This is a genomic window from Pseudomonas sp. IT-P171 (assembly GCF_949767765.1).
Taxonomy (GTDB): Bacteria; Pseudomonadota; Gammaproteobacteria; order Pseudomonadales; family Pseudomonadaceae; genus Aquipseudomonas; species Aquipseudomonas fluorescens_B.
Window position 1 is genome coordinate 1 of record NZ_CATKQN010000005.1, and the last position, 113,768, is coordinate 113,768.

Sequence of the window (113,768 nt, forward strand, 5' to 3'; positions counted from 1 at the left end):
TCTGGCAATAACCGGTCTTCAAAGTGCAGGTAACCTGTGGCGAGGGAGCTTGCTCCCGCTGAGTCGCGCAGCGGCTCCAGGCTCCCTTGTCACAGGGGGGGTTAGAACACAAACCGTCCATCAAACAGCGGCTTATCATCCAGCGCCAACACGCCATTGGAGAAGATCAGATCCAGATGATGGCTACCCTTCGCTCCCCCCCCCAACCCCAGATGCAGCCCGCAATGGCGTTCCTCAAATCCGGCATTGCGCGCATACAACGCCTTGATCCCTTCATTGGTGCCGATCCCCAGCTCCTCGATCCGCCGATTCGACGGATTGGCGTCCAGGTACTTGTTGAAATCGTGTTCCAGTCCCGGCACTTCAGTCGCAATTCTGCCGATGGTCGAGTTCTCGATCCATAACTCCAGCGGTGACGCCAATACTCCATATTTGCGCGCAAACGGAATAGTACTGAGAAATGTCCCCATGAACTTAACCCGGCCATTAATGGCTTCGCTGTGGGTGGCAATTTCACCGGGTGCCAGATCAAAGTTGCCGACACCATTGATGTCAGTCCACTTCTTGATACTGCTCAATGGTGTTTCAAACCAGGAGCCGTGGTCATCCTTGAAACTTAACGTTGTTGCGTGGGACATGCGCTGGATCAAATGGCTGTTCAGTCCGGCAATGCGCTGCGGGGTGACACTGAACGTGTCGTAGAAGTATTCACCGTAATCCTTGAACAGCAGAGACTTCCTCCAGTTCTCGGCCATCACGCCTTGCAGGGCGCGGACAAAGTCCGGGCCGTCGGGGCGTGGATTCGGCAGGGTGGAGGAGTCGTAGAAAAAAATGTACAGATCGCTGTCGATAATGGCCTGGGCCAGCAAATCCGCGGGTTCGAGATCCAGTCGCAGCGAGCTGAAGCGAAATGGCTGGCTGTCGGATGCCTGTTCGGCAATGGCGCCGGTCAGTGCTGCGTAATCAGCGGTGTGGCCCAGCAAGACCTTCGCCGGATTGAGGCTGGCAAGGGCCGGGTGATGTTCGAGGTAGTAAAGGAAATGCGAAATGGCGCGTGGCTTATCCATGTAGTCCTCCCTGACAAACCGAAAGTGGCAGGCACAACCGGCCGGACCGTGCCTGCCGGGATGACTTACAGAGGCCACATCGCCGTGCCGAACGGAACTACCGCGTCGGCTTGCATCATTTCAACGGCGGCTTCATGGGTCGGTGCTTCAAACCAATCGTCCAGTTGCAGTTCAGTTTCCAGGTCTTTTTCCATTGCTTGCATGGTGAATCTCCTAGATGACTTTTGAGTAAGAACAACTTGCCAGTCGAGGCGGCTCGGCAAGTCGCTGAAAACCTAGTTCACCGGTTTTTGAAACGCAAAAAAATAATTAAATAAGATTTAATTGAACTTTTTGTTCTGTTTTTTAAATAGAAATTTATTAATAGAAAACAAAAAACTAAGCAGGCTTTTTCCTTAGGAAGCTTCCTATCGTCAATTTGCAGTCGTCCTACAGTTATGTCTGATTTGGCAAAGTTTCGTTACGGCATGTAAAGGAATGCTGACGAAATTGCGCGCTGAATCCCATGGATTCGCGTCTTCGGGATAGGTGTAAGGAAAACCTGCCGCCAGCACGCCGATTGATCCCCGCAAAAGGCTCTGGCGCGCTTGTTTCAGCGGCGCTGGAAGGGTGAGATGCGCGCCATGCCTGTCGTGCAGGTGCATAACAAGAAGGAGGCGCAATGTACGCCGTGACTGATCTCCATCTCTTCCCGTGGGACGGTTTTTCCATCGTTCACGCCCATGACCCGCAAAGGTCTGACTCATTTTTTGCAGCCGCCCGAGACCCTCGAGGCGGACACAGGCAATCCCGGCAACCGACACGCTGATCCAGCGGGTCTGGCAGCAGGGGGTTGGCGGTGTACAATGCGCCGCGTTTTACCTGTGACCTCCTGCGCAGCTGCGCAAACCTCAAGGCTATCCGCCTTGTTCACTCCGCCACGTCACGAGCGTGTCGGGTTCGATTTCGTCACAGATAAAAACAAACAGGTGACGCATGACCGTTGTAAATACGCTGAACTCCTGGTGCCTGCGCTGGGGTTTGATCGGCGCTGCTTAAAGTTGCAACCGAGCAGCAACGTCTACTGAACATCATCAAACCTTGCGTGAGACCCTTTTCATGAGTGGACAAAACTCGCATTCAGGCGAGCTGAAACGCGGCCTGAAGAATCGTCATATTCAACTGATCGCCCTCGGTGGCGCGATTGGTACCGGCCTGTTCCTCGGCTCGGCCGGTGTACTCAAATCCGCTGGCCCGTCGATGATCCTCGGCTACGCCATCTGCGGCTTCATTGCCTTCATGATCATGCGCCAGCTCGGCGAAATGATCGTCGAAGAGCCGGTGGCCGGTTCCTTCAGCCATTTTGCGCACAAATACTGGGGTGGTTTCGCCGGTTTCCTGTCGGGCTGGAACTGCTGGATTCTGTACATTCTGGTGGGCATGTCAGAGCTGACTGCGGTCGGCAAGTACATTCACTACTGGGCACCGGAGATCCCGACCTGGGTTTCGGCTGCCGGATTCTTCGTCCTGATCAACCTGATCAACCTGGCCAACGTCAAAGTCTTTGGTGAGGCGGAGTTCTGGTTCGCGATCATCAAGGTGGTGGCGATCGTCGGCATGATTGCCCTGGGCAGCTACTTGCTGGTCAGCGGTCACGGCGGTCCGGAAGCCTCGGTGACCAACCTGTGGTCCCACGGCGGTTTCTTCCCGAACGGCGTCAGCGGTCTGGTGATGGCCATGGCGATCATCATGTTCAGCTTCGGCGGCCTGGAAATGCTCGGTTTCACCGCAGCGGAAGCCGACAAGCCGAAAACCGTGATTCCGAAAGCGATTAACCAGGTGATCTACCGGATCCTGATTTTCTACATCGGTGCGCTGGTCATTCTGCTGTCGCTGACGCCTTGGGACAGTCTGCTGGCGACCCTGAACGCGTCCGGTGATTCCTATAGCGGCAGCCCGTTCGTGCAAGTGTTCTCGATGCTCGGCAGCAACACCGCGGCGCACATCCTCAACTTTGTGGTCCTGACTGCGGCGCTGTCGGTGTACAACAGCGGCACCTATTGCAACAGCCGCATGTTGCTGGGCATGGCCGAGCAAGGCGATGCGCCGAAAGCCCTGGCGAAAATCGACAAGCGCGGCGTGCCGGTGCGTTCGATCCTTGCCTCGGCTGCCGTGACGCTGATTGCAGTGCTGCTGAACTACCTGATCCCGCAAAATGCGCTGGAGCTGTTGATGTCGCTGGTGGTGGCCACGTTGGTCATCAACTGGGCGATGATCAGCTATTCGCACTTCAAGTTCCGCCAGCACATGAACAGGACCAGGCAAACGCCGCTGTTCAAGGCCCTGTGGTACCCGTACGGGAACTACATCTGCCTGGCGTTCGTGGTGTTCATCCTCGGCGTGATGCTGTTGATCCCGGGCATTCAGATCTCGGTGTATGCGATTCCGGTGTGGGTTGCGTTCATGTGGGTTTGCTACGGCATCAAGAACAAGCGCAGTGCCCAGCATGCGTTGCAGGCTGCAGTGAAATAGCGCAGCGCGCAGAAACGACAAACCCGGCCATGTGCCGGGTTTGTCTTTTTCGGCCTACACAAAGCCCTGTGGGAGCGCGTTCTTGCCATTCATTCGCGGTATCCTGAAAGACCTCAACCCGGACGCTTTTCCATGCTGGTGATTTCCAACAACGTGCATCTGCCGGATGCCGAGATCGAATTGACAGCCATTCGCGCCCAGGGCGCCGGTGGGCAGAACGTCAACAAGGTCTCCAGCGCTGTGCACTTGCGCTTCGACATCCCGGCCTCGTCCTTGCCCGAGTTCTACAAGGAACGGCTGCTGGCGCTGCGGGACAGTCGCATCACCAGCGAAGGGGTGTTGATCATCAAGGCTCAGCAATACCGGACGCAGGAAGCCAATCGCGCCGATGCGCTGGAGCGGCTGATCGAGTTGATCCTCAGCGCCACCAAGGTCGAAAAGAAACGTCGTCCGACCAAACCGACCCTGGGCTCGAAAAAGCGTCGGCTCGAATCCAAGACCAAGCGCGGCAGTATCAAGGCCGGGCGCGGCAAGGTCGATTTCTAGCGCGCTGCTCTTTCTTCGCGGTGCTTTTCATTAAGGTGCTTGGGGGCTTGCCGGTACAAGTAAACACTCAGGGCCAAACCGCTCAGGGCGGCGAGTGCGGCGAAAAGGAAGATCGAGGCAAAGCCGAAATCTGCCGCAATCGCACCCGCCAACGGCCCGGTAATCCCCAGTGACAAATCAATGAACAGCGAATACGCCCCGACCGCCGCACCACGGCTCGACGCTGGCACCAGATTGACCGCTTCCACCCCGAGTGCGGGGAACACCAGCGAAAAACCAAAGCCACTCAGCGCCGCACCCGCCAGTGCCCAATGCGCATCCGGCGCCAGCCACAGGAGCAACAGCCCCAGGGTTTCCACCGACAGGCAGGCAATCGCCACGCGAAACCCGCCGAGACGGTTGATCAGGTTGCCGAACAGCAGTCGCGCGCCGATGAAACTGGCGCCGAACAGGCTCAGGCACAGCACCGCGTTGTCCCAGTGTTGCGTGGCGTAATACAGGGTGATGAACGTTGCGATGGTGCCGAAACCGATGGAACCCAGCGCCAGACCGCAACCATGCGGCAGCACGCGCCCCAGCACATGCATGAACGGCAGGCGCTCACCAACCACAATGGGGGCTGCGGTCTTCGGCCAGGCCAGCGCCAGGCCCAGGACGGCCAGCAACATGATGCTGACGCCCATGCTCCACAAACCCAACTGGCTCACCAACAACACCCCCAGCGGTGCACCGACGGCCAACGCGCCATAACTGGCGATGCCGTTCCAGGAGATGACTTTAGCCGTGTTCGCTGCACCGACCCGGCCGATGCCCCAGCCAATCGAACCGGAACCCACCAGGCTTTCCGCGCTGCCAAGCACCAGACGACCGATCAGCAGGCTGATCAGACTCAACACCGGCAGGCTTTGGGTCCAGGCTGAAACCAGCATGAACACACCACTCAAACCGCAACCGGCCAGGCCATACATCACCGCCAGTTTGCTGCCCTTGTTATCGATGATTTTCCCGGCGTAAGGACGGCTGAGCAGAGTGGCCAGGTATTGCACGCTGATCACCAGCCCCGCGACCACCGCGCCGAAGCCGAGTTCGCTGTGGACGTAGCCCGGCAACACAGCCAGGGGAATGCCGATATTGAGGTAGCCGATAAAGGTAAAGAGGACGATGGAAACAACTTGCAGCGTGACCGCCAGGGGGCGCTGTTTTTCAGACATGGGTAAAGGTCCACGGGGAAAGCAGGATAGATAGGCTGCTTATGATAGCGGCGCGAGCGGCCGCGAGGCGTGGAAAAGTAAAACTATTTGCCGGATGGGGTGTTTCAGGGCTTGGCGGGAGCGACCAGTTGCGTGGTGACCAAGGCGGCCAGGGCATTTTCTTCGCTGCCGAATCGGGCGAGCAACGCCGCTTGTTTCTCGGGGGAAAGGCGATTCCAGATCTCGATCATCTTCTCGGCGGTGCCGATCAGGACGCTGGCCTGGGTCTCACTGAAGTCATCGGTCATGGTTGTGCAACTCAAGGGTTCAGGCGGTGTGGAAAGCGCATGTTAGCGCTTTCCACACGGTCTGGCATTGCGGGTGTTTCAGTCTTCGCTGTCGGCCTGGCGGCGTTCAGTGGCTTCTTTCGGCTCGGGCTGTTGGGCACCGGCTTGCTGCGGGGTTGTCTGCTCAGTTTCGTGCAGGCTTGGGAAGGGGAGATTAGGGATCTCGTGCATGTTTCGCGCTCCTCGCAAAGTCTGTTGATAGATCTGGTAGATCCGCGCTTTTAAAAAGCCTGGGCAGGATACAGCAGCAGAAATGACAAATAGACTTTTATATCCATTTGTTGCGACGGGTGGGATTGTCTAGACAGGTGTGGACCAGATTCGCGAAACCAATGTGGCGAGGGAGCTTGCCCCCGCTCGAACGCTCAGCGGTCGCAAGGAATGCAAACGCGGTTCATCGGTAAAAACTCATTGCCTGCATGGGGCCGCTTCGCAGCCCAGCGGGAGCAAGCTCCCTCGCCACAGGGGAGCCGGCCATTGTTTCACATTACTTGCAGACGTCGGCGATAGCCTCAGCCAGCAGATCCAGACGCGTCGCATCAATCCCCGCCACGTTCGCCCGGCCGTTACCGACCATGTAAACGCTGTGATGATCGCGCAGCTGTTTAACCTGATCCGGCGACAGGCCGGTGTAGGAAAACATCCCGCGTTGCACACCAATATGCGCAAAACGCTCACGCAAACCATGCGGCTCCAGCGCTTCAACCAGACCGCTGCGCAGTTGCGCGATACGCAAGCGCATGGCTTCCACTTCATCGGCCCACAGGCTTTTCAGCTCCGGATCGCCAAGAATCGTCGCCACTACGGCAGCGCCATGATCCGGCGGCGTCGACCACAGGTTGCGGGCGATGTTGGCCAGTTGGCTGCGAATATCCACCAGTTTTTCAGCGGTTTTCGCGCAAACTATCAGCGCCCCCGTGCGATCCCGGTACAGCCCGAAGTTCTTCGAGCAGGAACTGGTGATCAGTACTTCCGGCAACTCGGCAGCAAACAAACGGGTCGACCACGCATCCTGTTCCAATCCATCGCCGAAGCCCTGGTAGGCGAAGTCGATCAGCGGCACCAGATCACGATCGCGCACCACGTCCAGCACCCGGCGCCAGTCGTCATGGGACAGATCGAACCCGGTCGGGTTGTGGCAGCAGGCGTGCAACAAAACCACATCGCCTTTCGGCGCGTCATTGAGCACCGCCAGCATCGCTTCAACATCGAGGCGGTTATCGCTGCCGACATAAGGGTAATGATTAACCTTGACCCCGGCCGTGGCGAAAATGGTTTCGTGAATTGGCCAGGTCGGGTTGCTCAGCCACACGCCGCGCCCCGGCAGGCACTGGGCGATGAAATCCGCGCTCAAGCGCAACGCGCCGGTGCCCCCCGGCGTCTGGGTAACGCCGGCCCGTTGTTCGGCGATCAGTGCAGAGTCAGCGCCGAGCACCAACTCATTGATGACCTTGCCGAATGCCGGTTCGCCGTGACCGCCGATGTAAGTCTTGGTGGTCTGGCGATCCACCAGGCGCTGCTCGGCGAGCTTCACGGCCTGGGGAATCGGCGTCAGGCCGAAGGCGTCCTTGTAGACGCCCACGCCAAGGTCGAATTTGCGCGGGTTCGGGTCCTGCGCATAGGCCTCCATCAGGCCGAGAATCGGGTCGCCGGGTACTCGACCTATGGCGTCGAAATGCATTATTTGCGGCCCTCGGCGTCCTTGGCCACTTCGTCAGTGCGCGCGGCCATGATGAAATCGTTGCGGTGCAGGCCCTTGATGGAGTGGCTCCACCAGGTCACGGTGACTTTGCCCCACTCGGTCAGCAGGCCCGGGTGGTGACCTTCGGCCTCGGAGATTTCCCCGACCGCGTTGGTGAACGCCAGGGCGTGCTTGAAGTTCTTGAACAGGAAAACCTTTTCCAGCTGCATGATGCTGTCGCGAACTTCGATGTTCCAGTCAGGGATCTGCTTGATCAATACCGGCAGTTCTTCGTCGCTGACCTGGGGGGCGTCGGCGCGGCAGGCTTCGCAATGGGCTTGGTTCAATGTGGACATGGTGTGTTCCTGAAATCGAATGATTGGAAATCGGCCGTCAGTGTCACCACGCTAAACCAAAGCGTGGGTTCCTGACAGGCTCACTTGATTCTAAAAGCTACGGATCACGCGGCTTTTGGTTTGGGCGGAAATTTCGGGGCGTGCAAGCCCAGCTGCATGCCTTGCTTGACCATGCCCATGATGTCTTCGTGGGCAAGATCGAATAGGCGCTTGAGGTTCGGCAGGACAAAGTACAGCGGTTGCAGGATGTCGATGCGATACGGCGTACGCATGCATTCCAGTGGATCGAACGGCTGATGCTCAGGTTCGTCCGACAGGCAGTAAACGGTTTCTTTCGGCGAGGAGAGAATGCCGCCGCCATAGATGCGTTGGCCTTGCGGGGTATCGACCAGGCCGAACTCGATGGTCATCCAGTACAGACGCGCCAGGTAAACGCGTTCTTCCTTGGACGCCTGCAGGCCGAGTTTGCCGTAGGTGTGGGTGAATTCGGCGAACCAGGGGTTGGTCAGCAGCGGACAATGACCAAAAATCTCGTGGAAAATGTCCGGCTCTTGCAGGTAATCCAGCTCCTCACGGGTACGAATAAACGTCGCCACCGGGAACTGCTTGTTCGCCAGCAATTCGAAAAAGGTCTGGAACGGAATCAGTGCGGGAACCCGGGCAACTTGCCAGCCGGTGGTTTCGCCAAGGACCTTGTTGATCTCACCGAGTTGCGGAATGCGGTCGTGGGGCAGACCGAGTTTTTCGATACCGTCCAGGTATTCCTGGCACGCACGCCCTTCGATCACTTTCAGTTGGCGAGTGATCAGCGTGTTCCACACCGCGTGTTCTTCGGCGGGGTAGTCGATAAAACCTTGCGCATCGGGCTCGCGAGCCACGTATTGCGTCTGCTTCATGCTGCTCTCCTGCTAGGGGATTTCGTTCTTGTTATGTCCTGCCATGGACCTAGAAATACCCCAGGAATTTCGATGTGGCAGCCCATGAACGCCATAGCGCGTAGGAAAATTCGTCGAATTTCGTAAAGTTTTCGTTACGGAAAGGCCGGTATGGCGCAGCGCTTGAGATTTTCGGGTTTGAAAAGGCTCACAGGTGTCACATAATCTTGACGACTAAGTTGGCCCCTGCGCAGAAAAATTCCCGCAATGGGCCTCGATCACTCACGTTTCGGGCCTTTATATGCGTATCAAAGTCCACTGCCAGAACCGCATCGGCATCCTGCGCGACATTCTCAACCTGCTGGTCGAGTACGGGATCAACGTCGCTCGCGGCGAGGTCGGTGGCGAACATGGCAACGCGATCTACTTGCATTGCCCGAACCTGATCAACATTCAGTTCCAGGCGCTTCGTCCGAAATTCGAGTCGATTGCCGGTGTCTTTGGCGTCAAGCGCGTAGGACTGATGCCCAGCGAGCGTCGGCATATGGAACTCAATGCGTTGCTCGGCGCCCTGGAGTTTCCGGTGCTATCGATCGACATGGGCGGTTCGATCGTCGCAGCCAACCGTGCAGCGGCGCAGTTGCTCGGGGTGAGGGTGGATGAGGTGCCGGGGATTCCGTTATCGCGGTACGCCGAGGATTTCGATTTGCCGGAGCTGGTGCGCGCCAACAAATCGCGGATCAATGGGCTGCGGGTCAAGGTCAAGGGCGATGTATTTCTGGCCGACATCGCGCCGCTGCAATCGGAACATGACGACAGCGAAGCCATGGCCGGCGCGGTGTTGACGCTGCATCGTGCCGACCGGGTAGGGGAGCGCATCTACAACGTGCGCAAACAGGAACTGCGCGGGTTCGACAGTATTTTCCAGAGTTCAAAAGTGATGGCCGCCGTGGTTCGCGAAGCACGACGCATGGCGCCACTGGACGCGCCGCTATTGATAGAAGGCGAAACCGGCACCGGTAAAGAATTGCTGGCGCGGGCCTGTCACCTGGCCAGTCCACGGGGGCAGTCGCCGTTGATGGCGCTCAACTGCGCCGGTCTGCCGGAGTCGATGGCCGAGACCGAGTTGTTCGGCTACGGTCCCGGTGCATTCGAAGGGGCGCGGGCCGAAGGCAAGCTGGGGTTGCTGGAGCTGACGGCGGGGGGAACGCTGTTTCTCGATGGCGTGGGGGAAATGAGCCCGCGCTTGCAGGTGAAATTGCTGCGCTTCCTGCAGGACGGTTGCTTCCGCCGCGTAGGCAGTGATGAAGAGGTTTACCTGGATGTGCGAGTGATCTGCGCGACTCAGGTCGATCTGTCGGAGTTGTGCGCGCGAGGCGAGTTTCGCCAGGATTTGTATCACCGCTTGAACGTACTGTCGCTGCACATCCCGCCGCTGCGCGAATGCCTGGATGGTTTGACGCCGCTGGTGGAGCATTTCCTTGATCAAGCCAGTCGGCAAATCGGTTGCCCGCTGCCGAAACTGGCGCCGGCGGCCATGGACCGGCTCAGTCATTATCATTGGCCGGGCAATGTCCGGCAGTTGGAAAACGTGTTGTTCCAGGCGGTTTCGTTGTGCGAAGGCGGGACGGTCAAGGCTGAACATATTCGACTGCCAGACTATGGCGTGCGTCAGCCGCTTGGCGATTTTTCACTCGAAGGCGGACTGGATGCAATTGTCGGGCGCTTTGAAAAAGCGGTGCTGGAGCGTTTGTATTCCGAGCATCCGAGCAGTCGGCAGCTGGGCAAGCGGTTGGGGGTTTCGCATACCACCATTGCCAACAAGTTGCGTGAGTATGAGGTGGGTAAAGAGCCTGGCGCCTGAGCAGAGACCGTCAGCTCTTTGTGACGAGGGAGCTTGCTCCCGCTGGGCTGCGCAGCAGCCCCAAAAGAACGGCCGAGGTCTGACAGGCAGATAGTGCCGAGGGTTTTGCGGCCGCCGCGCGTCCGAGCCGGAGCAAGCTCCCTCGCCACAGGGTGAGTGCATCAGAAAGGCCGACCCTTGCCACTTACCGGCATAACACCGCCGGTTTTTCGTCTTCGACACAATCCCCCCATTCCCCTCTGAACCCCTCAAGTCCTTTGTTTGCCGGGCCCCGCGCCGCCAGAAAAAAGTTGGTCTGCAAATTGCTTATGGCTCAGCAGTACAGCGGTGGGCGGCAAACGTCCGGCATGCAGAGGAAAGAGTGTGGACAAGTACCTTTATGTGGCAATGACCGGCGCCAGCCAGAATGCACTGGCGCAGAAGGCTCATGCGAACAACCTGGCGAACATCTCCACCAACGGTTTCCAGAAAGACCTGGAGCAGGCGCGTTCGATGCCGGTGTTCGGTGACAGCTTTCCGGCGCGAGCATTTGCCATGTCCGAACGTCCGGCCACCGACTTCTCTGCGGGCGCCCTGGTGGAAACCGGTCGCGACCTCGACGTCGCGGTGCAGGGCAATGGCTGGATCGCCGTGCAGAACCCGGACGGCGGCGAAAGCTACGTGCGCACCGGCAGCCTGAACGTTGACGCCCTCGGCGTATTGCGCGCCGGCAACGGCATGCCGGTGTTGGGCAACGGCGGACCGATTTCCGTGCCGCCCGAGCAGCAGATCGAAGTCGGCGAGGACGGCACCGTCAGCATTCGCGCGATGGGTGAAGGCCCTCGCGTGATGGCCGAAGTCGACCGCATCAAGCTGGTCAATCCGGATTTCAAGAACATGACCAAGGGCCTGGACGGTTCGATCCACACCAAGGACGGTCAGCCGGCGCAAGCCGATGCCAACGTCAAACTGGTGTCCGGGTTCCTGGAGTCGAGCAACGTCAATGCCGTGGAAGAGATGACGTCTGTTCTGGCCCTGGCCAAGCAATTCGAATTGCACATCAAGATGATGAACACCGCCAAAGACGACGACCAGGCCATGGCTCGGGTCTTGCAGATCAGCTAATTATCAGAACGTCGCGCCGTAAAACAGGCGCACGAGGAGAATCGAATGCTTCCGGCTCTATGGGTTGCCAAAACAGGTCTGTCCGCCCAGGACACCAACCTGACCACCATTTCCAACAACCTGGCCAACGTGTCGACCACGGGCTTCAAACGTGACCGTGCCGAGTTCCAGGACTTGCTGTACCAGATCAAACGCCAGCCAGGCGCCCAGTCGACCCAGGACAGCGAACTGCCGTCGGGCCTGCAATTGGGTACCGGTGTGCGCATCGTCGGCACCCAGAAAAACTTCAACGCCGGTAGCCTGCAAACCACCGAGCAGCCGTTGGACATGGCCATCGACGGTCGCGGTTTCTTCCAGATCCTGCAGCCGGACGGCACCACTTCCTACACCCGTGACGGCACCTTCCACCTCGATTCCAACGGCCAGATCGTCAATGCCAGCGGTTTCGCCCTGGAGCCGGCCATTGTCATTCCGAACGACGCACAGACCTTCACGGTCGGTCGCGACGGCACCGTGTCCATCACCATTGCCGGTAACCCGGCGTCCCAGGTGATCGGCAACCTGCAGACCGCCGATTTCATCAACCCGGCCGGCCTGCAAGCGGTGGGTAACAACCTGTTCCTGGAAACCGCCGCCAGTGGCGCGCCGCAAGTCGGTACGCCAGGCCTGGCAGGTTTCGGCACCACGCTGCAGAACACCCTGGAAACGTCCAACGTCAGCACGGTTGAAGAGATGGTCAACATGATCACCACTCAGCGCGCCTACGAGATGAACTCCAAGGTGATCTCCACCGCCGACCAGATGCTCTCGTTCGTAACGCAGAATCTGTAATCAAGTCTATGAGGCGACCCTGAGGTCGCCTGCAACACCGTGAGGTAGGGTCATGAATCGCTTTGTATCTGTTCTGGCACTGAGTGGAGTCGCCGCGCTGGCGGGTTGCGTCGGTCCGACGCCCAAGCCCAATGACCCTTACTACGCCCCGGTGTTGCCGCGTACGCCGTTGCCGGCTGCCGCGAATAACGGCTCGATCTACCAGGCCGGTTTTGAACAGAACCTGTACAGCGACCGCAAGGCGTTCCGGGTCGGTGACATCATCACCATCACCCTGAACGAGAAGACCCAGGCCAGTAAGAACGCCAACTCGCAAATCGGCAAGAACAGCAAGGCCAGCATCGGTCTGTCCTCGCTGTTCGGCGCGATACCGAACACGAATAACCCGCTCAGCGACGGTGATCTGACGCTGGACGCCGGCTACAGCGGCGACCGCGCGACCAAGGGCGACAGCAAGGCCGGGCAGGGCAACAGCCTGACCGGTTCGATCACCGTGACCGTCGCCGACGTCTTGCCCAACGGCATCATTGCCGTGCGCGGCGAGAAGTGGATGACCCTCAATACGGGTGATGAGCTGGTACGGATTGCCGGCCTGGTCCGGGCCGACGACATTGCCACCGACAACACGGTTTCGTCGACCCGCATTGCCGATGCACGCATCACCTACTCGGGCACCGGTTCGTTTGCCGATGCGAGTCAGCCAGGCTGGTTCGACCGTTTCTTCCTCAGCCCGCTGTTCCCTTTCTAGGTGGCTACGTTGAATTTCAGAAGTCTCATCGTTGCGGCCCTGATGTTGTCGGCAGCCTTCAACGCTCAAGCCGAGCGGCTGAAGGACATCGCCAGTATTTCCGGCGTACGTTCCAACCAATTGATCGGCTACGGCCTGGTGGTCGGGCTTAACGGCACCGGTGACCAGACGACGCAAACCCCGTTCACCCTGCAGACCTTCAACAACATGCTCTCGCAGTTCGGCATCAAGGTGCCGCCGGGTTCGGGCAACGTGCAGCTGAAAAACGTCGCGGCGGTATCGATCAGTGCCGACTTGCCGGCCTTCGCCAAACCCGGTCAGCAGGTGGACATCACTGTTGCTTCCATTGGTAACTCCAAGAGCCTGCGGGGCGGCACCTTGCTGTTGACGCCGCTCAAGGGTATCGATGGCAACGTGTACGCGATCGCCCAGGGCAACCTGGTGGTCGGCGGTTTTGATGCTGAAGGTCGCGACGGGTCGAAGATCACCGTCAACGTTCCGTCGGCCGGTCGCATCCCCGGTGGTGCATCGGTGGAGCGTTCAGTGCCGAGCGGTTTCAACCAGGGCAACAGCCTGACCCTGAACCTCAACCGTTCCGACTTCACCACCGCCAAGCGCATCGTCGACAAGATCAACGACATGCTCGGCCCTGGCGTCGCACAGGCCATCGATGGCGGTTCGATTCGCGTCACGGCGCCACTGGATCCGAGTCAGCGGGTCGACTACCTGTCGATCCTCGAAAACCTCGAAGTCGATCCAGGCCAGGCGGTGGCGAAAGTCATCATCAACTCGCGTACTGGCACCATCGTGATCGGTCAGAACGTCAAGGTGTCCCCGGCCGCAGTCACCCACGGCAGCCTCACCGTGACCATTACCGAAGACCCGATCGTCAGCCAGCCCGGTCCTTTGTCCAATGGGCAAACGGCGGTCGTGCCGCGCTCGCGGGTCAATGCACAACAGGAAGCCAAGCCAATGTTCAAGTTCGGCCCGGGCACCACCCTCGACGAGATCGTACGTGCGGTGAACCAGGTCGGCGCGGCACCGGGTGACTTGATGGCCATCCTCGAAGCTCTGAAACAGGCCGGCGCATTGCAAGCCGACCTGATCGTGATCTGAGGACGGCGACCATGGATATGCGCAAGGGTGGTCTGGGTGTCAGCAGCAACGATTCGGGTTCCTATTCGGACCTGAACAGGCTGAACCAGCTCAAGGTCGGTGACAAGAACAGTGACGGGAACATGCGCAAGGTGGCGCAGGAATTCGAGTCGCTGTTCCTCGGTGAAATGCTCAAGTCCATGCGCAAGGCTACCGACAGCCTGGGTGAGGACAATCCGCTCAACACCCCGGCCGCCAAGCAATACCAGGAAATGTATGACCAGCAGTTGGCCGTTTCCATGTCTCGCGAGGGTGGTGGTATCGGCCTGGCGGACGTGCTGATGCGCCAGATGTCGAAGAACAAACCGATGGCGCCGGGCGAAGCAGCTGCCGCATCGGCGGCCAAGCAGGCGGCCGCGAAAGCCGCCGCAGAAACGCCGATTGCCGCCGGCACGGTTGCCACCAACGGACCGTTGTCGCGCCTCAATGGCGAGCGTCCGTTGTGGGCGTCGCGCTCGGTCCATGCACCGCAGGCAGCAGGCGACGGCACGCACCGCAATGACATGGCGCTGATCAATCAGCGACGTCTGGCGTTGCCGCCGAAACTGGCTGACCGTCTGCTGGCAGGCCTGGTGCCTTCGGCCACGACTACGGCCACGACTGTCAACAAGGCGCCATTGCCGGAGCGCACCACGCTTACCGGTTCAGGGCCGTTGTACAACGGTGATTGGCTGGCGAATGCCCAGGCCGCATCGAACGGCGGGCTGCAGATTCATGGTCGTGCCATGGCGCAAATCCCCCTGGCGCCAGCGAAGAAAGCCTTCAGCTCCGCCGACGAATTCGTCAACACCATGCTGCCGATGGCCAAGGAAGCCGCCGAGCGCATCGGGGTCGATCCGCGTTACCTCGTGGCCCAGGCGGCGCTGGAAACCGGTTGGGGCAAGTCGGTCATGCGCGCACAGGATGGCAGCAGCAGCCACAACCTGTTCGGCATCAAGGCCAGCAGCAACTGGCAGGGCAATTCGGCGCGCGCGATTACCAGCGAATTCAGAAATGGCGCGATGGTCAAGGAGACGGCCGAGTTCCGTTCCTACGACTCTTACAAGGACAGCTTCCATGACCTTGTGACTTTGCTGCAGACCAACAATCGCTATCAAGATGTCGTGAAGTCGGCCGATAACCCAGAACAGTTTGTACGCGAGTTGCAAAAGGCCGGTTATGCAACCGACCCGGACTACGCGAGCAAGATTTCGCAGATAGCCAAGCAGATGACGAGTTACCAGAACTACGCTGCGGCGGGCGTTTCCACCACGCCTTTATAGGCACAAGGATTAAGGTCGAACCATGAGTTTGCTCAATATCGGGATGTCGGGTCTGGCCGCTGGCCAATCCTCGTTGATGACCACCGGCAACAACATTGCCAACGTCGACACCGCCGGGTACTCGCGCCAGCAAACAGTGCAGGGCACCAAAGCCTCTCAGCATTTCGGTAACGTCTACATCGGCACCGGCACGACGCTGGCCGATGTGCGCCGCGTATACAACAGCTACCTCGATGCGCAGTTGCAGACCACCACTTCGCTCAACAGCGATTCGGCCGCCTACCTGAATCAGGTCACGCCGCTGGACAAGTTGCTCTCCGACACCAGCACCGGCCTGAACGGCGCACTGACCAAGTTTTTCGCCTCGGTGCAGAACGTCAACGCCAAGCCGGGTGACGATGCGTCCCGCCAGTTGCTGCTCAGCGATGCCCAGGCCTTGAGCAACCGTTTCAACTCGGTCTCCACACAGCTCAACGAACAGAATGCCAACATCAACGGCAACCTGACGAGCATGGCGGATCAGGTCAACAAGCTGGCCGCCACCGTGGCCCAGTTGAACCAGAAGATCTCCGAGATTTCCAGCTCCGGCGGCATGCCGAACGACCTGCTGGATGCGCGTAACGAAACCGTGCGCCAACTGTCGACCTTCACCGGTGCGCAAGTGGTGGAGCGTGAAGGCAGCCTCGACATTTACCTGGGCAGCGGTCAGCCGCTGGTCATAGGCAACACGTCCAGCAAACTCGAGACGGTGCCAAGCAAGGAAGACCCGGGCCGTCTGGCGCTGCAGCTCAATCGCGGCTCGAGCACCATCGACATCACGTCGATCATGACCGGCGGTGAAATCGGCGGTCTGCTGCGTTATCGCAGCACGGTGCTGGACCCGGCCATGAACGAACTGGGGCGTGTAGCGCTGGTCGTCGCCGATCAGATGAACAGCCTTCAGGCTCAGGGCATCGACAAGAACGGTGCCTTCGGTTCGAACCTGTTTACCAACATCAATTCGGCCAAGCTGGTCTCTGAACGCAGCATCGCCGCCACCAGCAACGTGGGCGCCGGCAACTTCGATGTGAGCATCAAGGACACTGGCAAGCTGACCATTAACGATTACAAGGTCACGTTCACCACCGCGACCGACTACACCGTTCAACGCCTGCCGGACAACACGCCCATGGGCACCTTCAGCACGGCACCGCCGGCAACGGCACCGGTCATCGACGGGTTTGAGTTGAAGTTCAACGCGGCGTCTGCCACGGCAGGCGACACCTTCAAGATCACTCCGACCCGCGATGCGGCGGCGAACATCAAGACCGAGATGACCGACTCCAAGCGTCTGGCCATCGCGGCACCCCTGGGCGCGGCTATTGCGGCGGGCGGCAGTGGCACATTGACGATTCCGGCCAGCGGTCAACCGACCCTGACCACCAAGTTCGACCTCTACGACGCGGCCACCACTACCGCGATGCAGAACGGCCTGAAAAACTCCACACCGACCAAAATCGTATTCGGTGACGTATCCGCCGACGGCACCAGCCAGACCTATCAGTTTCTGGATGCCAACGGTGGGGTGATCAGCAGCGGCACGATCAAGCCTGGCGAGAACAACACCCTGAACCTGAGCATTCCGCTCAAGGATGCCAGTGGTGCGCCGATCCCTGCGCCGCCTGCCGCTCAATACACTGCGAACTTCGACATGACCGTCGCCGGCTCCCCGGGCAAAGGCACCGCGATCAACGTCTCGCTCAGCCAGCCGGGCACCCTGGATAACCGCAACGGTACTGCGTTGGCCAACCTGCAGACGGCGCAAACCGTCGACACCGGTTCCGCCAGCAAGGGCATTTCCCTGACCGATGCCTACGGCAAACTGGTCGAGGGTGTCGGCGCCAAGGCTGCCCAAGGCAAGCTCGACAGCGCCGCGACCGACGCCATCCTGGCGAACGCCAAGGGCGCGCGCGACTCGCTCTCGGGTGTCGATCTCGATGAGGAAACCGGCAACCTGGTCAAGTATCAGCAGTACTACACCGCGTCCTCGCAGATCATCAAGGCTGCGCAGGAAATCTTCAGCACACTGATCAACAGTCTTTAAGGAGTCGTAGCCCATGCGCATTTCTACCGCCCAGTTTTACGAATCCTCGGCTGCCAACTATCAGAAGAACTTCTCCAATGTGGTCAAGAGCAGCGAAGAGGCCAGCAGCCTGGTTCGCGTGAACACCGCCGCCGATGATCCGGTGGGGGCCTCGCGCCTGCTGCAATTGGGGCAGCAGGCTTCGATGCTTGCGCAGTACAAGGCCAACACCGATACCATCAAGGCCACCCTGGGCCAGGCTGAATCAGTGATGAACAGCATCACCAACGTGTTGCAACGTGCCAGGGAACTGTCTATTGGTGCCAACAACGCCGGTTACACCGATGCCGACCGTCAGGCCAATGCCGCGGAACTGGGCCAGATCGAAGAACAGTTGCTTAGCCTGATGAACAGCCGGGATGAAAACGGCAAGTACATTTTCGCCGGCTCCAAGGGCGATACCGTTCCGTTCACGCGTAATTCCGATGGCACCTATACCTATAATGGCGATCAGGTGACGCTGAACCTGCCAATCGGCGACAGCATGTCGATGGCCACCAACAGCACCGGTTGGGAAGTATTCCAGCAAGCGATCAACACCAGTCGTAGTCAGGTTACCGGGTCGATGAATGACGGTCTTGTGACCTTGTCCAATGGGCAAGTGAACTCGAATGTCACGTACAACAACAAATTCCGCGGTGGCGAGCCGTATCTGATTGAGTTTGTCAGTGGGACCCAGCTGAAAATTACTGATGGCCTCGGTAATGACGTGACCAATGAAGCCACTCAGGGCGGGGTGATCACCAATGGCAAGAATCAGAACATCAGCTTTCGTGGTGTCGACCTGAGCCTGAGCTTCAACGATCCTGCTGCCCCGTTGGCCGGGCGTACGTTCACGCTGGAAGGGAAGCCGGATACCTTCAACGTTTCCCGTGGTCCAGGCAACCCGAGCCCGGTGCAGGTGACCGGCACCCGAATTACCGATCAGACTGCTTACAATGCCAGTTTCCCGAATGGCTCGGCGGTGCTGAAATTCACCAGCGCAACCACGTTCGATTTGTACGCAGCCCCGATTACTGCCGACAGCAAGCCCGTCTCCGGCGGCACGCTGGTGGGCAATACCGCGACCGCATCCGGTGTGGAATTCACACTGAACGACACGGTGGCCGATCCTCTGCAAACGGGCGACCAGTTCAACGTGGCGGTCAACACCCACGAGACCCAGAACATTCTGGATACCGTAAGTCAGTTAAAAACCGCACTCAACACACCAACGAACGGTGATGTCGTCGCAACCCAGAAGCAACAAGCGGCGATGTTGTCAGGCATGGGGAACCTTGCCAGCGGTATCGATCAGTTGGCTGTCGGAATCAGTTCTATCGGTGGTCGTGGTGCCGCTCTGGACACCCAGAGTGAGTCCAACGTAGCCTTGGTGCTGGCAAACAATCAGACGCAATCAACCATCCGTGATTCGGATCCTGCGGAGGTCATGACGCGGCTGACTTTGCAGCAAAACATGCTGCAGGCCTCTCAACTGGCGTTCAGCAAAATCGCTTCGCTCGGACTGTTCAATCGGCTCTGATAGAACCTCCTCGCTGCATCAACCCAGGTGACGGCCGGTCGTCACCTGGCGTCCTTTCCAGGTTTACCCAATGAACGAACCGCTTCTTGTCAGCATCGCTATTCCTGCCTTCAATCCTGAGTTTTTCCGCGGCACCTTACTCAGCGCAATCAATCAGGATCATCCGTGCCTGGAAGTCGTCATCTGCGATGACAGCTCCGGTCCGGAGATTGAGGCGATCTGCGAAGAGCTGGGCAAGGCATCGTCGGTAACCCTGCGATATGTGCGCAATCACCAGCGCTTGGGCTTTGCCCGCAACCTGTTAGCCTGTTTGAGTCACGCGTCAGGCGAGATGATCAAGTTCCTTTGCGACGATGACATCCTAGTTCAGTCGTGCGTCAGTCGGCAGGTCAAGGTGCTGCACGAAAATGAAGAGGTCAGCATCGTGATCGGCCAGCGGTTGCTCTGCGATGCTGACGACATACTGCTTCCTTCTCGTTTTCTCAATTGCTTGATCTCGCCGACGAGTGCAGTGCTCCATGGCACCGACTTGCTGGCGTGTGTCGCCGATAATACGGTCAACCTTTTTGGCGGTATCAGTCATGCCCTGTTCCGTCGTGCTCAGGTCGAGGAATACCTTGAGGCGCTTGTGCAGGATGGGCAGGGTTTTGTCGCACGCCTGGACATGGCTCTGTACATTTGTTTGCTGCGTCGCGGACATCTCGCCAGTCTTGACCAACTCTTGAGCTTTGAGCGCATTCATGCGGGCAGGCTCAGCCATCAGGTGGCAATGACTGAAGCGGTTGCCGCTGAGAGTGAGTGGCTGCTGCAGATGCTGGCCGCACGCACCAGTGAAAAGGCACCGGCCGACGGCTATGTTCGTTATCTGCCCTTGGCTTCTTATTTCGGTGGTGCTGACCCGGCGTGGGAAGAACTGGATGTTCGAAACTTCCTGACCAAACAGATCGCGACCTTCAACCAGCAGGTGGGTACGAACAGCGTTGATTTCGCTGAGTTGTATGGCGAATGGCTGGAGTGCCGCAGTTTGTCTGAGGGGCAGCTACGGCTGCTACCCAAACGGATCCAACAGTGGCCCTGCCAGCCACGCATCATGCCGGTGGTGTTTTGTAGCGAGGGCGACGAGTTTGGCCTTCGCGTGACCTTGGATAGCCTGGCTGCACAGTCGTATGCTGCCAGCCGTATTCTGTTGCTAGGCCCCGGCAATTCGACGCCCCCGACCATTGCTGGGGTTCAATATCAGGTCCGCCAGGGCGACGGATTCAAGCAGGTTAATACGTTATTGGCGAATGACGGTCAGGTGGACTGGATACTCCTGCTGCAGGCAGGTGATCGTCTACACCCCCATGCATTGGTCATAATGGCCGAGCGCATGGCATTGCGTGCGCACGCCTTATGCCTGTACAGCGATGAAGGGACGCATGATGGGCGAGCGTCCTCCCAGCCGATCTTCAAGCCGGATTTCAACCTTGATCTGATGCGTAGCTTGCCCTATGTCGGGCGTCAGTTGGCGTTCAAATGTGAGGCGTTATCTGCGATAGGCGGGTTTGACGAACAGTATGCGGGCCTGGCCCCGCACGACGTGCTCTGGCGTTTGGTCGAAACCCACGGTTTACATGTGGTCGAGCACGTACCTGAAGTGCTCGTACAGAGTCAGTACAGTTACGCCGACTGGATACGTGAACCATCCATTCAGGCGCATGCCGCACCTGTGGTGCGCGCGCACCTCCAGCGTCTGGGGGTATCGGCTCAGGTGGACAGTTACCCTGATAGTCCGATGACCCGGGTGGGCTACCGGTATGAACAACCGGCCAGTGTGTCGATTCTGATACCGGCCTCAGCCGACCTGCTCACATTGCGGCATTGTGTAGAGTCTCTGTTCGAGCATACCCATTATGGTTCGTATGAAGTCCTTCTGATCGCCAGCGGTGATGAGTCTGCCGAGGTGCAGGGCTGGTTGACGGCGATGGAAGGGCTAGGTGGTGATCAGTTGCGGGTCGTTCGCGTTCAATCCCGATCTCGAGCAGAGAGCCTGAATCAAGCCAGTGAGCTGGCACGGGGCGATTATCTTTTGCTGCTGGATGCAGAGTGTGCACTGTTCGACGGGCAGTGGCTTAACGAACTCATGCTCCAGGCTCAGCGTCCGGAAGTCGGAGTCGTCGGGCCCAAGCTGTTCGGCCGTGATGGGAAGGTCGCTTCGTGTGCTTTGGTATTGGGTCTCAGGGGGCTGGCAGGTAATCCATTCTTGGGTTGTGCCGATAGCAGTTATCTCGACCGTCTGCGCGTGGTGCAGAATTGGAGCGCCTTGAGTCTGGATTGCCTTTTGGTACGGCGGGCATTGTTCCGTGAGTTGCAAGGGCTGGACACCGATTCGTTGCGAAAAAACTGGTTCGATGCCGACCTGTGTCTACGCGCACGCGAGCTCGGTTACCTGATCGTTTGGACGCCATTTTCGAAAGTGGCGCGATTGGGCGTGGCAAGCGATTCTTCGGACGTCGATCAGGAGGCCGACGAGCAGGCGTTCTATCAGCGGTGGCTGCCCAGCGTCGCTTGCGACCCCAACTACAATCGGAACCTGAGCCTGACCCAGGGAAGCTTCAATCTTGAACCCGGGTTGCGTAATGGCTGGGATCCTTTCATTGATCGCGCGATGCCTTCAGTGCTGGCGTTGCCATTCAATGCATCGGGTGTCGGTCATTACCGTGTCATCCAGCCATTCACTGAGTTGGAGCGCGCCGGCTGGATTCAGGGGCGGCTCAGTTTCAGTATGCCGAAACCCGTCGAAGCGGAACGTGAAAAACCGGATGTGATTATCATCCAGCTACGCTATGCGAACGAAAGCAGCAAGGAAATCGCGCGGCTCAAGCAGTTTTCCAATGCCCGGCGAATCTTTGAGATCGATGACTACATCATTGATCCCCCGAAAAAGAACGACCATGTCCGAAACTGGCCTAGTAACACAGGGCAAAAACTCAGCCAGGCCATTGGTCTGTGTGATCGGCTAGTCGTTTCCACCGAGCCATTGGCCGATGCGCTGTCGCACATGCATCAGGATATTCGTGTGGTACCCAACATGCTGGCGGCATCGCTGTGGGCTGGGCTGAACAGCGAGCGCCAGACGAGCATCAAGCCGAGGGTAGGGTGGGCTGGCGGTACCAGCCACCGTGGTGATCTGGAACTGATGCTGGAGGTCGTCCAGCGCCTGGCTGATGAAGTCGACTGGATATTCTTCGGCATGTGCCCCGAAATTTTGCGTCCCTACGTGAAAGAGTTCCACAAAGCGGTACAGCTGGCTCAGTACCCGCAGAAGTTGGCCAGCCTCAACCTTGATTTGGCCCTGGCCCCGCTCGAGCAGAACCTGTTCAACGATTGCAAGAGCAACCTGCGTCTGCTGGAGTATGGCGTGTGTGGCTATCCTGTGATTTGTACCGATACCAAGGCTTATGCGGGATACCTGCCTTGTACGCGGGTGCGCGAAAACTCGACTGAACAGTGGTTGGATGCGATTCGCATGCACTTGTCGGATCCTCAGGCCAGCTACCGTCAAGGCGATGCCCTGCGGGAAGTCGTGTTACGAGACTATTTGCTTACACCGCGACATCTGCAGCACTGGGCGAATGCCTGGCTGGCGGACTGAATCCTGGCGCTCGGCCACGCCGGGCGCTGAACCCATTATTTGAAACAGGTACGCTATGAACGCAATCGCAACCGGGTCGCGCAATGATGTCACGGTCGTTCTGCTTGGACATGAGCAGGTAGACCACCGGGCACGGGCACAGCACTTCTACCAGCAGGTCGATATTTCTTGTCTGCCGTTGGAGTCATTACACGCCAGCAGCAGTGCGTTGTGCAGCCAGCGGCTGGCTCAGGCGCTGGAACAGGTGACAACGCCATTGGTGGTGTTGGTGCTGGACTCCGACTTCATTTTGCCCGCAGCCCTGGACAACGCTGCCGTTCGTTTGCAGGCTGCCTCGCAGTCCATTGGGGCTCAGGGTTATGCACTGGCTTATGCGGTAGGCAATGGGCAAGTGGCTTATCACAAAGTCGGCTCTGTCCTGGCGCCCTTGTCCGAAGAGAGCGCCACTGCTCGTTTAGGTCAGTACGCTGAAGCGGCTCAACCCGCCTGGCGAGCGGTATTGCGAGTCGAGGCCTTGCAGAGCGCACTGGCGCTGTTGCCAGATCAACTGGATTTTTCCGGTTGGCGTGTAGCGTTGTCCTATGCACTGCTGGCGCAAGGTGGGATCGAATCCATCGAGCAGACGGATGTAGTCTCTGAGTACGAGCCTTGCACGCTGCCAATTGCGGTTCAGGAAGAACACTTCACTCAAGCCGTTCGCGCAATGCTGCAGTGGGATGCGGCCGGGTTCGGCCTGTGCAACGGTGAGGCAGGTTTTGCGCTGCTCAATCGTTTTGTCCGCAACACTTATGCCGTGCTGGAACAGCCACTTCTGTTCACTTCTTCCTGGACGAGTATTGCAGAGGGGCCAGAGCGTGTGTTCGAGCCTCATCAGTTCGTCGAGCTTCCGTACTACAACGGAGCGGTGTTCGATTACTTGACCACGCTGGAGTTCCTCTGCCATGGCTGGCCGACGGGAGAGCAACAGTTCCAGGCTCTGGAGGGCAGTTGGGTCCGCCAGCGCGAACTTTTACTGATTCACCCCAGCGATACCCACGGAAGTCTTCAGCATCGTTACTGGCAAGCGCTGGCTCTGGGCCTGTTCAATCGTGAAGTCTGTGAGCGGTTGGCCGATTCTCTGGACAGCGAGAGTGATGCAGTTAACGCCGGCGAGATGAACGAATGGATCCAGCGTCTGGCGCAGATCCCGTCGTATGATCCGCAGCAGAGCCTTGCGGCTACGACCTCTGGCCAGATTCTTGCGACGCTGGCGGCAGCGACGCCGGATGAGGCCGCGCGTGAGCGCGTGTTGGCGCATCTGACGCGCTCGCCCGGTGATCAAATTGCCTTTGTGGTGCTCGACCTGAGCAATGATGACATATCGCTGCAGGCAACCTTCGACAGCCTGCTCGCTAGTGGTGTGCGCAATTTCAAGTTGTTGGTGCTCAAGGCAGGCAAGCCGTCGGTGATTACCACGCCGCGTGATGCCTTGCACTTCATTCAGGTCACGGAAAGCAACTGGGTCGCTCACCTGAACCAGGCGGTGCACAAGTTGCCGAGTGAATGGCTGCTGTTGATGCAGGCAGGTGAACAGTTGCTCACTGGCGGATTGCTGCACTTGTCGTTGGAACTGAGTAATGCAGCGGCCTGCCATGCCATTTGCGCCAACGAAGTGCAGCTCGATGAGCAAGGGCGCTTGAATAGCGTCGTGCGCCCAGGTGCCGATCTTGATCTGCTGCGTGGTCAGCCTGCCCTGATGTCGCGTCATTGGCTGGTACGACGTCAGGCCGTGCTCGATCTGGGAGGCTACGGCGATGCCCAGCCTCAGGCCGTAGAGCTTGACCTGCTGCTGCGTCTGGTGGAAGCGCAAGGCGTGGCCTGTCTTGCTCATCTGGATGATTACCTTGTACTCGGCGAACAATCGTCGCAGGCGTTGACTACGCAAGCCGAGGTGGTGCTGGAGCGCCACCTGAGGCAACTGGGCTATCGTGGCCACGTCAGTGACGATGGCAAATCCGGGTTGCAGATCGATTTTCGTCATGCTGCTACGCCATTGGTCAGCATCCTGGTGGCGAGCGAGGAGCGTGTTGCGCCTTTGCAGGCGTGCCTGGCCAGTGTCCTGCAGCGCACGCGCTACCCGCGTTATGAAGTGATCGTGGCTTGCTCTGGCGATAATGGCGCTGATGAAATCGGCGAGCACCATGGGTTGGGCAACCGTGTACGGGTGTTAAACGCAGAGTCTGGTGCTTCGCGAAATGACTTGCTCAATCTGGCGGCTAGTCAGGCCAAGGGCGAGTATCTGGTGCTGCTCTCGGCCGGTGGAGAGGTCATCAGTCCCGCTTGGCTCGAAGGCTTGCTCAACGAAGCCCAGCGCCCGGAAGTCGGCGTAGTGGGTGGCGCGCTGTATGGCGCTGATTCAGCCTTGGCGCATGCCGGTTATGGCCTGCTGAGTGGTCCACAGGTTGATACACCTTGGCTGGACGCCGCTGATCAGTGGCATTTGTCAGTGCGTGGTTGTGCGGCCGTTTCCGGGGATTGCTTGATGGTGCACAAGGCACTGTTCGAACAGTGCGGCGGTTTGCAGGCGCTGCCCGGGGCCGATATCGAGTTGTGCCTGCAGGCGCAGGACGCTGGCCTTGCGGTGGTATGGACACCGCAAACTCAGATCAGCGTTGCGAGTCTGTCGGCACCTGATGTCAGTGTTGCCCAGGCGCTGGCCGAACGTTGGCCGCAGGCTTTCACGAGACCGGCGACTGACGAGCGACTGAGCCCCGAGGGCGAGTTGGCCTGGACGGCGATGTTGTAACTGCCCTGGCTTGATTTGATTGGTTCAGTGCGGTCGCTCTCTGTTCAGCAGGGAGGCTGCCTCACGTTGTGATTCACTGGGTACCCAGGGCGCGAGATGCGGCGAGGCCGTGGGTCGGGTGTCCTTGTCAATATTCAATAACGAAGTGCCTGCATGAAACCTATTCGAATCGTATGTGGAACGCGAGTATCTGAGCAGGAGTTTTCCACGAAGACTGCTCTTGGTCGATCCTTGTTGATCCACCAAGCGGCCAACCCTGTGGAGATCAGGCTGTTTGCAGAGAACAAGGAGGGGCTTTCGACCCTCTACAACCGCGTCATTGATGAGGCCAGGGAAAATCCCGCCATTCTGGTGTTCGTTCATGATGATGTGCACCTGTGTGACTTCTTGTGGAGCGAACGCATACGCGAAGGGGTTGCCGCTTTCGATATTGTCGGGCTTGCAGGCAATACACGGCGTGTTGAAGGTCAGCCTGCTTGGGCCTTTATTGATGATCGGTTCACGTGGGATCAGGCGTGTTTCCTGAGCGGTATGGTCGGGCACGGTAAGAGTTTCCCTTGCTCTGTCTCGAATTTCGGGCGTGTGCCTCAACCCTGCAAATTGCTCGATGGGTTGTTGCTTGCGGTGGACAGTGAGCGCCTCGAACAAGCCAGGGTGCGCTTTGACGAGCAATTTGAATTTCACTTCTATGACATGGATTTCTGTCGTTCGGCTGAACTGAACGGGTTAAGCATGGGCACGTGGCCGCTAAGCGTCGTCCATGAAAGCGGAGGGGCGTTCGGTACGCCCGCATGGCGCGAGAGCTTTCGCCGTTATCAAAACAAGTATGCCGTTGCAGACATCCGAAAGCCTCAGGAGACTACTGTGCAGAAACAAACCCCGGTCCATCAGTTCCATAACCCGGATTTACTCAAGATGATGCCTGCGAATGCCAAGCGTGTTGTGGAGATCGGTTGCAGCTCGGGTGCGCTCGCGCGCGAGTACAAAAAACTGAACCCCGATGTTCATTACACGGGGATCGAGATCGATGCAGGCTATGCGGAGCTCGCACGCGAGCACTGTGATCGTGTACTTGACATGAACATCGAAACGGCCAGCGTTGATCTGCTTGCTGGCGATCTAGCCGCTGACTGTTGGGTGTTTGGGGATGTACTTGAGCATCTGTACGATCCATGGCTGCTCTTGCAGAGAATCCGTGAAGCGAGCGCACCTGGTAGCTGTGTCGTCGCGTGTATTCCGAATGCCCAGCACTGGAGTGTTCAAGCGCGGCTCAGTGTGGGTGATTTCCGCTATGAAGATTCCGGTCTGTTCGACAGGACTCATATTCGTTGGTTCACGCTGGTCACCATGCTCGAAATGTTCAACCAAGCGGGTTTGACCGTCGAGGCAGGGGTGCCGCGTGTCTTTGAAGAGCCTCAGCGCGAGAAATTTCTCCCGGTGATCCATGCGATGGCTGCTGCGGCGGGAAGAGATCCGGAAATGGCTGTTCAGGATGCGCTACCACTCCAGTATGTGTTCAGGGCCGTGGCCGGTTGACGTTCCGCGTCAACTATTCATCTTTATTCGGATTGGAAGTTTGAAATAATGCACCCCACCGCAATGCAAAACGGAAAACTGTTTTTCGATACCTACCTGGATAAAAACTCGACTTGCGTGGTTGTCGAGATCGGTGCGCAAGACGTTAATGGGTCACTTCGAGAAGTCGCTCCGCCAGGTGTGCGATACATCGGGGTCGACTTCGTCGTTGGCAAAGGGGTCGATGTAGTACTCACCGACCCGTATAGCCTTCCGTTCGAGAGTGATTCTGTCGATGTGATTGTCAGTTCCTCATGCCTTGAGCATTCGGAGATGTTCTGGTTGTCGTTCACCGAGTGCTTGAGGATTTTAAAGCCGGATGGATTGCTGTTCATTAACGTGCCCTCCAATGGCGCTTTCCACCGCTACCCGGTTGACTGCTGGCGTTTCTACCCTGATGCAGGGAGTGCGCTGGTCACTTGGGCCAAGCATCAGGGCATGACCCCGGCGCTGCTGGAGTCCTTTATCACGCCTCAGCATATGGATGTATGGAGCGACTTCCTTGCGGTTTTCGTCAAGGACGAAGCCTGCATACGCCAGCACCCGAACCGAATGATCAAAGCGATTCAAAAGTTTGAGAACGGCAAGGTGTCCGGTAGCGAGCAGATTTTTAGCTACTTTGAATTTCCAGAGGATCTTCGGCGATTGAACGAGGCTGTTCAGCGATTGAGTGCGATGGAAGGTCGTGAAGCCGTCGTGAATGATGTCCTGAAGAAGTTACTCGACTTTACCAAGGGGCAGTCGGACCTGCAGCCCTAGTCGTTTGAGTGCATGGGGGGGGGGGGCGTTTCGGCCACAGGCAGGCTGATACCCTCCCGATCAGGGAAGCTGATCGATCATGCCGTTCGCCTTTCTTCATGTTTGCGTCCCGTCACGAAGCGCTTGCTTGAGCGCTTGATGTAATTAGGTCCCATGCGTCAGGCAAGTCTCCAGCCAAGTGCTTTCACCCGCTATCGTTCAGGCAGTCGTCAACCATGCCAGGTCATGTTGGCTTCTAGAGAACCATCCGGTCTATCGAACAGTGCGCCTGCACCTTCTCAGGCTTGGGATAAGTCGTGCGCGATTTCTGGTTATATCGACAATCGATTCGATAAAAGAGCGTGACTTGGAAGTCACGACGGGCATCTTCACTGTTATCATTCCCGAAACCGGGAACAGCTGAGCCAGCGAGCGGCATTGCCAGGGGCTTGTTACCTGGCGTGCGTTCGTGGTGCCTGGTGGGCATTTTGCTTTTTCTGAATTGGGAAGCCATATGATTGGCATTAAAAGTATCGCCAGTTACGTGCCGGCTGAAGGGCTGGACAACTACGCGCAAGGCGCGAAATTCGGTAAGGATCAGGATTTCATCTTTGGCAAGATCGGTTCTACTTTCTTGCCGCGTAAGGATGCTGGTCAGGAAACCTCCGATTTGTGTGTCGAGGCCGTCAAGGCCCTGTTCGCTGGCAACCCAGCGTTGGATCCGGCCTCGATAGACGTTGTGATCGTTGTCACTCAGAACGGCGATGCTGAAGGCTTGCCACACACTGCCGCCATCGTCCAGCACAAACTCGGTCTGCCGACCCATCTCGCCGCCTTCGACATCTCTCTGGGATGCTCCGGCTATGTTTATGGTTTGTATGCCATGAAAGGCTTCATGGAGGCTGCCGGGTTGAAGAACGGCCTGCTGATCACAGCCGATCCTTACTCTAAGATTGTAGACCCGGAGGATCGCAACACCACCATGCTGTTCGGTGATGCCGCCACGGTGACCTGGATGGGAGAAGGTGCGCACTGGCAGTTGGGCAAGTCTCTTTTCGGCACTGATGGCGCGGGCGCCGAATTCTTGCGTACTACAGATGGCAAGTTCTTCATGAATGGTCGTCAGGTCTATAATTTCGCTTTGGTCAAAGTACCGGCTCACTTGCAGCAGCTGCTTGATGCCAGCCAGTTGCAGGCAAAGGATATCGACCTCTATTGCCTTCACCAGGGAAGCGCAGCAATTGTTGATGCCGTAGCCCAGCGTTTCGAGGGTGGTCATCCCAAGCGTTTTGTCAAGGATATGGCCGAGACGGGCAACACCGTGTCGTCCAGCATTCCGCTGCTGCTTGAAAAACACGTGATGGGTTCGCAACACAAGCGTGTCGCCTTGAGCGGTTTTGGTGTAGGCCTATCGTGGGGCTCGGCGATCATTGAGCGTCTTGGCTGACTGCCGGTAGCAATAAAGAACGCCGCCTTTCCCAGGCGGCGTTTTTATTTGTGTACTTTGATCGTCCACCTGTACACACCGTTTCGAACTACGAAACTATCCATGTGTAGGATTTTGTTCGAAGAGCCTGATAGAGGTGTAAATCTACTGAAACACTATCAGTCACGCTCGAGGATGCGCTGATTTTTGGCGTCAAACTCCCGCTTTTGTTGGGCTGGCAGGATGCCACTAATTATTTTTCAAAAAACAGCTAAAGCAACGTGCCCAAACGACGATAACTATTACGAAGGTTCTCTGTGCCACACCCGGCGAATTGCCAAGGCCGGAAGCCGTAGTACCCATCCAACGAGGAATTCGTCATGGCTTTGACTGTTAACACCAACACCACCTCCCTGGGCGTTCAGAAAAACCTGAACCGTGCTTCCGACGCTCTCAGTACTTCGATGACCCGTCTGTCCTCCGGCCTGAAAATCAACAGCGCGAAAGACGACGCTGCCGGCCTGCAGATCGCCAACCGCATGACTTCGCAGATCCGCGGTCAGACCATGGCAATCAAAAACGCCAACGATGCAATCTCCATCGCGCAGACCGCTGAAGGCGCGATGCAAGAGCAGACCAACATCCTGCAGCGTATGCGTGAACTGGCTCTCCAGGCGCGTAACGACTCCAACACTGTAGATGACCGTGATGCACTGGACAAGGAATTCCAGTCGATGACGAAAGAGCTGGACCGTATTGCTGCCAGCACCCAGCTCAACAACAAGAACCTGCTGGACGGTTCCACTACTACCGCGATGGTCTTCCAGGTTGGCTCGAACACCGGTTCCGACAACCAGATCAGCATCACGCTGACTGACGCGATGAGCACCACCGGCGCTCTGAGCGCACTGGATGCCAAAGCCATCACTGGTGATGCCACTCAAATCGAAGCAAACTTCAGTGGCGCGATGACCGCCATCGACGAAGCGCTGAAGAATATCAACACCACCCGTGCTGACCTCGGTGCCGTTCAAAACCGTCTGACCAGCACCATCGCCAACCTGCAGAACATCAACGAAAACGCCGAAGCTGCACGTGGCCGCGTACAGGACACCGACTTCGCTGCTGAAACTGCCCAGCTGACCAAGCAGCAGACTCTGCAGCAAGCATCGACTTCGGTTCTGGCTCAGGCTAACCAACTGCCATCGGCCGTACTGAAACTGCTTCAGTAATCGCCTGGTGGTTGTCGGCGGGGGAGTGCACTTGCGGTGCTCCTCCGCTTTTTACATTGAGAGGTGGTTGGCATGGATATGAGCGTCAAGCTGAACCTGTCTTACCAGGCCGCGAAGCCGGTCGAACAGGCCACCGAACGACTTCCGGCCAAGCCCGCGGAGGACGTTGAGTCCATCACGCCAGCGAAGGGCGGGGCCAATACTGGTCTTGCCGAAGCTGAGAAAGTGAAAAGCGCGATCAAGGATATCGAGAATTTTCTCGCTACCTCGCGTCGTAATCTCGAATTTTCCACGGATGAAGAGTCCGGTCGAATTGTAGTCAAAGTCATCGCCAGTGAGACTGGAGAGCTGATCCGCCAACTCCCTTCGGAGGAGGCGTTGAGAATTGCCCACAGTCTGAGCGATGTAAACAGCCTGCTGTTCGACGCCAAGGTCTGATGCTGGCGAGCGAGTGGCAAGTTCGCTAGTCTTGATCGACTAGGGGCGGCATGCAACCAAGAGGGAATAGCAATGGCGAGTTCGATTTTACCAGGCACTGGTCTGGGTTCCGGCGTTGATATCAACGCTATTGTGAAAACACTGGTTGCGGCTGAGACCGATCCAAAGTCCAATCAAATCAAGCGCCAGACCGCCAACAACACAGCCATGCTTTCGGGTGTTGCGTCGCTCAAGAGTGCGCTGTCTGTGTATCAGGCGGCGATGAAAAAACTCAACGACACCGCTGCTCCGTCCTTTAGTGCATACACGGCAACCTCCAGTAGCGATACTACTATCAAGGCTACGTCTAACAACACGGCGGTGCCTGGTAGTTACTTGGTGCGCGTCGAGAATCTCGCCACATCATCGAAAGTAGCCAGCAAGAACTTCGAAACGGGAGCGAGTACCTCGATCCCGGAGGGTGATCTGCTGATTACGCAGGACGGCGTGACCCATACTGTCAAGATCGGTGCGGGTGCGACCTTGCAGACGGTGCGTGACACCATCAATTCGTCGCTGGCCGAGAAAGGTATCAGCGCCAACATCGTGAGCGGTGCGGACGGTTCGCGTCTGGTATTCAGTTCGACGATGACCGGTCTCGGTACGGACATTAAGGTTGCTGGCATCGCTGATCTCGAGATCCCTCCTGGCCAGGAAATGGTCGGTGATGGTGCTGGTTATATCGGCTCGGAGGCCGAGAATGCGCTGGTCTACGTGGACGGTATCAAGGTCACTAGCAAGACCAATACGATTAGTGGAGCAATCAGTGGAATCAGTCTTGATCTGCTCCAGGAAACCGGAACTGATCCAAGTAAGGCGATCACGGTAACGGTGGGTGAGAACACCGCTGGCTTGAAAACATCGATCCAGGCCTATGTCGATGCGTACAACACCTTGGTCAAAACGGCCAACAGCCTGTCTGCTTCTTCTAAGGACGCTGACGGCAATACGGTGCTGGGTCCGCTGACCAATGACCCGACTACGCGAGCACTGCTTTCGGATCTGCGTAAGCAATTGGCCATGGAGGGTAACGGTGACCGACTCACCAGCTTGAGCCAGTTGGGTGTCAACACTCAGAAGGACGGTACTCTCGAATTCAACAGTGTCAAATATGACACTGCCATGAAGGAAAAGAAGCTCGGCGCTGATATACAGGAGCTCTTCTCCGGAACCAATGGTGTCTTCGAGCGTATGAACAAGGCAATCGAGCCCTACCTGCAGACTGGCGGTATTCTCGACTCGCGCAAGAGCGGTCTGGACAAGCTGCAAACCGACCTCACGAACCAACAGTTGGCCCTCGGCCGTCGTATAGACGCGCTGACCGAAACGCTGACCAAGCGCTACGTGGCCATGGATACCCTGGTCGGCAAGCTCGAGGCGCAACGCAAGAACATCGTTTCCATGTTCGCCTCGATCGAGGCGCAGCAGAAGAACTCCTGATCGGTCGATACGCCAGAAGCCCGGCAGTACTCTTAGAGAGGCTCCGGGCTTTTCGCTTTGACCGCTAAAGTTTTTTGACGCGCAGGCGATACAGGCGGTATATGAACGTTTTCGTTGTTATGAGGTAGAGCATGAATCCTATGTTGGCCCTTCGGCAGTACCAGAAAGTCAACGGTGTGGCCCAAACCTCCGAGGCCAGCCCGCACCGTCTGGTACAAATGCTGATGCAGGGCGGTCTGGACCGTATTGCCCAAGCCAAAGGTGCCATTGCGCGCAATGATGTTGCCCAGAAAGGTGTTCTGATCGGCAAGGCCATCGGCATCATTGGTGGCCTGCGCGAAGGGCTCGACCTGGAGTATCAGGCCGAGGCGCTGGCTGACATCGATTCGCTGTACGCCTACATGAGCAAGCGCTTGGTTGAAGCCAACGTCAAGAACGACCCCGAGATCCTCAACGAGGTCGCGCGCCTGCTGATTACCGTGAAGGAAGGTTGGGATGCGATCGGCGATCAAGCCGCCGACTCCTAGGAGAACACCATGAGTGCTACGCTCGAACGTATCGAACAAACCCGTGATGCGCTGCTTGGGGCGCTGGCTGGTCGCGATTGGGAGACCATCACTGAACTTGACCTGCACTGCCGTGTTTGTGTTGAGGACGTACTTGCCGAAGCGTCGGTCAACGAGCAGGGGGTGCGCAACAGTCTGGAAGAGTTGCTCGACGTTTACCGCCAACTAATTGATGTTGCAAGTGGGGAGCGTCAAGCGATAGTCGACGAGATGACGCAGATCCGCCAAGCGAAAAATGCCGCAAAAGTATACCATCTGTTCAGCTAAGGCTGAGCGGTTGGAAAAAGTAGTGCGCCATAAATTTGACTGTGCACGGTTTTTTGACTTAACTAGTGGCTGGTTGCAGATTTCAGGCGTCTACAGGCATAACGTGTCTGCAAGCGTCTAGCTTGCCCCCTCATTTCGGGCATTGAGTTGACTAGGGAAGTTGCTATTGCATGTGGCGTGAAACCAAAATTCTGCTGATTGATGACGATAGCGTCCGCCGCCGCGATTTGGCGGTGATTTTAAATTTTCTTGGCGAAGAAAATTTACCCTGCGGTAGCCATGACTGGCAGCAGGCTGTCGGCTCTTTGTCATCAAGTCGTGAAGTGATCTGTGTCCTCATCGGGACGGTCAATGCTCCTGGCGCACTTCCGGGCTTGTTAAAGACACTCTCTACCTGGGATGAGTTCCTTCCGGTTTTGTTAATGGGCGATAATTCTTCCGTTGACCTGCCCGAAGACCAGCGTCGGCGAGTGCTTTCGACCCTCGAAATGCCGCCCAGCTACAGCAAACTGCTCGACTCGCTGCACCGCGCCCAGGTCTATCGCGAGATGTATGACCAGGCTCGTGAGCGCGGGCGCCACCGTGAACCCAATCTTTTCCGCAGTCTTGTCGGCACCAGTCGGGCGATTCAACACGTCCGCCAGATGATGCAGCAAGTCGCCGACACCGACGCCAGCGTGTTGATCCTCGGCGAGTCCGGGACTGGCAAGGAAGTGGTCGCGCGCAACCTGCACTACCACTCCAAGCGTCGTGATGCGCCGTTTGTGCCGGTCAATTGCGGGGCGATCCCGGCCGAGTTGCTGGAAAGCGAACTGTTCGGTCACGAGAAGGGTGCCTTCACCGGGGCAATCACCAGCCGCGCCGGTCGTTTTGAGCTGGCCAACGGTGGCACGCTGTTCCTTGATGAAATCGGCGACATGCCGCTGCCGATGCAGGTCAAGTTGCTGCGCGTATTGCAGGAGCGCACTTTCGAGCGCGTGGGTAGCAACAAGACCCAGAGCGTCGATGTGCGCATCATTGCGGCGACCCACAAGAATCTCGAAAGCATGATCGAGATCGGCACCTTCCGCGAAGATCTCTACTATCGCCTGAACGTGTTCCCGATCGAGATGGCGCCGCTGCGTGAGCGCGTCGAAGACATTCCGTTGCTGATGAACGAACTGATCTCGCGCATGGAGCACGAGAAGCGTGGCTCGATCCGTTTCAACTCCGCCGCGATTATGTCGCTGTGCCGGCACGGCTGGCCGGGCAACGTCCGCGAGCTGGCGAACCTGGTGGAGCGCATGGCGATCATGCACCCGTACGGGGTCATCGGCGTCGTCGAGTTGCCGAAAAAATTCCGCTACGTCGATGATGAAGACGAGCAACTTGTCGACAGCCTGCGCAGCGATCTGGAAGAGCGGGTGGCCATCAACGGTCATACGCCGGACTTTACCGCCAATGCCATGCTGCCGCCGGAAGGCCTGGACCTGAAAGACTATCTCGGTGGTCTGGAGCAAGGCCTGATCCAGCAGGCGCTGGATGATGCCAATGGCATCGTGGCGCGCGCCGCCGAGCGACTGCGGATTCGCCGCACCACGCTGGTGGAAAAGATGCGCAAGTACGGCATGAGTCGTCGCGACGGTGATGAACAGGCGGATGATTGACGCCTGTTTTTCAAGTCGTTCATTTGTAGGCAGTTTTTTTTAGGCACGGGTATTGCTACATCCCTCGCAACGTTCCGTTTAACTGACGGTCAGCCACGCGAGAGAGCACGATGCCCCACGCCGCCCAGATGTCTCCTGTCCCTGACGCTTCGGGGCACCCGTCGTCCGTAGAGCAGGCAAGCCGGCTTGGCCTTGAGCAGGCGTTCGCGCTGTTCAATCAGATGTCGAGCCAGTTGACCGACTCCTACAGCATGCTCGAGGCACGGGTCACCGAGCTCAAGGGCGAGTTGGCGGTGGTCAGCGCTCAGCGCATGCAGGAGCTGGCAGAAAAAGAACGCCTGGCCAACCGCCTGCAAAACCTCCTCGATCTATTGCCTGGCGGCGTCATCGTCATTGACGCCCAAGGCATCGTGCGCGAAGCCAACCCTGCTGCCTGTGAATTGCTGGGGCTGCCCCTCGAAGGCGAGCTGTGGCGTCATGTCATTGCCCGTTGCTTTGCGCCGCGTGAAGACGATGGTCATGAAATCTCGCTCAAGGACGGTCGGCGCCTGTCGATCGCCACTCGCTCGCTGGATGCCGAGCCCGGCCAATTGGTGCTGCTCAACGACCTGACCGAAACCCGTCACCTGCAAGATCAACTGGCCCGCCACGAACGCCTGTCGTCACTCGGCCGCATGGTCGCGTCGCTGGCTCATCAAATCCGCACGCCCTTGTCCGCCGCGTTGCTCTACGCCAGTCATTTGACCGAGCAAGAGCTGCCGGTGGCCACGCAGCAACGTTTCGCCGGCCGCCTGAAAGAGCGCCTGCATGAGCTGGAGCATCAAGTGCGCGACATGTTGGTGTTCGCGCGCGGCGAACTGCCGCTGACTGACCGTGTCACGCCGAAGATGCTCATGCAGTCCTTGCAATCGGCCGCATTGACCCACGTGCAGGACCTGCCGATTCGCTGGCAGTGCGATAGCCATGCGGGAGAATTGCTGTGCAATCGCGACACCCTGGTCGGAGCGATCCTGAACCTGATCGAGAACGCCATCCAGGCCAGTGCCGGCGACGTCCGTTTGAAAGTTCATCTCTACAGTCGTGACAACACCCTGCGAGTCTCGGTCAGCGACAGCGGCAGCGGTATCGATGCGAAAGTGCTGGCGCGTCTCGGCGAGCCGTTCTTTACCACCAAAACCACCGGAACGGGCCTCGGTCTGACCGTGGTCAAGGCCGTGGCGCGTGCTCACCAGGGAGAATTGCAGCTGCGCTCGCGGCTGGGACGCGGCACTTGCGCGCAGGTGATTCTGCCGCTTTTTTTTGATGAAAAGCGTAGCGCTCAGGGAGCGGAGTGAAGGACATGGCAATCAAGGTTTTACTGGTCGAGGATGACCGCGCGTTACGCGAGGCGCTGGCGGATACGCTGTTGCTCGCGGGGCACGACTACAAGGCTGTCGGTTCGGCGGAGGAGGCGCTCGAGGCAGTCGGCGCCGAGACGTTCAATCTGGTGCTCAGCGACGTCAACATGCCGGGCATGGATGGTCATCAGTTGCTCGGTTTGCTGCGGGCTCGTCAGCCGCAATTGCCCGTCTTGCTGATGACGGCTCATGGCGCCGTGGAGCGCGCGGTCGATGCAATGCGTCAGGGCGCGGTGGATTATCTGGTCAAGCCGTTCGAGCCTAAGGCGCTGCTGGATCTGGTGGCGCGTCATGCGCTGGGCAGTCTCGGCGCTCCCGACAGCGAAGGGCCTGTTGCGTATGAGCCGGCCAGTGCGCAATTACTCGAATTGGCGGCGCGAGTGGCGCGTAGCGATTCCACCGTATTGATCTCCGGTGAGTCCGGGACCGGTAAGGAAGTGCTGGCGCGCTACATCCATCAGCACTCGCATCGCGCCAGTCAGCCATTCATTGCGATCAACTGCGCGGCGATTCCCGACAACATGCTTGAAGCGACGCTGTTCGGTCACGAGAAGGGCTCGTTCACCGGCGCCATCGCGGCGCAGGCCGGCAAGTTCGAGCAGGCCGACGGCGGCACCATCCTGTTGGATGAAATTTCCGAAATGCCTCTCGGCCTTCAGGCCAAGTTGCTGCGTGTGCTGCAGGAGCGCGAAGTCGAGCGCGTGGGGGCACGCAAGCCCATTGCACTGGACATTCGTGTTGTCGCGACCACCAACCGTGACCTGGCGGGTGAAGTGGCGGCGGGGCGTTTTCGTGAAGACCTCTACTATCGCCTGTCGGTATTTCCCCTGGCCTGGCGTCCATTGCGCGAGCGCACCGCCGATATCCTGCCGCTGGCCGAGCGCCTGCTGGCCAAGCACGTCAATAAAATGAAGCATGCCGCGGCGAGACTCTCGCCCGAGGCGCAGGCGTGCCTGATCGGTTACCCGTGGCCGGGCAATGTGCGAGAGCTGGACAACGCGATTCAGCGTGCCTTGATTCTGCAGCAGGGCGGTTTGATTCAGCCTCAGGATTTTTGCCTCGCCGGACCGGTTGCCTGTGCGCCCTTGCCGACATTGGCGTCGGTGCCGGTGCGGTCGATGGAGGTCGAGGCCGAATCGGCTGGGGCGCTGGGGGACGATCTGCGTCGTCGCGAATTCCAGATGATCATCGACACCCTGCGCTCTGAGCGTGGGCGCCGCAAAGAAGCGGCCGAGCGTCTGGGAATCAGTCCGCGGACGCTGCGCTACAAGCTGGCGCAAATGCGCGATGCCGGAATGGATGTGGAAGCTTATTTGTTCGCCACCTGATTCGCAGGCAAGGCAAAGCCTGGAAGGCTTTTGTTCAGGGCGGCCACGGAGCTGGCACCCTTGTTGCTAACACCTCACTACCCGCCGAGTGAGTGTCAAAAAATTGCGGGTCGCCAATGAGAGTAGACCATGAGCCAAGGTATTGAATTTAATCGATTGATGCTGGATATGCGTTCCATGCAAATGGATGCCATGTCTGCGCCTAAATCGACTGCCGCCGTCCCTGAACTGAGTGGCAGCAGCTTTTCCGACATGCTCGGTCAGGCCGTCAATAAAGTGAACGATACACAGCAGGCGTCCAGCCAGTTGGCCAATGCCTTCGAAATCGGCAAAAGCGGCGTGGACCTTACCGATGTGATGATTTCCTCGCAGAAGGCCAGCGTGTCTTTCCAGGCGTTGACCCAAGTGCGTAACAAGCTGGTTCAGGCTTACCAAGACATCATGCAGATGCCGGTTTAAGGACGAGATTGAGTCATGGCAGAAGCAGTCGCCGATAATGTTCCGGCCAAGGCCACTCCGATAGACGGCAAACCGCCGCTGTTCGGCTTGTCCTTCCTGGAAAACCTCTCCGAGATGACCATGTTGCGTCAGGTGGGCCTGTTGGTCGGCCTGGCTGCGAGCGTGGCGATTGGCTTCGCCGTGGTGTTGTGGTCCCAGCAGCCGGACTACCGGCCTCTGTACGGCAGCCTTGCCGGTATGGACGCCAAGCAAGTCATGGATACTCTGGCGTCCGCTGACATTCCCTACACCGTAGAACCGAATTCCGGTGCCTTGCTGGTCAAGGCCGATGACTTGTCCCGTGCGCGACTCAAGCTCGCGGGCGCTGGTGTCACTCCCAGCGACGGCAACATCGGTTTCGAGATCCTCGACAAGGACCAGGGCCTCGGTACCAGCCAGTTCATGGAAGCGACCCGTTATCGTCGCGGCCTCGAGGGCGAACTGGCCCGGACCATTTCCAGCCTGAACAACGTCAAGGGTGCCCGCGTGCACCTGGCGATTCCGAAGAGTTCGGTGTTCGTTCGCGACGAGCGCAAACCAAGTGCTTCGGTTCTGGTTGAGCTGTATTCCGGCCGCTCACTGGAGCCGGGTCAGGTGCTGGCGATCATCAACCTGGTCGCGACCAGCGTGCCTGAACTCAGCAAGTCGCAGATCACCGTCGTCGATCAGAAGGGCAACCTGCTTTCGGATCAGGCGGAGAACTCCGAACTGACCATGGCCGGCAAGCAATTCGATTACAGCCGTCGCATGGAAAGCATGCTCACCCAGCGCGTGCACAACATCCTGCAACCGGTGCTGGGCAACGACCGCTATAAAGCCGAAGTCTCCGCCGACGTGGACTTCAGCGCCGTCGAGTCGACCTCCGAGCAGTTCAATCCGGACCAGCCGGCGCTGCGCAGCGAGCAGTCGGTCAACGAGCAACGTACCGCCAGCAATGGCCCGCAAGGTGTACCGGGGGCGCTGAGCAACCAGCCGCCATCACCTGCTTCGGCGCCGCAAACCACCGGTGGCGCCACCGCGCAGGCCGGCATGGTGCAGCCAGGCCAGCCACTGCTGGACGCCAATGGTCAGCAGATCATGGACCCGGCCACCGGCCAGCCGATGCTGGCGCCGTACCCGGCGGACAAGCGTCAACAATCCACCAAGAACTTTGAACTCGACCGTTCCATCAGCCACACCAAGCAACAACAAGGGCGTTTGAACCGCCTGTCGGTGTCGGTGGTGGTGGACGATCAGGTCAAGATCAACGCAGCCAACGGTGAAACCACCCGCGCACCGTGGAGCGCCGATGAGCTCGCACGCTTCACCCGTCTGGTGCAGGACGCCGTCGGCTTCGACGCCAGTCGTGGCGACAGCGTCAGTGTGATCAATATGCCGTTCTCCGCCGAGCGCGGTGAAGTGATTGCCGATATTCCGTTCTACTCCCAGCCATGGTTCTGGGACATCGTCAAACAAGTGCTGGGTGTATTGTTCATCCTGATACTGGTGTTCGGTGTGCTGCGTCCGGTGCTCAACAACATCACCAATGGCGGCAAAGGCAAGCAACTGGGCCTGGGCAGCGACGTAGAGCTCGGTGGTATGGGCGGCCTGGACGGCGAACTGGCCAACGACCGCGTCAGCCTCGGTGGCCCGACCAGCATCCTGCTGCCGAGCCCGAGCGAAGGCTATGATGCACAGTTGAACGCAATCAAGAGTCTGGTGGCAGAAGACCCGGGTCGTGTGGCCCAGGTCGTGAAAGAGTGGATTAACGCAGATGAGTGATAACCGAGCCGCTGTCGCCAAACTGTCCCGGGTTGATAAAGCCGCGATTCTGCTGCTGTCCCTGGGGTCTACCGATGCCGCGCAAGTGCTGCGCCATATGGGGCCCAAAGAGGTCCAGCGTGTGGGTGTGGCCATGGCGCAGATGGGGAACGTGCACCGCGAGCAAGTCGAACAGGTGATGAGCGAGTTCGTCGACATCGTCGGCGACCAGACCAGCCTGGGCGTCGGCTCCGACGACTACGTGCGTAAAATGCTGACCCAGGCCCTGGGCGAAGACAAGGCCAACGGCCTGATCGACCGGATCCTGCTGGGCGGCAACACCAGTGGGCTCGACAGCCTGAAGTGGATGGAGCCGCGCGCCGTCGCCGACGTGATCCGTTACGAGCACCCACAGATCCAGGCGATCGTCGTGGCGTATCTCGACCCGGACCAGGCCGGCGAAGTGCTGGGCAACTTCGACCACAAGGTACGACTGGACATCATTCTGCGGGTTTCCTCGCTGAACACCGTGCAGCCAGCGGCCCTGAAAGAACTCAACCAGATTCTCGAGAAGCAGTTCTCCGGCAACTCGAATGCCTCGCGCACCACCCTGGGTGGCATCAAGCGTGCGGCCGACATCATGAACTTCCTCGACAGCTCGATCGAAGGCCAGTTGATGGACTCGATCCGCGAAGTCGACGAAGACCTGTCCGGTCAGATCGAAGACCTCATGTTCGTGTTCAACAACCTGTCCGATGTCGATGACCGCGGAATTCAGGCGTTGCTGCGTGAAGTGTCCTCCGATGTGCTTGTTCTTGCCCTCAAGGGCTCGGACGAAGGCGTCAAGGAAAAGATCTTCAAGAACATGTCCAAACGGGCGGCCGAACTGTTGCGCGACGACCTCGAGGCCAAAGGCCCGGTGCGCGTCAGCGACGTGGAAACTGCGCAGAAAGAAATCCTCACCATTGCTCGCCGTATGGCCGAAGCCGGAGAAATCGTTCTCGGCGGGAAGGGCGGCGAAGAGATGATCTAAGGTCACTATGTCGTCCAAACATGATGAGTCCCAGACCGACCTGATCCGTGCCAAGGACGTCGGTGGTTTCGATGTCTGGTCGCTGCCCAGTTTCGACCCGCATGTCCCGGAGCCCGAGCCTGAACCTGAGCCCGAGCCGCCGGAAATGGAAGAAGTGCCGCTGGAAGAAGTCCAGCCACTGACCCTCGAAGAACTCGAAAGCATCCGTCAGGAGGCCTACAACGAAGGCTTCGCGACGGGCGAGAAAGAAGGATTTCACAGCACCACGCTCAAGGTTCGTCAGGAAGCCGAGGCCGTGCTGGCGCCGAAAGTCGCAGCACTTGAGCAACTGATGGCCAACCTGTTCGAGCCTATCGCCGAGCAGGACACGCAAATCGAAAAATCCTTGGTCGACCTCGTGCAGCACATCACCAAACAGGTGATTCAGCGCGAACTGGCCATCGATTCGACGCAGATCGAACACGTCATGCGCGACGCCCTCAAGCTGTTGCCGCTGGGCGTGGGCAATGTGCGGCTGTACATCAATCCGCAGGATTTCGAACAGGTCAAAGCCCTGCGCGAGCGCCATGAAGAAACCTGGCGCATCGTCGAGGACGAAGCGTTGTTGCCTGGCGGTTGCCGGGTCGAGACTGAGCACAGTCGCATCGACGCCACGGTCGAAACCCGGATCGCCAGGGTCATGGACAAGCTGTTCGATCAGTTGCACGAACAGGCCTTGCACCCGGCCGCGCCGGATCTGAGCCTGGAGCTGCCGATCGACGACAAGCCTGCCGTCGAAGTCGAACCGGAAGAACCCGATGCGCCTTGACCGCACCAGCTTCGCCAAGCGCCTGGGCGGTTACACCGAGGCCACGGAGCTGGCCGGCGCGCCGATCCTTGAAGGCCGTTTGCTGCGCATGGTCGGCTTGACCCTCGAAGCCGAAGGTTTGCGCGCGGCCATGGGCAGTCGCTGCATGGTGATCAACGACGACAGTTACCATCCGGTGCAGGTCGAAGCTGAAGTCATGGGGTTCTCCGGCAGCAAAGTCTTCCTGATGCCGGTCGGCAGCGTTGCCGGCATCGCGCCCGGCGCCCGTGTGGTGCCTATGGCTGACACCGGTCGCTTGCCAATGGGCATGAGCATGCTCGGGCGGGTGCTGGATGGCGCCGGTCGGGCGCTGGACGGCAAGGGCGGGATGAAGGCTGAAGACTGGGTGCCGATGGACGGCCCGACCATCAACCCGCTCAAGCGTCACCCGATCAGCGAGCCGCTGGACGTAGGCATTCGTTCAATCAATGGTTTGTTGACGGTCGGGCGTGGGCAGCGGCTCGGGCTGTTCGCCGGTACCGGCGTCGGCAAGAGTGTGCTGCTGGGCATGATGACCCGCTTCACCGAGGCCGACATTATCGTCGTCGGGCTGATCGGTGAGCGGGGTCGCGAAGTTAAAGAGTTCATCGAGCACATCCTCGGTGAAGAAGGCCTCAAGCGTTCGGTGGTCGTGGCGTCTCCGGCGGATGATGCGCCCCTGATGCGCCTGCGCGCCGCGATGTATTGCACGCGGATTGCCGAATATTTCCGTGACAAGGGCAAGAACGTCCTGTTGCTCATGGACTCCCTGACCCGTTTCGCCCAGGCCCAGCGGGAAATCGCCCTGGCCATCGGCGAACCGCCCGCAACCAAGGGTTACCCGCCATCGGTGTTCGCCAAATTGCCGAAACTGGTGGAGCGGGCCGGTAACGCGGAGAAGGGTGGCGGTTCGATCACGGCGTTCTACACCGTGCTGTCTGAAGGTGATGACCAGCAGGATCCGATCGCCGACGCGGCGCGGGGTGTACTCGACGGGCACATCGTCCTGTCCCGGCGTCTGGCCGAGGAGGGGCATTACCCGGCCATCGATATCGAAGCGTCCATCAGCCGGGTCATGCCGTCGGTGGTGTCGCCGGAACACATGGCCCGCGCCCAGTATTTCAAACAATTGTGGTCGCGCTATCAACAGAGTCGCGACCTGATCAGCGTGGGCGCCTACGTCGCCGGCGGAGACCGGGAAACCGACCTGGCGATTTCGCTGCAGCCACAGCTGGTCAAATACCTGCGTCAAGGACTTAACGACAACATCAGCCTGGGCGAAAGCGAATCCTACCTCGGTTCGATCTTCGCGCCCGCGGCTGGCGGCTAATCGATCATGGCCCAGAGTCGGGCGGGGCGGCTGGCGCCGGTGGTCGAAATGGCCGAGAAGGCCGAGAAAACCGCCGTACAGCGTTTGGGCCATTTTCAGGGGCAGGTTCGCCTGGCTGAAAGCAAGCTCGCCGACCTTGAGGCCTTTCGTCTCGACTACCAGGAACAGTGGATCATTCGCGGCAGCAGCGGCGTTTCGGGCCAATGGTTGCTGGGCTATCAGGGCTTTCTTGCGCAACTGGGCGTCGCCATCGATCAGCAGCGGCAAAGCCTGGCGTGGCATCAGAATAATTTGAACAAGGCGCGGGACACCTGGCAGCAGGCGTTTGCCCGGGTTGAAGGCTTGCGCAAGCTGGTTCAGCGCTATGCGGATGAGGCGCGGCAGCTGGAAGACAAGCGCGAGCAGAAACTGCTGGATGAGTTGTCCCAGCGGTTACCGCGGCAGGATCCGTATTGAATCAGTGAGGCCGCGTTAGCGTTCTTCGCGCGGCTTGCCCGCGAAGGGGGCCTTCAATATTCCACAACTTTCCAGCCTTGCCCCTATCCCCGCCAAGTGCTAAACCTTGTACACGTACGTTCGCCAATGACAAGGAAGCCGTTCAATGTCAGTCGTTACAGAAGTATCTCCGGATGGACAAAAGCTGACGATATCGGTCAAGGGACGATTCGATTTCGCCAAGCATCAGGAATTTCGTGAATCTTACGAAAACCTTCAGCCAAAACCCGAGTCCTTTGAAGTGAACCTGAAGGACGCCACCTACCTCGACAGTTCAGCGCTTGGCATGTTGTTGCTGCTGCGTGATCACGCCGGTGGCGAGCACGCCGAGATCAGGCTGACCCACGCCAACGCCGATGTGCGCAAGATTCTCGCCATCTCCAACTTCGAACAGATCTTCGACGTGGTGTGAAGGCCATGCAGCCGTTGTTCGAACCGCTGACGATCCTGATCGCTGAAGACAGCGCGGCTGACCGCATGCTGCTGTCGAGCATTGTCCGCCGCCAGGGCCATGAAGTGCTGACGGCCGCCAATGGCGCCGAAGCGGTCGAAGCGTTTCGCCAACAACGCCCGCAACTGGTGTTGATGGACGCCATGATGCCGGTGATGGACGGTTTTGAGGCGGCGCGGCAGATCAAGGCGCTGGCCGGGGAAACCCTGGTGCCGATCATCTTCCTGACCTCGCTGACCGAAAGCGAGGCGCTGGCCCGCTGTCTTGAGGCCGGCGGCGACGACTTTCTGGCAAAGCCCTACAACCAAGTGATCCTCGCCGCCAAAATCAAGGCGATGGACCGTTTGCGGCGGTTGCAGGCCACTGTGCTGAAGCAGCGTGATCAGATTGCCAGGCATCACGACTATCTGCTCAACGAGCAGCGTGTGGCCAAGGCCGTCTTTGATAAGGTCGCCCATTCCGGCTGCCTGAATGCCCCCAATATCCGTTACCTGCAATCGCCCTATGCGCTGTTCAACGGCGACCTGTTGCTGGCGGCATTCACCCCGGCCGGCGACATGCATGTGCTGCTCGGCGATTTCACCGGCCATGGCTTGCCAGCCGCCGTCGGGGCCATGCCGCTGGCTGAAGTCTTCTACGGCATGACCGCCAAGGGCTACGGCCTGTCGGAAACGTTGCGCGAGATGAACGCCAAGCTCAAGCGCATCCTGCCGGTGGACATGTTCTGTTGCGCAACATTGCTGTGCCTGAGTTTCCAGCGGCGTTCGGTGGAAGTCTGGAACGGTGGGATGCCGGACGGTTATCTGCACAGCATCGCCAGCGGTGAGCGCACGCCGCTGAAGGCCCGGCATTTGCCGCTTGGCGTGCTGAGTCCGCAGACCTTCGATGACCGCACCGAAGTGTTTCCGATGGCTGTCGGCGATCGGGTCTTCCTGTTGTCCGATGGCGTCATCGACACCTGCGACGCCAATGAGCAGCTGTTTGGCGTCGAGCGATTGCAACAGGTGTTTGCGGCCAACCGTCAGCCCGACCGGCTTTTCGAAGAGATCGAGCAGGCGCTGCGGGATTTTCGCGGTGAGGCCCGCGACGATGTCAGCATGGTCGAAGTCAGCCTGCTCGAAGCCGCGCAGCTGATTCCACCCGCCCTGGTCTATTCCGACAGTGGTCAGTCCTGCCCGCTGGACTGGTCGGTGAGTTTCGAGTTCCGTGCCGCGACCCTGAAGCGCTTCAATCCGCTGCCGTATCTTTTGCAATTGCTGTTGGAGGTCCATGGTTTGCGCGCGCAGAGCGGGGCGCTCTACAGTGTGCTGGCGGAGCTGTATTCCAATGCGCTGGAGCACGGCGTGCTGGGTCTGGATTCGAGCCTCAAGCGCGACGCTTCGGGTTTTACCCTCTATTATCAGCAGCGCAATGCACGTCTGGATGAGCTGCAGGACGGCTATGTGCGGGTGCATTTGCAGGTCGCACCAAAGGATGACGGCGGTTGCCTGACGATTCGGGTCGAAGACAGTGGCAAGGGTTTTGATGTCGAGCGAGTGATGGCGCGCCCCGTTGATGGCATCCGTCTGTCGGGACGTGGTATCAGTCTTATCCGCCAGTTGGGCCGCAACGCCAGCTGGTCCGACGAAGGTCGAAGTGCCCGCGTGGAATTTTTCTGGGAGGCTCTGGCATAATCCGCGCATTCTTGATCAAGGAGTGAGCAAGTGGCTGACACACATCTGGACCGCGACGTACTGAGTGCGTTGCAAGCTGTCATGGAGGAGGAGTATCCGACGTTGCTGGATACTTTTCTCGCCGATTCCGAAGATCGGTTGAGTCTGTTGCGCAAGGCTGGGGGGGATGCCAAGTCGCTGGAAGAGGCCGCACACAGTTTCAAGGGCAGTTGCAGCAACATGGGCGCCGTGCGCCTCGCCGAGCTCTGCAATGAGCTCGAGCAGCGAAGCAAGAAGAGGTCTTTGGAAGGCATCGAGAAACTGGTCGGAGAAATCGACGGCGAGTTCGCTATTATCCGTCCCCTCTACGAAGCAGAGCGCCAGCGCTCTCTCACTGACAGTGCGACCGTCCGGCGCTTTTAGCGCCGCTTGAGCAAAACTGGCTCAACCCTTGCACGTATCACCGCAACTGTACCTACGATCCCAGTGCAGCGGAGACCGTTCATGCCCGTTACCCCCAATATTCTTCTCCAGGCCGCCGCGCAGGCCAAGACTCAAGCCGCCTCCGCCAATACACCGGCGCTGTCCGCTGAGCCCGGGGACAAGGCGTCCAGCTTCGCTCAGGTTTACGCCACTCAGGCCCAGAACAAACCCTCTGCGGCCTCTGATGGATCGGCGAAGCCGGTGCGCGATAAAATCCCGGACAGCCCCGTAAAAACGGACGTCGGCAACGACAAGTCTGCCGCTCCGGAACCGACGGTTGCCGATAGCGGCAAATCCTTGCCCGCCGATAAACCGGCGCCGAGCGACGACAAGGCCGCCAACGAGGATGTCGCCGATACGCCAGTGGTCGACGCTGCACCGGCCGATCCAGCGCTTGATCCTTCATTGCTGCCAGAGTTGCAACCCGTTGTGGCAGCGCCAGTTGCGGAGTCGGCACCTGTTGTCGCCACTGAGCAACCCAAAGTGGAAATACCTGTCACGCCAACGGTGACGACGGCGCAGACACCTGTGGCAGCGGCGGATAGCGATTTCGATCCCGAGGCCGACCCTCTCGATGCTCTCCCGGCTGTGCGCATGGCCATGGAGCAGGGCGGTCATATTTCGGCTGCCAGCCAGGCACAGCCCAAGGCAGCGCCGACGCCGGCCCAGACCCAGGCCGATGGCGAGCCTACCTCGGCGCAGAACTTTGCCGCCGGTATGGCTGGCATGCTCGATGTGCAGGCTGACAAGGACAGTACCAGCCAGGGGGGCGAAAAAGCTTTCAGTGGGTTGATCGATGATGGCCTCAAGGATTTGAAGTCTGCCACCAGCGATACCCGCGTCGATGATTTCGCCAATCGTCTGGCTGCACTGACCCAGGCTGCCACGCCGAAAACCGCCAATGCCATACCGGTGAATCAGCCGATTGCCATGCATCAGAGCGGCTGGACCGAAGAAGTGGTGAACCGGGTCATGTACCTGTCCAGTGCCAACCTCAAGGCGGCCGATATCCAGTTGCAGCCTGCCGAACTGGGTCGCCTCGATATTCGGGTGAACATGGTGCCGGACCAGCAGACCCAGGTGACCTTCATGAGTGCGCACCCAAGCGTTCGCGAAGCGCTGGATGGCCAGATGCATCGCTTACGAGACATGTTCGCGCAACAGGGCATGGGTCAGGTAGACGTCAACGTCTCCGACCAGTCCCGTGGCTCTCAGCAAGGTCAGGACCAGGCGCAACAAAGCCAGAGCGGACGCACCAACGCCAGCGGCGGTCGTCTCGACGGCATGGATGAAGAGCTCGCGCCGACCGTTGCCGAAGTGGCGGCCAGTGCGACCAGCGTCATCGGCTCCAGCGCGGTCGACTACTACGCCTGATAAAGCGCGGTGCCTCTCAAAAAATCGCAGCCTTCGGCAGCTCCTGCAGGGTATATACCTTCAAAATGCAGGAGCTGCCGAAGGCTGCGATCTTTTGATTTTGGCTGCTGGCTGCCGCAGTCCACATACCCTCCGACACTTCTGGCATAACACTTGCTCTTGCCTTGCCGTGCGACTGTGAAAACCCGAATAGTGACGGATTATTGGCATGGCGAAGAGCGAAGCAGCATTAAAAGACCCCGCAACCAAAGGCAAATTCAAGCTGATCATTGTGATCGTGGTGGCCCTGCTGCTGGCGATCGGCTTGTCCGTGGGGGCGACCTGGTTCTTCATGCACAGCGCCCAGAGCAAGCCTGCCGCCGCGGCTGAAGTCGCCCCGGTCGGCAAGCAGCCAGCGGTTTTCGAGCCCATGGCGCCGGCCTTCGTTGCCAACTACAACCAGAACGGCCGTCAGCGTTACATGCAGGTGAGCATCACCATGCAGGGGCGCAACCAGGCCGATCTGGAAGCGCTGAAAGTCCACATGCCGGTGATCCGCAATAACCTGGTCATGCTGTTCTCCGGACAGGATTTCGCGACGCTGGCGTCGCCGGTCGGTCAGGAAATGTTGCGTCAGAAGGCGACCGCCAGCGTCCAGGAAGTGGCGCAGAAAGAGCTCGGCAAAGTGGTCATCGAACAGTTGCTTTTCACTAATTTCGTACTGCAGTAGGAACACGACATGGCCGTGCAGGACCTGCTGTCCCAGGATGAAATCGATGCGCTGTTGCATGGCGTCGATGACGGTCTGGTACAGACCGATACCGCTGCCGAGCCCGGCAGCGTCAAAAGCTACGACCTGACCAGTCAGGACCGCATCGTCCGTGGACGCATGCCGACCCTGGAAATGATCAACGAGCGTTTCGCCCGCTACACCCGCATCAGCATGTTCAACATGCTGCGCCGCTCGGCGGACGTTGCCGTCGGTGGTGTGCAGGTGATGAAGTTCGGTGAATACGTGCACTCGCTGTACGTGCCGACCAGCCTCAACCTGGTCAAGATCAAACCGCTGCGCGGCACCGCACTGTTCATCCTCGACGCCAAGCTGGTGTTCAAGCTGGTGGACAACTTCTTCGGCGGTGACGGACGTCACGCGAAGATCGAGGGGCGTGAGTTCACCCCCACCGAACTGCGGGTGGTGCGCATGGTGCTGGAGCAGGCCTTCGTCGATCTGAAGGAAGCCTGGCAGGCGATCATGGAAGTGAACTTCGAGTACATCAACTCGGAAGTGAACCCGGCCATGGCCAACATCGTCGGCCCAAGCGAAGCCATTGTGGTGTCGACCTTCCACATCGAACTCGATGGTGGTGGCGGTGACCTGCACGTGACCATGCCGTACTCGATGATCGAGCCGGTGCGCGAAATGCTCGACGCCGGCTTCCAGTCGGACCTCGACGATCAGGACGAGCGCTGGGTCAATGCCCTGCGCCAGGACGTGCTGGACGTTGACGTGCCGATCGGGGCCACGGTTGCCCGTCGCCAGTTGCGCCTGCGCGACATTCTGCACATGCAGCCGGGGGACATCATCCCGGTCGAGATGCCGGAAGAAATGATCATGCGCGCCAATGGCGTGCCTGCGTTCAAGGTCAAGATGGGCTCGCACAAAGGCAACCTCGCGTTGCAAGTGATCGAGCCGATCGAGCGCCGTTAAGCGGCGCTGCTCCCATTCGCTATTAACTGACGGCACCCCGTTCAAGGGGTGCCCGCCGAGGACACATGATGGCTAACGACATGAATACCCAGGACGACCAGGCGCTGGCCGATGAATGGGCTGCGGCCCTGGAAGAAACCGGCGACGCCGGGCAGGACGATATCGATGCCTTGCTGGCCGCCGACGCCGCCAGTTCGCCGTCCAACCGTCTGCCGATGGAAGAGTTCGGCAGCGTGCCGAAAAACAACGATCCGGTCACGCTGGATGGTCCGAACCTGGATGTGATCCTCGACATCCCGGTGTCGATTTCCATGGAAGTGGGCAGCACCGACATCAACATCCGCAACCTGCTGCAGCTCAACCAGGGTTCGGTGATCGAGCTTGATCGCCTGGCCGGTGAGCCGCTGGATGTGCTGGTCAACGGCACGCTCATCGCTCACGGTGAAGTGGTGGTGGTCAACGAGAAGTTCGGCATCCGCCTGACCGACGTGATCAGCCCAAGCGAACGAATCAAGAAGCTGCGCTGAGTGAAAAAGGTTCTGGGGGTAGTGCTGGCCTTGCCGTTCAGTGTCCTGGCGGCCGAGCCCGTGGCGACTGTTGCCGCGGCACCTGCTGTCAGCAGTGGTGTGGCGGGACAATTGACGCAGCTGGTGCTTGGTTTGCTGCTGGTGCTGGGGTTGATCTTCTTCCTCGCCTGGCTGTTGCGCCGGGTCCAGCAGGCCGGGCCGGCCGGCAAGGGGCAGGTGATCGAACTGATCGGCTCCCGCGCCCTGGGCCCGCGTGACCGTTTGATGCTGGTGCAGGTTGGCAACGAGCAGATTCTGCTCGGCTTGAGCCCCGGCACCATCACTGCCTTGCATGTGCTCAAGGAGCCGGTGCAGGTGCCGGTTACCGAGAAAGCGACCCCGGAGTTTGCCCAGCGCCTGATGGAGCTGTTGGGCAAGGATCAGAAGGATAAGAAGTAATGGGTGCGCTACGCATCATCTTGACGCTGGCCCTGATGCTGGCCGCGCCGCTGGCCTTCGCCGCCGATCCGTTGTCGATCCCGGCGATCACCCTGGGCACCAATGCCCAGGGCGCCCAGGAATACTCGGTCAGCCTGCAGATCCTGCTGATCATGACCGCGCTGAGTTTCATTCCGGCGTTCGTCATGCTGATGACCAGTTTCACCCGGATCATCATCGTCTTCTCGATCCTGCGTCAGGCTCTGGGTCTGCAGCAGACGCCGTCGAACCAGATTCTCACCGGCATGGCGTTGTTCCTGACGCTGTTCATCATGGCGCCGGTGTTCGACCGGGTTAACCAGGATGCCTTGCAGCCCTATCTGGCGGAAAAACTCACCGCGCAAGATGCCGTGGCCAAGGCCCAGGTGCCGATCAAGGACTTCATGCTGGCCCAGACGCGCAGTAGCGATCTTGAGCTGTTCATGCGTCTGTCCAAGCGCACCGACATCGCTACGCCGGATCAGGCGCCACTGACCATCCTGGTGCCGGCCTTCGTCACTTCCGAATTGAAAACCGCGTTCCAGATCGGGTTCATGATCTTCATTCCCTTCCTGATCATCGACCTGGTCGTGGCCAGTGTGCTGATGGCGATGGGTATGATGATGCTCTCGCCACTGATCATTTCCCTGCCGTTCAAGATCATGCTGTTCGTGCTGGTGGATGGTTGGGCATTGATCATCGGTACGTTGGCCAGCAGCTTCGGCGGTGTCTCTCCATGACGCCGGAAGTTGCGGTAGACATCTTTCGTGAAGCGCTCTGGCTGACCACCATGATGGTTGCCGTGCTGGTGATTCCGAGTTTGCTGGTGGGTCTGTTGGTGGCCATGTTCCAGGCTGCCACTCAGATCAACGAACAGACCCTGAGCTTCCTGCCGCGCCTGCTGGTGATGCTGGTCACGCTGATCGTCGCCGGCCCGTGGCTGGTGCAGACCTTCATGGAATACATTCTGCAGTTGTACGGCAATATTCCTCGGGTCATCGGCTAAGCCATGTCACTGCTGCAGCTGACCGACACCCAGATCAGTACCTGGGTTGCTTCGTTCATATTGCCGTTGTTTCGCATCGGCGCCGTCCTGATGACCATGCCTATTTTTGGCACGACCCTGGTGCCGACCCGTGTGCGATTGTATTTCGCGCTGGCAATCACAGTGGTTGTCGTGCCGGGCCTGCCACCGATGCCGCAGGTTCATGCGCTGGACCTGAGCGCACTGCTGCTGATCGCCGAACAGATCATAATCGGCGCATTGATGGGGCTCTCGCTCCAGCTGTTTTTTCAGGCGTTTGTCGTCGCCGGGCAGATCATTTCGATTCAGATGGGCATGGGGTTCGCCTCGATGGTCGACCCCACCAACGGTGTGTCGGCGGCAGTCATCGGGCAGTTCCTGACGATGCTCGTGACCCTGCTGTTTCTCGGCATGAATGGGCATCTGGTGGTGTTCGAAGTGCTGACGGAGAGTTTCACCACGATGCCCGTCGGCAGCGCCATGCTGATCAATCACTTCTGGGAACTGGCCAACAAGCTGGGTTGGGTGCTGGGGGCAGCGATGCTGCTGGTCATGCCGGCGATCACGGCGTTGTTGGTGGTTAACATTGCCTTCGGCGTGATGACTCGGGCGGCGCCGCAGTTGAACATTTTCTCCATTGGTTTTCCCCTGACCCTGGTGCTGGGTCTGGTGATTTTCTGGGTCGGTCTCGGCGACATTCTCAATCAGTATCAGCCCTTGGCCACCGAGGCCCTGCAGCTGTTACGTGACATGGCGCAGGCGCGCTAGCCATGGCCGAGAGCGAGAGCGGTCAGGACAAAACAGAAGACCCCACGGAGAAGCGCAAAAAGGACTCCCGGGACAAGGGCGAGATCGCCCGCTCCAAAGAGCTCAATACCCTGGCAACCATGATGGCCGGTGCCGGGGGGCTGTTGATCTATGGCGGCGGTCTGGCTCTGGATCTGCTGGAAATCATGCGCCTGAACTTTTCCCTGCCGCGGGAGGTGTTGCTGGATCCCGGGCAGATGGGGGAGTACCTGCTGCATTCAGGAAAGATTGCCCTTCTGGCGGTCCAGCCGATATTGCTGTTGCTGCTGCTGGCGGCTTTTCTGGGGCCGATTTCCCTGGGTGGATGGCTGTTTGCCGGCAAGAGCCTTGCACCCAAATTCAGCCGGATGAACCCGGCGGCGGGGCTCAAGCGGATGTTCTCCAGTACGGCCGTGATCGAGCTGCTCAAGGCGCTGGCTAAATTTCTGCTGATCCTGTTTGTGGCTTTGTCCGTCCTGCGCTCTGACATCGATGACTTGCTGCGTATTGCCCATGAGCCGCTGGAACAGGCAATCATTCATAGCGTTCAGCTGGTGGGTTGGAGCACGTTGTGGATGGCGTGTGGGCTGATTCTGATCGCGGCGGTGGATGTTCCGGTGCAGCTTTACCAGAGCCACAAGAAACTGCTGATGACCAAGCAGGAAGTGCGCGATGAGCACAAGGATCAGGAGGGGAAGCCGGAGGTCAAGCAGCGGATTCGCCAGTTGCAGCGCGAGATGTCCCAGCGGCGGATGATGGCCGCGATTCCCGAGGCCGACGTGGTCATTACCAACCCGACGCACTACGCCGTGGCCCTCAAGTACGATGCGGAAAAAGGTGCTGCACCGGTACTGCTGGCCAAGGGTAGTGACTTCCTGGCGTTGAAAATCCGCGAGATCGCCGTGGCCAATGAGGTGTTGCTGCTGGAATCGCCGGCCCTGGCGCGTTCGATCTACTATTCCACGGAGCTGGAGCAGGAAATTCCCGGTGGGTTGTATCTGGCGGTCGCCCAGGTATTGGCCTACGTCTATCAGATCCGCCAGCACCGCGCTGGCAAGGGCAAGCGTCCTGAACCGCTCAAGGATGATTTGCCGATTCCGCCGGATCTGCGGCGCGATTCCTGATTACCTGCACTGACAGTGATGGCCCCATCGCGGGCAAGCCACGCTCCCACAGGTTCTGTGTTCAGCCTCGGTCTCTGTGGGAGCCGGGCTTGCCCGCGATGAGGCCGGTCCAGGCATCACCCATTCCGGTCAATAAATCCCTCTGTTCCAACCCTCGGCAAAAGTTGGAAGGCTTCTTGCAGTAGCCGCTCTGCGCCTGCTTCGGGCGTCAAAAGTTTGCTTTAAAGGAACGGGGAAAACCGGTGGATCGCTCTCAGTTTATCAACAATGCCCGCACAAACGTTGCCGACCTGAGTCGGGGCAATCTGGGCGTGCCGTTGTTGCTGCTGGTCATGCTGGCCATGATGATGCTGCCCGTGCCGCCGTTCCTGCTGGACGTGTTCTTCACGTTCAACATTGCGCTGTCGATTGTCGTGTTGCTGGTCTGCGTCTACGCTCTGCGGCCGCTGGATTTCGCGGTGTTCCCGACCATTCTGCTGGTGGCAACGCTGTTGCGGCTGGCGCTGAACGTGGCCTCCACGCGGGTGGTGATGCTCCACGGTCAGGACGGTCATGCCGCCGCGGGCAAGGTGATCCAGGCGTTCGGTGAGGTGGTGATCGGCGGTAACTACGTGGTTGGTATCGTGGTCTTCGCGATTTTGATGATCATCAACTTCGTCGTGGTGACCAAGGGTGCCGGACGGATTTCCGAGGTGAGCGCGCGTTTCACCCTCGATGCGATGCCCGGCAAACAAATGGCGATCGACGCCGATTTGAACGCCGGTCTGATCGATCAAAACCAGGCCAAACTGCGTCGGATGGAAGTGGCCCAGGAAGCCGAGTTCTACGGTTCCATGGACGGTGCCAGCAAGTTCGTGCGCGGTGATGCCATTGCCGGTTTGCTGATTCTGTTCATCAACCTGATCGGCGGTATGGCCGTCGGTATTTTCCAGCACGGCATGACCTTCGGTGATGCTGGCAAGGTTTACGCGCTGTTGACCATCGGTGACGGTTTGGTGGCGCAATTGCCATCACTGTTGTTATCGACAGCCGCCGCGATCATGGTGACCCGTGCTTCCGGTTCGGAAGACATGGGCAAGCAGATCAATCGCCAGATGTTCGCCTCACCCAAGGCGCTGGCCGTGGCGGCGGGTTTGATGGCGGTCATGGGCCTGGTGCCCGGCATGCCGCACTTCTCTTTTCTGAGCATGGCGGCCCTGGCGGCCGGCGGCGCGTACCTTTTCTGGAAGAAGCAGAACACCGTCAAGGTTCAGGCCTTGCAAGAGGTCAAGCGTCAGCAGGAGCTGTTGCCATCGCCGGCCCGCGCTCAGGAAACCAAAGAGCTTGGCTGGGACGATGTGACGCCGATCGACATGATTGGCCTGGAAGTCGGCTATCGCCTGATCCCGCTGGTGGACCGCAATCAGGGGGGGCAGTTGCTGGCGCGTATCAAGGGCGTGCGCAAGAAGCTGTCACAGGACCTGGGTTTCCTGATGCCGACTGTGCATATCCGTGACAACCTCGACCTCGCACCAAGTGCCTATCGACTGACCCTGATGGGGGTGATCCTGGCCGAAGCGGAGATCTATCCGGATCGGGAACTGGCGATCAACCCGGGCCAGGTCTACGGTTCGCTCAACGGCATCACCGCCAAAGATCCGGCTTTCGGGCTGGAGGCGGTCTGGATCGAAGTCAGTCAGCGTGCGCAGGCACAATCCCTCGGTTACACCGTGGTAGATGCCAGTACGGTAGTGGCAACCCACTTGAACCAGATTTTGTACAAGCACTCCAGTGAGCTGATCGGCCACGAAGAAGTGCAACAACTCATGCAATTGCTGGCCAAAAGCTCGCCTAAACTGGCCGAGGAGCTGGTGCCGGGCGTGGTGTCGTTGTCGCAGCTGCTCAAGGTGCTCCAGGCGTTGCTGGCCGAACAGGTGCCCGTACGGGACATTCGCAGCATCGCCGAGGCGATCGCGAACAATGCGGCCAAGAGTCAAGATACTGCCGCGCTGGTGGCTGCCGTACGCGTCGGCGTATCCCGTGCAATCGTCCAAAGCATTGTGGGGACTGAGTCGGAGCTGCCAGTTATCACTCTTGAGCCAAGGTTGGAACAAATATTGCTCAATAGTCTTCAGAAGGCAGGACAAGGCTCGGAAGAGGGCGTTCTGCTGGAGCCAAGCATGGCTGAAAAACTGCAACGCTCGTTGATCGAAGCGGCGCAGCGTCAGGAAATGCAAGGTCAACCGGTGATTCTGCTGGTGGCCGGTCCGGTTCGCGCGATGCTGTCGCGATTTGGCCGGTTGGCAGTCCCGGGTTTGCATGTGTTGGCTTACCAGGAAATCCCTGACAACAAGCAAGTGACCATCGTTGCGACAGTAGGGCCCAACGGCTGAGGTAGTGGTTTATGCAAGTTAAGCGTTTTTTCGCCGCCGATATGCGTCAGGCCATGAAACTGGTTCGTGATGAGCTGGGCGCTGATGCCGCCATCATTGGCAACCGCCGGATCGCCGGTGGTGTCGAGTTGACGGCTGCCCTTGATTACAAACTGTCGGCGCTGGCTCCGCGTGTTCCGAACATGGAACTCGAGGACGAGCTGCGCAAGACCCAGTCGCGGATCGTGACCGCCCAGGCCGAACTGAGCCTGCGTAGCGAGGGCGAGAGCGACAAGTCCACCAATCGCCAGTTGTTCGCCGGCCTGCCACTCACCGCCGCCGAACCGCTGATCGAACCGACCTACACTGAACCCCGCCGTGCAGCCCCGGCCCCTGCGCCAGCCTCCGGCGGTGTCGATCCGCGGGCTTTCGATTCGATGCGTTTCGAACTCAACAGCCTGCGCGAACTGATGGAAGTACAACTTGGCTCCCTGGCCTGGAATCAGCTGCAAGGCAGCCGTCCGGCCCAGGCCAACCTGTGGCGTCGCCTGCAGCGCATCGGTTTGTCCGGTCCGTTGTCCCGCGATCTGCTGGAACTGATCACCGGCATTGACGAACCTCGTCAGGCCTGGCGCATGTTGCTGGCGCACCTGGCACGGATGATTGCCACGCCGGAAGTCGAGCCACTGGAAGAGGGCGGCGTGATTGCCATGGTTGGCCCTGCCGGCATGGGCAAGACCACCACGCTGGCCAAGCTCGCGGCCCGTTACGTGCTCAAGTACGGCGCGCAGAACATCGCGCTGGTGAGCATGGACAGCTACCGTATCGGCGCTCAGGAACAACTGAAGACTTTGGGTCGGATCCTCAACGTGTCGGTCACCCACATCGACCCGGGCCAGTCCCTGGTGCAGGCGCTGGACCCGTTGCTGCGCAAACGTGTAGTGCTGATCGATACCGCGGGTCTTCAGGCCAGCGATCCGGCACTGCGCATGCAGCTCGAAAGCCTGGCCGGTCGTGGCATCAAATCAAAAAATTATCTGGTTCTGGCAACCACCAGCCAGAAACAGGTTCTAACCGCCGCTTATCACAGTTACAAGCGCTGCGGGCTGGCTGGCTGCATCCTGACTAAACTGGATGAAACAGCAAGCCTGGGTGAGGTGTTGAGCCTGGCAATCAGTCATGAGTTGCCGGTGGCTTACCTGACCGATGGACCGCGGATTCCGGATGATTTGCATCTGCCGCGTCGTCATCAGCTGGTGAGCCGCGCCGTCAGCGTGCAAATGCAGGAAGAACCCAGCGAAGAAGCCATGGCTGACATGTTCGCTGATATTTACCACAGTCCGACCAAGCAGGTTGGCTGAGGTATTAATGAACAGTTTTTGTACCTACATCGATGGTCTGCCATGCATTGTTCCGTTTGTGAACGCGCAGCCAGTAATGTGGCCTCCGTCTATGCAAGACAAGGTAAAGAAATAACATGGGCAGCATGCATCCCGTACAGGTGATCGCGGTGACCGGCGGCAAAGGTGGCGTCGGGAAGACTAACGTGTCAGTGAACTTGTCCCTGGCTCTAGCTGAGCTCGGCCGGCGCGTCATGCTGCTGGACGCCGATCTGGGGCTGGCGAACGTTGACGTCCTGCTGGGACTGACACCCAAACGTACCCTGGCTGACGTAATCGAAGGCCGCTGTGAGCTGCGCGACGTGTTGTTGCAGGGGCCCGGCGGTATCCGCATCGTCCCGGCGGCGTCCGGCACGCAGAGCATGGTGCATCTGAGCCCGGCGCAACATGCCGGCCTGATCCAGGCGTTCAGCGATATCGGCGACAACCTCGACGTCCTGGTGATAGACACCGCTGCAGGTATTGGTGACTCGGTAGTCAGTTTCGTTCGCGCCGCGCAGGAAGTCTTGCTGGTGGTCTGCGACGAGCCGACCTCGATCACCGACGCCTACGCACTGATCAAGCTGCTGAACCGCGACTACGGCATGAACCGCTTCCGCGTCCTGGCCAACATGGCCCAGAGCCCGCAGGAAGGTCGCAACCTGTTCGCCAAGTTGACCAAGGTCACGGATCGCTTCCTTGACGTCGCCTTACAATACGTCGGTGCGGTGCCGTACGACGAAAGCGTGCGCAAGGCCGTTCAGAAGCAGCGCGCGGTTTATGAAGCTTTCCCGCGTTCCAAGTGCTCCCTGGCCTTCAAGGCCATCGCACAAAAGGTCGATACCTGGCCGCTGCCTGCCAACCCGCGCGGACACCTGGAGTTTTTCGTCGAGCGCCTCGTGCAACAAACGGCAGGACCCGTGCTATGACAGCCAGCGGTTACAACCTTTACAAGAAATCGGCACGTGACGCGCAGTACGAGCTGATCGAGCGTTACGCGCCACTGGTCAAACGCATTGCCTATCACTTGCTGGCGCGATTGCCGGCCAGTGTCCAGGTCGAAGACCTGATCCAGGCCGGCATGATTGGCCTGCTTGAAGTGTCGACCAAATACGACGCCAGCAAAGGCGCGAGTTTCGAGACGTACGCGGGCATTCGAATCCGCGGCGCGATGCTCGATGAAGTCCGCAAGGGGGACTGGGCGCCACGCTCGGTCCACCGCAATACCCGCATGGTCAGCGACGCAATTCGCTCGATTGAAGCTAAAACCGGCCGTGACGCTAAAGATCACGAAGTTGCGGCCGAACTCCAATTGAGTCTCGACGATTACTACGGGATTTTGAACGACACCCTGGGCAGCCGGTTATTCAGTTTCGACGATCTTTTGCAGGACGGCGAACACGAAGGGCTGCACGAGGATGGCGCGAGTGCTCATCTCGAGCCGTCACGCGATCTGGAAGATGAACGCTTCCAGGCGGCGCTGGCGGACGCGATTGCCAATTTGCCGGAGCGTGAGCGACTGGTGTTGGCGCTGTACTACGACGAAGAGTTGAATCTCAAGGAAATCGGTGAGGTCCTGGGGGTCAGCGAATCTCGGGTCAGCCAGTTACACAGCCAGTGCGCGGCCCGTTTGCGGGGGCGTTTGGGGGAGTGGCGAGCGCGCTGAAGGCAGTGTGGGGACACTGCGAACGTGGCTGGTGTGGTGTTGAACTGCGCCGGTCTCGATCTGTTGTGCTCCAGACAGTCATTGAGTGCTTTGCCGGATTGATTGAAATGGCGCGTCCAGGTGCTGGGCGCGTTTAAGACTGCTTGGAGGTCGAATTGGACAAGAACATGAAAATCCTCATCGTTGATGACTTCTCAACGATGCGGCGGATCATAAAAAACCTGTTGCGTGACCTTGGGTTCACCAACACGGTGGAGGCCGACGATGGCACTACTGCCATTCCGGTTCTCAACAGCGGGAGCATCGACTTTCTGGTAACGGACTGGAACATGCCTGGCATGACCGGCATCGATCTGCTGCGCCACGTGCGCGCCGATGAAAAGCTCAAGCACCTGCCAGTGCTGATGGTGACCGCTGAAGCCAAGCGCGAGCAGATCATCGAAGCGGCCCAGGCCGGTGTTAACGGCTATGTGGTCAAACCCTTCACGGCCCAGGCGTTAAAAGAAAAAATCGAGAAGATTTTCGAACGCATCGGTTGAGAAACTGCGCCACGGGGGAGCTATGGACCACAACGAATCTTCACAGGGCGATTTTGAATCGACCCTGAAAAAACACGCGGTCGAATTGGTCGAAAGCCTTGAAAAAGGCAGGTTCGGCGACGCTGTGCAACTGATCCATGAGCTCAATCAGACCCGTGACCGCGGCCTGTATCAGGAAGTGGGCAAGCTCACCCGCGAGCTGCACAGCGCGATCGTCAATTTCCAGATTGACCCGCACATGCCGCAAGCCGAGGAAGTGTCGCAGATCACGGATGCCACTGAGCGCTTGGGCTACGTGGTGAAGCTGACCGAGGCTGCAGCCAACCGCACCATGGATCTGGTCGAAAACTCCACACCGCTGGTCAACAGCCTGAGCGATGAAGCTCAGGCGCTGAGCACGGATTGGGGGCGGTTCATGCGTCGCGAAGTCGGGGCCGAGGAGTTCCGCGAACTGGCTCGGCGTGTCGACGGTTTCCTGACACGCAGCAGCGCGGACAATCGCGCAGTGTCGAGCAACCTCAACGACATTCTGCTCGCTCAGGATTATCAGGACCTCACAGGTCAAGTGATCAAGCGCGTGACCCAATTGGTCACCGAAGTTGAAAGCAACCTGCTCAAGCTCGTGCTTATGGCCAGTCAGGTGGACCGCTTTGCGGGCATCGAACATGACCGTGAAGCGATGCTTGCTGAAAAAGATCCGCAAAAACATCTCTCTCAGGGTGAAGGTCCGCAGATTCATGCCGATAAAAGAGAAGACGTTGTGTCCGGTCAGGACGATGTGGACGATTTGCTATCCAGCCTGGGATTTTAGAAATTTAGAATTTTAGGTTTTTTAGGTTTTTAGACCTGTTAGGAGCACCCCCTTAATGAGCTTCGGCGCCGATGAAGAGATCCTTCAGGATTTCCTGGTTGAGGCCGGCGAGATTCTAGAGCAACTGTCCGAACAGCTGGTCGAGCTTGAAAGCCGACCGGATGATGCGGACTTGCTCAATGCAATTTTTCGCGGTTTTCACACTGTAAAAGGGGGCGCCGGCTTCCTCCAGCTCAACGAGCTGGTGGAGTGCTGTCACATCGCCGAGAACGTGTTCGACATCCTGCGCAAGGGTGAACGTCGCGTCGACTCGGAATTGATGGACGTGGTACTCGAAGCGCTGGACGCGGTGAACAGCATGTTCAGCGAAGTCCGCGAACGCAGCCCGATCACGGCTGCCACGCCTGAATTGCTCGCGGCCCTGGCCCGTCTGGCCGAGCCGCAAACCGCCGATGAAGCCGCACCTGTGGCTCAAGTGGTGGAAGAACCGGCTGCCGAAGCCGAATCAGGCGACATCACCGATAACGAATTCGAACAACTGCTGGACTCGCTGAACGCCGTCAAGGCTCAGGCCGAGGCGCCGGTGGCGGCTGCGCAGCCTGCCGCGGATGCAGCAGCCAGCGACGAAATCACCGATGCAGAATTCGAGTCGTTGCTCGATCAATTGCACGGCAAAGGCCAGTTCGCCGTCGACGCGGTGGCGGCACCTGCAGCCCCCGCCGCACCGGCTGCCCCGAAAGCGGCAGGCGACAGTTCCGACATCACCGACGACGAGTTCGAAGCACTGCTCGATCAACTGCACGGCAAGGGCAGCTTTGCCGTCGACGCGCTGGAGTCGGCCATTGCTTCGGCCCCGGCCGCCGCGGTGCCTACCGCTAAAGCGGCCGGCAGCGATCTGATCTCGGACCACGAGTTCGAATCGCTGCTCGACGAATTGCACGGTAAAGGCAAGTTCACCGAAGTCGGTACCGGTTCTGCCGCTTCTTCGGTAGCCGCGCCTGTCGCCAAAGCCCCGGCACCTGTCGCCAAGGCGCCCGAGCCAAAAGCCGAAGCGTCGAAGCCTGCTGCCGCTGCTGCACCGGCCCCAGCCCGTGCGCCGTCCGCGCCGCCGGCGGAAAAACCGGCCAGCGAAGCCGAGACCACCGTGCGGGTCGACACCGCGCGCCTCGACGAAATCATGAACATGGTGGGCGAGTTGGTACTGGTGCGTAACCGCCTGGTTCGCCTGGGTGCCAACAGCGCCGATGAAGCCATGTCCAAAGCCGTGTCGAACCTCGACGTGGTCACGGCTGACTTGCAAACCGCGGTCATGAAGACCCGGATGCAACCGATCAAGAAAGTCTTCGGGCGCTTCCCGCGTCTGGTTCGCGACCTGGCTCGCCAGCTCAAGAAAGAGATCAACCTGGAGCTGGTCGGCGAAGAAACCGACCTCGACAAGAACCTTGTCGAGGCACTGGCCGACCCGCTGGTCCACTTGGTGCGCAACTCGGTCGACCACGGTATCGAAGAGCCGGCTGACCGCGAAGCGATGGGCAAGCCGCGTAGCGGCAAAGTGATCCTGTCCGCTGAACAGGAAGGCGACCACATCCTGCTGTCCATCTCCGATGACGGCAAGGGCATGGACGCCGACGTGTTGCGCGGCATCGCGGTGAAGAAAGGCTTGATGGACAAGGATGCGGCGGACCGTCTGAGCGAGTCCGATTGCTTCAACCTGATCTTCGCACCGGGTTTCTCGACCAAAACCGAGATCTCCGACGTGTCGGGCCGTGGCGTGGGCATGGACGTGGTGAAAACCAAGATCGCCCAGCTCAACGGCACCATCAACATCTACTCGACCAAGGGCAAAGGCTCGAAGATCGTCATCAAGGTGCCGTTGACCCTGGCGATCATGCCAACGCTGATGGTCATGCTCGGCAACCAGGCGTTTGCGTTCCCGCTGGTGAACGTCAACGAGATCTTCCACCTCGACCTGTCGCGCACCAACGTGGTGGACGGCCAGGAAGTGGTGATCGTGCGGGACAAGGCGTTGCCACTGTTCTACCTCAAGCGCTGGCTGGTCAGCTCCGCCGCTCACGAAGAGCAGCGCGAAGGCCATGTGGTGATCCTTTCGGTGGGCACCCAGCGGATCGGCTTCGTCGTCGATCAACTGGTCGGCCAGGAAGAAGTGGTCATCAAGCCATTGGGCAAAATGCTCCAGGGAACTCCGGGCATGTCCGGCGCCACCATCACCGGTGACGGCCGCATTGCGCTGATTCTCGATGTTCCGAGCATGCTCAAGCGTTACGCCGCACGGCGTATTTGATTCTGGGGGAGCGGGGCGACTGAGCCTCGCCCCCGCCTAACGGAGTGTTTATGGTAGTCAAGGTCCTGGTGGTGGACGATTCGGGGTTTTTCCGCCGCCGCGTCTCGGAAATTCTTTCAGCGGATTCGAATATCCAGGTTGTCGGCACGGCAACCAACGGAAAAGAGGCGATCGATCAGGCGCTGGCCCTCAAGCCGGACGTGATCACCATGGACTACGAGATGCCGATGATGGATGGCATCACGGCAGTGCGGCACATCATGCAGCGCTGCCCGACACCGGTGTTGATGTTCTCCTCGCTGACGCATGAAGGCGCCCGGGTGACCCTGGATGCGCTGGACGCCGGCGCGGTGGATTTCCTGCCGAAGAATTTCGAAGACATCTCGCGCAATCCCGAGAAGGTCAAGCAACTGCTGTGCGAGAAGATTCTCAGCATTTCGCGCAGTAACCGTCGTGTCAGCGCTTACAGCGCGCCGGCACCAGCCCCGGTCGCCGCGCCAGCCCCGACCCCAGCGCCCTCCAGCGTCGGCAGTTATGGCAGCAACGCGCCGGCACGCCCGGCACCGATCCCGGCCCGTGCGCCTGCGCACGCACCGTCGTCGCCCGCGCCGAAACGCAAAGCCTACAAGCTGGTTGCCATCGGCACGTCCACCGGCGGCCCGGTTGCCCTGCAGCGTGTATTGACGCAATTGCCGGCCAACTTCCCGGCCCCGATCGTGTTGATCCAGCATATGCCGGCGGCGTTCACCAAGGCCTTCGCCGAACGCCTGGACAAGCTCTGCCGCATCAGTGTCAAGGAAGCCGAGGATGGCGACATCCTGCGTCCGGGCCTGGCGCTGCTGGCACCGGGTGGCAAGCAAATGATGATCGATGGCCGTGGCGCGGTGAAAATCCTGCCGGGCGACGAACGTCTGAACTACAAGCCGTGCGTGGACATCACCTTTGGGTCTGCCGCCAAGTCCTACGGTGACAAAGTTCTGGCGGTCGTACTGACCGGCATGGGCGCCGACGGTCGTGAAGGTGCGCGTCTGCTCAAGCAGGGCGGCAGCTCGATCTGGGCTCAGGATGAAGCCAGCTGCGTGATCTACGGCATGCCGATGGCCATCGTCAAAGCCGAACTCGCCGATGCGGTGTACGGCCTCGACGACATAGGCAAGCACCTGGTCGAGGCGTGTATCTGATGGATGTACTCAGCCTTATCGGGATCATCATGGCGTTCGTCGCCATCATCGGTGGCAACTACCTTGAAGGCGGTCACCTCGGCGCGCTGGCCAACGGCCCGGCGGCGTTGATAGTGCTCGGCGGGACCGTCGGCGCTGCGCTGTTGCAATCGCCGATGAGCGCCTTCAAGCGCGCCATGCAGATTCTCGGCTGGATCCTGTTCCCACCGCGCGTGGACCTCGCCGGCGGCGTCGATCGCGTGGTGAACTGGAGCCTGACCGCCCGCAAGGAAGGTCTGCTCGGTCTGGAAGGGGTGGCCGACGCCGAACCCGACGCTTACTCGCGCAAAGGCCTGCAACTGCTGGTGGACGGCGCCGAGCCGGAAGCGATTCGCAGCATTCTGGAAGTGGATTTCTACACCCAGGAAAGCCGTGACATCGAAGCCGCCAAAGTCTTCGAAAGCATGGGCGGCTACGCGCCGACCATCGGCATCATCGGTGCGGTGATGGGCCTGATTCACGTGATGGGCAACCTGGCCGATCCGTCGCAGCTGGGCAGCGGCATTGCCGTGGCGTTCGTCGCCACGATCTACGGCGTGGCCAGTGCCAACCTGGTGCTGCTGCCGATTGCCGCCAAACTCAAATCCGTTGCATTGCGCCAATCGCGTTATCGCGAAATGTTGCTGGAAGGCATTCTGTCGATCGCCGAAGGTGAAAACCCTCGCTCTATCGAGTTGAAGCTTCAAGGCTTCATGGATTGATGGGGGTAATGGACTATGGCTCGTCGCCGGCAACCTGAAGAACATGTAAACCATGAGCGCTGGCTGGTTTCCTACGCCGACTTCATTACGTTGCTGTTCGCCTTTTTCGTGGTGATGTACTCGATCTCTTCGATCAACGAAGGCAAGTACAAGATCATTTCGGAAGCGTTGATCGGCGTGTTCACCGATTCGGATCGCGCGCTCAAGCCGATCCCCATCGGTGAAGAAAGACCGAAAACCGTGACCCCGGCCAAGCCGTTGGTCAAGGACAGCGAGCAAGTCGACGCCGGCATTGCCGGGGCCAGTGATCCGCTGAAAAGCATTGCCGATGACATCAGCGCCGCGTTCGGCGACTTGATCAGCTCCAATCAGATGACCGTGCGCGGTAACGAGCTGTGGGTCGAGATCGAACTCAATTCCAGCCTGTTGTTCGGCAGTGGCGACGCCATGCCCAGCGACATGGCGTTCAACATCATCGATAAAGTCGCCGCGATCCTGAAACCGTTCGACAACCCGATTCACGTCGAAGGGTTCACCGACGATCAACCGATCCGCACCGCGCAGTACCCGACCAACTGGGAACTTTCCTCGGCGCGTTCGGCGAGCATCGTGCGCATGCTGGCGATGCAGGGTGTGAATCCGGGTCGGCTGGCGTCGGTGGGTTATGGCGAATTCCAGCCGGTGGCCAACAACGCCACGGCGGAAGGCAGGGCGCGCAACCGTCGCGTGGTGCTGGTCGTGTCACGAAATCTCGATGTACGCCGCAGCCTCACCGGCACCGGAACCGCCCATGCGCAACCGGATGCCGCGTTGAAGCGCGCTGGCACACAAACTGCACCTGCACCGGTCAAGTCGCCGGGACGAGAGAACGCCGTCAATTCTCCGTCACCCGCATTAATACGTTGAGCTATTTCCCGGTCGAGTCGACCGGGAGGAACAATCCGAATGAGAGTCTGGGCCGTTGCCAATCAAAAGGGTGGTGTTGGTAAAACCACTTCCTCTATCGCTTTAGCCGGGTTGCTGGCCGAGGCGGGCAAGCGCGTGGTCGTGGTCGATCTCGACCCCCACGGCTCGATGACCAGCTACTTCGGTTACGACCCCGACAGCCTGGAGCACAGCAGCTACGACCTGTTCCTGCACAAGGGCAGCGTGCCGCAAGGCTTGCCCGGTCAGTTGCTGTTGCCCACCAGTCACGCGAGTATTTCCCTGTTGCCGTCGAGCACTGCGCTGGCGACGCTTGAGCGTCAGTCGCCGGGCCAGAGTGGTTTGGGCCTGGTGATTGCCAAGAGCCTGGCGCAACTGTGGCAGGACTTCGATTACGCCGTGATCGACAGTCCGCCGTTGCTCGGCGTGCTGATGGTCAATGCCTTGGCGGCCAGTCAGCAATTGGTGATTCCGGTGCAGACCGAGCACCTGGCCGTCAAAGGCCTGGAGCGCATGGTCAACACCCTGGCGATGATCAACCGCTCACGTAAACAGCCGCTGGCATTCAGCATCGTTCCGACCCTGTTTGATCGGCGCACGCAAGCCTCGCTCGGGACCTTGCGGGTATTGCGCGACAAATATCCCGAAGAAATCTGGCAAGGCTACATTCCGGTGGACACGCGTTTGCGTGACGCCAGCCGCGCCGGTGTGACGCCTTCGCAATTCGACGGCAAGAGCCGCGGCGTTTTGGCCTATCGCGCACTGCTCAAGCACATGCTGACGCAGCAATCCGTTGCGCAGGTGGCGTGAGATGAATCGCCCGGTAAAAATCACGTCCCGTCCGCAACTTGCGCTCCAGTCCTATCTGGACAGCTTGCTGATGGACGCGACCGAGGAGTTGTCGCCGGAAATCGAAGCGATTCCCGAGGTGGTCGAGGTTGAAGCGGCGCTGGACGAGTTCCAGGCTGCGGTGCTTGAAGAGCAGGCTCGTGATGCGCAAAAACCGGCTGAGAAACCGACAGCCGTTGCCGCTCCGGTCGCAGCACCTGTGGTGAAAGCCCCGGTGGCACTGATCGAGGCGCCGGCGCCGGTTCTGGCCCCCGTCTCGACCATCGCGCCGCTGCTGCAAGCCCTGGTGCCACCGATCGTCGAAGTCCATCTGCCACCGAGCAACACGCCGCCACCGGTGGAAACCGACGGTCGTCCTGCCTGGGCCGCCGAGCCGTTCGAATGTCTGTTGTTCGATGTCGCCGGGTTGACCCTGGCGGTGCCGCTGGTGTGCCTGGGCTCGATTTACTCCCTGGCTGGTCAGGAGCTGACGCCGCTGTTCGGTCAGCCTGAATGGTTCCTCGGGATCCTGCCGAGCCAGGCGGGCAACCTGAAAGTGCTCGATACCGCCCGTTGGGTCATGCCCGACCGCTATCGCGATGACTTCCGTCAGGGCCTGCAATACGTTATTTCGGTTCAGGGCTACGAGTGGGGGCTGGCGGTGCATCAGGTCAGCCGCTCGTTGCGCCTGGACCCGAACGAAATCAAGTGGCGCAGTCACCGTGGTCAACGGCCATGGCTGGCGGGCACGGTGATTGAACACATGTGTGCGTTGCTTGACGTATCCGAACTGGCCGAGCTGATCGCCAGCGGTGGGGCAAAGCACATGAGCGGCAGCAAGCCGAACCACAAACCGACATAACAACACGCGGGGCAAGTGACTTGCCATCGCACCGAACACACACCGCTAGGGCGGTTTTTCGAGGGGTCAGGGTATGAATGATAAGGCGTCGTCTGCAAAAGGTTCCGAAGATCCGATCCTGCAATGGGTAACCTTCAAGCTGGACAATGAAACCTACGGCATCAACGTGATGCGCGTTCAGGAAGTCCTGCGTTACACCGAAATCGCCCCGGTCCCGGGTGCCCCGAGCTATGTGCTGGGCATCATCAACCTGCGCGGTAACGTGGTCACCGTGATCGACACCCGTCAGCGCTTCGGCCTGATGAATGCCGAGATCAGCGACAACACCCGGATCGTCATCATCGAAGCCGACAAGCAAGTGGTCGGCATCATGGTCGACAGCGTGGCCGAAGTGGTTTACCTGCGTCAGTCGGAAATCGAAACCGCGCCGAACGTGGGTAACGAAGAGTCCGCCAAGTTCATTCAAGGCGTGTGCAACAAGAACAACGAATTGCTGATCCTGGTCGAGCTGGACAAGATGATGAGCGAAGAAGAATGGTCGGAACTGGAGAGTATCTGATTGATTCTCGAGGTTGCGGTCATTGTCCTGTTCCTTTTCTGGGCAGGCACGCTGGCGATGTTTCTGGCGTATATTCGGGGCCAGCGGCAGATCGCTGCGCAACAGGCCCAGGGCGATGCGCTGCGTGATCAGCGCATCAAGGACCTGGCCAAGCGCGTTGACGACTATCAGAGCGGCAATGTGCGCATGGGTGAAGACCTGCACGAGCTGCGCGCCGTCGTCGGGCCGTTGCCGGACAAGCTGGCTCAGCTTGAGCAGCGCGACCCGTCGAGCCTGTCGTTCGCCCAGGCAGCACGCCTGGTCGGAATGGGCGCGAGCGTCGATGAACTGACTCAGTCCTGCGGGTTGACCCAGGCTGAGGCGGAGTTGATGAGCAAGTTGCACAAGAACTGACAGATCAAAAGATCGCAGCCTCGTCGAGTGCAAAGAGGCTGCGATCTTTTGCATTCAACACATCAATAATCATCCCCGCGCTCGGTGATGTCTTTCTCGACCATCAACGCACTCGGATCATGCCCCTGCGGGAACTTGCCCTTCAGATTCCATGCAAACGCAATGATCTCGGCAATCGTCCGATACAACTCCTCCGGAATACTGTCCCCCAGCTCCATCCTGGCCAGCAATTTCACCAGCTCGGCGTTCTCGTAAATCGGCACTTCATAATCGCGTGCAATCCTCAGGATTTCTTCCGCCAGCTCTTCGTCGCCCTTGGCCGTGAGGGTCGGGGCGTGGGTGCCGTCGTATTTGAGGGCGATGGCCTGGCGTGGCGTATCGGAATTTCTCATGCGGTTTCGTCGACCCAGCGTTGTTCGAGACGGGTTTGCGGCCCTTGGGGTGGTGTGCCGTGGTGGCAATCGAGATCGCCGACGTTCAGGCCGGACCCCAGCAAGCGTTCGCGCAGGCTGGCCAGATTGCTCTCGATCAGGCTGGCGGTGTAGGGCCGCTCGGCCCACAGCTGGCTGGACAGGCTGCCGCCAATCAGCTGTGCCTGAATCTGCAGAGGGCCCAGCGGCTCCATGTCGAAGGCCAGGTCCACGCGCCACAACTGCTGCTTGGGCTCGCGTTCGTCACGGCGCTCATTGGGTTGATCTTTTTCGGGGGCTTCCTCGCGCTGGAACTTGAGCTGCAGCGGGACGATGTCCTGCATATTGCGCATCGGAATTTCCAGCTGCCAGGTGCTCATCAGCCGACCGTCGTTCGTCACGCCGGTCTGCTCCAGGCTAGACAGTTGATGGCTTTGCAGGCGTGAGACTGCCGCGGCGGCCAACCGCAGCAAGTGCTCCAGATCATCTTCGCCGTCCAGGCTTTGCAGGAAACGCTCGGGCAGGGGGAAACCGGTCGGCTGCGGTTTGGCGCTGACCTGACCGAGCATGCCGAGGGCGCTGCGCACGAAGCTCGGCATCGTCTGGGCCAGGGTATTGGCAGCAATGATCGCGTTGAGGTTGGTATTGGCCGGCAGCCCCTGGCTCAGTTGCGCGATCAGCTTGAGCAGGTCGCCTTTCATGTCTGGCGCCAGTGTCGGATTTTGCCCGGTGAGCAGTTTCGCCTCGAGAAACAGGCCGCTATTGGCCAATGCCAGGGCCAGGCCTTTGGGCGTGCTCAGTTGCTGAACGTCCGGCAGACCGGCGAGCAGCTTGTCCACCGCGGCTCGCAGATCGCTGGAGGTCTGATTCGTGGCGGGCAGGTTTTGCAAGAGTTTGAGCAATCCGTCCAGCGAGCCCTGGCGGCTTTGCTGGCTGACCAGTTGCTGGGTGACTGCCAATTGTTCCTGCCGATTGCTCAGCGGGACGAATTTCAGGGTCTGGGTGTCTTGCACCAGCGCGCTCAACAACGTGCCGATGCGCAACGGCGTCGGGCTGTCGATGCTCAGGGTATTGCCGCTCAGTGACGTGTTGAGCAGGCTCACCAGCGAACGAAACACCGTCGGCTGCCCCGGCACTTGCGGCATTACCTGGGAAGTCAGCACTTTGCCTTGCAGCAAGGTGCCCACCGGCAGTTGTGCCGTGTCGAGGCGGGTGAGGGTGGCAACGCTGGAGGCGATGGCCTGTTGCACGGTGATGGCCAGGTTGCTCGCCGATGGCTGGGTGATCGCCAGGTTCGTGCCCTGAGGCAGCGGCTGACTGCTGGTGGCCTGAACCGTGGTCTGACGGCCGCTTTCGAGGGTGACCTTGAGCAACAGTTGAAAGGTCTGATCCGCCTGCTTGAGCGACAGCACTTCGGCCTTGGCGGATTGCCCGGCGGTGATCAGGCCCTCCATCGGCGTCAGCAGCTTCAGCAAATCGCCACTCACCACCTGCGGACGTGACGTCGCGGGCGTGGTCGGTGGTAGCGGGAGGATGTTCATTTCGCCTGTCATACGCGGTCACAACCTGAGGAAATTGCCCTCTTTAGAGTAGGGCATGGCATGTATAATGCCGCCCGTCTTTCGGAGAGTGGCGAAAACATTGCAATTGTTTGACGCAGCTCTCTAGAACAGGCCGCCAATGCATCTATGCTGCATCTCTTTAGCGGCCGCTCCGCCGCCGACTTGAACCGCAAAAGGCCCGTGATCTCTTGACCAGTCCTGTCCTGCAAACCGTTGCCCTCGCCTGTGAGCGAGACCTTCGGCTGCTCTTCGAAAATCTCGAATTGACACTGGCCAGTGGCGAAATGTTGCAAATCAGCGGCCCCAACGGCAGCGGCAAAACCAGCCTTTTACGTCTGCTGTCTGGCCTGATGCAACCGACCACCGGTCAAGTACTGCTCAACGGCCAACCGTTGAACGAACAGCGCAGTGAACTGGCGCGCAACCTGCTGTGGATCGGTCACGCCGCCGGCATCAAGGATTTGCTGACCCCGGAAGAAAACCTCAGCTGGCTCTGCGCCCTGCATCGACCGGCCTCCCATGAAGCCATCTGGGCCGCGCTTGCCGCAGTCGGACTGCGTGGTTTCGAAGATGTTGCCTGTCACACCCTGTCCGCCGGCCAGCAACGCCGTGTGGCGTTGGCGCGTCTGTACCTGGACAGTCCGCTGCTGTGGATCCTCGACGAGCCGTTCACCGCGCTCGACAAGCAAGGCGTTGCGCAACTCGAAGAGCACCTGGCCGCGCACTGTGAGCGTGGCGGTATGGTCGTGCTGACCACTCACCACACGCTGACCCGGATGCCGGTCGGCTATCGCGACATTGATCTGGGGAACTGGGCCGTATGAGTGTTTTCGGCCTGTTGGTCGCCCGTGAGGCTCGCTTGTTGTTCCGCCGTCCGGCGGAGTTGGCCAATCCGCTCGTATTCTTCGCCATCGTGGTTGCTCTGTTCCCGTTGGCGGTCGGTCCCGAGTCTCAATTGTTGCAAACCTTGTCTCCGGGACTGGTCTGGGTCGCGGCCCTTTTATCGGTTTTGCTCTCGCTGGACGGGCTTTTCCGCAGTGATTTCGAAGACGGTTCCCTTGAACAGTGGGTCCTTTCGCCGCACCCCCTGCCTCTTCTGGTTTTGGCCAAGGTACTGGCACACTGGGCATTCTCTGGTCTGGCACTGGTTTTGCTCGCTCCACTGCTGGCGTTGATGCTCGGTTTGCCAACCGCCTGTCTGCCGGTGTTGCTGCTTTCCCTGTTGCTCGGTACACCGGTGCTCAGCCTGCTCGGTGCGGTGGGCGCCGCCCTGACGGTGGGGTTGAAGCGTGGCGGCCTGTTGCTGGCGCTGCTGATTCTGCCGTTGTACATCCCGGTGTTGATTCTTGGCAGTGGCGCCTTGCAGGCGGCCTTGCAGGGAATGCCGGCGACCGGTTATCTCCTGTGGCTTGGTAGCCTGACCGCCTTGGCGATAACCCTTACACCTTTTGCAATAGCTGCTGGCCTGAAGATCAGCGTCGGCGAATAATAATGAGGTCTGATCATTTTTTGATCGCTTTCTTGTAAGAAAGGCAGACCCTTCGCTACTCGTGATGGCGAGTAGCACCCGTGATGGAAACAGTAATGAACTGGACCTGGTTTCATAAGCTCGGCTCACCCAAATGGTTTTACGGCATCAGCGGCAAACTGTTGCCATGGCTGAGCGTCGCGGCGTTGCTGCTGATCGGCGTCGGCGTCGTTTGGGGGCTGGCCTTCGCGCCGCCTGACTACCAGCAAGGCAACAGCTTTCGCATCATCTATATCCACGTTCCGGCCGCCATGCTGGCGCAGTCCATCTACGTGATGCTGGCGGTCTGCGGGATCGTCGGGCTGGTGTGGAAGATGAAGCTGGCTGACGTCGCCCTGCAATGTGCGGCCCCCATCGGCGCGTGGATGACCGCCGTGGCGTTGGTCACCGGCGCGATCTGGGGCAAGCCGACCTGGGGCTCGTGGTGGGTCTGGGATGCGCGACTTACGTCCATGCTTATTCTGCTGTTCCTGTACTTCGGTCTCATTGCGCTGGGCAACGCCATCAGCAATCGTGACAGCGCAGCCAAGGCCTGCGCGGTGCTGGCGATTGTCGGCGTGATCAACATCCCGATCATCAAGTACTCGGTGGAGTGGTGGAACACCCTGCACCAGGGCGCGACCTTCACCCTCACCGAAAAACCGGCTATGCCGGCCGAGATGTGGCTGCCACTGCTGCTGACGGCGCTGGGTTTCTACTGTTTCTTCGGCGCGGTACTGCTGCTGCGCATGCGCCTTGAAGTGCTCAAGCGCGAAGCCCGCGCCAGTTGGGTCAAGGCAGAAGTACAGAACAGTCTGGAGGCCGCTCGATGAGTTTTGCTTCATTCGGCGACTTTCTCGCCATGGGCCATCATGGCCTGTATGTCTGGTCAGCCTATGGCATCTGCCTGGTGGTGCTGGCCCTCAACGTGGCGGCGCCGGTCCTGGCCCGCAAGCGTTATCTGCAACAAGAGGCGCGTCGACTGCGCCGGGAGAACGGCAAGTGAATCCGCTGCGCAAAAAGCGTCTTATCATCATTCTCGCGATCCTGGTCGGTGTCGGCGCTGCTGTCGGCCTGGCCCTGAGCGCCCTGCAGCAGAACATCAACCTGTTTTACACACCGACGCAAATCGCCAATGGCGAAGCGCCGCAAGACACGCGCATTCGTGCCGGCGGGATGGTCGAAAAAGGTTCGCTGCAACGTTCCGGCGATTCGCTGGACGTGAAGTTCATCGTGACTGACTTCAACAAGTCCGTAACCATCAGCTACCGCGGCATCCTCCCGGACCTGTTCCGCGAAGGGCAGGGCATCGTCGCCCTGGGCAAGCTCAACGCCGACGGCGTGGTGGTGGCTGACGAAGTGCTGGCCAAGCACGACGAGAAATACATGCCGCCGGAAGTGACCAAGGCCCTGAAAGACAGCGGCCAGTCGGCACCCATTCCAGCAAAAGAGGGCTAATTGATGACATCCGGAATCTTTATCCCTGAATTGGGCCACCTGGCGATGATTCTGGCGCTGTGTTTCGCGCTGGTTCAAGCCGTGGTGCCGTTGCTGGGAGCCTGGCGCGGCGACCGCTTGTGGATGAGCCTGGCTCAGCCGGCCGCCTGGGGCCAGTTTGCCTTTCTGTTGTTCGCCTTCGGTTGCCTGACCTACGCATTCATGGCTGACGACTTCTCCGTTGCCTACGTCGCCAGCAACTCCAACAGCGCATTGCCGTGGTACTACAAGTTCAGCGCCGTGTGGGGCGCGCACGAAGGTTCGTTGCTGCTGTGGGCGTTGATCCTCGGTGGCTGGACCTTCGCGGTGTCGGTATTCTCCCGGCAGTTGCCGCAAGTGATGCTGGCCCGCGTGCTGGCGGTGATGGGCATGATCAGCACCGGTTTCCTGCTGTTCCTGATCCTCACCTCCAACCCGTTCGCCCGCATCCTCCCGCAAATTCCAGCGGACGGTCGCGACCTCAATCCGTTGCTGCAAGACATCGGCCTGATCGTCCACCCGCCGATGCTCTACATGGGTTATGTCGGGTTCTCCGTAGCGTTTGCGTTCGCCATCGCCGCGCTGCTGGGCGGCCGTCTTGATGCGGCGTGGGCGCGCTGGTCGCGTCCATGGACCATCGTCGCCTGGGCCTTCCTCGGCATCGGCATCACCCTCGGTTCGTGGTGGGCTTATTACGAACTCGGCTGGGGCGGCTGGTGGTTCTGGGACCCGGTGGAAAACGCCTCGTTCATGCCATGGCTGGTGGGTACCGCGTTGATTCACTCGTTGGCGGTCACGGAAAAGCGTGGCGTGTTCAAGAGCTGGACCGTGCTGTTGGCCATCGCCGCCTTCTCGCTGAGCTTGCTGGGAACCTTCCTCGTGCGTTCCGGCGTGTTGACCTCGGTTCACGCCTTTGCCTCGGACCCGGAGCGCGGCGTGTTCATCCTGATCTTCCTGCTGTTTGTGGTCGGCGGTTCGCTGACGCTGTTTGCCCTGCGCGCGCCGGTGGTGAAAAGCCATGTCGGCTTCAACCTCTGGTCCCGGGAAACCCTGTTGCTGGGCAACAACCTGGTGCTGGTGGTGGCGGCTTCGATGATCCTGCTCGGCACCTTGTATCCGCTGATCCTCGATGCCATGACCGGCGCCAAGCTGTCGGTCGGCCCGCCGTACTTCAACGCACTGTTCATTCCGTTGATGGCGTTGCTGATGGTGGTGATGGCGGTCGGCATGTTGGTGCGCTGGAAAGACACTCCGGTCAAATGGCTGATGAGCATGCTGACCCCGGTGCTGCTCGGCAGTGCCGCACTGGCGGTGGTGGCTGGCGTCGCTTACGGCGATTTCAACTGGGCGGTGATCGCGACCTTCATGCTCGCGGCCTGGGTGTTGCTGGCCGGCGTGCGCGACATCTTCGACAAGACGCGACACAAAGGCTTGATCAAAGGCCTGCCGACCCTGACCCGCAGCTACTGGGGCATGCAAATTGCGCATTTGGGCATCGCCGTGTGCGCACTCGGTGTCGTGCTGTCGAGCCAGAACAGTGCTGAACGCGACCTGCGCCTGGCGCCGGGCGAATCCATGGACCTGGGCGGTTACCAGTTCGTGTTCGAAGGTGCCAAACACTTCGAAGGCCCGAACTTCACCTCCGACAAAGGCACCGTGCGGGTGATCCGCGACGGCAAGGAAATCAGCGTGCTGCACCCGGAAAAACGCCTGTACACCGTGCAGAACTCGGTGATGACCGAAGCCGGGATCGACGCCGGTTTCACCCGTGACCTCTACGTCGCACTCGGCGAACCGCTGGGCGATGGCGCCTGGGCCGTGCGCGTGCACGTCAAACCGTTCGTGCGCTGGATCTGGTTCGGCGGTTTGCTCACCGGGCTCGGCGGGTTGTTGGCGGCGATGGACCGGCGTTATCGGGTCAAGGTAAAAAGCCGCGTGCGCGAAGCACTGGGCATGTCGGGAGCGACTGCATGAGACGTTGGTTGATGCTGTTGCCACTGGTGATTTTTCTGGTGGTGGCTGTGTTCCTTTATCGCGGTCTGTACCTGGACCCGGCCGAGCTGCCTTCGGCAATGATCGGCAAGCCGTTCCCTGAGTTTTCCCTGCCAGCGGTGCAGGGCGACAAGACCCTGACCAAGGCTGACATCGTGGGCAAACCGGCGCTGGTCAACGTCTGGGGCACCTGGTGCATTTCCTGCCGGGTCGAGCACCCGGTGTTGAACAAACTGGCCGAGAAGGGCGTGGTGATCTACGGCATCAACTACAAGGACGTCAACGCGGACGCCTTGAAGTGGCTGAAGGAATTCCACAACCCGTATCAACTGGACATCCGCGACGACGAGGGCACGCTGGGCCTGAACCTTGGCGTGTATGGCGCTCCGGAAACCTTCTTCATTGATGCCAAGGGCATCATCCGCGACAAGTTCGTCGGTGTGATCGACGAACAGGTCTGGCGCGAAAAACTGGCGGCCAAGTATCAGGCGCTGGTCGACGAGGCCAAACCATGAAGCGCTGGATAGCTGCTGTTGTGCTGGGGCTGAGCATGGCTGGCGTGGCACACGCGGCCATCGACACCTATGAGTTTGCCAAAGAAGGCGACCGCGAGCGTTTTCGCGAGCTGACCAAAGAGCTGCGTTGCCCCAAGTGCCAGAATCAGGACATTGCCGATTCCAACGCACCGATCGCCGCCGACCTGCGCAAAGAGATTTTCCGCATGTTGGGCGAAGGCAAGGATAATCAGCAGATCATCGACTTCATGGTCGATCGCTACGGTGATTTCGTCCGCTACAAACCTGCTCTGAACGCCAAGACTGCCTTGCTCTGGTTCGGCCCGGCCGGCCTGTTGCTGGGTGGTTTTGTGATCATCGCCGTGATCGTCCGCCGTCGTCGCGTGCAACGCGCCGACAGCCCGGACGCGCTTTCTGCCGAGGAGCGCGAGCGCCTCGACCACTTGTTGGATAAAACCAAGAATGATTGATTTCTGGCTCGCTGCAGGTCTGCTGCTTCTGGTTGCCCTGAGTTTTCTGTTGATCCCCGTTCTGCGCGGCCGTCGCGCTCAGCTGGAAGAAGATCGTACGGCCCTGAACGTCGCGCTGTATCAGGAGCGCGTGGCCGAGTTGCAAACCGAGCAGGAAGAGGGTGTGCTCAACGCGTCGCAACTGGAAACCGGTCGCGCCGAAGCTGCCCGAGAGTTGCTCGCCGACACTGAAGGCGTCGAGGCACCGCGCGTGGCGCGCCTGGGCAAACCGTTGCCCTTGCTGGCGGCGATTCTGGTGCCGGTACTAGGGCTTGGGCTGTATCTGCATTTCGGGGCGAGCGACAAGGTCGAGCTGACTCGCGAATTCTCTCAGGCACCGCAGTCGATGGAAGAGATGACCCGTCGCCTGGAGCGCGCCGTCGCGGCTCAACCGGATTCGGCAGAAGGCCTGTACTTCCTCGGTCGGACCTACATGGCACAGGATCGTCCTGGCGATGCGGCGAAGATCTTCGAACGCACGGTGAACCTGGCCGGTCGTCAGCCGGAATTGCTCGGGCAATGGGCGCAGGCTCAATACTTCGCCGACGGCAAGAAGTGGTCGGACAAGGTTCAGGCCCTCACCGACGAAGCCTTGAAAGCCGATCCTAAGGAAGTCACCAGCCTGGGTCTGCTCGGCATTGCCGCGTTTGAAAGCGCGCGTTATCAGGATGCCATCGACTACTGGAATCGTCTGCTGGCGCAACTGCCGCCGGACGACAACTCCCGGGCGGCGCTGCAAGGCGGTATTGCCCGCGCCACTGAAAAACTCGAAGCCAGCGGTGGCAAGGTTGCCCAGGCGCCTGCGGTCAAGTCGGCACTGATCAAAGTCAGCGTCGATCTGGCGCCAGCGCTCAAGGCAAAGGTTCAACCGGGTGACAGCGTGTTCATCTTCGCTCGCGCCACCAATGGCCCGCCGGCGCCACTGGCCGCCAAGCGCCTGACCGTGGCTGACTTGCCGGCGACTGTCGAATTGGGCGATGCCGACGCAATGATGCCGCAGTTGAAACTGTCGAACTTCCCTGAAGTCCAACTGGTTGCGCGCATCTCTCGTGCCGGCCAACCGACTGCCGGCGAATGGATCGGTCGCAGCCAGCCGCTGGCCAGCAGCACCACCGCGCCACAAAAACTGACCATCGACAGTCCGGACAAATAACAGGAAAACGCAACCATGACCGCTATCGCTCGTATCACCCTGCTCAGTCTGGTCCTGGGGTTAAGCGCGTGCGCGGTCCAGCGGCCGGAGCCGACGTCGCTGCCGCCGATTCCGCCCTCGCAGCCCAAGCCCACGCCGTCTACCTCGCCGACCCCTAGCAAGCCGAGCGTTCCGGCCAAACCTGCCAAGCCACTGCCACGCACCTCCGCCAGCTTCGCGCCGCCGCCGGGTGGCAACAGCCATTGGGATCCCAAGCTTGGTGTTTATGTGCTGGATGACCAGACCAATACCTTCTACCGCCAGCGCACGTATTATCGCTTCGACAATGGCTGGAGCCGGTCGATCAGCCCGAACGGGCCTTGGGAAGAGACGGATATCCATGGCGTGCCGGGTGGGTTGGGACGGCAATTCGGGCAGTAACGCAAAGGCGACCCTTCGGGGGTCGCCTTTTTTGTGGGCGTTGTGGTCCAGCAGGCGACAAGCGAAGAGGATGTTTTGATGTCCGGCAGGTTGATCTATCTCATCGGGCCTTCAGGTTCGGGCAAGGACAGCCTGCTGGATGCCGCTCGAACGCGCTTGGCCGAACGCGGCTGTCGTATCGTGCGGCGGGTCATTACCCGCTCCGCGGAAGCGGCCGGGGAGGCGGCGCTGGGCGTCAGCCTGCAGCAGTTCGCCGAGATGCGGGCCCAGGGTGCATTTGCCCTCAGCTGGCAGGCTCATGGCCTGGCTTATGGCATCCCGCGGGAAATCGACGAGTGGCTGGCGGCGGGGGACGACGTGATGGTCAACGGTTCGCGTGCGCATTTGCCGCAAACCCGTGAACGTTATCCAGACGTGTGGGTGCTGTTGCTGACTGTGAACCAGGCGGTGTTGCGTCAGCGCCTGTTGGCGCGCGGACGTGAGTCGGAGGCCGAGATCGATCAGCGGCTGGCGCGTAATGCCCATTTCAGTGAGCGCCTGTTGGCGGAGGAACCGAGCGTGCACGTGCTCGACAATTCCGGATCGCTGGAGCAAACCGTCGAAAGCCTGCTGACCTGCATCGGCAAGCCCGACCTATGCATTTGATCTTGTAGGGCATTGATCAGAGCATGGCCTTTCTGATTGAAAGTGATGATGACGCTCGCGTTACAGCGAATGCCTGCCGCCAGCACATGGCGATCGTCCATATCGGGCAACGTTAATCCTTCTATCAAATCTTCGTGACCCGTCACGCACGCCTTAACGCTTGTGCCTGCTCGGCGAGAAGCTTCATTGCTTGCTCGCTGGCAATGTTGCGCCGGGTTTTATAGTCCATCAAATCGGCAAAGTGCACACGTCGGTGCTTGCCGGTTTTGGGGTAGGCATCCTCCACAAACGCTCTATCTTGGCGGCAATCACACTTCGTAAAACAACCGAACGTCGTGATCAGGATTTTTGTGCTTGAGTAAAGATAACTCTAGAGTTACTTTTGTCTGGGCCGGAGCAAGGAGGCTGGTGGTGCAAAGCAGGTTATTGATCAAGGAGCTGGAGGAGGCGGGCTGGACGCTGGATCGTATTACCGGCAGCCATCATCTCTTCACCCATCGATACAACCCGTACACGATTCCCGTCCCTCACCCGAAAAAGGATTTACCGACCGGGACGGTTAAAAGCATCAGGAGGCGAGCCGGGCTTTACTGCCCGCCAGCCAGTTACGCAGGAGATCCATAATGCAATATCCAATCTGTATCGAGTGGGGCGACGAGACCACCGCCATCGGTATTCAGATCCCCGATATTCCGGGCGCCGCAACGGCCGGGGATACGTTTGAAGATGCCTATAACGCGGCGATCGAGATTGCCCATATCCTGCTTCAGGAAATAGCCGCTGACGGGGAATCGATTCCGATGCCGACTTCGGCAGCCGTCCATCGTGGCAACCCGGACTTTGCCGACATGGGATGGGGAATGCTGGAGCTGGACATCGCGCCGTATATGGGCAAAACCGAGAAGGTCAATGTCACGTTGCCCGGCTATGTGATCCAGCGGATTGACCGGTATGTGCGCGAGCACAATGTCAAAAGCCGTTCTTCCTTTCTGGCAGATGCGGCGATGGAGAAGCTGGTTCGGCACTGAATCGTGCCAGTGCCATCGATATCGCGAGCAGGTTCGCTCCCACAGGTTCGTGCAAACCCTTTGAGAGCGAACCTGCTCGCGAAAAGCCTTACGCCGTTGCCAGGGAAGGTTCTTTGGAAACACTCAAGAACCGCAACAATGCCAACAACGGAAACGCGCTGCCCACGATCACGATCCACAACCAGCCACCGTGCTCATACACTGCACTCGCGACCGAGGAGCCGAAGGCGCCGCCGATGAAAATGCTGGTCATGTACAGCGCATTCAGGCGGCTGCGGCTTTTGGCGTCGAGGGCGTAGACCGCGCGTTGGCCCAGGACCATGTTCATTTGCACACAGAAGTCGAGCACCACGCCGGTGACGGCAAGGCCGATGACGCTGTAGGCCGGATGGATGAACGCCGGCAGGAAGCTCAGGCTGGCGAACAGCAGGGCCAGCAACGAAGCGATGCGGGTGTGGCCTGCGTCAGCCAGTCGACCGGCGATCGGCGCGGCGATCGCACCGATGGCTCCCACCAAAGCGAAGATCGCGATCTGGGTTTGCGACAGGCCGTGATTGCGTGCCAGTTCCAGCGGCACCGCTGTCCAGAACAGGCTGAACGTGGCGAACATGCAACCCTGGTAGAACGCACGCTGACGCAGTACCGGTTGCTGGCGCAACAGCGTCCACAGCGAGCCCAGCAATTGGCCATAAGAGGCGCTGTGATCGGGCTGGCGCTTGGGAATCGTCACCGCCAGCACGATGCTGATCGCCGCCATCAACACGGCGGCGATCACGAACATCGCGCGCCAGCCGAAGTGATCAGCCACAACGCTGGATACCGGCCGCGCCAACAGAATCCCCAGCAGCAAACCGCCCATGATTCCGCCGACCACCCGGCCACGGGTCTCCTCGGGCGCCAGGTGCGCGGCCAGTGGAATCAGGATCTGCACCGACACCGAGCTGAAACCCACCAGCAACGAGATCAACAGAAACACGTTGGGTTGATCGGTAAACGCAGCGCCCAACAGACTGGCAATCGCCACCACCGTGGTGATGATCATCAACCGACGGTTTTCCAGCAAATCGCCCAGCGGCACCAGGAAGAACAGGCCCAGCGCGTAACCAATCTGGGTCAGCGAAACGATCAGGCTCGCCATGGTGCTGGTCAGGCCAATGTCCGGCGCGATCAGGCCGATGATCGGCTGGGCGTAGTAAATGTTGGCAACAATGGCGCCACAGCAAAAGGCGAACAGCAGCACCATGCCTTTGGTCATTGTCGTGGCGCCGTGAGGTGCCTGGTTCGCTGGGTTCATAACGTGTCTCGCTGAGCAAAATGGAATGCGCGCAGGCTAAGCGGCTGGCCGCAACGGCGGAAGTGGGATTGGAGTGATAGCAATCATTCCATTGCGGAATGAGAGGCGCCGGTGTGTACCGTTGCCGATGAACCCTGCGCCAGAATTTTGAAGTCTGATGATACATTCACTTACATCTTGTTCGATAGCGTGCTTATGTTCTCTTCACGATTCATAACCGGAAGGCACTTTCATGAACGCGATGTTCCGTCACCTGATTTGCGGCGCTTTGATCGGGTTGTTTATGGCAAGTCTCGCGCAGGCGGCCGACGCGCCGGGCATGCGCATCGGCTTGCGCGGCGAGATCACCGGAGTGACTCCAGAGGTGCTGAAAGTCCACGTCAACAGCGGTGAAAACGTAGTCATCAATTTGACCAGGGACACCAAGGTCCGCGCTGTAACCCTGGCCAATATCGAAGACATCAAACCGGGCAGCTACATAGGGTCGGCGGCCATTGCGCAGGAAGACGGTTCGCTCAAAGCCCTGGAAGTCCATGTCTTCCCACCGGAGCTGGCCGGCAGCGGCGACGGCCATCGGCCTTTCGATCTGGTCAAGGGCAGCAGCATGACCAATGGCAGCGTCGGCGATCTGGTGGTGAGCAATGGTCGTGTGCTGACCGTCAACTACAAAGGTGATCAGCAGAAGATTCTGGTGCCGGAGGATGTGCCGATTGTGAACCTGTTGCCAGGGGACCGCAGCTTGCTGAAAGTGGGTGTGAAGATCGTGACGTTCGTGACGCAGAGTGCCGACGGGACGCTGACGGCGCAGTCGATTTCGGCCGGCAAGGATGGCGTCACACCGCCGATGTAGCTGCTTGGGGCAGAACCTGTGAGAGCGAGCCTGTGTGGCGAGGGAGCTTGCTCCCGCAGGGTCGCGATGCGGCCCCAAAAACTTTGCGACTGCTTCGCAGCCGAGCTGGAGCAAGCTCCCTCGCCACACAAGGCTCGCTTGCACACTGATTCGTGGCGAAAAACGCCCACAAAAAAGGCGACCTTATCGGGTCGCCTTTTTCATTGGCTCAGGAATTACTGGCCGTTGTAAATCTGATCAAAAATTCCGCCATCATTGAAGTGAGTCTTCTGCACGGTGCGCCAGTCGCCAAAGGTCTTCTCCACCGACAGGAAATCCACCTTCGGGAAGCGATCGTTGTACTTGGCCAGTACCGCCGGATCACGTGGACGCAGGTAGTTGGCGGCGGCAATTTCCTGACCTTCCGGCGACCACAGGTACTTCAGGTATTCCTCGGCTGCAGCGCGGGTGCCTTTCTTCTCGACCACTTTGTCGACCACAGACACCGGCGGTTCGGCCTCTGCGGAGACGGTTGGGTAGATGACTTCGAACTGGTCGCGGCCAAACTCGCGGGCAATCATTTCCGCTTCGTTTTCGAAGGTCACGAGCACGTCGCCGATCTGGTTGGTCATGAAGGTGGTGGTGGCGGCACGGCCACCGGTATCGAGCACGGGCGCTTGTTTGAACAGTTTGCCGACGAAGGCTTTGGCCTTGTTCTCGTCACCGCCGTTTTTGAGCACATAACCCCAGGCCGACAGATAGGTGTAGCGGCCGTTGCCCGAGGTTTTCGGGTTCGGCACGATCACTTGCACACCGTCCTTGAGCAGGTCAGGCCAGTCTTTCAACGCTTTCGGGTTGCCTTTGCGAACGATGAACACCGTTGCCGAAGTGAACGGCGCGCTGTTGTTCGGCAGGCGTGTGACCCAGTTGTCCGGGACCAGTTTGCCGTTGTCCGCGAGTGCGTTGATGTCGGTGGCCATGTTCATGGTGATGACGTCAGCCGGCAGGCCGTCGATCACGGAGCGCGCCTGTTTGCTGGAACCGCCGAAGGACATCTGCAGGGTGATGTTTTCGTTGTGCTCGGCTTGCCAGTGTTTCTGGAAGGCAGCGTTGTAGTCCTTGTAGAAATCGCGCATCACGTCATAGGAAACGTTGAGCAGAGTCGGTGCAGCCTGAGCCACGCTGGCCAATGCCAGGCCAGCGGCCAGAAGTGAGGCGCCAAAGAGTTTTTTCACTGCGCTTTCCTTGTTCTAATTTAAAAATGAGGCGATTTGCCAGCGACTATAACTGCGCTTGCATAGTCCTTTAAAGATTAAAAAGTACTTTGCTTATTCCTGTTTCTTAAACAGAGCATTGCCGCACCGCGAGCAAAATGCAGCGCCATGCTCATGGCTGTTTTTCTTGCACACCGGGCAGTCGTGTTGCAACTGTTCGCCGCGCATGGCGTTTGCCAGCTCCGCGGTGAAAATCCCCGTCGGCACCGCGATGATCGAGTAACCGGTGATCATCACCAGCGAGGAAATCACCTGGCCCAGCGGCGTCTTGGGCACGATGTCGCCAAAGCCTACGGTGGTCAGCGTCACGATTGCCCAGTAGATACCTTTCGGAATGCTGGTAAAGCCGTGCTCCGGACCTTCGATCACGTACATCAGCGTGCCGAACACGGTTACCAGTGTGCAGACGCTGACCAGAAACACCACGATCTTCTGCTTGCTGCCGCGCAGAGCCGACATCAGGTAATTGGCTTGTTTCAGATAAGGGCTGAGCTTGAGCACGCGGAAAATCCGCAGCATCCGAATGATCCGGATAATCAGCAAATACTGCGCATCGGCGTAATACAGCGCGAGGATGCCCGGCACGATCGCCAGCAAATCCACCAGTCCGTAAAAGCTGAACGCGTAACGCAATGGCTTCGGCGAACAGTAGAGCCGCAGGCCATATTCGATGGCGAAGATGACGGTGAAGCCCCACTCGATGTACGCCAGCACGTTGGCGTAGTTCTGGTGGATCGTGTCGATGCTGTCGAGCATCACGATGATGATGCTGGCAAGGATGATCAACAGCAGGATGCCGTCGAAGCGCCGTCCGGCCTTGGTGTCGCTCTGGAAAACCATGACGTAAAGGTCTTCACGCCAGTTTTTGCTGCTGTCCATGGAAAACGCCTGAATCGAGAATCAGCGCAGCCTAGGGTGATTCTCCCCGGTAGCGCAAGGCGCACTGTCGACGGCGGCCTGGCGCAGCACGCGAATGCCTGCGCGGATCAGCCAGCACGCGAGGATGAATGGCGCGGTCAGCGTGGCCAGACCGAGCGCGGCGAAGCCCGGTGTGAGCAATACGGCAAGGGCAATGCCCAGCAGTGGCAACCAGGGCCGGCGGCGTTGTCCGCTGAAGGCGAGGGCGGCGAGCACGGCGTTGTAACCCCCGAGCCCCTGCAACGCGGTTGACGTTTCGTGATGAAGCAAGGCGAACCCGAGTCCGACAACGGAGCCCAGCAAAGCCCACATAAACGCGCGACGGTCGGCGAGCAGCAAGCCCGCGGCAATCAGTGCCCCCGCCAGCGGATGACCGAGAAACATCACCTGACCAAGTCCCTTCAGCGCAGCGGCGAACAAGTTGAACGTGTTCATTTCGATCAGTGGCGCGGGGTGTTGTGGCGCGGCAAACGACAGCAGCAACCAGCTCATGCCGACGAAGGGCGCGGTGTAGGCCGGCAGGCAATGATGGTCGCGGGCGCGTTTCAACCATTGCTGGGTGAGCATGGCACTCAGTCCGCCAGCGGCAATGATCAGCGGCGGCAACAGGGCGGACCAGGGAAAATACAGGCTCAGCAGCAAGCCGAGGAGGACACCGTTGTAGCTGAACAGTCCGGCCTGACGATCGGCCTTGGCGTAATTGCGACGTTGCGCGGTGAGCAAACCGGCGAGGCCGCCCAGCAGGGCACCACCCAGCAGGGCCGGTGCGGTAAAAAGAATCGCCAACAGACACAGCAGGCCGCACAGCGGATGGCGCTGGAGGAAAATCTGACTGAAGCCGTTGAGCAGGGCAGTCGCCCAATCGGGGCAGTGGGTGTTGAAGTGGTGGGCAGGCATGATGAAGTCTGGGGCAGTGGGAAAAACCAAGGTCTTGCATAAACATTGTGGCGAGGGAGCTTGCTCCCGCTGGGCCGCGAAGCGACCCCGATTCGGCGAATGCGGTTTTTCTGTTGGAACCGTCATGCCAAAGCGACGACTGCTTCGCCGTCGAGCGGGAGCAAGCTCCCTCGCCACAGAGCTCGTTCTTTAAATCAACGTTTCTATACGCAACGAGTTAGTCGACCCCGGCTGCCCAAACGGCACCCCCGCCGTGATCAATAACGTATCCCCGCGCTGCGCCATACCCTGCGCCTGCGCAATCTCCAGCGCCGTCGAACACACTTCATCCACCTGCCGCAGCCGATCATTCACCACGGAGTGCACGCCCCACGCGACCGTCAAGCGGCGAGCTGTCTGCAGGTTCGGCGTCAGGTTCAGAATCGGCACGGTCGGCCGTTCCCGCGCCGCACGCAGGCTCGACGCCCCCGACTCGCTGTAATTGACCAGCACCGCCACCGGCAGCACGTTGCTGATACGGCGGATCGCGCAGCTGATCGCATCGGAAACGGTCGCCTCAGCCTTCGGCCGGCTGACGTCCAGTTGCGTTTGATAGTCCGGGCCGTTTTCCACCTGGCGGATGATCTTGCTCATCATCTGCACGGCTTCCATCGGGTACTCCCCGGACGCGGTTTCCGCCGACAGCATCACCGCATCCGCACCTTCGGCCACGGCGTTGGCCACGTCGGTGACTTCAGCGCGGGTGGGCGCCGGGGAGAAGCGCATCGACTCGAGCATCTGTGTCGCCACCACCACCGGTTTACCGAGTTCGCGGCAAATGCCGATGATGTTTTTCTGAATCTGCGGCACGCTTTCGGCCGGCACTTCGACGCCGAGGTCGCCACGGGCAACCATGATCGCGTCGCTCAGTTCAGCGATTTCCCGCAGCTGAGTGACTGCCGACGGTTTCTCGATCTTGGCCATCAAAAACGCTTTGTCACCGATCAGCTCACGCGCTTCGCGAATGTCTTCCGGGCGCTGTACGAACGACAGCGCGACCCAGTCCACACCCAGCTCCAGGCCGAAACTCAAGTCTCGACGATCCTTGGCCGTCAGCGGGCTCAGTTCCAGAACCGCCTGTGGCACGTTCACGCCTTTGCGGTCCGACAACTCACCGCCATTGAGCACCGTGGTGTCGATGGTATCGGCGTACTTGGTGACCACGCGCAGACGCAGTTTGCCGTCGTCCAGCAGCAGGTCCATGCCCGGCTCCAGTGCGGCGATGATCTCCGGGTGCGGCAGGTTGACCCGGCGTTGGTCGCCCGGCGTCGGGTCCAGATCCAGGCGCAGCGCCTGGCCACGATGCAGTTGCACCTTGCCTTCGGCGAACTTGCCGACCCGCAGTTTCGGGCCTTGCAGGTCCATCAGAATGCCCAGCGGGTAATTCAGCTGACGCTCGACTTCACGTATCCATTGATAGCGCTGGGCGTGGTCGGCGTGATCGCCGTGGCTGAAGTTCAGGCGGAAGATGTTGACTCCGGCCTGCACCAGCTCGCGGATGTCTTCGAGGCCATCGGTGGCCGGGCCGAGGGTGGCGAGGATTTTGACCTTTTTATCAGGCGTCATGTTTAGGGCTCTCGAGAATCAGAATGGCGCGGAAATCGTTGACGTTGGTGCGGGTCGGCTCGGTAACGATCAGTGCGTCCAGCGCCGCGAAATAGCCGTAGCCATTGTTGTTGTCGAGTTCATCGCTGGCGCTCAAACCGAGGGCGGCGGCGCGGGCGTAGCTGTCCGGGGTCATGATCGCGCCGGCATTGTCTTCGGAGCCGTCGATGCCATCGGTGTCACCGGCCAGCGCGTAGACGCCGGGCAGGCCTTTGAGGCTGTCGGTCAGGCTGAGCAGGAATTCGGCGTTACGTCCGCCTCGGCCATTGCCGCGCACGGTGACCGTGGTTTCGCCGCCCGAGAGGATCACGCACGGCGCCGGCAATGGCTGGCCATGCAAGACCACTTGCCGCGCAATGCCAGCGTGCACCTTGGCGACTTCGCGGGACTCGCCTTCGAGGTCGCCGAGGATCTGCGGGCTGAAACCGGCCTGACGCGCTTTCACGGCGGCCGCTTCAAGCGACTGCTGTGGACGGGCGATCAATTGGAAATGACTGCGCGCGAGGCTCGGATCGCCGGGTTTGACCGTCTCCGAGTCGGGGCTTTGCAGCCAGTTGCGCACCGAGGCCGGGACCTCGATGCCGTAGCGCTTGAGAATCGCCAGTGCTTCGGCGGAGGTGCTTGGGTCGGCCACGGTGGGGCCGGAGGCGATGACCGTGGCGAGGTCGCCCGGCACATCGGAAATCGCGTAGGTATAAACAGTGGCGGGCCAGCAGGCCTTGCCGAGACGGCCACCTTTGATCGCCGAGAGGTGTTTGCGTACGCAGTTCATCTCGCCGATGGTCGCGCCGGATTTGAGCAGGGCTTTGTTGATCGATTGCTTGTCGGCGAGGCTGATGCCGGCGGCGGGAAGTGCGAGCAGTGCAGAGCCACCGCCCGAAAGCAGAAAGATCACGCGGTCGTCTTCCGTCAGGTTGCTGACCAGTTCAAAGACGCGCCTGGCGACCGCTTGACCGGCGGCATCCGGCACCGGGTGCGCGGCTTCGACCACTTCGATTTTTTCGCATGGGGCGCCGTGGCCGTAACGCGTCACCACCAGACCGGACACTTCACCCTGCCAGCAGCGCTCGACCACCTGGGCCATGGCGGCGGCGGCTTTGCCGGCGCCGATCACGATCACTCGACCCGTGCGATCGGCGGGCAAATGGGCTTCGAGTACTTGCTGCGGATGGGCCGCGTCGATGGCTGTGGCAAACAGCTCGCGCAGGAATTGTTGCGGATCGACCGACATGGCGGGCTCCCGGAATTCTTGTTATTGGAAGAGCAACTCGGGTTCCTGTGGGAGCTAGCCTGCTAGCGATTCAGGCGCTAAGGTCTTTTAGACACACCGCGTCGATTTCATCGCTGGCAGGCCAGCTCCCACAGGTTTCAGGGCAGGGCTTACTGCTTATCGCGAATCGAGAAATTCGCCATGTGTTCCAGGCCCTTGATCAGTGCCGAGTGGTCCCAGTTGCTGCCACCGATGGCCGCGCAGGTGCTGAACACTTGCTGGGCGTTCGCGGTGTTCGGCAGGTTGATGTTCAGTTCCTTGGCGCCTTGCAGGGCCAGGTTCAGGTCCTTTTGGTGCAGGCTGATGCGGAAACCCGGGTCGAAGGTGCCTTTGATCATGCGTTCGCCGTGCACTTCGAGGATCTTCGATGAAGCGAAACCGCCCATCAGCGCTTCACGTACCTTGGCGGGATCGGCACCGTTTTTCGAGGCGAACAACAGGGCTTCGGCGACGGCCTGGATGTTCAGCGCGACGATGATCTGGTTCGCCACTTTCGCGGTTTGGCCATCGCCATTGCCACCGACCAGGGTGATGTTCTTGCCCATGGCCTGGAACAGCGGCAGTGCGCGTTCGAAGGCGTCGGCATCGCCGCCGACCATGATGCTCAGGGTCGCAGCCTTGGCGCCGACTTCACCGCCGGAAACCGGTGCGTCGAGGTACTGCGCGCCTTTTTCGTTGATTTTGGTCGCGAAGGCTTTGGTGGCGGTGGGCGAGATCGAGCTCATGTCGATCACGATTTTGCCTTTGCCGACACCGGCCGCTACGCCGTCGGCGCGGAACAGTACGTCATCGACCTGCGGAGTATCCGGCACCATGACGATGATGAATTCGGCTTCTTGCGCGACTTCTTTCGGGTTGGCCAAAGCGACGGCGCCACCGGCAACCAGGTCGGCAGGCGCGGCGTCGTGGTGCGCCGACAGGAACAGGCTGTGACCGGCTTTTTGCAGGTTCAACGCCATTGGGTGGCCCATGATGCCGGTGCCGATAAATCCGATTTTAGCCATGAGAAATTCCTCTTGTTTTTGTCTTGCCAAATAATGTGTGCAGCACACCCTGTGGCGAGGGAGCTTGCTCCCGCCGGGGCACGCAGCGGCCCCAAAACCAACCGCTGTGGTGTATCAGGCAGAAGCGGCATTCAGGTTTTGCGCCTGCTTCGCAGCCGAGCGGGAGCAAGCTCCCTCGCCACAGTGGTTCTGCGTCAGCTTCAAATCGCGTTATGGGTTTTCAGCCAGCCCAGACCCGCTTCGGTGGTGGTCAGCGGCTTGTATTCACAGCCAACCCAACCTTGATAACCAATGCGGTCCAGGTGTTCGAACAGGAAGCGGTAGTTGATTTCACCGGTGCCCGGTTCGTTGCGTCCAGGGTTGTCGGCCAGCTGGATGTGGTTGATCTCGCCCAGGTGCGCGGCCATGGTGCGGGCCAGGTCACCCTCCATGATTTGCATGTGATAGATGTCGTATTGCAGGAACAGGTTGGCACTGCCAACCTGTTCGCGAATCGACAGGGCTTGCGCCGTGTTGTTCAGATAAAAACCCGGGATGTCGCGGGTGTTGATCGCTTCCATCACCAGTTTGATACCCGCCGCCTGCAGCTTGTCGGCCGCGTACTTGAGGTTGGCGACAAAGGTTTTTTCCACGGTGGCATCGTCGATGCCCTGTGGACGAATACCGGCCAGGCAGTTCACCTGGGTGTTGCCCAGCACTTGTGCGTAAGCGATGGCCAGATCGACACCGGCGCGGAACTCTTCGACCCGGTCTGGCAGGCAGGCAATGCCGCGCTCGCCCTTGGCCCAGTCACCGGCCGGCAGGTTGAACAGCACCTGGGTCAGGCCATTGGCGTCGAGCTTGGCCTTAATGTCGGCGGAGCTAAAGTCGTAGGGGAACAGGTATTCGACACCACTGAAGCCGGCCTTGGCGGCCGCTTCAAAACGGGCGAGGAAATCCTGTTCGGTGAACAGCATGGACAGGTTGGCTGCGAAACGCGGCATGGTGGTCTCCCGTATGTGTGGGGTGGTCGTTCCCGGATCCTTGTGGGAGCGACCCTACAAGTTAATCGAGCAACGAAATCGCCGTCGGCGCATCGTTGCCGACCAGCGCCAGGTCTTCGAATTCGTTGACGGCGTTGATCTCGGTGCCCATGGAAATGTTGGTCACGCGCTCCAGAATAATCTCGACGATCACCGGCACCTTGAACTCTTCGATCAGTTCCTGAGCCTTGCGCAGGGCAGGCTGGATCTGACCCGGTTCGAACACACGCAGCGCCTTGCAACCGAGGCCTTCGGCGACCGCGACGTGATCGACGCCGTAACCGTTGAGTTCCGGAGCGTTCAGGTTATCGAAGGACAGCTGCACGCAGTAGTCCATGTCAAAACCGCGCTGGGCCTGACGAATCAGCCCCAGGTACGAGTTGTTTACCACAACATGGATGTACGGCAGTTTGAACTGCGCGCCCACGGCCAGCTCTTCGATCATGAACTGGAAATCATAGTCGCCCGACAGTGCCACGACCTTGCGGGTCGGATCGGCCTTGACCACGCCCAGCGCTGCCGGAATGGTCCAGCCTAGCGGGCCGGCCTGACCGCAGTTGATCCAGTGACGCGGCTTGTAGACGTGCAGGAACTGCGCGCCGGCAATCTGCGACAGACCGATGGTGCTGACGTAGCAGGTGTCTTTGCCGAACACCTGGTTCATCTCTTCGTACACGCGCTGCGGCTTGACCGGCACGTTGTCGAAGTGGGTCTTGCGCTGCAGGCTGGCTTTGCGCTGCTGGCAGTCTTGCAGCCAGGCGCTGCGGTTTTTCAGTTTGCCGGCGGCCTGCCATTCGCGAGCGACTTCGATGAACACGGTCAGCGCGGCAGCGGCGTCGGACACGATGCCCAGGTCCGGGGTGAACACGCGGCCGATCTGAGTGCCTTCGATGTCGACGTGAATGAACTTGCGGCCTTCGGTGTACACGTCGACCGAACCGGTGTGACGGTTGGCCCAACGGTTACCGATGCCGAGTACGACGTCGGATTTCAGCATCGTGGCGTTGCCGTAACGGTGCGAGGTCTGCAAGCCAACCATGCCGACCATCAGCGGGTGATCGTCCGGAATGGTGCCCCAGCCCATCAGGGTCGGAATCACCGGAATACCGGTCAGCTCTGCGAATTCCACCAGCAATTCGCTGGCGTCGGCATTGATGATGCCGCCACCGGCCACCAGCAACGGACGTTCGGCCTGATCGAGCAGGGCCAGGGCTTTTTCCACCTGAACGCGGGTCGCGCTCGGCTTGGCCAATGGCAGCGGCTGGTAGGCATCGATGTCGAATTCGATTTCGGCCATCTGCACGTCGAACGGCAGATCGATCAGCACCGGACCCGGGCGGCCGGAGCGCATTTCGAAGAACGCCTTCTGGAACGCGTAAGGCACCTGGCCCGGCTCCAGAACGGTGGTTGCCCACTTGGTCACTGGCTTGACGATGCTGGTGATGTCGACGGCCTGGAAGTCTTCCTTGTGCATCCGGGCGCGGGGTGCTTGCCCCGTGATGCACAGGATCGGGATCGAGTCGGCCGAGGCGCTGTAGAGCCCGGTGACCATGTCCGTACCGGCCGGGCCGGAGGTGCCGATGCACACGCCGATGTTGCCGGCCTTGGTGCGAGTGTAGCCCTCGGCCATGTGCGAGGCGCCTTCAACGTGGCGAGCGAGGACGTGATCGATGCCACCGACCTTCTGCAAGGCGTTGTACAGCGGGTTGATCGCGGCGCCCGGGATGCCAAAAGCGGTATCAACCCCTTCGCGGCGCATCACCAGAACGGCTGCTTCGATTGCTCTCATTTTGCTCATGGTTTTGTGCCTCTTACGTTTTGTAATTGTATACAAGTGGCTTTGCGCAGAGTGTATTCACGGCGGACGGCGCAGGTCAATCCATTTTCTCAAGCGACTGTTTCATTCGTCGGAAGCCTGTTCTGCTGTGGCTTTTCGTCGCATGGGGCGCTTTTCGAGAATTATTGTATACAAAAAAATAACTCATTGTGTTCTATTTGTTGCATCGGTCTGCAGCACAAACGCGCAGTCCATTCGCTTTCCCTATAACAAAATGAGGACGGCACCATGAGCGCTTTAACCTTGAAAATGGCAGTCAACCTGACCAGTCAGGCCATCTCCGCCGCGCGTGCGATTTCGGCGGCCCCGTTGACCATTGCCGTGCTGGATGCCGGCGGGCATCTGCTTTCGCTGCAACGCGAAGACGGCGCCAGCCTGCTGCGACCGCACATCGCCATCGGCAAAGCCTGGGGCGCCATCGCGCTGGGCAAAGGCTCACGCCTGCTGGCACTGGACGCCCAGCAACGCCCGGCGTTTATTGCGGCTTTGAACAGTCTGGGGCAGGGCAGTGTGGTGCCGGCACCGGGAGGCGTGTTGATTCGGGATCAGGACGGGAATGTGCTGGGAGCGGTGGGGATCAGCGGGGATCTGTCGGATGTCGACGAACAGTGTGCGATCGATGCGATCGAGGCGTTGGGGTTGCGGGCGGATGCGGGGGTGAGTGCTTAATCTTTATTGATTGATCTATCGCCATCGCCAGCAGGCTGGCTCCCACAGGGGATTATCTGAGCATCAGAGATCACTGTGGGAGCTAGCCTGCTAGCGATAGCTATCGTCCAGACAGATCCGGCTAAAAGTCTGTCCCGTCATTTAATAAACACAGGTCTAGCCTTCTTCATGACTTTAATCATGCAGTGGCAAAGGAATGCCTGATTTACCCGCTTCAAACCGCTTACGCATCGGCCGATATGCCGAGCCAAACCGTATCTATCTGTTGACCACCAACACACTCGCTAGAAAACCTGTTTTCAAGGATTTCAACTTGGGCAGATTGGTCGTCGCACAGTTTCGCGTGGCACAAGACCAAGGCGACGTTAACTCATTAGCCTGGGTCATCATGCCTGATCACTTCCATTGGTTGATTGAGTTGCAGGAGGGATCACTGGGAGACCTCATGCAAAAAACCAAATCACTGAGCACCAAAGCTGTGAATCAGTTCACTGGCCACAAGATCGCTCTCTGGCAGAAAGGCTTTCACGACCGGGCTCTGCGGCGGGAAGAGGATTTGGTGACGGTGGCGCGGTATGTCGTGGCCAACCCGTTGCGGGCAGGACTGGTGGAGAAGCTTGGCGACTACCCACTGTGGGATGCCATATGGGTTTGAGTTGAAACCGAGTCGTCTTCATCGCTAGCAGGCTAGCTCCCACAGGGGATTTGTGAACGCCACAGATCCAGTGTGGGAGCTAGCGTGCAAGCGATAAAGTCACCGCACTCTTAATGATCCGGCTCACATCCTTTAAGCACCAACCGAATAATCGTCCGCGCCGCGGCTTCATAATCCTCTTCATCCAGCTTGGCCTTGCCGGTAATCGCGGTGATCTGCCAGTCAAAGTCGGCGTAGGTCTGGGTCGCGGCCCAGATGCTGAACATCAGGTGGTTGGGGTCGATGGGGGCGATCTGGCCGCGGTCGATCCAGGTCTGGATGCAATCGATGTTGTGCTTGGCCTGGCTGTTCAGTTGTTCGACCAGGTCGGCGCTCAGGTGCGGGGCGCCGTGCATGATTTCGCTGGCGAACACCTTGGAGGCGAAGGGCAGGTCGCGGGAGATGCGGATTTTCGAGCGAATGTAGCCGCTCAGCACTTCACTGGGCACGCCGTCGGCGTTGAACGGTGTCGAGGCCTGCAGGATGGGCTCGATGATGCTTTCCAGGACCTCGCGGTAGAGGTTTTCCTTGGATTTGAAGTAGTAGTAGACGTTGGGCTTGGGCAATCCCGCCTTGGCTGCGATGTCACTGGTTTTGGTCGCAGCGAAGCCCTTGTCGGCAAATTCTTCACTGGCGGCACGCAGGATCAGTTCTTTGTTGCGCTCGCGGATAGTGCTCATAAACCAGGTGGTTCCTTGCCTGTTCTGGCGGTTGCGCATGGTAGCACCGGCCTCGCGCGACGCTCAAGAATGCCCCGTGTGGTGCTCGGCCACGCTATGCTGCGCAGTATTCATTCAAGAAGGACACCTGATTCATGGCAGGAAGCAGTTTACTGTTGCTGATCGACGACATTGCCGCCGTACTCGACGACGTGGCGTTGATGACCAAAATGGCCGCCAAGAAAACCGCCGGCGTGCTCGGTGACGACCTGGCGCTCAACGCCCAGCAGGTCAGTGGTGTACGCGCCGAGCGGGAAATCCCGGTGGTCTGGGCGGTCGCCAAGGGCTCCTTTCTCAACAAACTGATCCTGGTGCCCTCGGCGTTGGCGATCAGTGCGTTCATTCCCTGGCTGGTCACGCCGTTGCTGATGGTCGGCGGCGCCTACCTGTGTTTCGAAGGTTTCGAGAAGCTCGCGCACAAGTTCCTGCACAGCAAGGCTGAAGATCAGGCAGAGCATGCGGAACTGGTCGAAGCCGTGGCCGATCCGGCGGTCGATCTGGTGGCGTTCGAAAAGGACAAGATCAAGGGCGCCATCCGCACCGACTTCATTCTTTCAGCGGAAATCATCGCCATCACCCTCGGCACCGTGGCGGATGCGTCGCTGACCCAGCAAGTCATCGTGCTCTCAGGCATCGCCATCGTCATGACCATCGGCGTCTATGGTCTGGTGGCCGGCATCGTCAAGCTCGATGACCTCGGCCTGTGGCTGACCCAGAAGCCCGGCCAGATGGCTAAAAGCATCGGCGGCGGGATTTTGCGTGCGGCGCCCTACATGATGAAAAGCCTGTCGGTGATCGGCACAGCGGCGATGTTTCTGGTGGGCGGCGGGATTCTCACCCACGGCGTACCGGTGGTTCATCACTGGATCGAAAGCGTCAGCGCGGGGGCGGGCGGTGCCGGGTTTATCGTGCCGACATTGTTGAACGCGGTGGCGGGGATTGTGGCGGGTGCGGTGGTATTGGCGGGTGTGATGGTTGTCAGCAAGATCTGGAAAACAGTGAAAGGCTAACGCCTGACACAGTTGATTTGTGGTGTTTGAAGTACCGCGCATGAAAAAGGCCATTCGACTCGCATCGAATGGCCTTTTTTGTTGCTGCCGGATTACTCGGCGATCTGCAGCTTGCGCGACTCGGTGTACACGTAGCGCACCTTCTCATACTCGAACGGCGAGTTCAGCTGGCCATAGCGGAAGCTGGTCTGGTGGCGCTTGTCGATGCTGCGCAGGATCCACACTTCAGGGTGGTTGGAGCTGACTTCGGCGACGTTCAGGAAGTTGATCGCGTTTTCGGCAGTGAAGTCCACGGCCAGGCCGCCGGTGTCGCGGATGTTGGAAGGGCCGAGGATCGGCAGCACGAAGTAGGCGCCGCCCGGTACGCCGTAGAAACCGAGCGTCTGGCCGAAATCTTCGCTCTGGCGCGGCAGGCCCATGGCGGTGGCCGGGTCCCACAGGCCGGCAATACCGATGGTGGTATTGAGCAGCAGGCGCGCGGTGGTTTCCATCGAACGCTTACCCTTGAACTGCAGCAGGCTGTTCATCAGGTTCGGCACGTCGCCGAGGTTGTTGAAGAAGTTGCTGACGCCGGTGCGCAGGAAACCAGGCGTGATGTAGCGATAACCGTCGACCACCGGCAGGAACACCCATTGGTCGAAGCGGTAGTTGAAGTGATACACCCGGCGGTTCCACTCTTCCAGCGGGTCGTACACGTTCAGTGCGTTGAGGGTGGAGCGCTCGAACTCGCGCTGGTCCAGGCCCGGGTTGAATTTCAGTTTGCTCAACGGCTCCTTGAAACCGTCATTGTCGATGACAACTGGCGCGTTGGCTTTGCTGTTGTCGGCATTGGCGACGCCTGCACAGAGTAACGCTGCGATAAGCAGGAGGTATTTAGCCACGGAAGAACTCCAGCATGGCGTCGCTGTTGACGCGGTAGTTAAGGTTGCCGCAATGGCCGCCCAGTGGATAAACGGTCAAGCGATCGCCGAAGGTCTTGCGCAGGAAACCGAGGTCGCCAGGGCCGAGAATCACATCGTCGGCGTTATGCATGACCGCGATTTTCGGGCTGTCGTGCAGGTAATCCTTCAAGGCATACAGGCTGACCTGGTCGATCAGTTGCAGCAGGCTGCCGCCGTCGGTGCGCGCGCGCCACATCGGGATCACTTGTTCGGTGATGTAGCAGTCGAAGTCGCACTGCAGCGCACGCTTGAGGTACGGAGTGAGCGTCGTGCCTTCTGTGATAGGCGTTTTCGGCGGCGTGATCAGGCCGCGACGGTTGATCAGGTCCGAGGTAAAGGCGATGTCGGCGGCCGAGAAGCGGAACGACGTGCCGATGAGCATGGCCATCTGTTCGTTGGTCAGGTGTTGCTTGGACTGCTGGAAGTCATAGAGCAGGGCATCGTTGAGGTCGATGTAGCCTTTTTGCTGGAAGTAGCGGGTCAGTTTGTTCAGTACCAGTTCATAGAACGTCGTGCTGTTGTTGATGCCCTTGACCTCTGTCTGGACGAGCCTGTCCAGGTTGGTGATCGAGGTGTAGAGGTTGACCGGCGGGTTGAGCAGCAAGACTTTCTTGAAATTGAAGCTGCGGCGGGTTTCGTCCAGATGCGCGACGAATGCGGCGTCCAGGGCACCCAGGCTGTAACCGGTCAGGTAGTAATCGGTGACGGCCACTTTCGGGTTTTGTGCCCGCACGGCCTGCATCACCCGGTACATGTCTTCGGCGTCATCCTTGGTGATACCGGGCGTGGCAAAGCGTGACGCAGCGCTCATGAAGTCGAAGCTGGTGGGCGACGACAGCTGTACTACGTGGTAACCGGCTTTGTAGTAGAGCTTTTTCAGGTATTCGTTGAGGCTGCTGTCATAGCGCGCGCCAGTGCCGGCGATCAGGAAGATCAGTGGGGCCGCTTTATCCTGGGTGGCGATGCGATAGGTCAGTTTCTTCACCGGCCAGAAGTTGTCCGGCAGTTCGAACTCACGCTCCGGGCGCAACGTGACGCTGCGGGTTTCCTGGTCGATGTCATCGTCAAGCGGCAACTCCGGACGCAGGTCCGGCGGCGTCGTGGCGATAGTCGCCTCGAACGGGTTGGTCAAAGGGTAGCCATAACTGGCGGCGTCGATATCGACCGCCAGTGCGGACGCACTCAAAATAAGGCCGCCAAACAGGGCGGCGAAGCGCAAGGAACGGAGCATGACTAGATCCCTTAGAGAGAATGGTGCCGGATGAAGTTCGCAGGCTATGACCACAGGGGTTGCGTCAAAGTGCCATGCATCGGCACCAATCAGGCCTAATTTCGGAGTAATGGTAGGTGGACGATACACTTTGCAGCGATTGACTGCCCAGTTAACTGTTGTTAACGCTTGCGTCAGGCTGTCGTCGGATTAAGCTGGCCGCCGTTTTCGCTTATTGGAGTGCCTCATGTCCCGCCGTTTGCCCGTGATTCTGCTGCTTGTCTTGCTGCCTTTATGGCTGGCCGCCAGTTATGGCGCGCGTTATGGCTTCATGGAGGATGCGCAGTGGGTCGGTCTCTGCGTCGACGACGCGAGCCGCTGGGAATGCGTGGTCCGTTCGAACCTGGGCTTGATGATTCATTTCCAGGTATTGGGCTGGACCGCCCTGGCGGCAGCGGTAATCGGCTTTGTGTTGCCGGGCCGGGCAGGGTGGTGGTTGGCGATACTGGCGCTGGTGTTCGGGTTTCCGGCGCTGGCGTTGTACAACACGACGATGGCTGTGTTTGCTGTGGTGATTGCTGCTTTGCGACTGGTCCGGGCGCCTCGCGCCTGATCGTCAGCCCTCGCGGGCAAGTCGCGCTCCCACAGGATCTTTGTCGTACACAAAATCTGTATTCGCTGAAGAACCTGTGGGCGCGTGGCTTGCCCGCGTCAGGGCCGGTAGCAGCACTGAAAGATCAGCCCTTGCGCACCCGCAAACTGCGCCACAACGCCGCCACCATCAACACGCTCACCAATGCCCAGCCCCAGGCCTGCTGGTTTTGCAAACCTTCGCGATACAACTGCGGCGCAATGCCGGCACCGACGATGAAGGTCAGCAGGGCAATCTCTCGACGTGGCACGCTCACCGGACGGCACAGGTAAACCAGCGCCGGCAGGATGAACGCGACACTCGGGAAGCTGCGATAACGCGGATCCAGCACCAGCTCCAGCATCATCACCGCCGCCGCAAAACCTGCCACTGCCAGCAACCAGCCCGCCCTACGTTCCAGCGCAGCGAAGGCTTGCCCACGCCAGCCCGTGCGAGCGCTCAATGTCAGCGCTGCATGCGCCAGCACCAACAGATTCAACGCCGTCAGCAGGGCGACCCACAACCATTCACTGGTAAATCGCGTGGTAACCCGCGCCAAATCGCCCCATGCACCAATCGAACAGGCTGCCAGCGCGCCCAGAAGCGGCAGAACCAATGCCGCGCGGGTGTTGCGTACGCGTCCGCCAAGGATCAGTGTACCGAGGAAGATCACGCCACCCACCACCAGCCACTGCGACCAGTACGGCACGTTCGACACTGGCCCCGCCAGCACGCCCTTGTCCTGACGATCGGCATCGAACAGCCCCCAGTAACCACCGACCGCCCCTTCACTGGCGCGTTTCCAGGGTTGGTCGAAGGCTTCGATCAGGTTGTAGTGCCAGCCTTCTTGCTCGGCCATGATCACAAAGTTGCGAATGAACTTGGCCTCATTGACTCGGCTTGGGAGGGCGGTTTCGCGCTGACGGCCTTCGCTTGGCCAGCCGGTTTCGCCGATCATCACGTCTTTGGGTGCGAATTTGTTGCCGAACACCTGACGCACTTCGCGAACATGCTGCAGCGCGGCGTCGATGTTCGAAGGCTCATCCTCCCAGTAGGGCAGCAGGTGGATGGTCAGGAAGTCCACTGCGGGGGCGATTTCCGGGTGTTTGAGCCAGAACTCCCAGACGTCGGCATAAGTGACAGGCTGCTTGACCTGACTTTTGACCTTGCCGATCAGCCTGGCCAGCTGAGCGCCGGTGATTTCCTTGCGCAATAGAGTCTCGTTGCCGACGATCACCGACGTCACCACGTCCTGGTTGGCGTTGGCGGAGGCAATCAGCAGGTCGACTTCTTTCTCGGTGTCCACCGGATTGCTGTTGACCCAGGCGCCAATCATCAGCTTCAGGCCATGCTTTCGCGCCAGATCGGGCAGTGCCTCGAGGCCGGTCATGGAATAGGTGCGGATGCATTCGAAGCGGGTGGCCAGCAAGGCGAGGTCGGCGTCCATGCGCTCGGGGCGCAACTTGAATGGCTGATCGAACGGCGATTGGTCTTTGTCGAATGGGGTGTAGGAGGCGCATTGCAGCTTGTGCGTTGCGCTGGCCACGTCCGGCAGACTCACCGGTTTGCCGAGTCCGTACCAAAAACCGCCAAGGGCAAAAAGCCCCAGCAGGCAGGCGAATAAATATGCAAAAAAAGGAAAGCGTGATGTCGCGGGCATGGTCAGGCCGTCTGGGAGCAAAGCCGCGCATGTTACCTGCAATTGCCCCGCGCTTGGTGGCCTGCATGATTTTGACATGCAAAGTTCGGGCGGATCGGCGGGAGCGCTGAAGGTGGTCGTGATTAATGGCGTTCTGATGTCGTTTCTCGATGCCTTGAGGTCGCTGACAGCACAGGTTCCGGTTGGCGTCAGGTTGATTATCGAGGCGTCAGTTCCCTTGTTGATAAATCGCGCTGATGATCGAACGAGTTTGCGGTGGGCGTGATGGGGGCGCTGTGCACCATAACAATACGTTGACGCGACTCGGCATCCGTCGAGCGCAGCACTTTCGGGGAAGTAACGATGAAGATGCGACGACTTTTAGGCGCAGGTGCCGCTCTGGTACTTGCGATTGGCTCCACATTCGCCAATGCCGAGAGCAAGACCCTGAGCATCGGTTACGTTGATGGCTGGTCCGACAGCGTAGCGACCACCCATGTGGCCGCCGAAGTGATCAAGCAGAAGCTGGGTTATGACGTGAAGCTGCAAGCCGTCGCGACCGGGATCATGTGGCAGGGCGTGGCGACAGGCAAACTCGACGCCATGCTGTCGGCCTGGTTGCCGGTGACTCACGGTGATTACTGGGCCAAGAACAAAGACCAGGTCGTCGATTACGGCCCGAACTTCAAGGACGCGAAAATCGGTCTGATCGTGCCGGAGTACGTCAAGGCCAAGTCGCTTGAAGATCTGAAAACAGACGATAGCTTCAAGAAACGCATCGTCGGCATCGACGCCGGTTCGGGCGTGATGCTCAAGACCGAGCAGGCCATCAAGGACTACGACCTGACTGGCTATCAACTCAAGGCCAGTTCCGGCGCCGGCATGATTGCCGAGCTGACCCGCGCCGAGAAGAAAAACGAATCCATTGCCGTGACCGGTTGGGTACCGCACTGGATGTTCGCCAAGTGGAAACTGCGCTTCCTCGAAGACCCGAAAGGCGTGTATGGCGCGGCTGAAACCGTGAACAGCATCGGCAGCAAAGAGCTGGCAACCAAAGCACCGGAAGTGGCCAAGTTCCTGAAAAACTTCCAATGGTCTTCGAAAGACGAAATCGGCGAAGTCATGCTGGCCATTCAAGAAGGCGCCAAGCCTGAAGCGGCCGCGAAGGATTGGGTCGCCAAGCACCCGGAGCGCGTTGCAGACTGGATCAAATAATCTGAGCTGACGCGTTGGGTCAGCACCTCTGAAGGCCCCTTGGCACAAATGCCTGGGGGCCTTTTATTTTCTGCATGCTGGAAAATGGCGATTCTGTCATGTCGTTCTAATACTAAGGTCGTCTGGAACCTGCCCCGCAGCCGCATAGAGTGGATACCGTTCCACCAATAATCTGTGCTGCGAGGATAAAAACAATGAACGACAGCATTTACCTCTCGATTCAAAACAGCCCGCGCTTCAAGGAGCTGGTTAGTAAGCGAGAAAGGTTCGCCTGGATTCTTTCGGCGATCATGCTTGGGCTTTACTCCGGATTCATCCTTTTGATCGCTTACGGGCCGCATATTCTGGGCGCGAAGATCAGCCCTGAGTCATCGATAACCTGGGGCATACCGATCGGTGTCGGGCTGATTCTTTCGGCCTTCATCCTCACCGCGATCTACGTTCGACGCGCCAATGGCGAATTCGACGACCTGAACAATGCGATTCTCAAGGAGGCTCAGCAATGATCCGGCGTCTAATGGCTCTTTTGAGCATCGCAGCGTTCGCACCTGGCGCCTGGGCGGCTGAAGCCCTGACCGGTGCAGTGACCAAACAACCGCTGAACGTCGCCGCGATCCTGATGTTCGTGGCGTTTGTCGGCGCGACTTTGTATATCACCTACTGGGCTTCGAAGAAAAACAACTCGGCGGCCGACTACTATGCGGCCGGCGGCAAAATCACCGGTTTCCAGAACGGCCTGGCGATCGCCGGCGACTACATGTCCGCGGCGTCCTTCCTGGGTATTTCCGCCCTGGTGTTCACCTCCGGATACGACGGCCTGATCTACTCGATCGGCTTCCTGGTGGGCTGGCCGATCATTCTGTTCCTGATCGCCGAGCGCCTGCGTAACCTGGGTAAATACACTTTTGCCGACGTGGCGTCCTACCGCCTTGGGCAAACCCAGATTCGCTCGCTGTCCGCTTGCGGTTCGCTGGTGGTGGTGGCGTTCTACCTGATCGCGCAAATGGTCGGTGCCGGCAAGCTGATCCAGCTGCTGTTCGGTCTCGACTACCACGTTGCAGTGATCCTGGTCGGTATCCTGATGTGCATGTACGTGCTGTTCGGCGGCATGCTGGCGACCACTTGGGTGCAGATCATCAAGGCTGTGCTGTTGCTGTCCGGTGCCTCGTTCATGGCGCTGATGGTAATGAAGCACGTCAACTTCGACTTCAGTGCCCTGTTCTCCGAGGCAATCAAGGTTCACCCTAAAGGTGAGGCGATCATGAGCCCGGGCGGTCTGGTGAAAGATCCGGTCTCCGCGTTCTCCCTGGGCCTGGCGCTGATGTTCGGTACCGCTGGCCTGCCACACATCCTGATGCGCTTCTTCACCGTGAGTGATGCGAAAGAAGCTCGCAAGAGCGTGCTGTACGCAACCGGCTTCATTGGTTACTTCTACATCCTGACCTTCATCATCGGCTTCGGCGCGATCCTGCTGGTCAGCACCAACCCGGCTTTCAAAGATGCGGCTGGCGCGCTGTTGGGCGGCAACAACATGGCAGCGGTGCACCTGGCCAATGCGGTCGGTGGCAGTATTTTCCTGGGCTTCATCTCGGCGGTAGCGTTCGCGACCATTCTGGCAGTGGTTGCCGGTCTGACCCTGGCCGGTGCTTCGGCGGTGTCCCATGACCTGTATGCCAGCGTGATCAAGAAAGGCAAGGCGAACGAGAAGGACGAGATTCGTGTCTCGAAAATCACCACCATCGCACTGGCGGTGCTGGCGATCGGTCTGGGTATTCTGTTCGAAAGCCAGAACATCGCGTTCATGGTGGGCCTGGCGTTCTCCATCGCGGCGAGCTGCAACTTCCCGGTGCTGCTGCTTTCCATGTACTGGAAGAAGCTGACCACCCGCGGTGCGATGATCGGTGGCTGGCTGGGTCTGGTCAGTGCGGTAGGCTTGATGGTCCTCGGGCCAACCATCTGGGTGCAGATCCTGCATCACGAGAAGGCGATCTTCCCGTATGAATACCCGGCGTTGTTCTCGATGATCATTGCGTTTGTGGGGATCTGGTTCTTCTCGATCACTGACAAGTCGACGGCGGCTGACAATGAGCGGGCGTTGTTCTTCCCGCAGTTTGTTCGTTCGCAGACGGGTCTGGGGGCGAGTGGGGCGGTTTCGCACTAAGGTTTCGAGAGTGTTTGTGTAAGTTGGGTTGAACAGAAATGCCCCGGTCGAGAGATCGGGGCATTTTTCTGTGGGCGGTTATTGGACCCTTTGGGGCGATGGTCCCGACCGGTTTTTTTGAATATGTGCATATCCGTGTTTGGTGTAACGGCGCCTGCTAGTTTCGAGCTGACCTGACGGTTAGTTCGGTCAGGTGATCGCAGGTGAACACCAATGCCATGCCCAACGAAATTCCCACTGTGTGCGAGCCTGCTCGCGATGCCGGACTTCCATTCAACAATGATGTTGACTGGGACGACGCTATCGCGAGCAGGCTCGCTCCCACAGGGATTCATTACAAATCGAGAGTGTGTGCACAGTCGCTTGCCACCCCGGTCGGCCCGAAGGCCGTCGAGGTTTTGATTTTGATCTAAGGCGCCCCGTTAAACCACGCTGGCCGAACGCAGGTATTGCGCAGCGGCTAAACCGGCAAGGATGCCGGTTTAGCCGCGCTGGGCCAGGGATGGCCCATCGCGGCGACCCGCGGAGCAATGCCTGTGTTCGGGCACACCGAGCTCAAGCGAGGTGCCGAGTGGTGGGGCAAGAGCGCTTGGTTACTTGGCGCTTTTCCAAGTAACCCGCTGTAAAAGCGGAACCAATAGGCGCCGTTACCGCAGGAATGGATATGCACATCCACATCCACACATTCAAAGCGCACAAACAAAAACGGCCTCTATATAAGAGGCCGTTCTCGGTACAACTTTAAGACGTTATCGCAAGACAAGTCTTATTTGCGGTCTTCCAGCTTGGTGATATCACGCGACTCGTAGCCAGTGTACAGCTGGCGCGGACGGCCAATCTTGTACGGGCTGGAGAGCATTTCTTTCCAGTGGGAGATCCAGCCGACAGTCCGCGCCAGAGCGAAGATCACCGTGAACATGCTGGTTGGAATGCCGATCGCCTTGAGGATGATCCCCGAGTAGAAGTCGACGTTCGGGTACAGCGAGCGCTCGATGAAGTACGGATCGGTCAGGGCGATCTCTTCCAGGCGCATGGCCAGTTCGAGTTGCGGATCGTTGTTGATGCCCAGTTCCTTCAGCACTTCGTCGCAGGTCTGCTTCATCACGGTGGCGCGTGGGTCGCGGTTCTTGTAAACCCGGTGACCGAAGCCCATCAGCTTGAACGGATCGTTCTTGTCCTTGGCCTTGGCGATGTACTTGTCGATGTTCGAGACATCGCCAATTTCATCGAGCATGGTCAGAACAGCTTCGTTCGCGCCGCCGTGGGCAGGGCCCCACAGTGCAGCGATGCCAGCAGCGATACAGGCGAACGGGTTGGCACCCGAAGAACCGGCCAGGCGTACGGTGGAAGTCGATGCGTTTTGCTCGTGGTCGGCGTGGAGGATGAAGATCCGGTCCATGGCCTTGGCGAGTACCGGGCTGATCGGTTTGATCTCGCACGGGGTGTTGAACATCATGTGCAGGAAGTTTTCCGCGTACGTCAGGTCGTTGCGCGGGTACATCATGGGTTGCCCCATCGAGTACTTGTAAACCATCGCTGCCAGGGTCGGCATCTTGGCAACCAGGCGGATCGCGGAGATTTCGCGATGCTGCGGGTTATTGATGTCCAGGGAGTCGTGGTAGAAGGCCGAGAGGGCGCCGACTACGCCGCACATGACAGCCATCGGGTGGGCGTCGCGACGGAAGCCGTTGAAGAACGTCTTCAACTGCTCGTGAACCATGGTGTGGTTCTTCACGGTGCTGACGAACTGGGCCTTCTGTTCTGCGGTCGGCAATTCACCGTTGAGCAGCAGATAGCAGGTTTCCAGGTAGTCCGACTTTTCAGCCAGCTGTTCGATCGGGTAGCCGCGGTGCAGCAGAATGCCGTTGTCGCCGTCGATATAGGTGATCTTCGACTCGCAGGAAGCGGTCGACATGAAACCAGGGTCAAAGGTGAAACGGCCCGTGGCCGTCAGGCCCCGAACATCGATAACATCGGGACCAACGGTGCCGGTTAAAATGGGCAGCTCGACGGGGGCTGCGCCCTCGATGATCAACTGCGCTTTTTTGTCAGCCATGTGGCCTCCTATTTATGCTTGAAATCATCAGACAGACCCCCCACGCAGGGCCCGCACCACTATAGTGAGATAAATTCGAATGTCAATTTGCCTAAAGTCTTGCTCCAGAAGGCTTTAACCGGACTTTTTCCTCGAAATTGACTGCCATTTACGCCTTTTATGCAACTTGTGCAATGCGCTATTAGGGGAAGGGGAACGCGTTGTCATTAGTAGCCTAACTGTCTATACTCGGCCTCCGACCGCCAGGGGCTTTTGGGCCTGCTTTATTGGGGGTCGCACTCCCTGGGTGGTGGGTACCTGACCAGTGCACTCCCCAACAACTTTGCCCTGATTGTTAGGGGCTCTTCAGTGTGAAAAAAAGCCGTGAATAGCCAACGACCTGTAAACCTAGACCTAAGGACCATCAAACTCCCAGTCACTGCTTACACGTCCATTCTTCACCGAATCTCCGGTGTCATCCTCTTTGTCAGCCTGGCCATCATGCTTTATGCATTGGACAAGTCGCTCGACTCGGAAGAAGGCTTCGGTCAGGTGAAAGCGTGTCTGACCAGTCCGCTAGCCAAGCTAGTGATTTGGGGCATCCTGTCCGCCTTGCTGTATCACCTGGTTGCCGGTGTGCGCCATTTGATCATGGACATGGGCATCGGTGAGACGCTTGAAGGCGGCAAACTGGGCTCGAAAATCGTTATCGCCGTTTCCGTGGTGGTAATCGTTCTGGCAGGAGTTTGGATATGGTAACTAACGTCACGAACCTGTCGCGTTCGGGCCTCTATGACTGGATGGCACAACGTGTGTCTGCGGTCGTTCTCGCGGCTTACTTCATTTTCCTGATCGGATACGTGGTTGCCCATCCCGGCATCGGCTACGCCCAATGGCATGAACTGTTCGCAAACAACTGGATGCGTATTTTCAGTCTCCTGGCCCTCGTTGCCCTCGGCGCTCACGCCTGGGTCGGCATGTGGACCATCGCGACCGACTACTTGACGCCAATGGCGTTCGGCAAGTCCGCGACTGCGATACGTTTCCTCTTCCAGGCAGTATGCGGCGTTGCGATGTTCGCCTACTTCGTCTGGGGTGTGCAGATTCTTTGGGGTATCTGATTCATGTCTACTACTGTTAATACGCTTTCGTTCGACGCCATCATCATTGGCGGCGGCGGTGCCGGCATGCGCGCTGCGCTGCAGCTGGCACAGGGCGGTCACAAGACTGCCGTTGTCACCAAGGTTTTCCCGACTCGTTCGCACACTGTTTCAGCCCAGGGTGGCATCACCTGCGCCATCGCGTCCGCCGATCCAAACGATGACTGGCGCTGGCACATGTACGATACCGTCAAGGGTTCCGACTACATCGGTGACCAGGACGCTATCGAATACATGTGTTCCGTAGGCCCGGAAGCAGTCTTCGAGCTCGAGCACATGGGCTTGCCGTTCTCCCGTACCGAACAGGGTCGCATCTACCAGCGTCCGTTCGGCGGTCAGTCGAAAGACTTCGGTAAAGGTGGCCAGGCTGCCCGTACCTGCGCCGCTGCCGACCGTACCGGTCACGCATTGCTGCACACCCTGTATCAGGCCAACCTGAAGGCCGGCACCGTATTCCTCAACGAATATTACGGCGTCGATCTGGTGAAGAATGAAGATGGTGCCTTTGTCGGCATGATCGTCATCTGCATCGAAACCGGTGAAACCTCCTACGTTCGCGCAAACGCCACTGTACTGGCGACTGGTGGTGCGGGCCGTATCTACTCGTCCACCACCAATGCCCTGATCAACACCGGTGACGGCGTCGGCATGGCTCTGCGTGCTGGCGTGCCGGTACAAGACATTGAAATGTGGCAGTTCCACCCGACCGGTATCGCCGGCGCCGGTGTACTGGTAACAGAAGGCTGCCGCGGTGAAGGCGGCTACCTGATCAACAAGCACGGCGAGCGTTTCATGGAGCGTTATGCTCCGAACGCCAAAGACCTCGCCGGTCGTGACGTTGTTGCTCGCTCGATGGTTAAAGAAATCATCGCTGGCAACGGTTGCGGTCCCGATGGCGACCACGTAATGCTGAAACTCGATCACCTCGGTGAAGAAGTTCTGCACAGCCGTCTGCCAGGCATCATGGAACTGTCCAAGACCTTCGCTCACGTCGATCCTGCCGTTGCGCCGATCCCGGTCGTTCCAACCTGCCACTATATGATGGGCGGCGTTGCCACCAACATTCATGGTCAGGCAATCACTCAGGACGCTGACGGCGTTGATCAGATCATTCCTGGTCTGTTCGCGGTAGGTGAAGTGGCGTGCGTATCGGTTCACGGTGCCAACCGTCTGGGCGGCAACTCGCTGCTCGACCTCGTGGTGTTCGGCCGTGCCGCTGGCCTGTTCCTGGAGCAGACCCTGAAAGAAGGCGTTGATTACGCCCGTCCACGCCAGTCCGACATCGACGCTGCCCTGGCGCGTCTCGATGGCCTGAACTCGCGTACCGAAGGCGAAGACGTCGCCACTCTGCGTAAAGAGCTGCAAAGCTGCATGCAGAACTACTTCGGTGTATTCCGTACCGGTGAATACATGCAGAAGGGCATCGCTCAACTGGCTGATCTGCGTGGCCGTATCGCCAACGTCAAGATCAACGACAAGAGCCAGGCGTTCAACACTGCGCGTATCGAAGCGCTGGAACTGCAGAACCTGCTGGAAGTTGCTGAAGCCACCGCCATCGCTGCAGAGATCCGCAAAGAGTCCCGCGGTGCTCACGCCCGTGAAGACTACGAAGATCGCGATGACGAAAACTGGCTGTGCCACACCCTGTACTTCCCGGGTGACAAGCGCGTGACCAAGCGTGCTGTGAACTTCTCGCCGAAGACTGTTCCGACTTTTGAACCTAAGATTCGGACTTATTAAGGGTGGCCGCCATGTTGCAAGTCAGTGTTTATCGCTACAACCCTGATCAGGACGCTGCGCCGTTCATGCAGGAATTCCAGGTCGATACCGGTGGTAAAGATCTGATGGTGCTGGACGTGCTGGCCCTGATCAAAGAGCAGGACGAAGGTTTCTCCTATCGTCGCTCTTGCCGTGAAGGCGTTTGCGGTTCCGACGGCATGAACATCAACGGCAAAAACGGTCTGGCGTGCGTCACGCCGCTGTCTTCTGTCGTAAAAGGTAACAAGCTGATCGTTCGTCCGCTGCCAGGTTTGCCGGTTATCCGTGACCTGGTCGTCGATATGAGCATCTTCTACAAGCAATACGAGAAGGTTAAGCCATACCTGCAGAACGACACGCCGGCTCCGGCCATCGAGCGTCTGCAAACTCCGGAAGAGCGTGAAAAGCTCGACGGTCTGTACGAGTGCATCCTGTGCGCTTGCTGCTCGACCTCTTGCCCGTCCTTCTGGTGGAACCCGGACAAGTTCCTGGGTCCAGCTGCTCTGCTGCAAGCGTATCGCTTCCTGGCAGACAGCCGCGACACCAAGACTGCCGAGCGTCTGGCTTCGCTGGATGACCCGTTCAGCGTATTCCGCTGCCGCGGGATCATGAACTGCGTCAACGTCTGTCCGAAAGGCCTGAACCCGACTAAGGCCATCGGTCACGTGCGTAACATGCTGCTGCAAAGCGGCGTGTGATTCAGCTGTAACTGCAGGACCGCTGTACCCGTAGATGCTACGGCGCAGGCTTCAACCGGCGCCGTAGTTTTAACCTGGGCAGCAGCTTACAAGGCTGCGGCTCTTATTTTGAAGAAATGAGACAAGCAGGGGCATCCGGGCTGGTACCCGGACTATCAGCGTGATCCTAAGTGGCTTGTTTTGGTCGCTGCATTCGGACTTCTGCAAGTTTGCTCGGTGTCGACGCCGGTGGTGTTCCCCTAACCGAGGGTGACCAAGCATGCAAGAAAGCGTGATGCAGCGCATGTGGAACAGTGCCCACCTTTCAGGTGGAAACGCTGCCTATGTGGAAGAGCTTTATGAGCTCTACCTGCACGACCCTAACGCTGTGCCAGAAGAGTGGCGCACCTACTTTCAGAAGTTGCCTACTGACGGCAACTCTGCCACCGATGTTTCGCACTCCACAATTCGCGATCATTTCGTCTTGCTGGCAAAGAACCAGCGCCGCGCACAACCGGTTTCCGCCGGCAGCGTGAGCAGTGAGCACGAGAAGAAGCAAGTTGAAGTGCTGCGATTGATCCAGGCCTACCGTATGCGTGGCCACCAGGCAGCCCAGCTTGACCCGCTGGGGCTGTGGCAGCGTCCTGCACCTGCAGACCTGTCGATCAATCATTACGGCTTGACCAATGCCGATCTTGATACGACCTTCCGTGCCGGCGACCTGTTCATCGGCAAAGAGGAGGCGAGCCTACGCGAAATTCACGAAGCGTTGCAGCAGACATATTGCCGCACCATCGGCGCTGAATTCACGCACATCACCGATTCCGAGCAGCGCCAGTGGTTCCAGCAGCGTCTGGAAAGCGTGCGTGGTCGTCCGACGTACTCCGCCGACATCAAGAGCCACCTGCTCGAGCGCGTGACTGCCGGTGAAGGCCTGGAAAAATACCTGGGCACCAAATACCCGGGCACCAAGCGTTTCGGTCTGGAAGGCGGCGAGAGCCTGATTCCAATGCTCGACGAGCTGATCCAGCGTTCCGGTTCCTACGGCACCAAGGAAATCGTTATCGGCATGGCCCACCGTGGCCGTCTGAACGTGCTGGTCAACACCTTCGGCAAGAACCCGCGCGAGCTGTTCGACGAGTTCGAAGGCAAGAAGAAGGTTGAACTGGGTTCCGGTGACGTTAAATACCACCAGGGCTTCTCGTCCAACGTCATGACCACCGGTGGTGAAGTTCACCTGGCCATGGCGTTCAACCCGTCCCACCTGGAAATCGTATCTCCAGTGGTCGAGGGGTCCGTTCGCGCCCGTCAGGATCGTCGTAACGACCCTACCGGCGAGAAGGTTCTGCCGATTTCCATCCACGGTGACGCGGCGTTCGCCGGTCAGGGCGTGGTCATGGAAACCTTCCAGATGTCGCAGACCCGCGGTTTCAAGACCGGCGGCACCGTGCACATCGTGATCAACAACCAGGTCGGTTTCACCATCAGCAACCCGCTGGACTCGCGTTCCACCGAGTACGCGACCGACGTTGCGAAGATGATCCAGGCGCCGATCCTCCATGTGAATGGTGATGATCCGGAAGCCGTATTGTTCGTGACCCAGCTGGCCATCGACTACCGCATGCAGTTCAAGCGTGACGTGGTGATCGACCTGGTCTGCTACCGTCGTCGCGGCCACAACGAGGCCGACGAGCCAAGCGGCACCCAACCTCTGATGTATCAGCAGATCACCAAACAGCGCACCACCCGTGAGCTGTATGCCGATCGCCTGACTCAGAGCGGTGTGCTGGACGTTGAGCGTGTTCAGGCGAAAGTCGATGAATACCGCAACGCGCTGGACAACGGTCTGCATGTAGTAAAAAGCCTGGTCAAAGAGCCGAACAAAGAGTTGTTCGTGGACTGGCGACCGTATCTGGGCCACGCCTGGACTGCGCGTCACGACACGCGTTTCGATCTGAAAACCTTGCAGGAACTGTCTGCCAAGCTGCTGGAAATTCCGGAAGGCTTCGTGGTTCAGCGCCAGGTCTCGAAGATCTACGAAGACCGTCAGAAAATGCAAGCCGGCGGCCTGCCGATCAACTGGGGTTACGCCGAAACCATGGCGTACGCGACCCTGGCGTTCGAAGGTCACCCGATTCGCATGACGGGTCAGGACATCGGTCGCGGTACGTTCTCGCACCGTCACGCTGTCTTGCACAACCAGAAAGACGCGGGCACCTACATCCCGCTGCAAAACCTGTACAACGGCCAGCCACGTTTTGACCTGTACGATTCGTTCCTGTCCGAAGAAGCCGTGTTGGCGTTCGAATACGGTTACTCGACCACCACGCCTGAGGCGCTGGTGATCTGGGAAGCCCAGTTCGGCGACTTCGCCAACGGTGCCCAGGTGGTTATCGACCAGTTCATCACCAGTGGCGAGCACAAGTGGGGCCGTCTCTGCGGTCTGACCATGCTGCTGCCGCACGGTTATGAAGGTCAGGGTCCGGAGCACTCTTCGGCTCGTCTGGAGCGTTACCTGCAGCTGTGCGCCGAGCACAACATTCAGGTTGCCGTACCGACTACGCCGGCTCAGATCTACCACTTGCTGCGCCGTCAGGTGATTCGCCCGCTGCGCAAGCCGTTGATCGTCCTGACTCCGAAGTCGCTGCTGCGCCACAAACTGGCCATCTCGACGCTGGAAGATCTGGCGGAAGGTTCGTTCCAGACCGTTATCCCGGAAATCGATGCCCTGGACCCGAAAAAGGTCGAGCGCGTTGTTCTGTGTAGCGGCAAGGTCTACTACGACCTGCTGGAAAAACGCCGTGCCGAAGGTCGTGATGACATCGCCATCGTGCGTATCGAGCAACTGTACCCATTCCCTGAGGACGACTTGAAAGAAGTCCTGGCTCCTTACACCAACGTCAAAAATGCCGTCTGGTGCCAGGAAGAGCCGATGAACCAGGGTGCGTGGTACTGCAGCCAACACCACATGCGTCGCAGCATCAGCAATCTCAACAAGTCTCTCGTACTTGAGTACGCGGGCCGTGAGGCTTCTGCTGCACCTGCATGCGGTTACGCATCGATGCACGCTGAGCAGCAGGAAAAACTGCTGCAAGACGCCTTTACTGTTTAACGCCTCGCGCACCTGAAACCGAATTTAAGGACTCACAGATAATGGCTATCGAAATCAAAGCCCCCACTTTCCCGGAATCGGTTGCCGACGGCACCGTTGCCACCTGGCACAAACAACCGGGCGACGCTGTAAAGCGTGACGACCTGATCGTCGACATCGAAACCGACAAGGTTGTGCTGGAAGTGTTGGCCACCGCTGATGGCGTGCTGGGCGCTATCGTCAAGAACGAAGGCGACACCGTTCTGTCCGACGAAGTCCTGGGCTCCATCGAAGCGGGCGGCGCTGCTGCCGCTGCTCCGGCTGCCGCTGCTGCTCCGGCCGCTGCACAGGCTGCTGCTCCTGCCGCCGAAGGCGAAGACGATCCTGTTGCTGCACCGGCTGCTCGCAAGCTGGCTGAAGAAAACGGCATCAACATCGCTTCCGTTGCCGGCACTGGCAAAGGCGGTCGTGTGACCAAGGAAGACGTGGTAGCCGCTGTTGCTGCCAAGAAAGCCGCTCCGGCTGCCGCACCTGCCAAGGCTGCCGCTCCGGCTGCCGCTGCTCCTGTGTTCGCCGCTGGCGACCGCATCGAGAAGCGCGTACCGATGACCCGCGTTCGCGCTACCGTGGCCAAGCGTCTGGTAGAAGCTCAGTCGAACATGGCGATGCTGACCACCTTCAACGAAGTCGACATGACCGAAGTCATGGCCCTGCGTTCGAAGTACAAGGACCTGTTCGAGAAGTCCCACAACGGCGTACGCCTGGGCTTCATGTCGTTCTTCGTGAAAGCGGCCACCGAAGCGCTGAAACGCTTCCCGGCTGTCAACGCGTCGATCGACGGTGCCGACATCGTTTACCACGGCTACGCCGACGTCGGTGTGGCTGTTTCCAGCGACCGCGGTCTGGTTGTACCGGTTCTGCGTAACGCCGAACTGATGAGCCTGGCTGAAATCGAAGGCGGCATCGCTACCTTCGGCAAGAAGGCTCGCGACGGCAAACTGTCGATGGATGAAATGACCGGCGGTACGTTCACCATCACCAACGGTGGTACCTTCGGTTCGATGATGTCGACTCCGATCGTCAACCCGCCACAAGCGGCCATCCTGGGCATGCACAACATTCTGCAGCGCCCTATGGCGATCAACGGTCAGGTCGTTATCCGTCCGATGATGTACCTGGCTCTGTCCTACGATCACCGTCTGATCGATGGCAAAGAAGCTGTGACCTTCCTGGTTACCATCAAGAACCTGCTGGAAGACCCGGCTCGTTTGCTGCTGGATATCTGATTTCGTTGCATGGGCCGCTGCAGGATGGCGGCCCGCCTGTAATGACCAGCTTCGTCCCACGACGGTCCCCAAAAGGGGCCGTCCGGTTTGATTCGAGAAGGAATGACACATGACTCAGAAATTCGACGTGGTAGTGATTGGCGCGGGCCCTGGCGGCTACGTGGCTGCCATCAAAGCAGCGCAACTGGGCCTCACCACTGCCTGCATCGAGAAATACACCGACAAGGAAGGCAAACTGGCCCTCGGCGGTACTTGCCTGAACGTCGGCTGCATTCCATCCAAGGCGCTGCTGGACAGCTCCTGGAAGTTCCACGAAGCCCAAGACGGTTTCGCGATCCACGGCATCAACCACGCTGGCGTGACCATGGACGTGCCAGCAATGGTCGGCCGTAAAGCCAACATCGTCAAAGGCCTGACTTCCGGCGTTGCCACCCTGTTCAAGGCCAACGGCGTTACTTCGATCCAGGGCCACGGCAAACTGCTGGCTGGCAAGAAAGTCGAAGTCACCAAGCCTGACGGTTCGGTAGAAATCATTGAAGCCGAGAACGTGATCCTGGCTCCAGGTTCGCGTCCGATCGACATTCCACCGGCTCCGGTCGACCAGAATGTGATCGTCGACTCCACCGGCGCTCTGGAATTTCAATCGGTTCCAAAACGTCTGGGCGTGATTGGCGCTGGCGTGATCGGTCTGGAACTGGGTTCGGTCTGGTCCCGTCTGGGCGCGGAAGTGACTGTTCTTGAAGCGCTGGACACCTTCCTGATGGCCGCTGACGCAGCCGTTTCCAAGGAAGCGCTGAAAACCCTGACCAAACAGGGCCTGGACATCAAGCTGGGCGCTCGCGTCACCGGTTCGAAAGTGAACGGCGACGAAGTCGTTGTGAACTACACCGATGCCAATGGCGAACAGAACATCACTTTCGACAAGCTGATCGTAGCCGTTGGTCGCCGTCCGGTCACCACGGATCTGCTGGCCGCCGATTGCGGCGTGACCCTCGACGAGCGCGGTTTCGTGCACGTTGACGATCACTGCGCCACCACCGTACCGGGCGTTTACGCCATCGGTGACGTGGTGCGCGGCATGATGCTGGCTCACAAAGCTTCGGAAGAGGGCATCATGGTCGTCGAGCGCATCAAGGGCCACAAAGCCCAGATGAACTATGACTTGATCCCTTCGGTTATTTATACTCACCCGGAAATCGCATGGGTCGGCAAAACCGAGCAGGCCTTGAAGGCTGAAGGCGTTGAAGTTAACGTTGGCACCTTCCCGTTCGCAGCCAGTGGCCGTGCCATGGCAGCCAACGATACCGGCGGTTTCGTGAAAGTCATTGCCGATGCCAAGACTGACCGCGTATTGGGCGTCCACGTGATTGGCCCGAGCGCTGCAGAACTGGTTCAGCAGGGCGCGATCGGTATGGAATTCGGCACCAGCGCTGAAGACCTGGGCATGATGGTTTTCTCCCATCCGACCCTGTCTGAAGCCTTGCACGAAGCAGCTCTGGCAGTGAATGGCGGCGCCATTCACATCGCCAACCGCAAGAAGCGTTAAGACAATAAGAAACCACGGCGGTATGGCCCGTCGTGAGCCTTGCATGCAAGACTCACCGCGGAATATCCGCTGGACGCAGTCTTGCGTAGCTGCACCGGTTGTCCGGAAAGGCTACGCAAGCAGCAGTCACAGGTGGTGCGGCACTTGAACAAGTGCAGCACCGAATGCGCAGTACCTAACGAAGACGGTAATAAGCATGAATCTTCACGAGTATCAGGGTAAGCAGCTGTTCGCTGAGTACGGCCTGCCAGTTTCCACCGGTTATGCGGTAGACACCCCGGAAGCAGCAGCAGAAGCTTGCGACAAAATCGGCGGCACCGAGTGGGTTGTCAAAGCCCAGGTCCACGCTGGTGGTCGCGGTAAAGCGGGCGGCGTAAAGCTGGTTCGCAGCAAAGAAGACGCCAAGG

The 113,768-nt window shown here is 59.3% G+C and carries 109 protein-coding genes and 2 pseudogenes (1 of these 111 running past the window's edge); 85 read left to right on the top strand and 26 right to left on the bottom strand.

The annotated features are described in order from the left end of the window. Window positions 1-101: 101 nt before the first annotated feature. Window positions 102-1,067, bottom strand: coding sequence for a leucyl aminopeptidase (locus ACM6I5_RS04115; protein WP_414883250.1), 966 nt, complete (start codon window positions 1,065-1,067; stop codon window positions 102-104). A 65-nt stretch (window positions 1,068-1,132) separates the two neighbouring features. After that, on the bottom strand, window positions 1,133-1,270 hold the full coding sequence (locus tag ACM6I5_RS04120) for a hypothetical protein (protein ID WP_017337145.1): 138 nt from the start codon (window positions 1,268-1,270) through the stop codon (window positions 1,133-1,135). A gap of 895 nt (window positions 1,271-2,165) precedes the next feature. Here ACM6I5_RS04120 and ACM6I5_RS04125 point away from each other — a divergent pair. Both ACM6I5_RS04125 and arfB read left to right on the top strand, forming a co-directional pair. Beyond that, window positions 2,166-3,578 carry an amino acid permease gene (locus tag ACM6I5_RS04125; protein ID WP_017337146.1) on the top strand — a complete coding sequence of 471 codons (1,413 nt, stop codon included), beginning with the start codon at window positions 2,166-2,168 and terminating at the stop codon, window positions 3,576-3,578. 132 nt (window positions 3,579-3,710) lie between these two features. Continuing rightward, window positions 3,711-4,124, top strand: a complete 414-nt coding sequence (arfB, locus tag ACM6I5_RS04130) for an alternative ribosome rescue aminoacyl-tRNA hydrolase ArfB (protein WP_017337147.1) — start codon at window positions 3,711-3,713, stop codon at window positions 4,122-4,124. Here the strand turns inward: arfB and ACM6I5_RS04135 are convergent. The 6 genes from ACM6I5_RS04135 to phhA form a co-directional block, all read right to left on the bottom strand. Next, window positions 4,121-5,335, bottom strand: a complete 1,215-nt coding sequence (locus tag ACM6I5_RS04135) for an MFS transporter (RefSeq protein ID WP_414883251.1) — start codon at window positions 5,333-5,335, stop codon at window positions 4,121-4,123. The two genes, arfB and ACM6I5_RS04135, sit on opposite strands and share 4 nt — an antisense overlap. A 104-nt stretch (window positions 5,336-5,439) precedes the next feature. After that, window positions 5,440-5,622: a hypothetical protein gene (locus tag ACM6I5_RS04140; RefSeq protein WP_008030471.1), complete on the bottom strand. Its 183-nt coding sequence runs from the start codon at window positions 5,620-5,622 to the stop codon at window positions 5,440-5,442. Between the two features lie 78 nt (window positions 5,623-5,700). Further along, window positions 5,701-5,832, bottom strand: coding sequence for a hypothetical protein (locus ACM6I5_RS04145; RefSeq protein WP_017337149.1), 132 nt, complete (start codon window positions 5,830-5,832; stop codon window positions 5,701-5,703). A 316-nt stretch (window positions 5,833-6,148) separates the two neighbouring features. Beyond that, window positions 6,149-7,342, bottom strand: a complete 1,194-nt coding sequence (locus tag ACM6I5_RS04150) for an amino acid aminotransferase (protein ID WP_414883252.1) — start codon at window positions 7,340-7,342, stop codon at window positions 6,149-6,151. Continuing rightward, the gene (locus ACM6I5_RS04155) at window positions 7,342-7,698 is read right to left on the bottom strand and encodes a 4a-hydroxytetrahydrobiopterin dehydratase (protein WP_017337151.1); all 357 of its coding nucleotides are present in this window, start codon (window positions 7,696-7,698) and stop codon (window positions 7,342-7,344) included. Before ACM6I5_RS04155 ends, ACM6I5_RS04150 begins: the two co-directional genes overlap by 1 nt. Before the next feature lie 104 nt (window positions 7,699-7,802). After that, window positions 7,803-8,594: a phenylalanine 4-monooxygenase gene (phhA, locus tag ACM6I5_RS04160; RefSeq protein WP_017337152.1), complete on the bottom strand. Its 792-nt coding sequence runs from the start codon at window positions 8,592-8,594 to the stop codon at window positions 7,803-7,805. A 280-nt stretch (window positions 8,595-8,874) separates the two neighbouring features. On the opposite strand from phhA, the gene ACM6I5_RS04165 reads away from it, so the two are divergent. The 53 genes from ACM6I5_RS04165 to ACM6I5_RS04425 all read left to right on the top strand — a co-directional run bounded on the left by ACM6I5_RS04165 (window position 8,875) and on the right by ACM6I5_RS04425 (window position 67,713). After that, window positions 8,875-10,437, top strand: coding sequence for a sigma-54-dependent phenylalanine hydroxylase transcriptional regulator PhhR (locus tag ACM6I5_RS04165; protein ID WP_017337153.1), 1,563 nt, complete (start codon window positions 8,875-8,877; stop codon window positions 10,435-10,437). A 363-nt stretch (window positions 10,438-10,800) separates the two neighbouring features. Next, entirely contained in the window at window positions 10,801-11,541 is a 741-nt protein-coding gene (locus ACM6I5_RS04170; protein WP_017337154.1) for a flagellar basal body rod protein FlgF, read from the top strand. Window positions 11,542-11,586: 45 nt separating this feature from the next. After that, entirely contained in the window at window positions 11,587-12,372 is a 786-nt protein-coding gene (gene flgG / locus ACM6I5_RS04175) for a flagellar basal-body rod protein FlgG (protein ID WP_017337155.1), read from the top strand. 52 nt (window positions 12,373-12,424) lie between these two features. Continuing rightward, window positions 12,425-13,120: a flagellar basal body L-ring protein FlgH gene (flgH, locus tag ACM6I5_RS04180; RefSeq protein WP_017337156.1), complete on the top strand. Its 696-nt coding sequence runs from the start codon at window positions 12,425-12,427 to the stop codon at window positions 13,118-13,120. Window positions 13,121-13,162: 42 nt separating this feature from the next. Further along, a complete protein-coding gene (locus ACM6I5_RS04185; protein WP_162491078.1) occupies window positions 13,163-14,236 on the top strand; it encodes a flagellar basal body P-ring protein FlgI in 1,074 nt (357 codons plus the stop codon). 11 nt (window positions 14,237-14,247) lie between these two features. Continuing rightward, on the top strand, window positions 14,248-15,537 hold the full coding sequence (flgJ, locus tag ACM6I5_RS04190; RefSeq protein WP_017337158.1) for a flagellar assembly peptidoglycan hydrolase FlgJ: 1,290 nt from the start codon (window positions 14,248-14,250) through the stop codon (window positions 15,535-15,537). A 22-nt stretch (window positions 15,538-15,559) separates the two neighbouring features. Next, window positions 15,560-17,620: a flagellar hook-associated protein FlgK gene (flgK, locus tag ACM6I5_RS04195; RefSeq protein ID WP_414883253.1), complete on the top strand. Its 2,061-nt coding sequence runs from the start codon at window positions 15,560-15,562 to the stop codon at window positions 17,618-17,620. A gap of 13 nt (window positions 17,621-17,633) precedes the next feature. Beyond that, entirely contained in the window at window positions 17,634-19,181 is a 1,548-nt protein-coding gene (locus ACM6I5_RS04200; RefSeq protein ID WP_414883254.1) for a flagellar hook-associated protein 3, read from the top strand. Between the two features lie 70 nt (window positions 19,182-19,251). Then, window positions 19,252-22,815, top strand: coding sequence for a glycosyltransferase (locus ACM6I5_RS04205; RefSeq protein WP_414883255.1), 3,564 nt, complete (start codon window positions 19,252-19,254; stop codon window positions 22,813-22,815). A gap of 55 nt (window positions 22,816-22,870) precedes the next feature. After that, entirely contained in the window at window positions 22,871-25,600 is a 2,730-nt protein-coding gene (locus ACM6I5_RS04210) for a glycosyltransferase (RefSeq protein WP_414883256.1), read from the top strand. A gap of 153 nt (window positions 25,601-25,753) precedes the next feature. Further along, a complete protein-coding gene (locus tag ACM6I5_RS04215; RefSeq protein WP_414883257.1) occupies window positions 25,754-27,136 on the top strand; it encodes a methyltransferase domain-containing protein in 1,383 nt (460 codons plus the stop codon). A 48-nt stretch (window positions 27,137-27,184) separates the two neighbouring features. Further along, a complete protein-coding gene (locus ACM6I5_RS04220) occupies window positions 27,185-27,934 on the top strand; it encodes a class I SAM-dependent methyltransferase (RefSeq protein WP_414883258.1) in 750 nt (249 codons plus the stop codon). A 493-nt stretch (window positions 27,935-28,427) separates the two neighbouring features. Further along, entirely contained in the window at window positions 28,428-29,360 is a 933-nt protein-coding gene (locus ACM6I5_RS04225; protein WP_414883259.1) for a ketoacyl-ACP synthase III, read from the top strand. Window positions 29,361-29,719: 359 nt separating this feature from the next. Beyond that, window positions 29,720-30,571 carry a flagellin domain-containing protein gene (locus ACM6I5_RS04230; RefSeq protein ID WP_414883260.1) on the top strand — a complete coding sequence of 284 codons (852 nt, stop codon included), beginning with the start codon at window positions 29,720-29,722 and terminating at the stop codon, window positions 30,569-30,571. 72 nt (window positions 30,572-30,643) lie between these two features. Continuing rightward, window positions 30,644-31,009: a flagellar protein FlaG gene (locus ACM6I5_RS04235; protein ID WP_414883261.1), complete on the top strand. Its 366-nt coding sequence runs from the start codon at window positions 30,644-30,646 to the stop codon at window positions 31,007-31,009. A gap of 72 nt (window positions 31,010-31,081) precedes the next feature. Beyond that, on the top strand, window positions 31,082-32,488 hold the full coding sequence (fliD, locus tag ACM6I5_RS04240; protein WP_414883262.1) for a flagellar filament capping protein FliD: 1,407 nt from the start codon (window positions 31,082-31,084) through the stop codon (window positions 32,486-32,488). A gap of 131 nt (window positions 32,489-32,619) precedes the next feature. After that, window positions 32,620-33,015 (top strand): flagellar export chaperone FliS, encoded by a 396-nt coding sequence (gene fliS / locus ACM6I5_RS04245; protein WP_414883263.1) that lies wholly within the window; start codon window positions 32,620-32,622, stop codon window positions 33,013-33,015. 9 nt (window positions 33,016-33,024) lie between these two features. Next, window positions 33,025-33,321, top strand: a complete 297-nt coding sequence (locus tag ACM6I5_RS04250) for a flagellar protein FliT (RefSeq protein WP_414883264.1) — start codon at window positions 33,025-33,027, stop codon at window positions 33,319-33,321. A 170-nt stretch (window positions 33,322-33,491) separates the two neighbouring features. Next, the gene (locus ACM6I5_RS04255) at window positions 33,492-34,967 is read left to right on the top strand and encodes a sigma-54 dependent transcriptional regulator (protein ID WP_008044600.1); all 1,476 of its coding nucleotides are present in this window, start codon (window positions 33,492-33,494) and stop codon (window positions 34,965-34,967) included. 128 nt (window positions 34,968-35,095) lie between these two features. Further along, window positions 35,096-36,301, top strand: coding sequence for a sensor histidine kinase (locus ACM6I5_RS04260; protein ID WP_162491079.1), 1,206 nt, complete (start codon window positions 35,096-35,098; stop codon window positions 36,299-36,301). Between the two features lie 5 nt (window positions 36,302-36,306). After that, a complete protein-coding gene (locus tag ACM6I5_RS04265; protein WP_017337178.1) occupies window positions 36,307-37,692 on the top strand; it encodes a sigma-54-dependent transcriptional regulator in 1,386 nt (461 codons plus the stop codon). Window positions 37,693-37,821: 129 nt separating this feature from the next. Next, window positions 37,822-38,151 (top strand): flagellar hook-basal body complex protein FliE, encoded by a 330-nt coding sequence (fliE, locus tag ACM6I5_RS04270; protein WP_017337179.1) that lies wholly within the window; start codon window positions 37,822-37,824, stop codon window positions 38,149-38,151. A 15-nt stretch (window positions 38,152-38,166) separates the two neighbouring features. Further along, complete coding sequence (gene fliF, locus ACM6I5_RS04275; RefSeq protein ID WP_017337180.1) at window positions 38,167-39,951, top strand: flagellar basal-body MS-ring/collar protein FliF; 1,785 nt, start codon at window positions 38,167-38,169, stop codon at window positions 39,949-39,951. After that, window positions 39,944-40,963 carry a flagellar motor switch protein FliG gene (gene fliG, locus ACM6I5_RS04280; protein ID WP_003184041.1) on the top strand — a complete coding sequence of 340 codons (1,020 nt, stop codon included), beginning with the start codon at window positions 39,944-39,946 and terminating at the stop codon, window positions 40,961-40,963. Before fliF ends, fliG begins: the two co-directional genes overlap by 8 nt. 7 nt (window positions 40,964-40,970) lie before the next feature. After that, on the top strand, window positions 40,971-41,771 hold the full coding sequence (gene fliH / locus ACM6I5_RS04285) for a flagellar assembly protein FliH (RefSeq protein WP_017337181.1): 801 nt from the start codon (window positions 40,971-40,973) through the stop codon (window positions 41,769-41,771). Beyond that, window positions 41,761-43,119, top strand: coding sequence for a flagellar protein export ATPase FliI (gene fliI, locus ACM6I5_RS04290; protein ID WP_017337182.1), 1,359 nt, complete (start codon window positions 41,761-41,763; stop codon window positions 43,117-43,119). Before fliH ends, fliI begins: the two co-directional genes overlap by 11 nt. A gap of 6 nt (window positions 43,120-43,125) precedes the next feature. Beyond that, a complete protein-coding gene (gene fliJ / locus ACM6I5_RS04295; RefSeq protein ID WP_017337183.1) occupies window positions 43,126-43,575 on the top strand; it encodes a flagellar export protein FliJ in 450 nt (149 codons plus the stop codon). A 145-nt stretch (window positions 43,576-43,720) separates the two neighbouring features. Continuing rightward, on the top strand, window positions 43,721-44,026 hold the full coding sequence (locus ACM6I5_RS04300; protein WP_414883265.1) for an STAS domain-containing protein: 306 nt from the start codon (window positions 43,721-43,723) through the stop codon (window positions 44,024-44,026). A gap of 5 nt (window positions 44,027-44,031) precedes the next feature. After that, entirely contained in the window at window positions 44,032-45,738 is a 1,707-nt protein-coding gene (locus tag ACM6I5_RS04305; RefSeq protein WP_414883266.1) for an ATP-binding SpoIIE family protein phosphatase, read from the top strand. 30 nt (window positions 45,739-45,768) lie between these two features. Further along, a complete protein-coding gene (locus ACM6I5_RS04310; protein WP_414883267.1) occupies window positions 45,769-46,140 on the top strand; it encodes an Hpt domain-containing protein in 372 nt (123 codons plus the stop codon). 81 nt (window positions 46,141-46,221) lie between these two features. Next, window positions 46,222-47,574, top strand: coding sequence for a flagellar hook-length control protein FliK (locus ACM6I5_RS04315; protein ID WP_414883268.1), 1,353 nt, complete (start codon window positions 46,222-46,224; stop codon window positions 47,572-47,574). A 208-nt stretch (window positions 47,575-47,782) separates the two neighbouring features. Next, the gene (fliL, locus tag ACM6I5_RS04320) at window positions 47,783-48,283 is read left to right on the top strand and encodes a flagellar basal body-associated protein FliL (RefSeq protein ID WP_414883269.1); all 501 of its coding nucleotides are present in this window, start codon (window positions 47,783-47,785) and stop codon (window positions 48,281-48,283) included. Window positions 48,284-48,292: 9 nt separating this feature from the next. Next, window positions 48,293-49,261 (top strand): flagellar motor switch protein FliM, encoded by a 969-nt coding sequence (fliM, locus tag ACM6I5_RS04325; RefSeq protein ID WP_008024584.1) that lies wholly within the window; start codon window positions 48,293-48,295, stop codon window positions 49,259-49,261. A 68-nt stretch (window positions 49,262-49,329) separates the two neighbouring features. Then, on the top strand, window positions 49,330-49,788 hold the full coding sequence (fliN, locus tag ACM6I5_RS04330; RefSeq protein WP_008151080.1) for a flagellar motor switch protein FliN: 459 nt from the start codon (window positions 49,330-49,332) through the stop codon (window positions 49,786-49,788). Continuing rightward, window positions 49,789-50,226 carry a flagellar biosynthetic protein FliO gene (fliO, locus tag ACM6I5_RS04335; protein ID WP_017337190.1) on the top strand — a complete coding sequence of 146 codons (438 nt, stop codon included), beginning with the start codon at window positions 49,789-49,791 and terminating at the stop codon, window positions 50,224-50,226. Further along, entirely contained in the window at window positions 50,226-50,984 is a 759-nt protein-coding gene (gene fliP / locus ACM6I5_RS04340; RefSeq protein WP_008039813.1) for a flagellar type III secretion system pore protein FliP, read from the top strand. The genes fliO and fliP overlap by 1 nt, the downstream gene beginning before the upstream one ends. Then, window positions 50,981-51,250, top strand: a complete 270-nt coding sequence (fliQ, locus tag ACM6I5_RS04345; RefSeq protein WP_008024593.1) for a flagellar biosynthesis protein FliQ — start codon at window positions 50,981-50,983, stop codon at window positions 51,248-51,250. Before fliP ends, fliQ begins: the two co-directional genes overlap by 4 nt. 3 nt (window positions 51,251-51,253) lie before the next feature. Further along, a complete protein-coding gene (gene fliR, locus ACM6I5_RS04350; RefSeq protein WP_017337191.1) occupies window positions 51,254-52,036 on the top strand; it encodes a flagellar biosynthetic protein FliR in 783 nt (260 codons plus the stop codon). 2 nt (window positions 52,037-52,038) lie between these two features. Further along, window positions 52,039-53,178, top strand: a complete 1,140-nt coding sequence (gene flhB, locus ACM6I5_RS04355) for a flagellar biosynthesis protein FlhB (protein WP_017337192.1) — start codon at window positions 52,039-52,041, stop codon at window positions 53,176-53,178. 242 nt (window positions 53,179-53,420) lie between these two features. Beyond that, window positions 53,421-55,550 carry a flagellar biosynthesis protein FlhA gene (gene flhA / locus ACM6I5_RS04360; RefSeq protein WP_017337193.1) on the top strand — a complete coding sequence of 710 codons (2,130 nt, stop codon included), beginning with the start codon at window positions 53,421-53,423 and terminating at the stop codon, window positions 55,548-55,550. A gap of 11 nt (window positions 55,551-55,561) precedes the next feature. Further along, on the top strand, window positions 55,562-56,890 hold the full coding sequence (gene flhF / locus ACM6I5_RS04365; protein WP_017337194.1) for a flagellar biosynthesis protein FlhF: 1,329 nt from the start codon (window positions 55,562-55,564) through the stop codon (window positions 56,888-56,890). 116 nt (window positions 56,891-57,006) lie between these two features. Beyond that, complete coding sequence (gene fleN / locus ACM6I5_RS04370) at window positions 57,007-57,837, top strand: flagellar synthesis regulator FleN (RefSeq protein WP_008001746.1); 831 nt, start codon at window positions 57,007-57,009, stop codon at window positions 57,835-57,837. Continuing rightward, the gene (fliA, locus tag ACM6I5_RS04375; RefSeq protein WP_007894214.1) at window positions 57,834-58,574 is read left to right on the top strand and encodes an RNA polymerase sigma factor FliA; all 741 of its coding nucleotides are present in this window, start codon (window positions 57,834-57,836) and stop codon (window positions 58,572-58,574) included. Before fleN ends, fliA begins: the two co-directional genes overlap by 4 nt. Window positions 58,575-58,741: 167 nt before the next feature. Next, on the top strand, window positions 58,742-59,113 hold the full coding sequence (locus tag ACM6I5_RS04380) for a chemotaxis response regulator CheY (protein WP_003183998.1): 372 nt from the start codon (window positions 58,742-58,744) through the stop codon (window positions 59,111-59,113). A 22-nt stretch (window positions 59,114-59,135) separates the two neighbouring features. Beyond that, on the top strand, window positions 59,136-59,924 hold the full coding sequence (locus ACM6I5_RS04385; protein WP_017337195.1) for a protein phosphatase CheZ: 789 nt from the start codon (window positions 59,136-59,138) through the stop codon (window positions 59,922-59,924). A 55-nt stretch (window positions 59,925-59,979) separates the two neighbouring features. Then, the gene (locus ACM6I5_RS04390; RefSeq protein WP_017337196.1) at window positions 59,980-62,226 is read left to right on the top strand and encodes a chemotaxis protein CheA; all 2,247 of its coding nucleotides are present in this window, start codon (window positions 59,980-59,982) and stop codon (window positions 62,224-62,226) included. 50 nt (window positions 62,227-62,276) lie between these two features. After that, window positions 62,277-63,407, top strand: a complete 1,131-nt coding sequence (locus ACM6I5_RS04395) for a protein-glutamate methylesterase/protein-glutamine glutaminase (RefSeq protein WP_017337197.1) — start codon at window positions 62,277-62,279, stop codon at window positions 63,405-63,407. After that, window positions 63,407-64,147: a flagellar motor protein gene (locus tag ACM6I5_RS04400; protein WP_017337198.1), complete on the top strand. Its 741-nt coding sequence runs from the start codon at window positions 63,407-63,409 to the stop codon at window positions 64,145-64,147. Before ACM6I5_RS04395 ends, ACM6I5_RS04400 begins: the two co-directional genes overlap by 1 nt. Before the next feature lie 15 nt (window positions 64,148-64,162). Beyond that, entirely contained in the window at window positions 64,163-65,053 is an 891-nt protein-coding gene (motD, locus tag ACM6I5_RS04405) for a flagellar motor protein MotD (protein WP_017337199.1), read from the top strand. A 39-nt stretch (window positions 65,054-65,092) separates the two neighbouring features. Beyond that, a complete protein-coding gene (locus tag ACM6I5_RS04410) occupies window positions 65,093-65,881 on the top strand; it encodes a ParA family protein (RefSeq protein WP_017337200.1) in 789 nt (262 codons plus the stop codon). 1 nt (window position 65,882) lies between these two features. Next, window positions 65,883-66,761: a CheW domain-containing protein gene (locus ACM6I5_RS04415; protein WP_017337201.1), complete on the top strand. Its 879-nt coding sequence runs from the start codon at window positions 65,883-65,885 to the stop codon at window positions 66,759-66,761. 73 nt (window positions 66,762-66,834) lie between these two features. After that, complete coding sequence (locus tag ACM6I5_RS04420; protein ID WP_008024622.1) at window positions 66,835-67,320, top strand: chemotaxis protein CheW; 486 nt, start codon at window positions 66,835-66,837, stop codon at window positions 67,318-67,320. Next, the gene (locus ACM6I5_RS04425) at window positions 67,321-67,713 is read left to right on the top strand and encodes a DUF2802 domain-containing protein (protein ID WP_017337202.1); all 393 of its coding nucleotides are present in this window, start codon (window positions 67,321-67,323) and stop codon (window positions 67,711-67,713) included. Between the two features lie 62 nt (window positions 67,714-67,775). Here the strand turns inward: ACM6I5_RS04425 and ACM6I5_RS04430 are convergent, their stop codons facing one another. Continuing rightward, window positions 67,776-68,105: an EscU/YscU/HrcU family type III secretion system export apparatus switch protein gene (locus ACM6I5_RS04430; RefSeq protein ID WP_017337203.1), complete on the bottom strand. Its 330-nt coding sequence runs from the start codon at window positions 68,103-68,105 to the stop codon at window positions 67,776-67,778. After that, complete coding sequence (locus ACM6I5_RS04435; protein ID WP_414883270.1) at window positions 68,102-69,676, bottom strand: flagellar hook-length control protein FliK; 1,575 nt, start codon at window positions 69,674-69,676, stop codon at window positions 68,102-68,104. The genes ACM6I5_RS04430 and ACM6I5_RS04435 overlap by 4 nt, the downstream gene beginning before the upstream one ends. A gap of 197 nt (window positions 69,677-69,873) precedes the next feature. Here ACM6I5_RS04435 and ccmA point away from each other — a divergent pair, with 197 nt between their 5' ends. From ccmA to phnN, 11 genes are all read left to right on the top strand, one after another. Continuing rightward, window positions 69,874-70,509 carry a cytochrome c biogenesis heme-transporting ATPase CcmA gene (gene ccmA / locus ACM6I5_RS04440; RefSeq protein WP_414883271.1) on the top strand — a complete coding sequence of 212 codons (636 nt, stop codon included), beginning with the start codon at window positions 69,874-69,876 and terminating at the stop codon, window positions 70,507-70,509. Next, the gene (gene ccmB, locus ACM6I5_RS04445; protein ID WP_017337206.1) at window positions 70,506-71,174 is read left to right on the top strand and encodes a heme exporter protein CcmB; all 669 of its coding nucleotides are present in this window, start codon (window positions 70,506-70,508) and stop codon (window positions 71,172-71,174) included. The genes ccmA and ccmB overlap by 4 nt, the downstream gene beginning before the upstream one ends. 95 nt (window positions 71,175-71,269) lie before the next feature. Next, entirely contained in the window at window positions 71,270-72,025 is a 756-nt protein-coding gene (locus ACM6I5_RS04450; protein ID WP_017337207.1) for a heme ABC transporter permease, read from the top strand. Then, on the top strand, window positions 72,022-72,198 hold the full coding sequence (gene ccmD / locus ACM6I5_RS04455) for a heme exporter protein CcmD (RefSeq protein ID WP_017337208.1): 177 nt from the start codon (window positions 72,022-72,024) through the stop codon (window positions 72,196-72,198). Before ACM6I5_RS04450 ends, ccmD begins: the two co-directional genes overlap by 4 nt. Next, window positions 72,195-72,650 (top strand): cytochrome c maturation protein CcmE, encoded by a 456-nt coding sequence (gene ccmE / locus ACM6I5_RS04460; RefSeq protein WP_017337209.1) that lies wholly within the window; start codon window positions 72,195-72,197, stop codon window positions 72,648-72,650. The genes ccmD and ccmE overlap by 4 nt, the downstream gene beginning before the upstream one ends. A 3-nt stretch (window positions 72,651-72,653) precedes the next feature. Further along, window positions 72,654-74,642, top strand: coding sequence for a heme lyase CcmF/NrfE family subunit (locus ACM6I5_RS04465; protein ID WP_052909691.1), 1,989 nt, complete (start codon window positions 72,654-72,656; stop codon window positions 74,640-74,642). Next, entirely contained in the window at window positions 74,639-75,175 is a 537-nt protein-coding gene (locus tag ACM6I5_RS04470) for a DsbE family thiol:disulfide interchange protein (RefSeq protein WP_414878525.1), read from the top strand. The genes ACM6I5_RS04465 and ACM6I5_RS04470 overlap by 4 nt, the downstream gene beginning before the upstream one ends. Further along, window positions 75,172-75,645: a cytochrome c-type biogenesis protein gene (locus ACM6I5_RS04475; RefSeq protein WP_017337212.1), complete on the top strand. Its 474-nt coding sequence runs from the start codon at window positions 75,172-75,174 to the stop codon at window positions 75,643-75,645. Before ACM6I5_RS04470 ends, ACM6I5_RS04475 begins: the two co-directional genes overlap by 4 nt. Continuing rightward, the gene (gene ccmI, locus ACM6I5_RS04480) at window positions 75,638-76,837 is read left to right on the top strand and encodes a c-type cytochrome biogenesis protein CcmI (protein WP_414878527.1); all 1,200 of its coding nucleotides are present in this window, start codon (window positions 75,638-75,640) and stop codon (window positions 76,835-76,837) included. The genes ACM6I5_RS04475 and ccmI overlap by 8 nt, the downstream gene beginning before the upstream one ends. 15 nt (window positions 76,838-76,852) lie before the next feature. Further along, window positions 76,853-77,257 (top strand): hypothetical protein, encoded by a 405-nt coding sequence (locus ACM6I5_RS04485; RefSeq protein WP_414878528.1) that lies wholly within the window; start codon window positions 76,853-76,855, stop codon window positions 77,255-77,257. Window positions 77,258-77,335: 78 nt separating this feature from the next. Further along, window positions 77,336-77,902, top strand: coding sequence for a phosphonate metabolism protein/1,5-bisphosphokinase (PRPP-forming) PhnN (gene phnN / locus ACM6I5_RS04490; protein WP_414883272.1), 567 nt, complete (start codon window positions 77,336-77,338; stop codon window positions 77,900-77,902). A gap of 29 nt (window positions 77,903-77,931) precedes the next feature. Here phnN and ACM6I5_RS04495 read toward each other — a convergent pair. Both ACM6I5_RS04495 and ACM6I5_RS04500 read right to left on the bottom strand, forming a co-directional pair. Continuing rightward, window positions 77,932-78,048, bottom strand: a pseudogene (locus ACM6I5_RS04495) (PIN domain-containing protein); the annotation flags it as partial. Further along, a pseudogene (locus tag ACM6I5_RS04500) lies at window positions 78,045-78,185 on the bottom strand (DNA-binding protein); the annotation flags it as partial. The pseudogenes ACM6I5_RS04495 and ACM6I5_RS04500, both read right to left, overlap by 4 nt. 128 nt (window positions 78,186-78,313) lie before the next feature. Between ACM6I5_RS04500 and ACM6I5_RS04505 the strand changes: the two are divergent. Beyond that, on the top strand, window positions 78,314-78,526 hold the full coding sequence (locus ACM6I5_RS04505) for a type II toxin-antitoxin system HicA family toxin (protein ID WP_017337217.1): 213 nt from the start codon (window positions 78,314-78,316) through the stop codon (window positions 78,524-78,526). Beyond that, a complete protein-coding gene (locus tag ACM6I5_RS04510) occupies window positions 78,526-78,930 on the top strand; it encodes a type II toxin-antitoxin system HicB family antitoxin (protein ID WP_017337218.1) in 405 nt (134 codons plus the stop codon). The genes ACM6I5_RS04505 and ACM6I5_RS04510 overlap by 1 nt, the downstream gene beginning before the upstream one ends. Before the next feature lie 88 nt (window positions 78,931-79,018). On the opposite strand, the gene ACM6I5_RS04515 is transcribed toward ACM6I5_RS04510, so the two are convergent. Beyond that, window positions 79,019-80,224, bottom strand: a complete 1,206-nt coding sequence (locus ACM6I5_RS04515) for an MFS transporter (protein ID WP_031318544.1) — start codon at window positions 80,222-80,224, stop codon at window positions 79,019-79,021. 232 nt (window positions 80,225-80,456) lie between these two features. Here ACM6I5_RS04515 and ACM6I5_RS04520 point away from each other — a divergent pair, with 232 nt between their 5' ends. Continuing rightward, window positions 80,457-81,074, top strand: a complete 618-nt coding sequence (locus ACM6I5_RS04520) for a hypothetical protein (protein WP_414883273.1) — start codon at window positions 80,457-80,459, stop codon at window positions 81,072-81,074. A gap of 215 nt (window positions 81,075-81,289) precedes the next feature. On the opposite strand, the gene ACM6I5_RS04525 is transcribed toward ACM6I5_RS04520, so the two are convergent. The 8 genes from ACM6I5_RS04525 to gcl all read right to left on the bottom strand — a co-directional run bounded on the left by ACM6I5_RS04525 (window position 81,290) and on the right by gcl (window position 90,880). Further along, window positions 81,290-82,288 (bottom strand): sulfate ABC transporter substrate-binding protein, encoded by a 999-nt coding sequence (locus ACM6I5_RS04525; RefSeq protein ID WP_017337221.1) that lies wholly within the window; start codon window positions 82,286-82,288, stop codon window positions 81,290-81,292. A gap of 93 nt (window positions 82,289-82,381) precedes the next feature. Further along, entirely contained in the window at window positions 82,382-83,206 is an 825-nt protein-coding gene (locus tag ACM6I5_RS04530; RefSeq protein WP_414883274.1) for an ion transporter, read from the bottom strand. A 21-nt stretch (window positions 83,207-83,227) separates the two neighbouring features. Continuing rightward, window positions 83,228-84,142, bottom strand: a complete 915-nt coding sequence (locus ACM6I5_RS04535; RefSeq protein ID WP_414883275.1) for an urea transporter — start codon at window positions 84,140-84,142, stop codon at window positions 83,228-83,230. Between the two features lie 189 nt (window positions 84,143-84,331). Beyond that, on the bottom strand, window positions 84,332-85,747 hold the full coding sequence (gene pyk / locus ACM6I5_RS04540; RefSeq protein ID WP_414883276.1) for a pyruvate kinase: 1,416 nt from the start codon (window positions 85,745-85,747) through the stop codon (window positions 84,332-84,334). Beyond that, window positions 85,737-87,017: a glycerate kinase type-2 family protein gene (locus ACM6I5_RS04545; RefSeq protein WP_414883277.1), complete on the bottom strand. Its 1,281-nt coding sequence runs from the start codon at window positions 87,015-87,017 to the stop codon at window positions 85,737-85,739. Before ACM6I5_RS04545 ends, pyk begins: the two co-directional genes overlap by 11 nt. A gap of 149 nt (window positions 87,018-87,166) precedes the next feature. After that, complete coding sequence (locus tag ACM6I5_RS04550; RefSeq protein ID WP_414883278.1) at window positions 87,167-88,060, bottom strand: 2-hydroxy-3-oxopropionate reductase; 894 nt, start codon at window positions 88,058-88,060, stop codon at window positions 87,167-87,169. 200 nt (window positions 88,061-88,260) lie between these two features. Beyond that, a complete protein-coding gene (hyi, locus tag ACM6I5_RS04555) occupies window positions 88,261-89,043 on the bottom strand; it encodes a hydroxypyruvate isomerase (protein ID WP_017337227.1) in 783 nt (260 codons plus the stop codon). Window positions 89,044-89,104: 61 nt separating this feature from the next. After that, complete coding sequence (gcl, locus tag ACM6I5_RS04560; protein ID WP_017337228.1) at window positions 89,105-90,880, bottom strand: glyoxylate carboligase; 1,776 nt, start codon at window positions 90,878-90,880, stop codon at window positions 89,105-89,107. A 267-nt stretch (window positions 90,881-91,147) separates the two neighbouring features. Here gcl and ACM6I5_RS04565 point away from each other — a divergent pair, with 267 nt between their 5' ends. Both ACM6I5_RS04565 and ACM6I5_RS04570 read left to right on the top strand, forming a co-directional pair. After that, a complete protein-coding gene (locus ACM6I5_RS04565; RefSeq protein WP_414883279.1) occupies window positions 91,148-91,588 on the top strand; it encodes a GlcG/HbpS family heme-binding protein in 441 nt (146 codons plus the stop codon). Between the two features lie 196 nt (window positions 91,589-91,784). Beyond that, window positions 91,785-92,243, top strand: a complete 459-nt coding sequence (locus tag ACM6I5_RS04570; protein WP_414883280.1) for an REP-associated tyrosine transposase — start codon at window positions 91,785-91,787, stop codon at window positions 92,241-92,243. Window positions 92,244-92,353: 110 nt separating this feature from the next. Here the strand turns inward: ACM6I5_RS04570 and ACM6I5_RS04575 are convergent, their stop codons facing one another. Then, entirely contained in the window at window positions 92,354-92,962 is a 609-nt protein-coding gene (locus tag ACM6I5_RS04575; RefSeq protein WP_414878537.1) for a TetR/AcrR family transcriptional regulator, read from the bottom strand. A 134-nt stretch (window positions 92,963-93,096) separates the two neighbouring features. On the opposite strand from ACM6I5_RS04575, the gene ACM6I5_RS04580 reads away from it, so the two are divergent. Beyond that, window positions 93,097-94,011, top strand: a complete 915-nt coding sequence (locus ACM6I5_RS04580; RefSeq protein ID WP_017337231.1) for a DUF808 domain-containing protein — start codon at window positions 93,097-93,099, stop codon at window positions 94,009-94,011. A 92-nt stretch (window positions 94,012-94,103) separates the two neighbouring features. Here the strand turns inward: ACM6I5_RS04580 and ACM6I5_RS04585 are convergent, their stop codons facing one another. Together ACM6I5_RS04585 and ACM6I5_RS04590 are read right to left on the bottom strand one after the other, a co-directional pair. Continuing rightward, on the bottom strand, window positions 94,104-94,892 hold the full coding sequence (locus ACM6I5_RS04585; protein WP_017337232.1) for a VacJ family lipoprotein: 789 nt from the start codon (window positions 94,890-94,892) through the stop codon (window positions 94,104-94,106). Further along, the gene (locus ACM6I5_RS04590; RefSeq protein ID WP_017337233.1) at window positions 94,885-96,183 is read right to left on the bottom strand and encodes a serine protein kinase PrkA; all 1,299 of its coding nucleotides are present in this window, start codon (window positions 96,181-96,183) and stop codon (window positions 94,885-94,887) included. The genes ACM6I5_RS04585 and ACM6I5_RS04590 overlap by 8 nt, the downstream gene beginning before the upstream one ends. A gap of 226 nt (window positions 96,184-96,409) precedes the next feature. Here ACM6I5_RS04590 and ACM6I5_RS04595 point away from each other — a divergent pair, with 226 nt between their 5' ends. Further along, on the top strand, window positions 96,410-96,775 hold the full coding sequence (locus tag ACM6I5_RS04595; RefSeq protein ID WP_414878539.1) for a hypothetical protein: 366 nt from the start codon (window positions 96,410-96,412) through the stop codon (window positions 96,773-96,775). A gap of 124 nt (window positions 96,776-96,899) precedes the next feature. On the opposite strand, the gene ACM6I5_RS04600 is transcribed toward ACM6I5_RS04595, so the two are convergent. Beyond that, on the bottom strand, window positions 96,900-98,495 hold the full coding sequence (locus ACM6I5_RS04600; protein ID WP_414883281.1) for a beta (1-6) glucans synthase: 1,596 nt from the start codon (window positions 98,493-98,495) through the stop codon (window positions 96,900-96,902). Between the two features lie 300 nt (window positions 98,496-98,795). On the opposite strand from ACM6I5_RS04600, the gene ACM6I5_RS04605 reads away from it, so the two are divergent. The 4 genes from ACM6I5_RS04605 to ACM6I5_RS04620 all read left to right on the top strand — a co-directional run bounded on the left by ACM6I5_RS04605 (window position 98,796) and on the right by ACM6I5_RS04620 (window position 102,221). After that, window positions 98,796-99,647: a glycine betaine ABC transporter substrate-binding protein gene (locus ACM6I5_RS04605; protein WP_017337237.1), complete on the top strand. Its 852-nt coding sequence runs from the start codon at window positions 98,796-98,798 to the stop codon at window positions 99,645-99,647. A 194-nt stretch (window positions 99,648-99,841) separates the two neighbouring features. Beyond that, on the top strand, window positions 99,842-100,153 hold the full coding sequence (locus ACM6I5_RS04610) for a DUF485 domain-containing protein (protein ID WP_017337238.1): 312 nt from the start codon (window positions 99,842-99,844) through the stop codon (window positions 100,151-100,153). After that, on the top strand, window positions 100,150-101,808 hold the full coding sequence (locus tag ACM6I5_RS04615; RefSeq protein WP_017337239.1) for a cation acetate symporter: 1,659 nt from the start codon (window positions 100,150-100,152) through the stop codon (window positions 101,806-101,808). Before ACM6I5_RS04610 ends, ACM6I5_RS04615 begins: the two co-directional genes overlap by 4 nt. 203 nt (window positions 101,809-102,011) lie before the next feature. After that, complete coding sequence (locus ACM6I5_RS04620) at window positions 102,012-102,221, top strand: hypothetical protein (protein ID WP_414883282.1); 210 nt, start codon at window positions 102,012-102,014, stop codon at window positions 102,219-102,221. A gap of 353 nt (window positions 102,222-102,574) precedes the next feature. Here the strand turns inward: ACM6I5_RS04620 and gltA are convergent, their stop codons facing one another. Further along, window positions 102,575-103,864, bottom strand: coding sequence for a citrate synthase (gltA, locus tag ACM6I5_RS04625; protein WP_017337241.1), 1,290 nt, complete (start codon window positions 103,862-103,864; stop codon window positions 102,575-102,577). A gap of 363 nt (window positions 103,865-104,227) precedes the next feature. Here gltA and sdhC point away from each other — a divergent pair, with 363 nt between their 5' ends. From sdhC to sucC, 8 genes are all read left to right on the top strand, one after another. Beyond that, window positions 104,228-104,602, top strand: coding sequence for a succinate dehydrogenase, cytochrome b556 subunit (sdhC, locus tag ACM6I5_RS04630; protein WP_017337242.1), 375 nt, complete (start codon window positions 104,228-104,230; stop codon window positions 104,600-104,602). Then, window positions 104,596-104,964 carry a succinate dehydrogenase, hydrophobic membrane anchor protein gene (gene sdhD / locus ACM6I5_RS04635; protein ID WP_017337243.1) on the top strand — a complete coding sequence of 123 codons (369 nt, stop codon included), beginning with the start codon at window positions 104,596-104,598 and terminating at the stop codon, window positions 104,962-104,964. The genes sdhC and sdhD overlap by 7 nt, the downstream gene beginning before the upstream one ends. Before the next feature lie 3 nt (window positions 104,965-104,967). Beyond that, window positions 104,968-106,743 (top strand): succinate dehydrogenase flavoprotein subunit, encoded by a 1,776-nt coding sequence (sdhA, locus tag ACM6I5_RS04640; protein ID WP_008032662.1) that lies wholly within the window; start codon window positions 104,968-104,970, stop codon window positions 106,741-106,743. Window positions 106,744-106,754: 11 nt separating this feature from the next. Beyond that, window positions 106,755-107,459, top strand: coding sequence for a succinate dehydrogenase iron-sulfur subunit (locus ACM6I5_RS04645; RefSeq protein ID WP_010456852.1), 705 nt, complete (start codon window positions 106,755-106,757; stop codon window positions 107,457-107,459). 259 nt (window positions 107,460-107,718) lie between these two features. After that, complete coding sequence (locus tag ACM6I5_RS04650; RefSeq protein WP_414878541.1) at window positions 107,719-110,550, top strand: 2-oxoglutarate dehydrogenase E1 component; 2,832 nt, start codon at window positions 107,719-107,721, stop codon at window positions 110,548-110,550. Window positions 110,551-110,591: 41 nt separating this feature from the next. Further along, window positions 110,592-111,815, top strand: coding sequence for a 2-oxoglutarate dehydrogenase complex dihydrolipoyllysine-residue succinyltransferase (gene odhB / locus ACM6I5_RS04655; protein WP_017337245.1), 1,224 nt, complete (start codon window positions 110,592-110,594; stop codon window positions 111,813-111,815). Between the two features lie 109 nt (window positions 111,816-111,924). Beyond that, a complete protein-coding gene (lpdA, locus tag ACM6I5_RS04660; protein ID WP_017337246.1) occupies window positions 111,925-113,361 on the top strand; it encodes a dihydrolipoyl dehydrogenase in 1,437 nt (478 codons plus the stop codon). A gap of 196 nt (window positions 113,362-113,557) precedes the next feature. Further along, window positions 113,558-113,768, top strand: the 5' end (the start) of a protein-coding gene (gene sucC, locus ACM6I5_RS04665; RefSeq protein WP_007898980.1) for an ADP-forming succinate--CoA ligase subunit beta. 956 nt of this gene lie beyond the right edge of the window; the window shows 211 of its 1,167 coding nt (coding positions 1-211); the start codon lies at window positions 113,558-113,560; the stop codon falls past the right edge of the window.

What these genes read in the sequence shown, in the direction of transcription:
- ACM6I5_RS04115 (WP_414883250.1), bottom strand. Translation starts at nt 1,067, where the DNA reads ATGGATAAGCCACGCGCCATTTCGCATTTCCTTTACTACCTCGAACAT.
- ACM6I5_RS04120 (WP_017337145.1), bottom strand. Translation starts at nt 1,270, where the DNA reads ATGCAAGCAATGGAAAAAGACCTGGAAACTGAACTGCAACTGGACGAT.
- ACM6I5_RS04125 (WP_017337146.1), top strand. Translation starts at nt 2,166, where the DNA reads ATGAGTGGACAAAACTCGCATTCAGGCGAGCTGAAACGCGGCCTGAAG.
- arfB (WP_017337147.1), top strand. Translation starts at nt 3,711, where the DNA reads ATGCTGGTGATTTCCAACAACGTGCATCTGCCGGATGCCGAGATCGAA.
- ACM6I5_RS04135 (WP_414883251.1), bottom strand. Translation starts at nt 5,335, where the DNA reads ATGTCTGAAAAACAGCGCCCCCTGGCGGTCACGCTGCAAGTTGTTTCC.
- ACM6I5_RS04140 (WP_008030471.1), bottom strand. Translation starts at nt 5,622, where the DNA reads ATGACCGATGACTTCAGTGAGACCCAGGCCAGCGTCCTGATCGGCACC.
- ACM6I5_RS04145 (WP_017337149.1), bottom strand. Translation starts at nt 5,832, where the DNA reads ATGCACGAGATCCCTAATCTCCCCTTCCCAAGCCTGCACGAAACTGAG.
- ACM6I5_RS04150 (WP_414883252.1), bottom strand. Translation starts at nt 7,342, where the DNA reads ATGCATTTCGACGCCATAGGTCGAGTACCCGGCGACCCGATTCTCGGC.
- ACM6I5_RS04155 (WP_017337151.1), bottom strand. Translation starts at nt 7,698, where the DNA reads ATGTCCACATTGAACCAAGCCCATTGCGAAGCCTGCCGCGCCGACGCC.
- phhA (WP_017337152.1), bottom strand. Translation starts at nt 8,594, where the DNA reads ATGAAGCAGACGCAATACGTGGCTCGCGAGCCCGATGCGCAAGGTTTT.
- ACM6I5_RS04165 (WP_017337153.1), top strand. Translation starts at nt 8,875, where the DNA reads ATGCGTATCAAAGTCCACTGCCAGAACCGCATCGGCATCCTGCGCGAC.
- flgG (WP_017337155.1), top strand. Translation starts at nt 11,587, where the DNA reads ATGCTTCCGGCTCTATGGGTTGCCAAAACAGGTCTGTCCGCCCAGGAC.
- flgH (WP_017337156.1), top strand. Translation starts at nt 12,425, where the DNA reads ATGAATCGCTTTGTATCTGTTCTGGCACTGAGTGGAGTCGCCGCGCTG.
- ACM6I5_RS04185 (WP_162491078.1), top strand. Translation starts at nt 13,163, where the DNA reads ATGTTGTCGGCAGCCTTCAACGCTCAAGCCGAGCGGCTGAAGGACATC.
- flgJ (WP_017337158.1), top strand. Translation starts at nt 14,248, where the DNA reads ATGGATATGCGCAAGGGTGGTCTGGGTGTCAGCAGCAACGATTCGGGT.
- flgK (WP_414883253.1), top strand. Translation starts at nt 15,560, where the DNA reads ATGAGTTTGCTCAATATCGGGATGTCGGGTCTGGCCGCTGGCCAATCC.
- ACM6I5_RS04200 (WP_414883254.1), top strand. Translation starts at nt 17,634, where the DNA reads ATGCGCATTTCTACCGCCCAGTTTTACGAATCCTCGGCTGCCAACTAT.
- ACM6I5_RS04205 (WP_414883255.1), top strand. Translation starts at nt 19,252, where the DNA reads ATGAACGAACCGCTTCTTGTCAGCATCGCTATTCCTGCCTTCAATCCT.
- ACM6I5_RS04210 (WP_414883256.1), top strand. Translation starts at nt 22,871, where the DNA reads ATGAACGCAATCGCAACCGGGTCGCGCAATGATGTCACGGTCGTTCTG.
- ACM6I5_RS04215 (WP_414883257.1), top strand. Translation starts at nt 25,754, where the DNA reads ATGAAACCTATTCGAATCGTATGTGGAACGCGAGTATCTGAGCAGGAG.
- ACM6I5_RS04220 (WP_414883258.1), top strand. Translation starts at nt 27,185, where the DNA reads ATGCACCCCACCGCAATGCAAAACGGAAAACTGTTTTTCGATACCTAC.
- ACM6I5_RS04225 (WP_414883259.1), top strand. Translation starts at nt 28,428, where the DNA reads ATGATTGGCATTAAAAGTATCGCCAGTTACGTGCCGGCTGAAGGGCTG.
- ACM6I5_RS04230 (WP_414883260.1), top strand. Translation starts at nt 29,720, where the DNA reads ATGGCTTTGACTGTTAACACCAACACCACCTCCCTGGGCGTTCAGAAA.
- ACM6I5_RS04235 (WP_414883261.1), top strand. Translation starts at nt 30,644, where the DNA reads ATGGATATGAGCGTCAAGCTGAACCTGTCTTACCAGGCCGCGAAGCCG.
- fliD (WP_414883262.1), top strand. Translation starts at nt 31,082, where the DNA reads ATGGCGAGTTCGATTTTACCAGGCACTGGTCTGGGTTCCGGCGTTGAT.
- fliS (WP_414883263.1), top strand. Translation starts at nt 32,620, where the DNA reads ATGAATCCTATGTTGGCCCTTCGGCAGTACCAGAAAGTCAACGGTGTG.
- ACM6I5_RS04250 (WP_414883264.1), top strand. Translation starts at nt 33,025, where the DNA reads ATGAGTGCTACGCTCGAACGTATCGAACAAACCCGTGATGCGCTGCTT.
- ACM6I5_RS04255 (WP_008044600.1), top strand. Translation starts at nt 33,492, where the DNA reads ATGTGGCGTGAAACCAAAATTCTGCTGATTGATGACGATAGCGTCCGC.
- ACM6I5_RS04260 (WP_162491079.1), top strand. Translation starts at nt 35,096, where the DNA reads ATGTCTCCTGTCCCTGACGCTTCGGGGCACCCGTCGTCCGTAGAGCAG.
- ACM6I5_RS04265 (WP_017337178.1), top strand. Translation starts at nt 36,307, where the DNA reads ATGGCAATCAAGGTTTTACTGGTCGAGGATGACCGCGCGTTACGCGAG.
- fliE (WP_017337179.1), top strand. Translation starts at nt 37,822, where the DNA reads ATGAGCCAAGGTATTGAATTTAATCGATTGATGCTGGATATGCGTTCC.
- fliF (WP_017337180.1), top strand. Translation starts at nt 38,167, where the DNA reads ATGGCAGAAGCAGTCGCCGATAATGTTCCGGCCAAGGCCACTCCGATA.
- fliG (WP_003184041.1), top strand. Translation starts at nt 39,944, where the DNA reads ATGAGTGATAACCGAGCCGCTGTCGCCAAACTGTCCCGGGTTGATAAA.
- fliH (WP_017337181.1), top strand. Translation starts at nt 40,971, where the DNA reads ATGTCGTCCAAACATGATGAGTCCCAGACCGACCTGATCCGTGCCAAG.
- fliI (WP_017337182.1), top strand. Translation starts at nt 41,761, where the DNA reads ATGCGCCTTGACCGCACCAGCTTCGCCAAGCGCCTGGGCGGTTACACC.
- fliJ (WP_017337183.1), top strand. Translation starts at nt 43,126, where the DNA reads ATGGCCCAGAGTCGGGCGGGGCGGCTGGCGCCGGTGGTCGAAATGGCC.
- ACM6I5_RS04300 (WP_414883265.1), top strand. Translation starts at nt 43,721, where the DNA reads ATGTCAGTCGTTACAGAAGTATCTCCGGATGGACAAAAGCTGACGATA.
- ACM6I5_RS04305 (WP_414883266.1), top strand. Translation starts at nt 44,032, where the DNA reads ATGCAGCCGTTGTTCGAACCGCTGACGATCCTGATCGCTGAAGACAGC.
- ACM6I5_RS04315 (WP_414883268.1), top strand. Translation starts at nt 46,222, where the DNA reads ATGCCCGTTACCCCCAATATTCTTCTCCAGGCCGCCGCGCAGGCCAAG.
- fliL (WP_414883269.1), top strand. Translation starts at nt 47,783, where the DNA reads ATGGCGAAGAGCGAAGCAGCATTAAAAGACCCCGCAACCAAAGGCAAA.
- fliM (WP_008024584.1), top strand. Translation starts at nt 48,293, where the DNA reads ATGGCCGTGCAGGACCTGCTGTCCCAGGATGAAATCGATGCGCTGTTG.
- fliN (WP_008151080.1), top strand. Translation starts at nt 49,330, where the DNA reads ATGGCTAACGACATGAATACCCAGGACGACCAGGCGCTGGCCGATGAA.
- fliP (WP_008039813.1), top strand. Translation starts at nt 50,226, where the DNA reads ATGGGTGCGCTACGCATCATCTTGACGCTGGCCCTGATGCTGGCCGCG.
- fliQ (WP_008024593.1), top strand. Translation starts at nt 50,981, where the DNA reads ATGACGCCGGAAGTTGCGGTAGACATCTTTCGTGAAGCGCTCTGGCTG.
- fliR (WP_017337191.1), top strand. Translation starts at nt 51,254, where the DNA reads ATGTCACTGCTGCAGCTGACCGACACCCAGATCAGTACCTGGGTTGCT.
- flhB (WP_017337192.1), top strand. Translation starts at nt 52,039, where the DNA reads ATGGCCGAGAGCGAGAGCGGTCAGGACAAAACAGAAGACCCCACGGAG.
- flhF (WP_017337194.1), top strand. Translation starts at nt 55,562, where the DNA reads ATGCAAGTTAAGCGTTTTTTCGCCGCCGATATGCGTCAGGCCATGAAA.
- fleN (WP_008001746.1), top strand. Translation starts at nt 57,007, where the DNA reads ATGGGCAGCATGCATCCCGTACAGGTGATCGCGGTGACCGGCGGCAAA.
- fliA (WP_007894214.1), top strand. Translation starts at nt 57,834, where the DNA reads ATGACAGCCAGCGGTTACAACCTTTACAAGAAATCGGCACGTGACGCG.
- ACM6I5_RS04380 (WP_003183998.1), top strand. Translation starts at nt 58,742, where the DNA reads ATGAAAATCCTCATCGTTGATGACTTCTCAACGATGCGGCGGATCATA.
- ACM6I5_RS04385 (WP_017337195.1), top strand. Translation starts at nt 59,136, where the DNA reads ATGGACCACAACGAATCTTCACAGGGCGATTTTGAATCGACCCTGAAA.
- ACM6I5_RS04390 (WP_017337196.1), top strand. Translation starts at nt 59,980, where the DNA reads ATGAGCTTCGGCGCCGATGAAGAGATCCTTCAGGATTTCCTGGTTGAG.
- ACM6I5_RS04395 (WP_017337197.1), top strand. Translation starts at nt 62,277, where the DNA reads ATGGTAGTCAAGGTCCTGGTGGTGGACGATTCGGGGTTTTTCCGCCGC.
- ACM6I5_RS04400 (WP_017337198.1), top strand. Translation starts at nt 63,407, where the DNA reads ATGGATGTACTCAGCCTTATCGGGATCATCATGGCGTTCGTCGCCATC.
- motD (WP_017337199.1), top strand. Translation starts at nt 64,163, where the DNA reads ATGGCTCGTCGCCGGCAACCTGAAGAACATGTAAACCATGAGCGCTGG.
- ACM6I5_RS04410 (WP_017337200.1), top strand. Translation starts at nt 65,093, where the DNA reads ATGAGAGTCTGGGCCGTTGCCAATCAAAAGGGTGGTGTTGGTAAAACC.
- ACM6I5_RS04415 (WP_017337201.1), top strand. Translation starts at nt 65,883, where the DNA reads ATGAATCGCCCGGTAAAAATCACGTCCCGTCCGCAACTTGCGCTCCAG.
- ACM6I5_RS04420 (WP_008024622.1), top strand. Translation starts at nt 66,835, where the DNA reads ATGAATGATAAGGCGTCGTCTGCAAAAGGTTCCGAAGATCCGATCCTG.
- ACM6I5_RS04430 (WP_017337203.1), bottom strand. Translation starts at nt 68,105, where the DNA reads ATGAGAAATTCCGATACGCCACGCCAGGCCATCGCCCTCAAATACGAC.
- ACM6I5_RS04435 (WP_414883270.1), bottom strand. Translation starts at nt 69,676, where the DNA reads ATGACAGGCGAAATGAACATCCTCCCGCTACCACCGACCACGCCCGCG.
- ccmB (WP_017337206.1), top strand. Translation starts at nt 70,506, where the DNA reads ATGAGTGTTTTCGGCCTGTTGGTCGCCCGTGAGGCTCGCTTGTTGTTC.
- ACM6I5_RS04450 (WP_017337207.1), top strand. Translation starts at nt 71,270, where the DNA reads ATGAACTGGACCTGGTTTCATAAGCTCGGCTCACCCAAATGGTTTTAC.
- ccmD (WP_017337208.1), top strand. Translation starts at nt 72,022, where the DNA reads ATGAGTTTTGCTTCATTCGGCGACTTTCTCGCCATGGGCCATCATGGC.
- ACM6I5_RS04465 (WP_052909691.1), top strand. Translation starts at nt 72,654, where the DNA reads ATGACATCCGGAATCTTTATCCCTGAATTGGGCCACCTGGCGATGATT.
- ACM6I5_RS04470 (WP_414878525.1), top strand. Translation starts at nt 74,639, where the DNA reads ATGAGACGTTGGTTGATGCTGTTGCCACTGGTGATTTTTCTGGTGGTG.
- ACM6I5_RS04475 (WP_017337212.1), top strand. Translation starts at nt 75,172, where the DNA reads ATGAAGCGCTGGATAGCTGCTGTTGTGCTGGGGCTGAGCATGGCTGGC.
- ccmI (WP_414878527.1), top strand. Translation starts at nt 75,638, where the DNA reads ATGATTGATTTCTGGCTCGCTGCAGGTCTGCTGCTTCTGGTTGCCCTG.
- ACM6I5_RS04485 (WP_414878528.1), top strand. Translation starts at nt 76,853, where the DNA reads ATGACCGCTATCGCTCGTATCACCCTGCTCAGTCTGGTCCTGGGGTTA.
- phnN (WP_414883272.1), top strand. Translation starts at nt 77,336, where the DNA reads ATGTCCGGCAGGTTGATCTATCTCATCGGGCCTTCAGGTTCGGGCAAG.
- ACM6I5_RS04510 (WP_017337218.1), top strand. Translation starts at nt 78,526, where the DNA reads ATGCAATATCCAATCTGTATCGAGTGGGGCGACGAGACCACCGCCATC.
- ACM6I5_RS04515 (WP_031318544.1), bottom strand. Translation starts at nt 80,224, where the DNA reads ATGAACCCAGCGAACCAGGCACCTCACGGCGCCACGACAATGACCAAA.
- ACM6I5_RS04520 (WP_414883273.1), top strand. Translation starts at nt 80,457, where the DNA reads ATGAACGCGATGTTCCGTCACCTGATTTGCGGCGCTTTGATCGGGTTG.
- ACM6I5_RS04530 (WP_414883274.1), bottom strand. Translation starts at nt 83,206, where the DNA reads ATGGACAGCAGCAAAAACTGGCGTGAAGACCTTTACGTCATGGTTTTC.
- ACM6I5_RS04535 (WP_414883275.1), bottom strand. Translation starts at nt 84,142, where the DNA reads ATGCCTGCCCACCACTTCAACACCCACTGCCCCGATTGGGCGACTGCC.
- pyk (WP_414883276.1), bottom strand. Translation starts at nt 85,747, where the DNA reads ATGACGCCTGATAAAAAGGTCAAAATCCTCGCCACCCTCGGCCCGGCC.
- ACM6I5_RS04545 (WP_414883277.1), bottom strand. Translation starts at nt 87,017, where the DNA reads ATGTCGGTCGATCCGCAACAATTCCTGCGCGAGCTGTTTGCCACAGCC.
- ACM6I5_RS04550 (WP_414883278.1), bottom strand. Translation starts at nt 88,060, where the DNA reads ATGGCTAAAATCGGATTTATCGGCACCGGCATCATGGGCCACCCAATG.
- hyi (WP_017337227.1), bottom strand. Translation starts at nt 89,043, where the DNA reads ATGCCGCGTTTCGCAGCCAACCTGTCCATGCTGTTCACCGAACAGGAT.
- gcl (WP_017337228.1), bottom strand. Translation starts at nt 90,880, where the DNA reads ATGAGCAAAATGAGAGCAATCGAAGCAGCCGTTCTGGTGATGCGCCGC.
- ACM6I5_RS04565 (WP_414883279.1), top strand. Translation starts at nt 91,148, where the DNA reads ATGAGCGCTTTAACCTTGAAAATGGCAGTCAACCTGACCAGTCAGGCC.
- ACM6I5_RS04570 (WP_414883280.1), top strand. Translation starts at nt 91,785, where the DNA reads ATGCCTGATTTACCCGCTTCAAACCGCTTACGCATCGGCCGATATGCC.
- ACM6I5_RS04575 (WP_414878537.1), bottom strand. Translation starts at nt 92,962, where the DNA reads ATGAGCACTATCCGCGAGCGCAACAAAGAACTGATCCTGCGTGCCGCC.
- ACM6I5_RS04580 (WP_017337231.1), top strand. Translation starts at nt 93,097, where the DNA reads ATGGCAGGAAGCAGTTTACTGTTGCTGATCGACGACATTGCCGCCGTA.
- ACM6I5_RS04590 (WP_017337233.1), bottom strand. Translation starts at nt 96,183, where the DNA reads ATGCTCCGTTCCTTGCGCTTCGCCGCCCTGTTTGGCGGCCTTATTTTG.
- ACM6I5_RS04595 (WP_414878539.1), top strand. Translation starts at nt 96,410, where the DNA reads ATGTCCCGCCGTTTGCCCGTGATTCTGCTGCTTGTCTTGCTGCCTTTA.
- ACM6I5_RS04605 (WP_017337237.1), top strand. Translation starts at nt 98,796, where the DNA reads ATGAAGATGCGACGACTTTTAGGCGCAGGTGCCGCTCTGGTACTTGCG.
- ACM6I5_RS04610 (WP_017337238.1), top strand. Translation starts at nt 99,842, where the DNA reads ATGAACGACAGCATTTACCTCTCGATTCAAAACAGCCCGCGCTTCAAG.
- ACM6I5_RS04615 (WP_017337239.1), top strand. Translation starts at nt 100,150, where the DNA reads ATGATCCGGCGTCTAATGGCTCTTTTGAGCATCGCAGCGTTCGCACCT.
- gltA (WP_017337241.1), bottom strand. Translation starts at nt 103,864, where the DNA reads ATGGCTGACAAAAAAGCGCAGTTGATCATCGAGGGCGCAGCCCCCGTC.
- sdhD (WP_017337243.1), top strand. Translation starts at nt 104,596, where the DNA reads ATGGTAACTAACGTCACGAACCTGTCGCGTTCGGGCCTCTATGACTGG.
- sdhA (WP_008032662.1), top strand. Translation starts at nt 104,968, where the DNA reads ATGTCTACTACTGTTAATACGCTTTCGTTCGACGCCATCATCATTGGC.
- ACM6I5_RS04645 (WP_010456852.1), top strand. Translation starts at nt 106,755, where the DNA reads ATGTTGCAAGTCAGTGTTTATCGCTACAACCCTGATCAGGACGCTGCG.
- ACM6I5_RS04650 (WP_414878541.1), top strand. Translation starts at nt 107,719, where the DNA reads ATGCAAGAAAGCGTGATGCAGCGCATGTGGAACAGTGCCCACCTTTCA.
- odhB (WP_017337245.1), top strand. Translation starts at nt 110,592, where the DNA reads ATGGCTATCGAAATCAAAGCCCCCACTTTCCCGGAATCGGTTGCCGAC.
- lpdA (WP_017337246.1), top strand. Translation starts at nt 111,925, where the DNA reads ATGACTCAGAAATTCGACGTGGTAGTGATTGGCGCGGGCCCTGGCGGC.